Annotated in this window: 102 protein-coding genes and 3 pseudogenes (2 of these 105 cut by a window edge); 49 read left to right on the forward strand and 56 right to left on the reverse strand. The window is 66.8% G+C overall.

Annotation, left to right across the window (positions count from 1 at the left end):
- The 4 genes in view from cyoD to cyoA are tightly spaced (at most 13 nt apart) and all read right to left on the reverse strand, a layout consistent with a single transcriptional unit that may run on beyond the window.
- Positions 1-27, reverse strand: the 5' end (the start) of a protein-coding gene (gene cyoD, locus ACVWYO_RS19745) for a cytochrome o ubiquinol oxidase subunit IV (RefSeq protein WP_457353721.1). Its footprint begins 393 nt before the window's first position; the window shows 27 of its 420 coding nt (coding positions 1-27); its start codon is at positions 25-27; its stop codon lies beyond the left edge, outside the window.
- Positions 24-662: a cytochrome o ubiquinol oxidase subunit III gene (cyoC, locus tag ACVWYO_RS19750; protein ID WP_457353723.1), complete on the reverse strand. Its 639-nt coding sequence runs from the start codon at positions 660-662 to the stop codon at positions 24-26. The genes cyoD and cyoC overlap by 4 nt, the downstream gene beginning before the upstream one ends.
- Positions 659-2,677, reverse strand: coding sequence for a cytochrome o ubiquinol oxidase subunit I (gene cyoB / locus ACVWYO_RS19755; protein WP_457353725.1), 2,019 nt, complete (start codon positions 2,675-2,677; stop codon positions 659-661). The genes cyoC and cyoB overlap by 4 nt, the downstream gene beginning before the upstream one ends.
- Positions 2,678-2,690: 13 nt before the next feature.
- Positions 2,691-3,803 carry a ubiquinol oxidase subunit II gene (cyoA, locus tag ACVWYO_RS19760; protein WP_457353727.1) on the reverse strand — a complete coding sequence of 371 codons (1,113 nt, stop codon included), beginning with the start codon at positions 3,801-3,803 and terminating at the stop codon, positions 2,691-2,693.
- 122 nt (positions 3,804-3,925) lie between these two features.
- Here cyoA and ACVWYO_RS19765 point away from each other — a divergent pair, with 122 nt between their 5' ends.
- Positions 3,926-5,245 (forward strand): MFS transporter, encoded by a 1,320-nt coding sequence (locus tag ACVWYO_RS19765; RefSeq protein ID WP_457353729.1) that lies wholly within the window; start codon positions 3,926-3,928, stop codon positions 5,243-5,245.
- A gap of 86 nt (positions 5,246-5,331) precedes the next feature.
- On the opposite strand, the gene ACVWYO_RS19770 is transcribed toward ACVWYO_RS19765, so the two are convergent.
- The 7 genes and pseudogenes from ACVWYO_RS19770 to ACVWYO_RS19800 all read right to left on the reverse strand — a co-directional run bounded on the left by ACVWYO_RS19770 (position 5,332) and on the right by ACVWYO_RS19800 (position 12,257).
- Positions 5,332-7,476: a M1 family aminopeptidase gene (locus ACVWYO_RS19770; RefSeq protein ID WP_457355067.1), complete on the reverse strand. Its 2,145-nt coding sequence runs from the start codon at positions 7,474-7,476 to the stop codon at positions 5,332-5,334.
- An 18-nt stretch (positions 7,477-7,494) separates the two neighbouring features.
- Positions 7,495-7,737: pseudogene (locus ACVWYO_RS19775) on the reverse strand (hypothetical protein); the annotation flags it as partial.
- On the reverse strand, positions 7,649-8,038 hold the full coding sequence (locus ACVWYO_RS19780; RefSeq protein WP_457353731.1) for a hypothetical protein: 390 nt from the start codon (positions 8,036-8,038) through the stop codon (positions 7,649-7,651). The pseudogene ACVWYO_RS19775 and the gene ACVWYO_RS19780, both read right to left, overlap by 89 nt.
- Before the next feature lie 106 nt (positions 8,039-8,144).
- Positions 8,145-8,417, reverse strand: a complete 273-nt coding sequence (locus ACVWYO_RS19785) for a DUF1488 family protein (RefSeq protein ID WP_010186626.1) — start codon at positions 8,415-8,417, stop codon at positions 8,145-8,147.
- An 85-nt stretch (positions 8,418-8,502) separates the two neighbouring features.
- Complete coding sequence (locus ACVWYO_RS19790; RefSeq protein ID WP_457353734.1) at positions 8,503-9,546, reverse strand: rod shape-determining protein; 1,044 nt, start codon at positions 9,544-9,546, stop codon at positions 8,503-8,505.
- A 163-nt stretch (positions 9,547-9,709) separates the two neighbouring features.
- The gene (locus tag ACVWYO_RS19795; RefSeq protein ID WP_457353736.1) at positions 9,710-10,963 is read right to left on the reverse strand and encodes an MFS transporter; all 1,254 of its coding nucleotides are present in this window, start codon (positions 10,961-10,963) and stop codon (positions 9,710-9,712) included.
- A 91-nt stretch (positions 10,964-11,054) separates the two neighbouring features.
- The gene (locus tag ACVWYO_RS19800; protein WP_457353738.1) at positions 11,055-12,257 is read right to left on the reverse strand and encodes an MFS transporter; all 1,203 of its coding nucleotides are present in this window, start codon (positions 12,255-12,257) and stop codon (positions 11,055-11,057) included.
- 182 nt (positions 12,258-12,439) lie between these two features.
- Between ACVWYO_RS19800 and ACVWYO_RS19805 the strand changes: the two genes are divergently transcribed.
- From ACVWYO_RS19805 to ACVWYO_RS19850, 10 genes and pseudogenes are all read left to right on the forward strand, one after another.
- The gene (locus tag ACVWYO_RS19805) at positions 12,440-12,997 is read left to right on the forward strand and encodes a DNA-3-methyladenine glycosylase (protein WP_457353740.1); all 558 of its coding nucleotides are present in this window, start codon (positions 12,440-12,442) and stop codon (positions 12,995-12,997) included.
- 76 nt (positions 12,998-13,073) lie between these two features.
- Entirely contained in the window at positions 13,074-13,628 is a 555-nt protein-coding gene (locus ACVWYO_RS19810; protein ID WP_457353742.1) for a biliverdin-producing heme oxygenase, read from the forward strand.
- A pseudogene (locus tag ACVWYO_RS19815) lies at positions 13,621-16,194 on the forward strand (HWE histidine kinase domain-containing protein). Before ACVWYO_RS19810 ends, ACVWYO_RS19815 begins: the two are co-directional and overlap by 8 nt.
- Before the next feature lie 374 nt (positions 16,195-16,568).
- Positions 16,569-17,915 (forward strand): carbohydrate porin, encoded by a 1,347-nt coding sequence (locus tag ACVWYO_RS19820; RefSeq protein WP_457353744.1) that lies wholly within the window; start codon positions 16,569-16,571, stop codon positions 17,913-17,915.
- 1 nt (position 17,916) lies between these two features.
- Positions 17,917-19,662, forward strand: a complete 1,746-nt coding sequence (locus ACVWYO_RS19825; RefSeq protein ID WP_457353746.1) for an ABC transporter permease — start codon at positions 17,917-17,919, stop codon at positions 19,660-19,662.
- A 10-nt stretch (positions 19,663-19,672) separates the two neighbouring features.
- Complete coding sequence (locus tag ACVWYO_RS19830; RefSeq protein ID WP_457353748.1) at positions 19,673-20,974, forward strand: ABC transporter ATP-binding protein; 1,302 nt, start codon at positions 19,673-19,675, stop codon at positions 20,972-20,974.
- A gap of 99 nt (positions 20,975-21,073) precedes the next feature.
- Entirely contained in the window at positions 21,074-21,394 is a 321-nt protein-coding gene (locus ACVWYO_RS19835) for a hypothetical protein (RefSeq protein WP_457353750.1), read from the forward strand.
- 369 nt (positions 21,395-21,763) lie between these two features.
- The gene (locus ACVWYO_RS19840; protein WP_457353752.1) at positions 21,764-22,909 is read left to right on the forward strand and encodes an HlyD family secretion protein; all 1,146 of its coding nucleotides are present in this window, start codon (positions 21,764-21,766) and stop codon (positions 22,907-22,909) included.
- The gene (locus ACVWYO_RS19845) at positions 22,906-24,423 is read left to right on the forward strand and encodes a DHA2 family efflux MFS transporter permease subunit (protein WP_457353754.1); all 1,518 of its coding nucleotides are present in this window, start codon (positions 22,906-22,908) and stop codon (positions 24,421-24,423) included. The genes ACVWYO_RS19840 and ACVWYO_RS19845 overlap by 4 nt, the downstream gene beginning before the upstream one ends.
- A gap of 5 nt (positions 24,424-24,428) precedes the next feature.
- Positions 24,429-25,895: an efflux transporter outer membrane subunit gene (locus ACVWYO_RS19850; protein ID WP_457353756.1), complete on the forward strand. Its 1,467-nt coding sequence runs from the start codon at positions 24,429-24,431 to the stop codon at positions 25,893-25,895.
- Positions 25,896-25,916: 21 nt separating this feature from the next.
- Here ACVWYO_RS19850 and ACVWYO_RS19855 read toward each other — a convergent pair whose 3' ends face one another.
- The 3 genes from ACVWYO_RS19855 to ACVWYO_RS19865 form a co-directional block, all read right to left on the reverse strand.
- Positions 25,917-28,301, reverse strand: coding sequence for a hypothetical protein (locus tag ACVWYO_RS19855; RefSeq protein WP_457355069.1), 2,385 nt, complete (start codon positions 28,299-28,301; stop codon positions 25,917-25,919).
- Positions 28,302-28,716: 415 nt separating this feature from the next.
- The gene (locus ACVWYO_RS19860; RefSeq protein ID WP_457353758.1) at positions 28,717-29,340 is read right to left on the reverse strand and encodes a response regulator transcription factor; all 624 of its coding nucleotides are present in this window, start codon (positions 29,338-29,340) and stop codon (positions 28,717-28,719) included.
- A gap of 124 nt (positions 29,341-29,464) precedes the next feature.
- The gene (locus tag ACVWYO_RS19865; protein ID WP_457353760.1) at positions 29,465-30,154 is read right to left on the reverse strand and encodes an NAD(P)H-dependent oxidoreductase; all 690 of its coding nucleotides are present in this window, start codon (positions 30,152-30,154) and stop codon (positions 29,465-29,467) included.
- Between the two features lie 225 nt (positions 30,155-30,379).
- On the opposite strand from ACVWYO_RS19865, the gene cydD reads away from it, so the two are divergent.
- The 5 genes from cydD (at position 30,380) to ACVWYO_RS19890 (ending at position 35,245) form a co-directional block, all read left to right on the forward strand.
- Positions 30,380-32,038 carry a thiol reductant ABC exporter subunit CydD gene (gene cydD, locus ACVWYO_RS19870; protein ID WP_457353761.1) on the forward strand — a complete coding sequence of 553 codons (1,659 nt, stop codon included), beginning with the start codon at positions 30,380-30,382 and terminating at the stop codon, positions 32,036-32,038.
- On the forward strand, positions 32,035-33,699 hold the full coding sequence (locus ACVWYO_RS19875; RefSeq protein ID WP_457353763.1) for an amino acid ABC transporter ATP-binding/permease protein: 1,665 nt from the start codon (positions 32,035-32,037) through the stop codon (positions 33,697-33,699). Before cydD ends, ACVWYO_RS19875 begins: the two co-directional genes overlap by 4 nt.
- 28 nt (positions 33,700-33,727) lie before the next feature.
- The gene (locus ACVWYO_RS19880; protein WP_457353765.1) at positions 33,728-34,183 is read left to right on the forward strand and encodes a hypothetical protein; all 456 of its coding nucleotides are present in this window, start codon (positions 33,728-33,730) and stop codon (positions 34,181-34,183) included.
- A gap of 78 nt (positions 34,184-34,261) precedes the next feature.
- Positions 34,262-34,522, forward strand: coding sequence for a hypothetical protein (locus tag ACVWYO_RS19885; RefSeq protein WP_457353767.1), 261 nt, complete (start codon positions 34,262-34,264; stop codon positions 34,520-34,522).
- 81 nt (positions 34,523-34,603) lie between these two features.
- Positions 34,604-35,245, forward strand: a complete 642-nt coding sequence (locus tag ACVWYO_RS19890; RefSeq protein WP_457353769.1) for an NAD(P)H-dependent oxidoreductase — start codon at positions 34,604-34,606, stop codon at positions 35,243-35,245.
- Here the strand turns inward: ACVWYO_RS19890 and ACVWYO_RS19895 are convergent.
- The 4 genes from ACVWYO_RS19895 to ACVWYO_RS19910 all read right to left on the reverse strand — a co-directional run bounded on the left by ACVWYO_RS19895 (position 35,231) and on the right by ACVWYO_RS19910 (position 41,948).
- A complete protein-coding gene (locus ACVWYO_RS19895) occupies positions 35,231-36,430 on the reverse strand; it encodes an acetate/propionate family kinase (protein WP_457353772.1) in 1,200 nt (399 codons plus the stop codon). The two genes, ACVWYO_RS19890 and ACVWYO_RS19895, sit on opposite strands and share 15 nt — an antisense overlap.
- A complete protein-coding gene (locus tag ACVWYO_RS19900) occupies positions 36,427-38,787 on the reverse strand; it encodes a phosphoketolase family protein (protein ID WP_457353774.1) in 2,361 nt (786 codons plus the stop codon). Before ACVWYO_RS19900 ends, ACVWYO_RS19895 begins: the two co-directional genes overlap by 4 nt.
- 258 nt (positions 38,788-39,045) lie before the next feature.
- Positions 39,046-39,936: a transporter gene (locus tag ACVWYO_RS19905; protein ID WP_457353776.1), complete on the reverse strand. Its 891-nt coding sequence runs from the start codon at positions 39,934-39,936 to the stop codon at positions 39,046-39,048.
- A gap of 56 nt (positions 39,937-39,992) precedes the next feature.
- Positions 39,993-41,948 (reverse strand): HWE histidine kinase domain-containing protein, encoded by a 1,956-nt coding sequence (locus ACVWYO_RS19910; RefSeq protein ID WP_457353778.1) that lies wholly within the window; start codon positions 41,946-41,948, stop codon positions 39,993-39,995.
- Between the two features lie 224 nt (positions 41,949-42,172).
- On the opposite strand from ACVWYO_RS19910, the gene ACVWYO_RS19915 reads away from it, so the two are divergent.
- The gene (locus ACVWYO_RS19915) at positions 42,173-43,525 is read left to right on the forward strand and encodes an IS1380 family transposase (RefSeq protein ID WP_457348490.1); all 1,353 of its coding nucleotides are present in this window, start codon (positions 42,173-42,175) and stop codon (positions 43,523-43,525) included.
- 157 nt (positions 43,526-43,682) lie between these two features.
- Here the strand turns inward: ACVWYO_RS19915 and ACVWYO_RS19920 are convergent, their stop codons facing one another.
- The 3 genes from ACVWYO_RS19920 to ACVWYO_RS19930 form a co-directional block, all read right to left on the reverse strand.
- A complete protein-coding gene (locus ACVWYO_RS19920; RefSeq protein WP_457353780.1) occupies positions 43,683-44,261 on the reverse strand; it encodes a hypothetical protein in 579 nt (192 codons plus the stop codon).
- A gap of 483 nt (positions 44,262-44,744) precedes the next feature.
- On the reverse strand, positions 44,745-45,281 hold the full coding sequence (locus tag ACVWYO_RS19925; RefSeq protein ID WP_457353782.1) for a DUF4142 domain-containing protein: 537 nt from the start codon (positions 45,279-45,281) through the stop codon (positions 44,745-44,747).
- Complete coding sequence (locus ACVWYO_RS19930; protein ID WP_457353784.1) at positions 45,278-46,261, reverse strand: SDR family oxidoreductase; 984 nt, start codon at positions 46,259-46,261, stop codon at positions 45,278-45,280. The genes ACVWYO_RS19925 and ACVWYO_RS19930 overlap by 4 nt, the downstream gene beginning before the upstream one ends.
- Before the next feature lie 197 nt (positions 46,262-46,458).
- Between ACVWYO_RS19930 and ACVWYO_RS19935 the strand changes: the two genes are divergently transcribed.
- From ACVWYO_RS19935 to xth, 4 genes and pseudogenes are all read left to right on the forward strand, one after another.
- Positions 46,459-46,845 (forward strand): thiol-disulfide oxidoreductase DCC family protein, encoded by a 387-nt coding sequence (locus ACVWYO_RS19935; protein WP_457353786.1) that lies wholly within the window; start codon positions 46,459-46,461, stop codon positions 46,843-46,845.
- Positions 46,842-47,336, forward strand: coding sequence for a DUF427 domain-containing protein (locus ACVWYO_RS19940; RefSeq protein ID WP_457353788.1), 495 nt, complete (start codon positions 46,842-46,844; stop codon positions 47,334-47,336). The genes ACVWYO_RS19935 and ACVWYO_RS19940 overlap by 4 nt, the downstream gene beginning before the upstream one ends.
- Positions 47,337-47,346: 10 nt before the next feature.
- Entirely contained in the window at positions 47,347-48,708 is a 1,362-nt protein-coding gene (locus tag ACVWYO_RS19945; RefSeq protein WP_457353790.1) for an ABC1 kinase family protein, read from the forward strand.
- A pseudogene (gene xth, locus ACVWYO_RS19950) lies at positions 48,705-49,504 on the forward strand (exodeoxyribonuclease III). Before ACVWYO_RS19945 ends, xth begins: the two are co-directional and overlap by 4 nt.
- Here the strand turns inward: xth and ACVWYO_RS19955 are convergent.
- The 3 genes from ACVWYO_RS19955 to ACVWYO_RS19965 form a co-directional block, all read right to left on the reverse strand.
- Positions 49,497-49,772 (reverse strand): hypothetical protein, encoded by a 276-nt coding sequence (locus ACVWYO_RS19955; protein ID WP_457353792.1) that lies wholly within the window; start codon positions 49,770-49,772, stop codon positions 49,497-49,499. The pseudogene xth and the gene ACVWYO_RS19955 overlap by 8 nt on opposite strands.
- Positions 49,773-49,810: 38 nt before the next feature.
- Entirely contained in the window at positions 49,811-50,032 is a 222-nt protein-coding gene (locus ACVWYO_RS19960; RefSeq protein WP_457353794.1) for a hypothetical protein, read from the reverse strand.
- 97 nt (positions 50,033-50,129) lie between these two features.
- Complete coding sequence (locus ACVWYO_RS19965) at positions 50,130-51,158, reverse strand: alpha/beta fold hydrolase (protein ID WP_457353796.1); 1,029 nt, start codon at positions 51,156-51,158, stop codon at positions 50,130-50,132.
- Positions 51,159-51,310: 152 nt separating this feature from the next.
- Between ACVWYO_RS19965 and ACVWYO_RS19970 the strand changes: the two genes are divergently transcribed.
- Positions 51,311-51,610, forward strand: coding sequence for a putative quinol monooxygenase (locus ACVWYO_RS19970; protein WP_457353798.1), 300 nt, complete (start codon positions 51,311-51,313; stop codon positions 51,608-51,610).
- Positions 51,611-51,631: 21 nt separating this feature from the next.
- Here ACVWYO_RS19970 and ACVWYO_RS19975 read toward each other — a convergent pair whose 3' ends face one another.
- Complete coding sequence (locus ACVWYO_RS19975) at positions 51,632-51,889, reverse strand: hypothetical protein (RefSeq protein ID WP_457353800.1); 258 nt, start codon at positions 51,887-51,889, stop codon at positions 51,632-51,634.
- Positions 51,886-52,563: an arylesterase gene (locus ACVWYO_RS19980; protein ID WP_457353802.1), complete on the reverse strand. Its 678-nt coding sequence runs from the start codon at positions 52,561-52,563 to the stop codon at positions 51,886-51,888. Before ACVWYO_RS19980 ends, ACVWYO_RS19975 begins: the two co-directional genes overlap by 4 nt.
- On the opposite strand from ACVWYO_RS19980, the gene ACVWYO_RS19985 reads away from it, so the two are divergent.
- Both ACVWYO_RS19985 and ACVWYO_RS19990 read left to right on the forward strand, forming a co-directional pair.
- Positions 52,554-53,255 carry an ABC transporter ATP-binding protein gene (locus ACVWYO_RS19985; protein ID WP_457353804.1) on the forward strand — a complete coding sequence of 234 codons (702 nt, stop codon included), beginning with the start codon at positions 52,554-52,556 and terminating at the stop codon, positions 53,253-53,255. The genes ACVWYO_RS19980 and ACVWYO_RS19985 overlap by 10 nt on opposite strands.
- The gene (locus ACVWYO_RS19990; protein ID WP_457353805.1) at positions 53,252-55,741 is read left to right on the forward strand and encodes an ABC transporter permease; all 2,490 of its coding nucleotides are present in this window, start codon (positions 53,252-53,254) and stop codon (positions 55,739-55,741) included. Before ACVWYO_RS19985 ends, ACVWYO_RS19990 begins: the two co-directional genes overlap by 4 nt.
- On the opposite strand, the gene arfB is transcribed toward ACVWYO_RS19990, so the two are convergent.
- A complete protein-coding gene (gene arfB / locus ACVWYO_RS19995; RefSeq protein ID WP_457353807.1) occupies positions 55,738-56,160 on the reverse strand; it encodes an alternative ribosome rescue aminoacyl-tRNA hydrolase ArfB in 423 nt (140 codons plus the stop codon). The two genes, ACVWYO_RS19990 and arfB, sit on opposite strands and share 4 nt — an antisense overlap.
- A gap of 102 nt (positions 56,161-56,262) precedes the next feature.
- Here arfB and ACVWYO_RS20000 point away from each other — a divergent pair, with 102 nt between their 5' ends.
- Entirely contained in the window at positions 56,263-56,748 is a 486-nt protein-coding gene (locus ACVWYO_RS20000) for a GAF domain-containing protein (RefSeq protein ID WP_457353809.1), read from the forward strand.
- Positions 56,749-56,856: 108 nt separating this feature from the next.
- On the forward strand, positions 56,857-57,735 hold the full coding sequence (locus ACVWYO_RS20005; RefSeq protein WP_457353810.1) for an RcnB family protein: 879 nt from the start codon (positions 56,857-56,859) through the stop codon (positions 57,733-57,735).
- A gap of 6 nt (positions 57,736-57,741) precedes the next feature.
- On the opposite strand, the gene ACVWYO_RS20010 is transcribed toward ACVWYO_RS20005, so the two are convergent.
- Positions 57,742-59,061, reverse strand: a complete 1,320-nt coding sequence (locus ACVWYO_RS20010) for a M28 family metallopeptidase (protein WP_457353812.1) — start codon at positions 59,059-59,061, stop codon at positions 57,742-57,744.
- Between the two features lie 142 nt (positions 59,062-59,203).
- Positions 59,204-59,656: a universal stress protein gene (locus tag ACVWYO_RS20015; RefSeq protein ID WP_457353814.1), complete on the reverse strand. Its 453-nt coding sequence runs from the start codon at positions 59,654-59,656 to the stop codon at positions 59,204-59,206.
- Between the two features lie 140 nt (positions 59,657-59,796).
- Between ACVWYO_RS20015 and ACVWYO_RS20020 the strand changes: the two genes are divergently transcribed.
- From ACVWYO_RS20020 to ACVWYO_RS20040, 5 genes are all read left to right on the forward strand, one after another.
- Positions 59,797-61,149, forward strand: a complete 1,353-nt coding sequence (locus ACVWYO_RS20020; RefSeq protein ID WP_457353816.1) for a pyruvate dehydrogenase complex dihydrolipoamide acetyltransferase — start codon at positions 59,797-59,799, stop codon at positions 61,147-61,149.
- Positions 61,149-61,358, forward strand: coding sequence for a hypothetical protein (locus tag ACVWYO_RS20025; RefSeq protein WP_457353818.1), 210 nt, complete (start codon positions 61,149-61,151; stop codon positions 61,356-61,358). Before ACVWYO_RS20020 ends, ACVWYO_RS20025 begins: the two co-directional genes overlap by 1 nt.
- A 10-nt stretch (positions 61,359-61,368) precedes the next feature.
- A complete protein-coding gene (locus ACVWYO_RS20030) occupies positions 61,369-61,767 on the forward strand; it encodes an acyl-CoA thioesterase (protein ID WP_457353820.1) in 399 nt (132 codons plus the stop codon).
- Entirely contained in the window at positions 61,760-63,154 is a 1,395-nt protein-coding gene (gene lpdA, locus ACVWYO_RS20035) for a dihydrolipoyl dehydrogenase (protein WP_457353822.1), read from the forward strand. The genes ACVWYO_RS20030 and lpdA overlap by 8 nt, the downstream gene beginning before the upstream one ends.
- A 62-nt stretch (positions 63,155-63,216) precedes the next feature.
- On the forward strand, positions 63,217-64,677 hold the full coding sequence (locus tag ACVWYO_RS20040) for a hypothetical protein (protein ID WP_457353824.1): 1,461 nt from the start codon (positions 63,217-63,219) through the stop codon (positions 64,675-64,677).
- A 7-nt stretch (positions 64,678-64,684) separates the two neighbouring features.
- On the opposite strand, the gene ACVWYO_RS20045 is transcribed toward ACVWYO_RS20040, so the two are convergent.
- Both ACVWYO_RS20045 and ACVWYO_RS20050 read right to left on the reverse strand, forming a co-directional pair.
- Positions 64,685-65,167: a bactofilin family protein gene (locus ACVWYO_RS20045; protein ID WP_457353826.1), complete on the reverse strand. Its 483-nt coding sequence runs from the start codon at positions 65,165-65,167 to the stop codon at positions 64,685-64,687.
- 36 nt (positions 65,168-65,203) lie between these two features.
- A complete protein-coding gene (locus ACVWYO_RS20050) occupies positions 65,204-66,034 on the reverse strand; it encodes a hypothetical protein (protein ID WP_457353828.1) in 831 nt (276 codons plus the stop codon).
- Positions 66,035-66,267: 233 nt separating this feature from the next.
- On the opposite strand from ACVWYO_RS20050, the gene ACVWYO_RS20055 reads away from it, so the two are divergent.
- Entirely contained in the window at positions 66,268-66,600 is a 333-nt protein-coding gene (locus ACVWYO_RS20055) for a phasin family protein (protein WP_457353830.1), read from the forward strand.
- A 16-nt stretch (positions 66,601-66,616) separates the two neighbouring features.
- Here the strand turns inward: ACVWYO_RS20055 and ACVWYO_RS20060 are convergent, their stop codons facing one another.
- The 5 genes from ACVWYO_RS20060 to ACVWYO_RS20080 all read right to left on the reverse strand — a co-directional run bounded on the left by ACVWYO_RS20060 (position 66,617) and on the right by ACVWYO_RS20080 (position 73,459).
- A complete protein-coding gene (locus tag ACVWYO_RS20060; RefSeq protein WP_457353832.1) occupies positions 66,617-67,135 on the reverse strand; it encodes an N-acetyltransferase family protein in 519 nt (172 codons plus the stop codon).
- Between the two features lie 91 nt (positions 67,136-67,226).
- Positions 67,227-68,717: an efflux transporter outer membrane subunit gene (locus tag ACVWYO_RS20065; protein ID WP_457353834.1), complete on the reverse strand. Its 1,491-nt coding sequence runs from the start codon at positions 68,715-68,717 to the stop codon at positions 67,227-67,229.
- Positions 68,714-71,914 carry an efflux RND transporter permease subunit gene (locus ACVWYO_RS20070; RefSeq protein ID WP_457353835.1) on the reverse strand — a complete coding sequence of 1,067 codons (3,201 nt, stop codon included), beginning with the start codon at positions 71,912-71,914 and terminating at the stop codon, positions 68,714-68,716. The genes ACVWYO_RS20065 and ACVWYO_RS20070 overlap by 4 nt, the downstream gene beginning before the upstream one ends.
- Positions 71,915-71,923: 9 nt before the next feature.
- The gene (locus tag ACVWYO_RS20075; RefSeq protein ID WP_457353837.1) at positions 71,924-73,132 is read right to left on the reverse strand and encodes an efflux RND transporter periplasmic adaptor subunit; all 1,209 of its coding nucleotides are present in this window, start codon (positions 73,130-73,132) and stop codon (positions 71,924-71,926) included.
- Between the two features lie 144 nt (positions 73,133-73,276).
- Complete coding sequence (locus tag ACVWYO_RS20080) at positions 73,277-73,459, reverse strand: hypothetical protein (RefSeq protein ID WP_026046530.1); 183 nt, start codon at positions 73,457-73,459, stop codon at positions 73,277-73,279.
- Between the two features lie 107 nt (positions 73,460-73,566).
- Here ACVWYO_RS20080 and ACVWYO_RS20085 point away from each other — a divergent pair, with 107 nt between their 5' ends.
- The 5 genes from ACVWYO_RS20085 to ACVWYO_RS20105 all read left to right on the forward strand — a co-directional run bounded on the left by ACVWYO_RS20085 (position 73,567) and on the right by ACVWYO_RS20105 (position 79,849).
- Positions 73,567-76,341 carry a TonB-dependent receptor gene (locus tag ACVWYO_RS20085; protein ID WP_457353838.1) on the forward strand — a complete coding sequence of 925 codons (2,775 nt, stop codon included), beginning with the start codon at positions 73,567-73,569 and terminating at the stop codon, positions 76,339-76,341.
- Positions 76,342-76,416: 75 nt separating this feature from the next.
- A complete protein-coding gene (locus tag ACVWYO_RS20090) occupies positions 76,417-77,685 on the forward strand; it encodes an MFS transporter (RefSeq protein WP_457353840.1) in 1,269 nt (422 codons plus the stop codon).
- Positions 77,686-77,752: 67 nt separating this feature from the next.
- Positions 77,753-78,859 (forward strand): S-(hydroxymethyl)glutathione dehydrogenase/class III alcohol dehydrogenase, encoded by a 1,107-nt coding sequence (locus ACVWYO_RS20095; RefSeq protein WP_457353842.1) that lies wholly within the window; start codon positions 77,753-77,755, stop codon positions 78,857-78,859.
- 140 nt (positions 78,860-78,999) lie between these two features.
- Entirely contained in the window at positions 79,000-79,608 is a 609-nt protein-coding gene (locus tag ACVWYO_RS20100) for a GGDEF domain-containing protein (RefSeq protein WP_457353844.1), read from the forward strand.
- Between the two features lie 52 nt (positions 79,609-79,660).
- Positions 79,661-79,849, forward strand: a complete 189-nt coding sequence (locus tag ACVWYO_RS20105; RefSeq protein ID WP_457353846.1) for a diguanylate cyclase domain-containing protein — start codon at positions 79,661-79,663, stop codon at positions 79,847-79,849.
- A gap of 17 nt (positions 79,850-79,866) precedes the next feature.
- On the opposite strand, the gene ACVWYO_RS20110 is transcribed toward ACVWYO_RS20105, so the two are convergent.
- Positions 79,867-80,670, reverse strand: a complete 804-nt coding sequence (locus ACVWYO_RS20110) for a universal stress protein (protein ID WP_457353848.1) — start codon at positions 80,668-80,670, stop codon at positions 79,867-79,869.
- Between the two features lie 85 nt (positions 80,671-80,755).
- Positions 80,756-81,163 carry a hypothetical protein gene (locus ACVWYO_RS20115; protein WP_457353851.1) on the reverse strand — a complete coding sequence of 136 codons (408 nt, stop codon included), beginning with the start codon at positions 81,161-81,163 and terminating at the stop codon, positions 80,756-80,758.
- Between the two features lie 50 nt (positions 81,164-81,213).
- Between ACVWYO_RS20115 and ACVWYO_RS20120 the strand changes: the two genes are divergently transcribed.
- Positions 81,214-82,146: an IS5 family transposase gene (locus ACVWYO_RS20120; protein WP_457348219.1), complete on the forward strand. Its 933-nt coding sequence runs from the start codon at positions 81,214-81,216 to the stop codon at positions 82,144-82,146.
- A 5-nt stretch (positions 82,147-82,151) separates the two neighbouring features.
- Here ACVWYO_RS20120 and ACVWYO_RS20125 read toward each other — a convergent pair whose 3' ends face one another.
- Positions 82,152-83,156, reverse strand: a complete 1,005-nt coding sequence (locus ACVWYO_RS20125) for a radical SAM protein (RefSeq protein ID WP_457353853.1) — start codon at positions 83,154-83,156, stop codon at positions 82,152-82,154.
- 137 nt (positions 83,157-83,293) lie between these two features.
- Between ACVWYO_RS20125 and ACVWYO_RS20130 the strand changes: the two genes are divergently transcribed.
- Together ACVWYO_RS20130 and ACVWYO_RS20135 are read left to right on the forward strand one after the other, a co-directional pair.
- Entirely contained in the window at positions 83,294-83,956 is a 663-nt protein-coding gene (locus ACVWYO_RS20130; protein ID WP_457353856.1) for an OmpW/AlkL family protein, read from the forward strand.
- Between the two features lie 62 nt (positions 83,957-84,018).
- Positions 84,019-84,513 carry a hemerythrin domain-containing protein gene (locus ACVWYO_RS20135; protein WP_457353858.1) on the forward strand — a complete coding sequence of 165 codons (495 nt, stop codon included), beginning with the start codon at positions 84,019-84,021 and terminating at the stop codon, positions 84,511-84,513.
- Between the two features lie 3 nt (positions 84,514-84,516).
- Here ACVWYO_RS20135 and ACVWYO_RS20140 read toward each other — a convergent pair whose 3' ends face one another.
- From ACVWYO_RS20140 to ACVWYO_RS20155, 4 genes are all read right to left on the reverse strand, one after another.
- Positions 84,517-85,224: a Crp/Fnr family transcriptional regulator gene (locus ACVWYO_RS20140; protein WP_457353860.1), complete on the reverse strand. Its 708-nt coding sequence runs from the start codon at positions 85,222-85,224 to the stop codon at positions 84,517-84,519.
- A 280-nt stretch (positions 85,225-85,504) separates the two neighbouring features.
- The gene (cydX, locus tag ACVWYO_RS20145; RefSeq protein ID WP_457353863.1) at positions 85,505-85,624 is read right to left on the reverse strand and encodes a cytochrome bd-I oxidase subunit CydX; all 120 of its coding nucleotides are present in this window, start codon (positions 85,622-85,624) and stop codon (positions 85,505-85,507) included.
- Positions 85,625-85,642: 18 nt separating this feature from the next.
- Positions 85,643-86,785, reverse strand: a complete 1,143-nt coding sequence (cydB, locus tag ACVWYO_RS20150) for a cytochrome d ubiquinol oxidase subunit II (protein ID WP_457353865.1) — start codon at positions 86,783-86,785, stop codon at positions 85,643-85,645.
- Between the two features lie 16 nt (positions 86,786-86,801).
- The gene (locus ACVWYO_RS20155; protein WP_457353867.1) at positions 86,802-88,373 is read right to left on the reverse strand and encodes a cytochrome ubiquinol oxidase subunit I; all 1,572 of its coding nucleotides are present in this window, start codon (positions 88,371-88,373) and stop codon (positions 86,802-86,804) included.
- Positions 88,374-88,517: 144 nt separating this feature from the next.
- On the opposite strand from ACVWYO_RS20155, the gene ACVWYO_RS20160 reads away from it, so the two are divergent.
- Together ACVWYO_RS20160 and ACVWYO_RS20165 are read left to right on the forward strand one after the other, a co-directional pair.
- Positions 88,518-89,642, forward strand: a complete 1,125-nt coding sequence (locus ACVWYO_RS20160; RefSeq protein WP_457353869.1) for an APC family permease — start codon at positions 88,518-88,520, stop codon at positions 89,640-89,642.
- Positions 89,630-89,842: a hypothetical protein gene (locus ACVWYO_RS20165; RefSeq protein WP_457353871.1), complete on the forward strand. Its 213-nt coding sequence runs from the start codon at positions 89,630-89,632 to the stop codon at positions 89,840-89,842. Before ACVWYO_RS20160 ends, ACVWYO_RS20165 begins: the two co-directional genes overlap by 13 nt.
- A 13-nt stretch (positions 89,843-89,855) precedes the next feature.
- Here ACVWYO_RS20165 and ACVWYO_RS20170 read toward each other — a convergent pair whose 3' ends face one another.
- Together ACVWYO_RS20170 and ACVWYO_RS20175 are read right to left on the reverse strand one after the other, a co-directional pair.
- Positions 89,856-91,463, reverse strand: a complete 1,608-nt coding sequence (locus ACVWYO_RS20170; RefSeq protein WP_457353873.1) for a phytoene desaturase family protein — start codon at positions 91,461-91,463, stop codon at positions 89,856-89,858.
- On the reverse strand, positions 91,460-92,728 hold the full coding sequence (locus tag ACVWYO_RS20175; protein ID WP_457353875.1) for an aromatic ring-hydroxylating oxygenase subunit alpha: 1,269 nt from the start codon (positions 92,726-92,728) through the stop codon (positions 91,460-91,462). Before ACVWYO_RS20175 ends, ACVWYO_RS20170 begins: the two co-directional genes overlap by 4 nt.
- 47 nt (positions 92,729-92,775) lie before the next feature.
- Between ACVWYO_RS20175 and ACVWYO_RS20180 the strand changes: the two genes are divergently transcribed.
- Entirely contained in the window at positions 92,776-93,387 is a 612-nt protein-coding gene (locus tag ACVWYO_RS20180; protein ID WP_457353877.1) for a TetR family transcriptional regulator C-terminal domain-containing protein, read from the forward strand.
- Here ACVWYO_RS20180 and ACVWYO_RS20185 read toward each other — a convergent pair.
- Positions 93,354-94,742, reverse strand: a complete 1,389-nt coding sequence (locus ACVWYO_RS20185; protein ID WP_457355071.1) for a M20/M25/M40 family metallo-hydrolase — start codon at positions 94,740-94,742, stop codon at positions 93,354-93,356. The genes ACVWYO_RS20180 and ACVWYO_RS20185 overlap by 34 nt on opposite strands.
- 326 nt (positions 94,743-95,068) lie before the next feature.
- Here ACVWYO_RS20185 and ACVWYO_RS20190 point away from each other — a divergent pair, with 326 nt between their 5' ends.
- Entirely contained in the window at positions 95,069-95,599 is a 531-nt protein-coding gene (locus ACVWYO_RS20190) for an N-acetyltransferase family protein (protein ID WP_457353879.1), read from the forward strand.
- A 72-nt stretch (positions 95,600-95,671) separates the two neighbouring features.
- Here the strand turns inward: ACVWYO_RS20190 and ACVWYO_RS20195 are convergent, their stop codons facing one another.
- Together ACVWYO_RS20195 and ACVWYO_RS20200 are read right to left on the reverse strand one after the other, a co-directional pair.
- Entirely contained in the window at positions 95,672-96,742 is a 1,071-nt protein-coding gene (locus ACVWYO_RS20195; protein ID WP_457353881.1) for a L,D-transpeptidase, read from the reverse strand.
- Positions 96,742-97,392 (reverse strand): BON domain-containing protein, encoded by a 651-nt coding sequence (locus ACVWYO_RS20200; protein ID WP_457353883.1) that lies wholly within the window; start codon positions 97,390-97,392, stop codon positions 96,742-96,744. Before ACVWYO_RS20200 ends, ACVWYO_RS20195 begins: the two co-directional genes overlap by 1 nt.
- Before the next feature lie 233 nt (positions 97,393-97,625).
- Here ACVWYO_RS20200 and ACVWYO_RS20205 point away from each other — a divergent pair, with 233 nt between their 5' ends.
- From ACVWYO_RS20205 to ACVWYO_RS20220, 4 genes are all read left to right on the forward strand, one after another.
- Positions 97,626-99,128 (forward strand): PAS domain-containing sensor histidine kinase, encoded by a 1,503-nt coding sequence (locus tag ACVWYO_RS20205; protein WP_457353885.1) that lies wholly within the window; start codon positions 97,626-97,628, stop codon positions 99,126-99,128.
- On the forward strand, positions 99,118-99,744 hold the full coding sequence (locus tag ACVWYO_RS20210; protein WP_457353887.1) for a response regulator transcription factor: 627 nt from the start codon (positions 99,118-99,120) through the stop codon (positions 99,742-99,744). Before ACVWYO_RS20205 ends, ACVWYO_RS20210 begins: the two co-directional genes overlap by 11 nt.
- A gap of 144 nt (positions 99,745-99,888) precedes the next feature.
- A complete protein-coding gene (araD1, locus tag ACVWYO_RS20215) occupies positions 99,889-100,872 on the forward strand; it encodes an AraD1 family protein (protein WP_457353889.1) in 984 nt (327 codons plus the stop codon).
- A gap of 1 nt (position 100,873) precedes the next feature.
- The gene (locus ACVWYO_RS20220) at positions 100,874-101,791 is read left to right on the forward strand and encodes a Gfo/Idh/MocA family protein (RefSeq protein ID WP_457353891.1); all 918 of its coding nucleotides are present in this window, start codon (positions 100,874-100,876) and stop codon (positions 101,789-101,791) included.
- Positions 101,792-101,867: 76 nt separating this feature from the next.
- On the opposite strand, the gene ACVWYO_RS20225 is transcribed toward ACVWYO_RS20220, so the two are convergent.
- Positions 101,868-103,682 (reverse strand): IlvD/Edd family dehydratase, encoded by a 1,815-nt coding sequence (locus ACVWYO_RS20225; RefSeq protein ID WP_457353893.1) that lies wholly within the window; start codon positions 103,680-103,682, stop codon positions 101,868-101,870.
- A 193-nt stretch (positions 103,683-103,875) separates the two neighbouring features.
- On the opposite strand from ACVWYO_RS20225, the gene ACVWYO_RS20230 reads away from it, so the two are divergent.
- On the forward strand, positions 103,876-105,192 hold the full coding sequence (locus ACVWYO_RS20230) for a sugar MFS transporter (protein WP_457353895.1): 1,317 nt from the start codon (positions 103,876-103,878) through the stop codon (positions 105,190-105,192).
- Between the two features lie 98 nt (positions 105,193-105,290).
- Here the strand turns inward: ACVWYO_RS20230 and ACVWYO_RS20235 are convergent, their stop codons facing one another.
- The 7 genes from ACVWYO_RS20235 to ACVWYO_RS20265 form a co-directional block, all read right to left on the reverse strand.
- On the reverse strand, positions 105,291-105,929 hold the full coding sequence (locus ACVWYO_RS20235) for a hypothetical protein (protein WP_457353897.1): 639 nt from the start codon (positions 105,927-105,929) through the stop codon (positions 105,291-105,293).
- 1 nt (position 105,930) lies between these two features.
- On the reverse strand, positions 105,931-106,563 hold the full coding sequence (locus ACVWYO_RS20240; RefSeq protein WP_457353899.1) for a HupE/UreJ family protein: 633 nt from the start codon (positions 106,561-106,563) through the stop codon (positions 105,931-105,933).
- 349 nt (positions 106,564-106,912) lie between these two features.
- Positions 106,913-108,403, reverse strand: coding sequence for a sugar porter family MFS transporter (locus ACVWYO_RS20245; protein ID WP_457355073.1), 1,491 nt, complete (start codon positions 108,401-108,403; stop codon positions 106,913-106,915).
- A complete protein-coding gene (locus ACVWYO_RS20250; protein WP_457353901.1) occupies positions 108,387-109,253 on the reverse strand; it encodes an SMP-30/gluconolactonase/LRE family protein in 867 nt (288 codons plus the stop codon). The genes ACVWYO_RS20245 and ACVWYO_RS20250 overlap by 17 nt, the downstream gene beginning before the upstream one ends.
- Positions 109,253-109,999 carry an SDR family NAD(P)-dependent oxidoreductase gene (locus ACVWYO_RS20255; RefSeq protein WP_457353903.1) on the reverse strand — a complete coding sequence of 249 codons (747 nt, stop codon included), beginning with the start codon at positions 109,997-109,999 and terminating at the stop codon, positions 109,253-109,255. The genes ACVWYO_RS20250 and ACVWYO_RS20255 overlap by 1 nt, the downstream gene beginning before the upstream one ends.
- Positions 109,996-111,129 carry a fumarylacetoacetate hydrolase family protein gene (locus tag ACVWYO_RS20260; protein ID WP_457353905.1) on the reverse strand — a complete coding sequence of 378 codons (1,134 nt, stop codon included), beginning with the start codon at positions 111,127-111,129 and terminating at the stop codon, positions 109,996-109,998. The genes ACVWYO_RS20255 and ACVWYO_RS20260 overlap by 4 nt, the downstream gene beginning before the upstream one ends.
- Before the next feature lie 143 nt (positions 111,130-111,272).
- Positions 111,273-112,490: the 3' portion of an aldehyde dehydrogenase (NADP(+)) gene (locus tag ACVWYO_RS20265; RefSeq protein ID WP_457353907.1), read on the reverse strand. The gene runs 363 nt beyond the window's last position; the window shows 1,218 of its 1,581 coding nt (coding positions 364-1,581); its start codon lies off the right edge, out of view; its stop codon occupies positions 111,273-111,275.

Below are 112,490 nucleotides of genomic sequence, written 5' to 3' on the forward strand. Positions count from 1 at the left end.
ATGTGCGCTGTGCGTATCGGCGCTCATCCGAGCACTCCCATGAGATAGACGATGGTGAAGACGCCGATCCAGATGACGTCGAGGAAATGCCAGAACATGCTCAGGCACTGCAGGCGCCGGCGATTGGCCTGGCCGAGGCCATGCGTACCGATCTGGATCACCAGCGTCGTCAACCAGATCAGACCGCAGGTGACGTGGAACCCGTGCGTGCCGACCAGCGTGAAGAAGGCCGAGAGAAACGCGCTGCGCGACGGGCCATTGCCCTCGGCGATCAGGTTGCTGAACTCGTACATCTCGACGCCGAGGAAGGTCAGGCCGAACAGGCCGGTGACGACCAGCCAGAACTGGACCTGGCGAACGCTGCCCTTTTCCATCGTCAGCATGGCGATGCCGTAGGTCAGCGACGAGAACAGCAGCATCGCGGTGTTGAACGCGACCAGCGGCAGCTCGAACAGCTCCTTCGGACCCTTGCCGCCGCCATAGCCGTGGCCGAGCACGCCGTAGCAGGCGAACAGCACCGCAAAGATGAGACAATCGCTCATCAGGTACATCCAGAAGCCCAGCATCGTGCTGCCGCCTTCGGGATGGTCATGCTCGTCGAGGTCGAAGAACACCGGCGTCTCGCCATTGGCGGTCGGCTCGTAGGTCAGTTCGGCGCTCATGCTACCACCTTCTGCGCTGCGAGGACGCGCGTGCGCTCATCCTCGGTGCGGATCACGTCCTCGACCGGGATGTGGAAATCCCGCTTGTAGTTGAACGAGTGCCAGATCGTCACGCCGAGCATCGCCAGCATCGAGGCGATCGCCAGCCACCAGATGTACCAGATCATTGCGAAGCCGAAGCCGACGCTGATCAGGCCGATGATGACGCCGGCCGCGGCGTTCTTGGGCATGTGGATGGCCTTGAAGCCCGCCGTCGGACGCTCGAACCCGCGCGTCTTCATGTCCCAGAAGGCGTCATTGTCATACACGATCGGGGTGAACGCGAAATTGTAGTCCGGCGGCGGCGACGAGGTCGACCATTCGAGCGTGCGGCCATCCCAGGGATCGCCCGTCAGGTCGAGCAGACGCGCGCTGTTGCGGTCGCGGATGCTGACGAAGAACTGGATCGCCATGCAGCCGATGCCACCCGCGATCATCAGCGCGCCGATTGCCGCGACGATGAAATAGGGCTGGTACGAAGCGTCGTCGAAGTGGCTCAGGCGACGCGTCACGCCCATCAGGCCGAGCACGTAAAGCGGCGCGAAGGCGGTCCAGAAACCGACCACCCACAGCCAGAAGGAGCGCTTGCCCCACACCCGGTCGAGCTTGAAGCCGAACGCCTTGGGCCACCAGAAGTTGATGCCCGCGAACATCCCGAACAGCGTGCCGCCGATGATGACGTTGTGGAAATGCGCCACCAGGAACAGCGAGTTGTGGAGCACGAAGTCGGCCGGCGGCACGGCGAGCAGCACACCGGTCATGCCACCGATCGTGAAGGTCAGCATGAAGGCGACCGTCCACATCATCGGCAATTCGTAGCGGATACGGCCGTGGTACATCGTGAACAGCCAGTTGAAGATCTTCGCGCCCGTCGGGATCGAGATGATCATCGTGGTGATCGCGAAGAACGAATTGACGCTCGCGCCCGAGCCCATCGTGAAGAAGTGGTGGAGCCAGACGAGATAGGCGAGGATTGTGATGACGATCGTCGCATAGACCATCGAGGTGTAGCCGAAGAGGCGCTTGCGCGAGAAGGTCGCGACGACTTCCGAATAGATGCCGAACGCCGGCAGGATGAGGATGTAGACCTCCGGGTGGCCCCAGATCCAGATGAGGTTGACGTACATCATCGGGTTGCCGCCGAGGCCGTTGGTGAAGAACTGCATCCCCAGCAGACGGTCGAGCGACAGGATCGCGAGCACCGCGGTCAGCACCGGGAAGGCGGCGACGATCAGCGTGTTGGTGCAGAGCGCGGTCCAGACGAAGATCGGCATCTTGAACAGCGTCATGCCCGGTGCGCGCATCTTGACGATGGTGGCGAGCAGATTGACGCCCGACAGCAAGGTCCCGAGCCCGGCGATCTGCAGCCCCCAGATATAATAGTCGACCCCGACATCGGGGCTCGCCTCCATCCCCGACAGCGGCGGCATGGCGAGCCAGCCGGTGCGCGCATAGTTGCCGACGAACAGCGAGATCATCGTGATGATCGCGCCCGACGCGGTCAGCCAGAAGCTGAAATTGTTGAGATACGGGAAGGACACGTCGCGCGCGCCGATCTGCAGCGGCACGACGAAGTTCATCAGGCCGACGACCAGCGGCATCGCCACGAAGAAGATCATGATCACGCCGTGCGCGGTGAAGATCTGGTTATAGTGATCGGGCGGGAGATAGCCGGCGTTGTCGCCGAACGCCATCGCCTGCTGCGCACGCATCATCAGCGCGTCGGAGAAGCCGCGCAGGAACATGATCAGCGCAAGGATGACATACATGATGCCGATCTTCTTGTGGTCCACGCTCGTGAACCAGTCGCGCCACAACCAACCCCACGCCTTGAAGTAGGTAATGATCGCAAGCAGCGCGATGCCGCCGACCGTAACGCCGCCAAAGGCGAGCAGCACGGGCAGTTCATGGAGCGGCAGCGCGTCGAGCGTCAGACGCCCGAGGAGCGGGCTGACCACTGGGTGTACGTCTCTCATCGGGGGCATCATGTCAGAAGGTCCTCCGGTCGCCGGGCATCGGCAAACCTGCGCCGGCGAGGCGCGCTGTGCTTTGGGCGGAATTCTTGGCGGTCGTGTCGCTGACGGCAGCGGGAGCGTCCGACTTGGCCATCGGCATCGGCATTGCCGACATCTTCATCGCGTCGTTGTTGTTGGCGTGGCCTTCGCCATGCTCGGCATGGTGGGGGCCAGCATCGGCGCGCATCATCGCATCCATGCAGACCCGGCCCGGCGCGACGCAATTGTTGGCGGCTGCGTTGAACAACCCGGGCGCAACGCCCGAATAGAAGGTCGGCGCATGGTTCATGCTGGGCTTGGCGACCTTGAGGTAGGTCGCGCGGTCGAGCATAGTCCCGCTCGCCCGGATCTTGGCGACCCAGCCGTCAAAGTCGGACTGCGAGCCGGCCAAGAAGCGGAACTTCATATAGGAGAAGCCGTCGCCACTGAAGTTGGACGAGAAACCCGGATAATTGCCCGGCTTGTTCGCAACCGCGTTGAGCTTGGTCGTCATGCTCGGCATGGCGTAGATCATGCCGGCAAGACTGGGGATGTAAAAGGCGTTCATGACATCGGACGAGGTCAGGTCGAACTCGATCGGCTGGTTGACCGGCGCGGCCAGCTGATTGACCGTGGCGATGCCATAATCAGGATAAATGAACAGCCATTTCCAGTCGAGCGCGACGACCTGAACGCGCAGCGGCTTGGCGTTCAGCGCCACCTGCCGAGTCGCGTCGATGCGGCCGATCGGGCGATAGGGATCGAGCAGGTGCGTGCTCGTCCACGTCACCGCGCCCAGGCAGATGATGATCAGCAGCGGCACTGCCCAGATCACCAGTTCGAGCGCGGTCGAGTGGTGCCATTCGGGATTGTAGGGCGCATCGGTATTGGTCTGGCGATACCGCCAGGCGAAGATCGCGATCAGCGCCATCACCGGCACGATAATGATCAGCATCAACAACGTGGCGATGACAATGAGGTCGCCCTGTTGCTGCGCAACATCGCCTGCAGGGGAAAGGACAACAGTACTGCACCCCCCGAGCACGGCGGGCGCCAGCAGCGCGAGGCCCGCAAGTGCGGGGCGGAGGAGCGAGGGAGATCGGATCATGCCGCGCAGCTAAGCCCCAAACCGAGTGCGTCCCATTGGACATTTTGTCCAATCCTCGCTGCGGTGCAGCAAGCGTAGGGGAGCACGATAAACGGCGATCATGGCCGGGAGTTCGAATACCGATGCAAGCCACCCACACCCCGACGTCGCGCGCGATCGAGGCCGACGCCAGCCGGATCAACCAGGAGCATGTCTCCTCGGGCGAGATCGCGATCGGCGTGGTGATCGGGCGCACGTCCGAGTTCTTCGATTTCTTCGTCTACGCGATCGCCTCGGTGCTCGTCTTCCCGACGATGATCTTCCCCTATGTCGATCGGTTGACCGGCACGCTCTATTCGTTCGGCCTGTTCGCGCTTGCGTTCATCGCGCGACCGATCGGCTCGATGATCTTCCTCGCGATCGACCATATGTATGGTCGCGGCACCAAGCTGACGATTGCGCTGTTCCTGCTCGGCGGATCGACCGTGGCGGTCGGCTTCCTGCCGGGCCATGCCGAGATCGGCGTCTATGCCGCGTTCATCCTTGCCTTCCTGCGGATCTGCCAGGGGCTTGCGCTCGGCGGGAGCTGGGACGGCCTGTCGTCGTTGCTCGCGCTCAACGCGCCGCAGGACAAGCGCGGCTGGTATGCGATGATCCCGCAGCTCGGCGCGTCGCTCGGCCTGATGGTCGCCGCGGGGCTGTTCGCCTATTTTACCAGCACGCTGTCGGCGGTCGATTTCCTCGACTGGGGCTGGCGCTATCCGTTCTTCGTTGCCTTTGCGATCAACGTCGTCGCGCTGTTCGCCCGGCTCCGCATCGTCAGCACCTCGGACTATCAGGACATGTTCACCAGCCGCGACCTGATCCCCGCGCCGGTGCTCGAGACCGTCCGCAAGCAGGGCCGCACGATCGCGCTCGGCGCGTTCGCGCCGCTGGCGAGCTTCGCCTTGTTCCACATGGTGACGGTGTTCCCGCTGTCGTGGGTGTTCCTCTACACCGAGAGCAATCCCGAGCGCTTCCTCGTCATCGAGGTCGTCGGCGCAGCGATCGGGGTCATTGCAATCGTGGCGTCGGGCTATCTCGCCGATCGGATCGGGCGGCGTACGTTGCTCGGTGCTTCGGCGGCGGCGATCGCGGTCTTCTCGGGCTTCGCGCCGCAGCTGCTCGCCGCGGGGGAGCTTGGCGAAGTGATCTTCATGGTGCTCGGCTTCGCGTTGCTCGGCATTTCGTTCGGCCAGTCGTCGGGCGTGGTCGCGTCGGAATTCTCCGGCGAGTCGCGCTATACCGGCGCGGCGCTCACCTCGGACATCGCCTGGCTGGTCGGCGCGGGCTTCGCGCCGCTCGTCGCCTTGTTCCTGTCATCGCGCTTCGGGCTTGTCGCGGGCGGCGCGTATCTGCTGTCGGGTGCGCTCGCGACGTTGCTGGCGTTGTGGCTCAACAAGGAGCTGGCGAGCCGCACCTGATCGGTGCTGCCCGACCGTCGATAAAGCGAGACGTCAAGACGCTTCCCCGGTCATCGCCGGGGAAGCGTTTTTCGTTTGGGGCGACTTCAGCTGGCGTCGATCGCCGCGGCGATTTCGCCGGCCTTGGCGTCGCGCAGCGCGCCGCAGTGGCGGATCGACTCGACCACGCGCTCGAATTCGAGCACGCCCGACTCGGCGGCGCGGACCTTGGGGCCGAGTACGGTTTCGATCTTCGCGGCGCGGTCGACCCCGCACTGGCTGCCGAGCGCGCCGGGCAAGCGGCTGGTGATGAAGACGCCGTTTCCGCCGCTGCGAAGCGCGTCATAATGCGCCAGCAGCCAGTCGCCCGCGCTTTCGACCGTGCCGGGCGTGCCGGTGAGCGACTGGATCACGACGAGCCGATCGTAGCCGCGCAGCCTCGGGTCCGACAGCGCAAGCAGATAGTCCTGCACGTCGCGCCGCCCGGTCGACCCGGCGGCCACGAGCGCTGATGCGCGAACGTCCGAGTCTTCGCTCGCTAAAGCGACCTCCACCAGCTTGCGCGCGGCCGGCAAGCCGCCTCGACGCGCATAGGCGGCGAAGCCCGCGCCGAGAAAAGCGGGGTCTAGCGCCTGCTGGTCGCCACCGAGATAGCGCGTCGCCGCACCGGCGAGGCGATCGTCGACCGCTTTGTCTTCGGCATCGTCGGCGACGAGCGACACGAGCGACTGGCGCAGCTTCTGGCGATCGGGCGTGTCGGCAGCATGCGCGCCGGCCGCCGGGTCGAACCCCATCTTGGCAAGCATCGGCGCGTAGAGCGATCCGATCAGCCGGCGATAGGCGGCGCTTTGCGCATCGGCGATCAGCCCACGCGACCGCAGTCCGGAAAGGCGCGCGCCGCCATTGATCGCCGCGTTCGAATCGGGATTGGCGGCCATCGCCTTTGCCGCGGTCACGAGGAACGCGGCGGGAACCTTGCCGGCCCGGAAGGCGGCCCACAGGCTGTCCTGCACCGCCAGCGCCTCGGCGGGCTTGAGCGCGGCCGACCGCGCGATCAGCGCCTGCCAGTCGGCGGGGGCAAGATTGAACCGATAATAGCCCGTCCCGCCGGCATTGGGCACGAAGGCACCGCCCGCCGGGGCGGCGAAGGTGATGCTCGGCCGGTCGATCAGCGTGCAGGCGCGCTCACCGTCGATCGGGCGGTAGCAGAAGGGGATCGTCCAATGCTCGGCGCGCGCGGTCGAGCCAAGGAAGGCGTAGCGCGACTGGGTGGCGGTGAACTGGCTGCCATTGCGCGCGAGATCGAGCACCGGCACGCCGGGCTGATCGACGAAGCTCTTGAGCGCTGCCAGCACCCGCGGGTCCTGCGCGCTATCGGCGAGGCTCTGGAAGAATTGCTCCGACGTGGCATTGCCATAAGCGTGGCGCTTGAGATGCAGTCTCACGCCCTCCCGGAATTTGTCGTCGCCGAGATAGGCGGCGATCATCGCGATCACATGGCCGCCCTTGCCATAGGTGATCGAATCGAACGCGCTGTCGATCTCGCCATTGGTGGCGATCGCCTGGTGGATCGGGCGGCCGACCTCGAGCGCATCGGTGTTCATCGCGGAGAAGCCTTCGGCCAGCCCGCCGACGCCGATGTTAAGCTCGGGCCGCCATTCGTTGCCGATGCGGTAGCCCATCCAGTTGGCGAAGCTCTCGTTGAGCCAGATGTCGTCCCACCAGGCGGGCGTGACGAGATCGCCGAACCATTGGTGCGCGAGTTCGTGCGCGACGACCATGCCGAACTCCTGCTTGCTGCCGGTCGAGGCATTGGGCGGGAGATAGATGATGCCGTCGCCATAGGTATCGGCCCCGGCATTCTCCATCGCACCGGGCATGATCGGCGAGCCGATCTGGTCGAGTTTGGGGAAAGGGAAGGGCTCGCCGAAATAGCGTTCGAGCAGTTGCACGATGCGCGGCGTCTCCGTCATCACATAGCCCATCTTGTCCTTCTGCGGCTGCGTCGCGACCGCGCCGAGCGGCAGCGGCGTGCTCCGCTCGGGATCGGGCGCGACAGTGCCGTCGACTCGGACGAACGGCCCCGTATGGATTGCGACCAGATAGGTCGGCAGCGGACGGGTCGGCGCGAAGACATGCTCTTCCATCGCGGCGGGGACGGACTTGCCTGCGGCGCGCAGGAATTTTGCCGCGCCGGACTGAGGATCAACCTTCAGCGGCCGGACCTCAGTCTCGGGGGCGTTGCCTGTCACGCGATCGCCGACCTTGGTTATGACGCGCAGCGTGAACGGCGTCTTGAAGCCAGGTTCGTCGAAGCTCGGGAATGCGGCGCGCGCGTCGATCGATTCGAACTGCGTCCAACTGTACCATTTGTCCGCGACCTTGACGCGGTAGAGGCCGGACGCGCCATTGCCGAATGCGCCGTCATAGAAGAAACTCAGCGTCGCGGGCGCCGGCGGGCAAGGGCGAGGCGAAATCGAGCCGGACGACGCCGGTCTTGTCGACCTGGGTATAGCGCGCCGCGATGACCTTGCCGCCGACCTTGGCGAGGACGCCAGCGACGTTGAGATCGCGGCCGTGGAGATACAGCACCGAAGTCGGTGCCTTGACCGTGATGTCGATCTCGTCCTCACCGCTGAAGCGCGGCTGATCGGGGTCGATGATGAACGACAGGCGGTAAGCGGTCGGGCGCGCGGTATCGGGGAGCTTGCCCTTGGGCGCCGCCGCGTCGGGGGTTATCGGAGTCTCGGCCTGCGCCGTCGTGGCGAACGCGAGCAGCCAGGCTGCAGTGGACAAAAGCAGGCGAGCGCGCATCGGACGGTGTCTCCACGAGGATGCTCGTGGTTTATCCAGCTAAGACACGGCCCGCAAGGGATGGGAGCGAACGCCATGCCGGGCGAACCCGACATGGCGCGGCAGATTATTCGAGATCGTTTTCGCTGATCACGATCATCGCCTGATCGCTGTTGCGCGCGAGGGCGACGAGGCCGGCTTCGGCGATCGAATCCTCAAAGCGGTTGAATTGCTCGATCGCGTCGTCCTCGGGCGCGTCGCCGCTCAGCGCTTCGAGCACGGCATATTGCACCGCGAACTGATATTCCTCGCCATCGACTTCGCCCATGAATTCGACGACGCGCTCATCGTCATTGTCGAGCAGGCTCGAGTGCAGAATATCCATCTTGTCGGCGGCCATGCAGAATGCTCCAGATCGTGTGAGGGCGCGATGTGCCCGTGCGCTTGTCCAAGCGCAAGTACGCGGTGGAGGTTCCCTCGCGGTATCAGCTTTCGCTGAGCACGCCGCTGAACACGGTATCTTCGAGCGCGCGGCCGGCACCGGTGACGACGCAGGTCAGCGCGTTTTCCGAGACGACCACGGGCAGCCCGGTCGCGTCCGCGAGGACGGTGTCGAGCTCGCGCAGCAACGAGCCGCCCCCGGTCATCACGATGCCGTGATCGACGATGTCGGCGGCGAGTTCGGGCTGCGTCTGCTCGAGCGCGTTCATTACCGCCTCGACGATCTGCGCGACGAGTTCGGCGAGCGCCTCGGCGACTTCGGCCTGGTTGATCTCGATCTCGGTCGGGATCCCGCCGACGAGCCCGCGCCCGCGGACGTTCATCGTCAGGCCGACACCGTCCTCGGGCTTGCGCGCCATGCCGATCGTCATCTTCACCCGCTCGGCGGTCGCCTCGCCGATCATGAGGTTGTATTTGCGGCGGATGTACGACGCGATCGCATCGTCCATCTTGTCGCCCCCGACACGCACCGAGGTGCTGTAGGCAAGGCCGCGCAGCGACAGGATCGCGACTTCGGTCGTGCCGCCGCCGATATCGACGACCATGCTGCCGATCGGCTCGGTAACGGGCATGCCGGCACCGATCGCCGCGGCGAGCGGTTCCTCGATCAGCAGGACGTTGGCGGCGCCGGCGTTGGTCGCGGCCTGGCGGATCGCGCGGCGTTCGACCTGCGTCGAGCTCGAGGGAACACAGATCACGACCTTGTGGCGGCGCGGCATCCGGCTCGCGCCGCCAAGCGCCTTGTCCATGAAATGTTTGATCATCTGTTCGGCGACATCGATGTCGGCGATCACGCCGTCACGCATCGGTCGGATCGTACGGATTTCCTCGGGCGTCTTGCCCATCATCAGCTTGGCATCGGTGCCGACCGCACGCAGCTTGGTCACGCCGTCGATCGTCTCGAGCGCGACGACCGAGGGTTCGTCGAGCACGATCCCCTTGTCGCGCAGGTAGACCAAAGTGTTCACCGTGCCGAGGTCGATCGCCATGTCGTTCGAAGAGAAAGTGAAGAGCCGCGCCGGCCACATGATAGGTCTCGATTATGTTTGCGTGGTCTGGCCGCCGGAAAGGCTCCCGGCGCAGGCTTTGGACGACTCCGTGGGTGCCGCCGCGCCGCCGGTCAAGCGCGCTTCCGACCCGCCGATCGTTTCGCGCGGCAAGTTGCGGGCCAGAGCGGCGCGCGCAACCCGCTCAACGTGTCGGTTTGAGCAGCGCCAGCCCGCCGAGGCTCAGCAGCGCGGCACCGACGAGATAGATGCCGACCAGGTTCAACCCGCCCGCCTCGGCGAGTTTCTGCGCCGCGATCGGGGCGAGCGCGCCACCCAGAATCCCGCCGAGATTGAACGCGATCGACACGCCGGTATAGCCCACGCCGGCGTCGAACAGCGAGGGCAGCCACCCGCCGAGCGGGCCATAGGCAAAACCCATCGCGAACAGCGACAGCGCGAGCCATGCGAACACGATCCACAGGGACGCCGCGCCGAGCATTGGCCCCATCAGCAGTCCCGACACTGCGCACCCCAGAAACCCCCAGCGGAGCATCGGTCGCGCGCCGGTGCGATCGGCGAGCGTGCACGACACGATGACGCCGAGCGCGAGGAACAGGATCGCGCCGATCTCGATCCCGAGAAACGCCTGGCGGCTGTGACCGAGCGTCGTCGTGCCATAGCTCAGCGCGAAGGCGGTGGTCAGATAGAAGAGGGCGAAACAGGCGATCACCGCGCCCGTCCCGGCGAGCGTCGCGCGCAGATGGTGGCGGAACAGCTCGGCGATCGGCACCGGCGGCAGCGCGTCGTGCGCCGCGGCCTCGCAGAACGCCGGCGTCTCGCTGAGCTTGAGCCGCACCCACAGCCCCAGCACGACGAGCACAGCACTGGCGAGGAAGGGGAGGCGCCAGCCCCAGGCAATGAATTGCTCGGGAGTCAGCGTCGCACCGAGCAGCAGGAAGAAGCCGTTCGCCGCGATGAAGCCGATTGGCGCGCCGAGCGGCGGGAACATCCCCCAGCGATTTTCGTGCCCCCTGGGCGCATTCTCGACCGCGAGCAGCGAGGCGCCACCCCATTCGCCGCCGAGCCCGAGCCCCTGGCCGAAGCGCAGGATGCACAGCAGCAGCGGCGCGATCCAGCCGATCTGCGCATAGGTCGGCAGGAAGGCGATCGCGACGGTCGATCCGCCCATCAGCATCAGCGAGGCGACCAGCGTCGATTTGCGGCCGAGCCGATCGCCGAAATGGCCGAACACCGCGGCGCCAAGCGGTCGCGCGAAGAAAGCGAGGCCGAAGCTCGCATAGGAGGCGATCATCTGGACGCCGGGATCGCTCGCCGGAAAGAAGAGCGGGCCGATTACGAGCGCCGCCGCGGTCGCGTAGACGTAGAAATCGTAAAACTCGACCGAGGTGCCGATCAGGCTGGCGAGGAGGATGCGGCGGGTCGAGGCGGTGGGCATGGCGCTTCTTACGGGCGTCGGCGCGGCTTGTCGAAGGCGTCCTGCGCTTGTCCCGACAGGCGGACGTTTCGTCGGCCGAAGGTGCCCCGGCCTAAGCCGCGCGTCGCTCCCGCGCGCTCAGCACGACCGCCACGCACCAGATCGCAAACCCGCCAAGCGCGAGGCCGCAGCCGACCCAGCCGGTTGAGGTCCAGCCGAAGCCGGCGGCAATCGCCATCCCGCCGAGCCATGGCCCGAGCGCATTGGCGACATTGAAGGCCGAATGATTGAGCGCCGCCGCCAGCGTCTGCGCGTCGCCTGCAACGTCCATCAGCCGCGTCTGCAACACCGTCCCGAGCGCCCCGCCGAGCCCGATCGCAAAGACGTCGAGCGTGACCGCGATGAAATTGTGGGCGGCGATGGTGTAGAGCGCGAGGATCACCGCCATGAACAGCAGGAGGGCGCCGCCGGTCGGCATCAGCCGCTTGTCGGCGAAGCGTGGGACGACCAGATTGCCGACGGTCATACCGAGCCCGAACGCCGCCAGCACGACCGGAACGAGCGCGGCGGGAACGTGCGTCACCGCGGTGAGCGTCGCGGTCAGATAGGTATAGACCGCGAACAGCCCGCCAAAGCCGATCGCGCCGATGCCGAGCGTCAGCCACACTTGCCCGCGTCGCAACGCGCCGAGCTCGCGCAACGGGCTCGCCCCGGCCTGAGGACGGTCGCGCGGCACGATCGCGATCGCTAAGCCCGCAGTGATCAGCGCAAGCACCGCGACGATCGCGAAGCCGAAGCGCCAGCCGAATGCCTGTCCCAACCAGGTCGCGACCGGCACGCCGATGATCGTCGCGACCGTCAGCCCCAGCATCACCCGCCCGACCGCTTGAGTCCGCCGTTCGGGCGGAACCAGCGACGCCGCGACCAGCGACGCCACGCCGAAATAGGCACCGTGCGGCAAACCGCTGAGAAAACGCACGAGCAGCAGCATCGTATAGGATTGCGCGAGCGCCGACAGCGCGTTGGCGATCGCGAACACCGTCATCAGGCCGATCAGCAGCGTACGCCGCGGCAGCTTGGCCGACAGGATCGCGATCAATGGCGCTCCGACGACCACGCCCAGCGCATAGGCGCTGATGACATGCCCCGCGCTCGGCTCGTCGACATGCAGATCGCGCGCGAAATAGGGAAGCAGGCTCATCGTCGCGAACTCGGTCGTCCCGATCGCGAAACCGCCGACGGCCAGCGCGAAATGAACCAGGCCGACATGCCGGACTCCCGCGGGGCGCGCCGCGGTCGGGGAAAGGGCAGGCATGGACAGGCTCCTTGATCCGTCGCCGAGCAGCGGCGACGGGCGATTCAGCAGCCTCTCCGTAGTGCAGGGGGTTGATCCGCGCGCTCCGCCCCATACAAGCCGAGCGCGGTGACGCCATTACAATCTTTCCGCGATCGACGCGAAGCGCGTGCCGCCCGATCGGTTCAGAGGGATCGGCCGCGGTGACGATTTCGCGGGATTTCTTTGCGCAGGACGCGGTCAGCGTCGCGCGCGGGCTGATCGGTGCCGAACTGTGCATCGATGGCGTCGGCGGCCGGATCGTCGAGACAGAGGCGTATGACGCCGGTGATCCCGCCTCGCACAGCTTCGGCGGCGCGACGAAGCGCAATGCCGCGATGTTCGGCCCGGTCGGCCATGCCTATGTCTATCGGATCTATGGTCTGCACTGGTGCCTGAACCTCGTTTGCGCGCGCGATCAGCCGGGCAGTGCGGTGCTGATCCGCGCGGTCGAGCCGCTGTCCGGGATCGACGTGATGCGCGCGCGGCGCGGGGCGATCGCCGACCGGCTGCTGTGCAGCGGCCCCGGGCGGCTGGCACAGGCGCTCGGCGTCGATGCGGCGTTGGACGGCGCGCCGCTCGACCAGGCCCCCTTCGCCTTGACGGCGCCCGCTACGCCATCACGGATCGTCGCCGGGCCGCGGATCGGGATCACCAAGGCGGCGGCAACGCCCTGGCGCTTTTGCCTCGCCGGGTCGCGGTATCTCAGCAGGCCCGTCTGAAAGCGCTGCGCGGATCGATCCGGGCCTGACCGAGTACGGTTACATTCAGGACGATACCCGGTACAACGGCGCGATGATGCCCGAAACCACCGCGCGATCCCTGTTGCGAGCCGAAACGCGCGACCAGCACGACCAGGTCGATCGGATCTTCTCGCGGGTCAAACTCGATGATCGACGCGAGTACGGCGCGTTTCTCAGCGCGCAGGCGGCCGCGCACATTCCGGTCGAAGGTGCGCTGGCCGCGGGCGGCGTCGCCGGCATCGTCCCCGATTGGGAAGCCCGCCAGCGCGGCGATTTGATCCGGGCCGATCTCGCGGCGCTCGGTCTCGCCACACCCGACCCCGCCGGAACGATCGCCTTCGATGGCGAGGCGGCGGTGCTTGGCGGTCTCTATGTCCTGGAAGGATCGCGCCTCGGTGGGACGATGCTCCAACGCTCGGTTCCGGCCGACTTCCCGACGCGCTTCCTGGGCGGTGTAGACTCGGCCGCCTGGCGCAGCCTGCTCCAGCTGCTCGACGGGCGGCTCGATAGTGCGGTAAAGCGTTCCGTCGCGGTCGCCGCGGCGCGTGACGTGTTTGCGTTGTTCGAGGCGAGCGGGCAGCGATTTGTAAGGGACGGGGACTTTGGCTGACGACTTCGGAACCGTCGATCTCACGAACTGTGATCGGGAACCGATCCATATTCTTGGCGCGATCCAGCCGATCGGGTTCCTGCTTGCGCTGACCGCCGACTGGCTCGTCGCGCGCGCATCGGCGAATATCGCCGCGTATATCGGGCACAGCCCGGAGAATCTCATCGGGCTCCCGCTTTCCGAAATCCTCTCGTCGTCCGTCATCCAAGATCTGCGCAACCGCGCGGCGATATTGCGCGGCGCCGACGCGGTCGAACGGATGTTCGACATTACGCTGTTGCCCGACCGGCAGCCGTTCGACGTCGCGATGCATTATTCCGGCGATCAGATCGTGATCGAGGCCGAACCGGCATCGGGCGAATATGGCGATGCCAGCGGCATGGTGCGCTCGATGATCTCGCGGCTCGATCAATGCGCCGATATGGACGCCTTCTTCCGCGAAGGTGCACGCCAGGTCCGTGCGCTGATCGGCTTCGACCGCGTGATGGTCTACCGCTTCGCGGCCGACGATTCCGGCGAGGTCGTCGCCGAGGCGGTGAAAGCCGGGATCGGCAAGCTCCTCGGGCTGCGCTATCCCGCCAGCGACATTCCGGTTCAGGCGCGTGCCATGTACAAGCGCAACCTGTTGCGCGTCATCGCGAACGTCGATGACCAGCCCGTGCCGATCGTTCCGGCGCGAGACGCGTCGGGTCAGCCGCTCGACCTCTCGCTCTCGGTGCTGCTCTCGGTATCGCCGATTCACATCGAATATCTCAAGAATATGGGCGTCCAAGCGTCGCTGTCGATCTCGATCCTGGTCGACGGCAAGTTGTGGGGCCTGTTTGCCTGCCACCATTACGCGCCCCGCTGTCCGACCTTCGAGCGGCGTTCGATCAGCGAACTGTTCGCGCAGATGTTCGCGATGCGGCTCGAAAGCCGCGAGCGCCAGGCGACCGTCGAATTCGAGCGCGGCGCCCGCGATATTGCGGATCAGCTCCTCGGCGCGGTCGCGTCCGACGATACGCTGCTGAAGAACCCGGACTGGCTTGGCGATATCCTGACGCGCGCCATCGCAGCGGACGGCGTCGGCGTGTCGATCGGCGGGAATCTCGCCTTTTCGGGGGTCACGCCGTCGGCCGAGGCGTTCCGCCGGATCATCCGCGCGCTGAACAGCACCGCGGCCGGCAAGGTCTTCGCAACCGACCGGATCGCCGCGATCCTGCCGGGTGCGGAGACATTCGCCTCGGCCTCGGCGGGCCTGCTCGCGATCCCGATATCGCGTGCGCCGCGCGACTATGTTGTGCTGTTCCGCTCGGAGATGGTGCGATCGGTACGGTGGGCGGGGGATCCGCACAAGCCGGTCGAATATGGCGTCAACGGTCCACGCCTGTCGCCGCGCGAGAGTTTCGCGGAGTGAAAGGAAATCGTGCAGGGCCGCTCGCTGCCCTTCACGCCATCCGAGGTGCGCGTCGCCGAGACGCTGCGCGCGACGCTGATCGAGGTCGTGCTGCGGCTCGCCGATGAGGCCTCGGCCGAGCGGCAGCAGGCCAGCGCGCGGCAGGAAGTGCTCATCGCCGAACTCAACCACCGCGTGCGCAACGTGCTTGGTGTGATCCGCGGGCTGATCCGGCAGTCGCAGCCGGCCGAGAATGTCGTCCAGGATTTCGTCAAGGTGGTCGACGGGCGGATCCACGCGCTGGCGCGGGCGCACAATCAGATCACCGACGACCATTGGGGTCCAGCGCCGATGCAGGCGCTGATCGACGCCGAGGCCGCCGCCTTCCTCGCCGATGGCGACAAGATCATCTCAAATGGTGCGCCTGTTCTGCTCAATCCGCAGGCGTATTCGACGATGGCGCTGGTGCCGCATGAACTCGTCACCAATTCGACCAAATATGGCAGCCTGTCGGTGCCGGAGGGGCGCGTGACGATCAGTTGGGAGCGCGACGCGGCGGAGGACCTGCACTTCACCTGGCGCGAGTCCGACGGCCCGGTGGTCGCCCCGCCGACGCGCAAGGGATTCGGCACGACGATCATCCACCGCTCGGTGCCCTATGATATCGGCGGAACGGCCGATGTCGAATATCGGCCCGAGGGGGTGGTAGCGTGGTTCCGCATTCCCGCGCGCCATGTGTCGGATCCGCCGGCCGGGATCGAACAGCCGGTCCGCTTGGCCCGACCCGCCCCGGGGCTCCCCTCGGTGATGCCCGATCGGATGCTGCAGGGCCGTGACGTCCTGTTGGTCGAGGATAGCCTGATCATCGCGCTCGATGCCGAAGACATCGTCACGCGACTTGGCGCCGAGACCGTCACCACCGCAGCGACGGTCGACGGTGCGCTCGATGCGATCGAGCAGAGCAAGCCGGCGGTCGCGATGCTCGACATCAATCTGGGCGACCGCAACAGCTTTGCGATCGCCGATCGGCTGCTCGCGCTCGGCGTGCCCTTCCTGTTCGCGACCGGCTATGGCGAGCAGGCCAAGCTGCCGGCGGATCATCGCGACCGCATGGTCGTGCAGAAGCCCTACACGCTCGAGAATGTCGCGCGCGCGATGGACGAGATGCTGGGGCCGGACGCGACCGACTGAGCCCCCGGCACGCATTATACTGCACTGCCGCACAAACACTGTGCGTGCGCTCCGCAAGCTGCTAGGCGCCGCGCGATATCGCGATCGATCGCTCGATTCGGTATCGCTTTGATGCCTCTTCCACACAGGAACCCGATGCCCCGATCTAGCCCCTTGTCCGGAGACGGCGACAGTAGAAGCCTCGGCTTCTGCGCTGCCGATTGCCGGAATCCTGGGCCCGACCGGGTCGTCACGGGTAGCATCCTGCTGACCTGAGGCGATCCCCGGCGGGCTCGAACCACGAGACCCGAGGATTTCGCCGATGACCCTGTTTCGCGCCCAAGCGCGCATCGTATTCCCCCGTGCGCGTCGCTGACGCGCCGTTTCGGCCGCGCATGCCAAAGGGCATCGTGCTGCCGCATGTTTCGATCGCGCCGCTCGGTAGCCTGCTGCTGCTCGCCACCAACCCCGCGGCTGCGCAGACCAGTGACGCGCAAGCTGGAGATCCGCAGAGCTTTGCGCTCCACGGACAGGCGACCTTTGTCGTCCAGGGGGTAGGGGGCTTCGCCTCACCGTACTCGGGCCCCAACAGCCTCGCGCCCCGGCAGACCAAGGAGACCGCCGACATCACCGCCTATGTCGGCGTGCGCCCGTGGCAGGGCGTGGAGGTGTGGGCCAACCCAGAGATCGATCAGGGCTTCGGCCTGTCGAACACGCTCGGCGCTGCCGGATTCCCGAGTGCGGAGGCGTACAAGGTCGGCAAGTCCACACCCTATTTCCGCCTGCAGCGCCTGTTCTTCCGCCAGACGATCGGTCTCGGCAGCGAGCGTGAGGCGGTAACGGCGTCGTCCAACCAGCTCGGCGGGTCGCGCGCGGTCGATCGGCTCGTCCTCACCGTCGGCAAGGTCGGCGTCGGCGACGTCTTCGATTCGAACCGCTACGCACACGATCCGCGCGCCGATTTCCTCAACTGGTCGGTCGTCGATGCGGGGAGCTTCGATTACGCCGCGGACGCGTGGGGCTATTCGACCGGCGCGGCGCTGGAAGCCTATCGCGGGCATTGGACCGTTCGCCTCGGCGCGTTCAACCTGTCGCGTGTGCCCAATGGCGAAACGCTCGAGCGGGGCTTCGGCCAGTATCAACTCGATGGCGAAGTCGAGCATCGTCACAGCTTCGGGCAGCGCGCAGGTACGGTGCGACTGGGCGTGTTCCGCAACCGCGGGCAGTTCGGGCGGTTCGACGACGCGCTGGCACTCGGCGTGGCGAGCGCTGCCCCGGTCGATACCGCGCTGGTGCGCGGGCGGCGAACGCGGCTCGGCGTCTATGCCAATGCCGAGCAGGAACTGACGGGGACACTCGGGATCTTCGGCCGTCTCGGCTGGTCGGATGGCGGAATCGAGCCGTACGACTTTACCGATATCGATCGCACGGCGCAGCTTGGCGCGGTGCTCGCGGGCAAGGGCTGGGGGCGCGCGTCGGACCGGATCGGGCTCGCGCTCGTCGTCAACGGGATCTCGGCCGAGCATCAGCGCTATCTCGCCGCGGGTGGGATCGGCGTGCTCGTCGGCGATGCGCGGCTGCCCGATGCGGGCAGCGAGGAGATCGCCGAGCTCTATTACGCCGTGCACGTCCTGCCGGGTGTCGATGCGACGCTCGACGCGCAGCACATCGCCAATCCGGGCTACAATCGCGATCGCGGGCCGGCAAACATCGCCGCTTTGCGCCTGCATGGAGCATTCTGACATGCAAACGCCCGGTTTTCTCGGCTTTTCGCCGCGGCGTCTGAAAGTGCGGCTCGACTGGCCTGATGCCGCCTTGTTCGCGATCCTGGCCGCGGCCGGGGTGGCGATCGCGGCGGGGGTCAACGACGCGACCGAGCCGCTCGCGAAGCTTCGGCTCGAGCCAGTCGTGCTCGATGCGTGGCAACTGCCGCGCTACGCGCTGCTGACGACGCTCCGGTTGTTCGCGGCGCTGGCGGCATCGTTCGTCTTCACGCTGGTCGCCGCAACCGCCGCCGCCAAGAGCCGCCGCGCCGAACTGGTGATCATCCCTGCGCTCGACATTCTCCAGTCGGTCCCGGTGCTGGGGTTCATGACCTTCACCGTGACCGCCTTCATGGGGCTTTTTCCTGGGAGTCGCGTCGGAGTCGAATGCGCGGCGATCTTTGCGATCTTCACCAGCCAGGCGTGGAACATGGCGTTCAGCCTGTACCAGTCGTTGCGCCAGGTCCCGGCCGATCTCGACGAAGTCGCGCGCGGCTTCGGCCTGTCGCCGTTGCGCAAGCTGATACGGCTCGAATTGCCGTTTGCCGCACCGGGGCTGGTGTGGAACGCTATGATGTCGATGTCGGGCGGCTGGTTCTTCGTCGTCGCGTCGGAGGCGATCAGCGTCGGGCATACGCAGATCATGCTGCCGGGGATCGGCTCCTGGCTGGCGATCGCGATCGAGCAGCGCAATCTCAGCGCGGTCGCGCTCGCGGTCGGGGCGATGGCGGTGGTCATCCTGCTCTACGACCAACTCGTCTTCCGCCCGGTGATCGCCTGGGCCGATCGCTTCCGTGTCGAGCAGACGGCCAGTGTGGCCCCGCCGAAATCTTGGCTGTTCGATCTGTTCCGCCGGGCGCGGCTGCTCCCGGCGTTCACCGCCCCGCTGCGTGCGGTCGGGCAGATGGTCTATCTGCTCGAACCCGCGCGCCGCCCGATCGCGCAACAACGCGAGTTCACGACCAAGGCGCAGAAGCCCGCGGCCCGCGGGATGCGGCTGTGGACTGCCGTGGTCGCGCTGAGCGCGCTCGCCGCAACCGGCTATGCGATCGATTTTCTGCACCAGACATTGTCGCTCGGCGACGCATGGGCGGCGTTGCGGTTTGGTCTCATCACGCTGCTGCGCGTGATCGTGCTGATCATCTTGGCGAGTTTCGTATGGGTGCCGATCGGCGTGTGGGTCGGGCTGCGGCCGCGCTGGACGTCGCGGATCCAGCCCGTCGCGCAATTCCTCGCGGCGTTCCCGGCCAATGTGCTGTTCCCGATCGCGGTCGTCGCGATCGTGTATTTCCATGCCAACCCGGATGTCTGGCTGTCGCCACTGATGGTGCTCGGCACACAATGGTACATCCTGTTCAACGTGATCGCCGGCGCGAGCGCTATCCCGAGCGATATGCGGGAGGCAGCACAGATGTTCGGGGTACGGGGCTGGCAATGGTGGTGGCGGCTGATCCTTCCGGGGATCTTCCCCTATTACGTCACCGGCGCGCTGACCGCCTCGGGTGGATCGTGGAATGCGAGCATCGTCGCCGAAGCCGTGTCGTGGGGCAGCACGCGGCTGCGCGCGCAAGGGCTCGGCAGCTATATCGCCGATGCCACTGCTGCAGGCGACGGCGCGCGCGTCTTGCTCGGTATCATGGTGATGTCGGTGTTCGTCATCGCCATCAACCGCCTGCTGTTCCGTCCGCTCTATCGCCTCTCCGAACGCCGTCTGCGCCTGTCCTGAGGACCTTGCCATGATTCCGCACACCGCCCGCCCCGTCGTCACGCTCGAGCATGTCAGCCATAGCTATGGGGGCGATCAGGGTGGCCCGCCGATCCTCGAAGACGTTGCGCTCGCCGTCCGCGAAGGCGAGATCGTCGGACTGCTCGGCCGCTCGGGCTCGGGCAAGTCGACGCTGCTGCGCTCGATCGCCGGGCTGGTCCGCCCGTCGAGCGGCGAGCTGCGCTTCGTCCCCGACGCCGAGGGTGCGCCGCGCTCGGTGTCGATGGTGTTCCAGTCCTTCGCGCTGTTCCCGTGGCTGACGGTGCTGCAGAATGTCGAGCTCGGGCTGGAGGCGCAGCGTGTGGCGGCCGAGGAACGGCGTACCCGCGCGCTCGCGGCGATCGATCTCATCGGGCTCGACGGCTTCGAGAACGCCTTTCCCAAGGAATTGTCGGGCGGGATGCGGCAACGCGTCGGGCTTGCGCGCGCGCTCGTCGTCGAACCGTCGCTGCTGCTGATGGACGAGCCCTTCTCGGCGCTCGACGTGCTCACTGCCGAGACGCTGCGTACCGATCTGCTCGACCTGTGGGGCGAGGGGAAGCTCGGCATCGCCTCCGTGCTGATCGTCACGCACAATATCGAGGAGGCCGTGCTGATGTGCGACCGAATTCTCGTGCTTTCGTCCAATCCCGGCCGGATCGCGGCCGAGTTCACCGTCTCGCTGCCGCAGCCACGCGACCGGCTCGATCCCGAATTCCGCGAGCTGGTCGAGCAGATCTATGCACGCATGACGCAGCGCGCAGTCGTTCCCGTTGCGCTCCCGGGAACGCTGCCCGAACATGGGCTCGATCGACCGCTGCCCGACGTGTCGATCAACAGCCTGGCGGGCCTGATCGAAGAGATCGAGGCCGCACCGTTCGAAGGACGCGCGCCGCTCGCCACGCTGGCCGACACGCTCCAGCTCGAGATCGACGACCTTTTCCCGATCGTCGAGACGCTGCAGATGTTGCAGTTCGTCGATATCGATGATGGCGACGCGGTACTGACCAAGCACGGCGCGGCCTTCGCGCAGGAGGATGTCGATCAACGCAAGGCCAATTTCCGCCGCACGCTCGAAACCCATGTCCGGCTTGCGCGCCACATCCGCGGCGTGCTCGACGAGCGCCCGAGCCATCAGGCGCCCGCCCGGCGGTTCCGCGACGAACTCGAGGACCATATGTCGCCCGATTTCGCGGCGACGACGCTGCGCACGGTGACCGAGTGGGGGCGCTATGCCGAACTGTTCGCGTTCGACGATGACGGCGATTTGTTTTCGCTCGACGATCCAGCCTGATCGACGGCGCATTCGGGGGCGGTTCGAGCCGTGCCACCAAAAGGCAAAGGCGGGCTGCCTATATCGACATGGTGAGGGACACGCCCCGAGGATCCGTCGATGAAGCCCTCTATCGTTCGCTTTACGTCGATCGCCGGGATTGCGCTGCTGGCAGCGTCTCCTGCGCGCGCGCAACGCGGCGGTGGAGCGCAGGGCGGCGGCGGGGGCGGCTCGCATATGGGCGGTAGCGGTGGCCACGGTGGCGGCAGCCTGCGCCGTGGCGGCGGACGCGATGGCGGTATCCGCGCAAGCTATCGTGGCGGCCGCAGCTACGGCGGCTATGGCAGTTACGGCTACGACGATGCGTATGCCGACGACAGCGTGGGCTGCGAGTCCGTATGGATACCACAGATCCAAAGCTATGAGCAGGTCTGCGCCTAGACGGAGGCGTGCCCCTCATTCGCGTTAGAAAAGACCGGCCGCGCGCTGGCCTTCTGTGTTCCTGCATCGTCAATTCTAGCGTAAGCTCCCCGCTCTAAAGCAAAATATTGAGCTCCGCGATGGGGTCGTCGTCCTCGCAAGCGGAGCATCGATGATCCGCCGACGAAAACCGGGTGGTGCGTTCGCCCCGTGCAGAGCGCCCGGAGCGGACATCCTTTCCGAATATCTCGCGCCCCTTTCATAACATAAGCATGCATATTATCTGCTTGCATGTAATCGACAGAAGCGGCTAGGCGCGACCGCGGTTGCAGGGGCTATTCGCGTCCGACGTGTGGTCCGCGGACCCAATGCTTTTCGAGAGCAGAGAGTATGAGCTTGGAAGATTCGCCAGGTCGTTCGGCAGACTATCCCGCGCTGGAAGACGCCCCACCGATCGTCGAGCCGGCACCCGTGGTGCAATCCGCCGACCGCCAGCCCAGCGCGCGGCGTCGGTTGCGGACGCCCCTGCTGCTGCTCGCGCCGATCGTCGCGGTGCTCGTGATCATGTATTTCTATCTGAGCGGCGGCCGCTACGAAGCAACCGACAATGGCTATATCCAGTCGGACCTGGTCTCGGTCAGCGCCAATGTCAGCGGCCCCGTCGTCGCGATCGCCGTCCACAACAACCAGCGCGTCAAGGCAGGCGATGTCCTGTTCCGGATCGACCCTGCGCCCTATCAGGCGGCAGTCGACGAAGCTGCAGCGGAACTGGCCAGCGCCCGCACGCAGGTCGCCTCGGTCCGCGCGAGCTATCGCGAGGGCGAGGCAACGCTCCAGGCCGGCCGCGACAAGCTCGCTTACGCTCAGCGCGAGGCGGCACGCCAGAAGGCGTTGCTCGCCGAAGGCATTTCGTCGCAGGCGCAATATGACCAGGCGGTGCTGGCCGCGCAGACCGCGCGCCAGCAGATCCAGACGTCGGTCCAGCAAAATGCCGGCGTCGCCGCCACGCTGACCGGCAGCGTCAGCGCGCCGACCGAGCGCCAGCCGTCGGTGCAGCGCGCACAGGCGGCGCTCGAACGCGCCCGGCTCAACCTTGGCTATACGACGGTCCGGGCGGCGCAGGACGGCATCGTCACCAAGGTCGATCAGCTCCAGCTCGGCAGCTATGTCTCGGCGGCCAAGCCCGTTTTCACGCTCGCCGGCACACGGCTGTGGGTCGAAGGCAATTTCAAGGAAAACCAGCTCGATCATATGCGTGTCGGCCAGCGCGCGACCTTCAAGGTCGATGCCTTTCCCGATCTCGAGCTGACCGGCCGGGTCGCGAGCTTCAGCCCCGGCACCGGCAACAGCTTCGCGTTGCTCCCGCCCGAAAATGCGACCGGCAACTGGGTCAAGGTCGTCCAGCGCCTGCCGATCGAGTTCAGCATCGACCACTTGCCGCGCGATATCCCGCTGCATGCCGGGCTGAGCGTCGAGGTTACGGTCGATACCGGCTATCAGCGTCACCTGTTCGGCGCCGCGACGCCGGTCCGATGACCAGCGCCTATCCGGTCCCCGCCGTCCGCAACCTGATCACCGCATCGGTGATGGCGGCGACGGTGATGAATTCGCTCGACAGCACCATCGCCAACGTCGCGCTGCCGCATATCCAGGGCAGCGTCTCGGCGTCGAGCGAGGAGATCACCTGGGTCCTGACGTCCTACATCGTTGCGGCGGCGATCATGACGCCATTGACCGGCTGGCTCGCTGGCCGCTTCGGACGCAAGCGGCTGATGCTGTGGTCGATCGTCGGGTTTACCGTCGTGTCGGGGCTGTGTGGTCTCGCCAACAGCCTGGGCGAACTGGTCGGCTTCCGACTTCTACAGGGCGTGTTCGGCGCCGCACTGGTGCCGATGAGCCAGGCGATCCTGCTCGACATCAACCCGCCCGAGCGCCACGGCCCGGCGATGGCGGTGTGGGGCATGGGCGCGATCCTCGGCCCGATCATCGGCCCGGCGCTCGGCGGCTGGCTGACCGACAATCTCACCTGGCGTTGGGTGTTCTACATCAATTTGCCGATCGGCATCCTCGCCTTTGTCGGCCTGTCGGGATTCCTCACCGAGACCAAGGACGCGGTGCGGCCCCGGCTCGACGTGTTCGGCTTCGCGCTGTTGACGCTCGCGATCGGCGCGTTCCAGTTGATGCTCGACCGCGGGCAGACCAAGGACTGGTTCAGCTCGCTCGAGATTTGCATCGAGGCGGGGTTCGCGCTGTTCTTCGGCTATCTCTTCGTCGTCCATACGCTGACCGCGAAGAAGCCGTTCATCGACATCGGCATGTTCAAGGATCGCAACTTCCTCACAGGCTCGATCTTCGGCTTCTTCCTCGGCACGGTCCTGTTTGGCGTGCTCGCGCTGCTGCCGACGATGCTCGAGACGCTGATGGGGTATCCGGTGGTGCTGACCGGGCTCGTCACCGCGCCGCGCGGGATCGGCACGCTGATCTCGATGATCATCGTTGGGCGGATCATCAAGCGCGTCGATGCGCGGCTGCTGATCTTCGTCGGCTTCGCCCTGGCGGCGATCTCGCTCTACATCATGGCGGGCTTCTCGCTGCAGATGAGCGAGCGGCTGGTGATCGTATCGGGCTTCGTCCAGGGGCTCGGCACGGGCCTCGTCTTCGTACCGCTGACGACGATCGCGTTCGCGACGCTCGACGTCAAATATCGCAACGAGGGCGCGGCGATGTTCACGCTGACGCGCAACATCGGCTCGGCGGTCGGCATCTCGGTGCTGCAGGCGCTGACGATCCGCAACGCCGCCGCGGTCCATTCGCGGTTGATAGAGGGCGTCCGGCCCGACAACCCCGCGCTCGCGCAAGGCTTCGATTTCGACGTGCCGAGCGCGGTCGCGGCGTTGAACGCACAGGTCACGCGGCAGGCGTCGATGGTTTCCTATATCGACGCGTTCTGGCTGCTGTTCGTGCTCACGCTCGCGGTAATCCCGTTGCTCCTGCTGATGCGCGGTCCGCGCAAAGGCGCGGGCGACGGCCCAACGATCCATATGGACTGATGCCAATGCGCTTGCTCCCGATCCTCCTCGCCGCCACCGCGCTGGCGGGTTGCACCGTCGGCCCCGATTTCGTGCGCCCGCAGGCGCCGGGAGAGACGGGCTATCGGCCGTCCAGCGAGCAACGTGCCGCGGTGCGCGGCGCGCCCGCCGTCACACTCGGCGCTGGCCCGACGCAGCGCTGGTGGACCGCGTTCGGATCGACCGAGATGGATGCGCTGGTCGACCGCGCGATCGCCAACAATCGCAGCCTGGCGGCCAGCAATGCGACGCTTGCCGCGGCGCGTGACGAACTGCGCGCCGTCGCGGGTCGGCGTCTGCCGCAGATCGACGCGAACGCGCGCGTCGATCAGGAACAGGTCAATCTTGCCGGTTTCGGGTTTTCGGGCAACAATCCACTCGCGCCGGGCGGCAATCCCGAATTCCACCTCTATTCGGTCGGCGGCGGGATCAGCTACGATCTCGACCTGTTCGGCGGGCTGCGCCGCCAGGTCGAGCAAAGCGCCGCGCAGGTCGAAGCCCAGCAACGCCAGACCGAGGCCGCCCATCTCTCGATCGCCGGACAGGTGGTCAACCAGGTCCTCACCGTCGCTGCGATCCGCGCGCAGATCGCGACCGCCAACGCCTTGCTCGCCGAAGACCTGCGCAACGTCGATCTGACGCAAAAGCGGCGGCAGGGCGGGGAGGGTACGCTCGTCGAGGTGCTCAACGCGCAAAGCCAATATACCGCCGACCGCGGCGACATCCCGCAGCTCGAGCAGCAATTGGCCGAGGCGCGGCATATGCTTGCGACGCTGGTCGGCATCGCGCCGTCGGAGCTCGGTGCGACCGAGTTCGACATCGCCAAACTGACCTTGCCCGCCGCGATCCCGGTCGCGCTACCGTCCGAGCTGGTCCATCGCCGACCCGATATCCTTCAGGCCGAGGCCGATCTCCATGCCGCGGCGGCGGGTGTGGGTGTGGCGACGGCGCGGCTTTATCCCGACATCACGCTCGGCGCGACGCTGACCCAGGGGGCGCCGGGGATCGGCGATCTCGTCAAGAATGCGTTCCGTGGATACGACATCTTCGCCGGCGTAACCGCGCCGATCTTCCATGGCGGGACGCTCAAGGCGCAGCGGGCGGCGGCGATCAATCGCGCCAAAGCAAGCGAGGCGACCTACCAGCAGACCGTGCTGAGCGCCTTCGGCCAAGTGGCCGATCTGCTTTCCGCGATCCAGAGCGATGCACGCTCGGTCGTCAATCAGAGCGAATCGGTGTCGGTCGCCGAGCGATCGCGGCATCTGTCGCGGCGCAGCTATCAGGTCGGCAATTCGGGCATCCTCCAGGTGCTGGAAACCGAGCGCCTGTATCAACGCGCCAGCAACGGCCTGGTGCTTGCCCGCACGCGGCAGTTCCTCAACGTCGCGCGGCTCTATGTCGCGACGGCAGGGGGCTGGACCGGCACTGCCAGCGAGCGGCCAGGCGCGGGCTGAGCACGGCGGCGGGGCCCGCCTTCAGGGGGCGGTGACCGTCGCGATCGCTTGCGGGGCATCGCGCAGCCGAAGGAAGATCCGCCCGTCGGCACTGGCGCGAGTGGTGATCTCGGTCGCCACGAAGCCGTCGGGTATCGCCTGGCTCGGTTGCAGCTCGGCATTCGTGCCGACCGCGTCGATCAGGAAGAAACGGTTGCCGGTCAGCTTGCAGGCCTTGCGCGCCGCGCAGCTGATCGCATGGATTTCGGGGAGCCGAACAACCGTAGCCAACGGTGTCCATGATGACCCGGCACCATCCCCGGCGATGCGGAAGCGGAGCGCCCCATAGCCGGTCGGGCCGAGCGCCTCGGCGGGGTCGAGCGAGACGATCCCGGTCTTGGCATCCTGCAGATCATAGCCCTTGCCCGCCGTGACGGTCGTGCTCGACCGGCCATCGAGCGTGCTGATCTCGATCGTTTCACGCCCGGACAAGGGCGCGGGATCGTCGAGGTGGAAGGCGAACGTTAGCTTTGCATCCTGCGCGAAGACCGCGTTTTCCGGCAGAGCGATCGGCAAGACGCCGTCGCGGACCGGCGCACGGGCGGTCACCCGGACGAGCGTCGCCGAAACGCGACGTGGCGCGATCGTGACGTTGAGCGATTTGTGCCGTCCTCCGGCATAGCTGATGTCGGCGGGAAGCGTCGTTCCGGCAGCGAGCGCCATCGCGCTCGCCGGGGTGCTCGCCTGAAGGACGACACGGTCCTGCTTGCCGACCCGGGTGAGCGCACCGGGCTGGAAGGTGAGCGAGCCGAGCGTCACCGCGACGACCTGGTCGAGCCGCGTTCCGGTGAGTGTGGCCTGATCGTCGCCGGCATGGAAGCTCAGCTCGTCGACGCTGCCGGCCTGCTGCAGTGCGCGCAGCGGCACCTCGGTCGCGGTCGCGACGCCCTTTTCCTCGACGACGATCGAGACCGTGCCGGGCTCGGCCTGTTCGAGCGGAACGGTTGCGACGATCCCGTGCGCGCCCGCCTGCTTCCAGGTCAGCGGCTCGACCGGACCATCGCCGCGGCGCAGCCCGATCTTGGTGACGCAGCCTGCGCTACCGCCGGTCAGCTGCAACTCGTTCGAGCGGCCGACGACGAGCGCGGTGCGATCGGTTGCCTTCCAGGTGCCGTCGCCGGGTTTGGTCAACCCGAAGCTCGGGCCGTCGAACGAGGAAAATCCCCAAGCGCCATGCAATTGCGCCGAGATGACCTGGCCGAACGGGCCGAATGGAATGTCGCCCGTCGCGATGAAGCCACCGAGGCTGGGATCGGCGCGGACCGGCATTTCGGCCTGCGTCCCGTCGAGCCGCTTCAGGCGCAGCACCATGTCGTGCGCGTACCCCGTGGCGTAGACCAGCGGCGCGCCTTCGACCGGCAGCACCAGCCCTGGCGCCGCGCACAGCATCGTCGCGGGGAGCGGCTGGCGCAGCGGCGGCGGCTTGGGCGCCTCGATCGCGGGGAGCGCGACGACCATCACCGAGGTCGGCTTGGCGAACGAGACCGGCGTGTTGAGCAACACCGTCACATGACCCTCGCGCTGCTGCGCGAGCGCCGGGATGAATTGCAACTGGGTCGATTGGAACGCGCCGAACAAGCGGAACACGTCGCGTACCACGCCGATATACGAGCTGTACGAGCCATAACCGGCTTGCGGCGTGGCGCTGAGCTGGAAAGCGAGATCGGTCGGTGCGCCGGCCAGCGTGTCAGCGAGCGCCGAGCTGTGCGTGTCGGCGAGCAACAGCGTCTCGCGGTCGCCGGTAAGACACGCCGACTGCACTTCGGTCGGCTGGACGAGACATTCGGCCTTGAGCTTGACCGCGAGACTGCGCGTCAGCACCGGTGAGACGGTCGCGAGGCTTTCGGGGTTCTTGCGCTCGGCGCGCTGCATCTCGCTCAAAAAGGTGTCGAGCCGGGCGCGATCGAGTGAGGCTTGATTGAGCTCCTGCGCGGCGCGGACGAACGCACCAGGCTGTTTGCGCACCGCGCTGATGACCGCACCGGCTCCGCCGCCCCGCTCGGGGACGATGAACACCTGCAGCTGCTGCGCGTCCTTCGGGACGACGAGCGACAGGCTGGCGTTCTTGTCGCGCCAGCTCTCGGCCTCGCGGAACCAGTCCTTGCCGGGGCGGTCGACCGCACCGCGCAGGAACACGGCGATCAGCCGGTAATGTTCGTCATGCCCCGGCAGTGCTGCGAGCTTGATCGAGATGCGGTCGCCTTCGGCGAGGTTGGGCACGCGCTCGAGCGGCAACGTGACGCCATCGCGCAGCACGGTGACGTCGAGCCGTGGGCCAATTAGATCGAACGAGGACGATGCCGCCTCGACGGCGGGTGCCGCCAGCAGCAGACCGAGCAGGCCGACGATAGGGGAAAAACGCAACACGGTGTCCACGGCCCAGTTTCAGTTTGCCTTGGCCTATGCCGTTGGCGTGTGGCGACAATGGGGCTGAAGCCGAGCCGCCGCAACCCCGCACGCGGCGGGCGGGCCCGGCTGGTGCAAAAGAGGGCTGACGTTCCAGGCTGTGGCGGGAATGGCGCGAAGGCCGCCGCGCGCAGCGATGTGGCACAGTTTCCGTTCCTCCGCCCGACGGTGGGACGCGGGCCGAGATCGAACGCTGCCGCCTTGCTTGTGCGAGCCGTCCTAAATCCGTCAGTTCGTCACCGCCGCGATGGCGCGCGACGATCGCCTCACCGCGGGTCCGCCCGATGGGGCACGCGGCGATCGCGGTCTATTGGTGGCGGTCGCGAGCGTGACAGACGAAGCCGTACCTACATTGCCATAGCGTCGATTGGACACGTCAGCCGATCGGTCCGCCCAACCCCGCAGCAAACGCGATGCGCAGCGCCTCGGACAGGCTGCGCGCGTGCAATTTGGTCATGATGTTGGCGCGGTGGACCTCGACCGTGCGCGGCGAAATGCCGAAATCATAGGCAATCGTCTTGTTGGGAAGGCCGTTCGCCAGCCCCGCCAGCACTTCGCGCTCGCGTACCGTCAATCCGCCGATTGCGACCGCCGCGCCGGCCGCGCGGACCGCCTCGGTCTCGGCGCGGTCGATCCGCTCGAAGGCGGCCGCGAGCGCATCGAGCAAGACCGCCTTGCTGAAGGGCTTTTCGATGAAATCGATCGCGCCCGCCTTCATCGCGCGCACCGCGATCGAGACGTCGCCATGGCCGGTCAGCACGACGACGGGCATTGCGATGCCGCGTTCGAGCATCGCCTGCTGAACCTCGAGCCCGTCCATCTCCGGCATCCGCACATCGAGCAAGACGCAGCCCATCGCCGCATGCCGCGCCGCCTTGAGGAATTCGACGCCCGACGCCCAGGTCTCGACGCGGAAGCCCGACGTTTTGAGCATGAAGCTCGCCGACCGGCGGATCGCTTCCTCATCATCGACGATGTGGACGAGTCTGTGTTCTGCCACTTGCGCAACTCCGTACAGCCCGCGCGTGCTTAGACCGGGTGTGCGATCGGCGCCATCCTGCGCGACGCTAACGGGCTCATCGTGGGGGGTTAGCGGCATCGGATGGGGCAGCGCGGCAGGGAAATCAGCTCGCCAGCAGCACGCGGCGCGCCTCGTTGCGGCGCGCATGGCGCTCGCTGAGGACGGCGGCGCAGGTGCGGCGCGCGGTTTCTCGGACGTCGGACAGGCACTGGCGAACATATTGGGCCGAGACGCCTTCAACGATCGAGTCAAAATGGAGGTGCCCGCCATCGACCAGCGCGAAGACCGAGGAGAGGTAGCTATCGATCCCCTGGCGGATCGACGTCCACTGGCCGTGTTCCTCCAGCCATGGCCGGGTCGACGCCGATGCGCTGATGCTCAGCAGGCGTTTGCCCTTGAGCGTCGCTATCGGTTTATCGGATCGCGGTGCAGCCTGGTCGAAACCTGCGCCGAACACCCGATCGATATAGCCCTTGATGATCGCGGGCGGCATTCCGACCCACAGCGGATAGACGAGCGCGATCACCGCGGCTTCGTCGAGCGCTGCAAGTTCGGCGGCGACATCGGACGGACGCCGATAGTCCGGCGCGGTCGAACGCTCGGAGCTGGCAAGCAGGGGCTTGAACCCCATCGCGTAGAGATCGCGCAGGTCCGCCGTCTGGCCGCATTCGCGGACTTCGGCGCAATAGGCCTCGGCAACGGCATGGGTGAAACTGCTGCGGCTCGGCGTGCCCAGCACGACGACGTGGCGGATGTCGGCCGGGTCGGCGTCGATCGCGACGGCACAGGTCATCGTACGCCGCACAGGCTGGTCACGCGGAGTACCGTCGATCGACCGGGCGCGACCGATCTTTGGGATGGGGATGCGCGTTTCATCATCGACTCGTTCCTTTGCCGCGCACATCGAAGCACGGCGGCGCGCAGATGCGCCATACGGGTCTATACGGAGCCGGTGCTGTCGCGCAGCTATGGGGTATTACGTATTCGCTGGTGCGCCGACGCTTTCTACCCCGCGGTTATGCGTATGCTCACCGCCCGCCGAAATCCCCTCGACGCCGTTCATCGTCTCGCGCGGATCGTGCCGCCCGCGGCACGGCTTTGGCCAGCGACGGTCGTACTGCTCGGCGATACGCTGGCGGGGATCGGGTTCGCCGCGGGGATCGCCGGTGGGGTGGTACATGTTGGGGCGGGATGGGCCGCACTGGTGCCATGGCTGATGCTGCTTGCTGCCGCCGGATCTGTGCGCGGTGGCTGCGCATTGCTGGCGACGCGTATCGGTGCGGATGCAGCGCAGCGCACCAAACGCGCCGTGCGCGCCGCGCTCGTTACGGATCTGCTGGCGCGCGCGCCGGGCGGACGTGCGACGACGGGCACGCTGCTGGCGACCTGTGTCGACGAGGTCGAAGCGCTCGACGGCTATGTCGCCCGCTTCCTCCCGGCACGGTCCGCTGGTGCGCTGGCGCCGCTCGTGGTGCTCGCCGCGACCGCGATTGCCAGCCCCATCGCAGCCGCGATTCTCGGCATAACGCTCATTCCGTTCGTCGCCGCGATGATCCTCGCCGGCGGCGCCGCAGCCGAGGAGTCGCGGCGGCAGTTCGGCGCGCTGTCGCGGCTATCGGGCCTGTTCGCCGACCGCATTCGCGCGCTGCCGATCTTGCTCGCGTTCGGCGGCGAACGGCGCGAGGCCGAGCGGCTCGGCGTCGCGTCCGACGCGGTCGCGCTGCGCACAATGCGCGTGCTGCGCGTCGCCTTCCTGTCCTCGGCGTCGCTCGAATTCTTCGCGGCTTTGTCGGTTGCTCTGGTGGCGGTCTATGCCGGCTTCAACCTGCTCGGCCTGCTGCCCTTTCCGGTTCCCGAGAAGCTCGATCTGGCGCGCGCCTTCTTCGTCCTCGCGCTGGCGCCCGAATTCTATCTGCCGATGCGGCGGCTCGCGGCGGCCTATCACGACAAGCAGGCCGCGCAGACCGCGGTCGAGCGCTTTCCCGACGCGCTGTTCGCGCCGCCGCGCGGAGCGGTTGCCGCGCTGGTGCCGGAGACGGCGCCGCGGATCACCCTGACGAACGTTGCGATCGCCTATCCCGGGAGCGATGCCCCTGCGATATCCGATGTCTCGATCGACATCGCGCCGCGTGAGATCGTGGCGTTGGCCGGTCCGTCGGGGAGCGGGAAAAGCAGTCTGCTGCACCTCCTGCTCGGGCTTGCGCCGCTCAGCGCAGGGCGCGTCACCATCGACGGCGCCGATCTTGGCGCGGAGATCACGCTTGCCGCGGCGACGGCATGGGTCGGCCAGACGCCGCTGATCGTTCCGGCGACGCTGCGCGCCAACATCGCGCTCGCCTGGCCCACAGCGACGGCCGATGAGATCGAGCAGGCGGCGTTGCGCGCGGGCCTCGGGCCGATGCTCGCTGCACGCGGACTCGATGCGCCGATTGATGCACGCGGTGGGGGATTGTCGGGGGGCGAGATCCGGCGGATCGCGCTCGCACGCGCGCTGCTCAAGCCGAGCGCGGTCCTGCTGCTCGACGAACCGACCGCGCATCTCGATCCGGCCGGCGAAGCCGGGCTGATCGAGACGATCCGTGCCGTCTGCCAGGGCCGCACGACATTGATCGCGACGCACAGCGCGGCACTTGCGGCGATCGCCGACCGGATCGTATCGCTGGAACCACGCGCATGACCCCGCTCGCCGTGCTGCTCGGCGAACAGCGCCGCCGCCAGCGATCGATGCTGGTGCGTGCGGCCGGCTATGCCGCGCTCGTCAGCGCGGCGTCGGTGCTGCTGCTGGGATTGTCGGGATGGTTCATCACCGCCGCGGCGATCGCCGGGCTCGCCGGGCCGATCGTCGTGCAAGGCTTCAACTACATGCTGCCGAGCGCCGCGATCCGTCTGCTGGCGATCGTGCGGACCGGCGCGCGCTACGGCGAACGGCTTGCGAGCCATGAGGCGGCGTTCGGCGCGCTCGCGCGGATCCGCCCAGCGCTCTTCCGCGCGATCGCGGCGGCTCCGGTGTCGCGTGCGCTCGGCTTTTCGAGCGGCGAGGCGACCGCGCGGATCGTCCAGGATGTCGGCGTGATCGAGACGCGCTTCGCAATGGCATCGGCGCCGTGGAGCCTCGCCGCGGCTGCGGTGGCGGGCGCTTGCCTCGCCGTCTTGGGCGGATGGGCGGCGGCGCTCGCGGTGCTCGCCTGTCTCGGTGCGCTGCTGCTCGTCGCCGACCGGCTCGCGCGCCGACTCGAGGAACCCGGTCGGGCCGTGCAGCGCGCTGCGGGAGCGTTGAAGGACGAGCTTGCCGCGCATGCCGCTGCCGCTGCCGAACTCCGCTGTTACGATCTCGAAGGATGGGCCGCGGCGCGGATCGGGGTGCAAAGCGATGTCCTGGGCAAGGCCGTCGCGGCGCAGACCGCAGCGCTCGGCTGGTTCGAACTGGCGCAGGCGGTGGCGATTGCACTCGCCGCGGCTGCGGTCATCGCCCTCGCGCGGGGGCATGGCGCAGCGATCGTCGCGCTGGGGGCGCTCGCTGCGGCGATGACGATCGACGGCGCGGCACCGCTGGTGCGCCGCATCGCGCAGCGCGGCGCGGTGCGCGAGGCGGAAGCGCGGCTAGGTGGGCTGCTCGAACAAGGGGCGTCGTCGGAGCCGCGGGGGTTGGCGCTGGTGCGTCCGTCGATCCGTCTCGTGCAATCCGATAGCCCGCTCCTCCCCGGCACGCGGGTTCACCTTTCCGGCCGTTCGGGGGCCGGCAAGACGCGCCTGGTCGAGACGTTGCTCGGGCTGCGCGCGGCGGACCGCGGACAGATCTGGCTCGACCAGCGCGACCTTGCCGACTTCGCCCCGGGCGAGCGGCGCGATCTGTTTGCCTGGGCCCCCCAGGATGCGGCGTTGCTGTCGGGCACGGTTCGCGACAATCTCCTGCTCGGCAGCGCCGATGCCGACGACACCGCGCTTTGGGCCGCGCTTCACGACGCCGCGCTCGATGACCGCGTGCGTGCCCTGCCGCACGGTCTCGACAGCTGGATCGGCGAGAATGGCGCGCGCCTGTCAGGCGGCGAGCGCCGGCGGCTTGTGCTGGCGCGGGCCTATCTCCGGCCCGCGCCGTGGCTGGTGCTCGACGAACCGAGCGAAGGACTCGACCGTGCGACCGAGCAACGGATCCTCGCGCGGCTCGTCGGGCGGCTCGCGGTGACGCGGCAGGGGCTGCTGCTGGTGAGCCATCGTCCGGCGCTGGTGGCGCTGTGCGAGCGCGTCGTCGTGCTCGACACGGATGCGGCGGACTGCGCGGACGATCGCGAGCCCCTATCCGTATCAATCCCGATAGCGGCCGATGCGGTCGCCCAATAGCGTCATTGCACCATCAAGGGAGGCGGCGATGAAGAACGTTCTTTTGCTTGTGCACGACGATACCGGGCAAGAATCGCGCCTGCAGGCCGCGCTTGACCTGACGCGCGCGCTCGACGGGCATCTCTCGTGCGTCGATGTCGTCGTGCCGGCATCGATCAACGGCGACTATTACGGCATCGCCGCGGTCGGCCTGCTCGAGGACGAACGCACGCGCGAGGTGGGGAACAAGACCGAATTGGTGGCCCGCCTCGCGCGCGAGGACGTTCGCTGGAACTGGATCGATGCGACCGGGACGCTCGCCGACTCGGTGCTCGAGGCCGCCGAGCTGGCCGACCTCATCGTCCTCAGCCGCAAGCTCGCCGATGACCGCGACCCCGATATGCGCGACGTGGCGGGGCGCGTGCTGATGCACGCCCGCACGCCGATCGTCGCGGTGCCCGAAACGCTGACGCGGTTCGCGGTCGGACGTGCGCTGGTCGCCTGAGACGGCCGGGCATCGGCGGCGGCGACGCTGCGCGCGTGCGTTCCGCTGCTCGCGCTGGCGGATGCGGTCGAGATCTTCATGGCGCGCGACGGCAGCGAGCGCACCGAGCCAGGCGAGGCCGCGGAATATCTTTCACGGCACGGCATCTATGCGACCGTCAAGACGATCGACGACGGCCTGACAGCCCCCGACCGCTTGATCGAGGCCGAATGCGCGCGGTTCCATGGCGATTATATCGTGATGGGCGGCTACACGCACGGCCGGCTGCTCGAGACGTTCGGCGGCGTCACCAAACGGATGCTCGGCCATTGCGCCGTGCCGCTGGTGCTCGGTCACTGAGCCGAGCGGAGGCGCTCTACGTAAGATCCCGGAGCGCGCCGGGCAGCGGCGTGGCGTATCGCCCGGGCAAGGAGATTTCGCATGCCTGACACTCTTTCCAAGCCGCAGCGGCACGTCGTCATCCTGTGTCACCCCGAGCAGGACAGCTTCAACGCGGCGATTGCGGCGGCCTATTCCGCGACGGTGCGCGAGCATGGCCATGAGGTGATCGTGCGCGATCTGTACGCAATGGGGTTCCATCCCGTGCTCAAGTCGACCGAACGACCGGGGCCGGGTGAGCGGCAGTTCGCCGATGTCAGCGAGGAACTCGCGATCCTCAAGGATACCGACGTGTTCGTGTTGGTCTATCCGATCTGGTTCGGCGGGCCGCCGGCGATGCTCAAGGGCTATGTCGAGCGCGTGCTCGGGACGGGGGTGCTGCCCGATGCGGTGTATGAAGGGACGGCGAAGGGCGTTCTGGCGGGCAAGCAGCTGCTGAGCTTCACGACCTCCGGGTTGAAGGAAATCTGGCTCGACGAAATGGGCCAGTTGCGCGCGCTGACGCAGGCGTTCGATCATTATATCGAACATGCCTTTGCGATGCTGCCGTCGCGGCACGTGCATTTCGGCCATATCACGTCCGACATGGAGCCAGCCTGGGGCCGGCGCCACATCGAGGAAGTCCGCGGCCAGGCGCGCGCGCTCGTCCGTGATCTCGACGGGCTCGTTCTAGCCGCCGACTGAGGCGCTTTGCGCGGCGTCCAGCACCGCCGCGCTGTGGAGCGCGATCTGCGCATCCTCCTGCGCAGCGAGCACGCGGAGCGCGACGTGGGAGGCGGCGCTGCTGATCGTCTGCGCGCCGGCGGCATTGCGCGCAGGATCGAGCGAAACGCCCATCCAGCCGAGCGCCGCCGCGGCGGTCGCGCGGACGCCGACATCATGCTCGCCGATGCCGCCGGTGAAGACGATCATGTCGACCCCGCCGAGCGAGCACGTCATCGCGGCGAGCATCTTGGCGAGCGAATGGGCGAACATCGCGATCGCGAGCGCGGCGGCGGGCTGGGTCGGCGCTGCGCCGTTGAGCCGCCGCAGGTCGCTGTCGATCCCCGAAATGCCGAGCATCCCGCTTTCGCGATCGACCAGCGTGGCGAGGGTTTCCACGGTATAACCGCCGTCGCGTAGCAGATGGAGCAGGATGCCGGGATCGAGATCGCCCGTGCGGCGCCCCATGATCAGGCCGCCGGTCGGGGTCAGCCCCATGCTGGTGTCGACCGATCGGCCGGCGCGCACCGCGGTGACACTCGCGCCATTGCCGAGATGCGCAATGATCAGACGCTCGGGCACATCCTTGTCCAGTTGCCGCACGATCGATTCGCACGACAGGCCGTGAAAGCCGTAGCGCCGCAACCCTTGGTCACGCAGCGTCTTGGGGAGCGGTAGCGTGCTGGCCACCGCCGGCATCGTGGCGTGGAAGGCGGTGTCGAAACAGGCGATCTGCGGGCATTGCGGGAAATGGCGGCGCGCGGCGCGGATCGTCGCCAGCGCGGCGGGGATATGGACGGGGGCGAAGCTGCGCACGCGCTCGAGCTGGTCGAGCACAGCGTCGGTGATCAATGTCGGCGCGAGCAGATCTGGGCCGCCATGGACGAGGCGATGCCCGATCGCAACCGGCGCGGGAAGATCGGAGCGATCGAGCAGGGCGACGACATGGCCGGTCCACGTCTCCGGTGCGGCCTCGCCCAGCGAATGATCGACATGCCAGCGTCCCGCCGCCGTTGCCGCGTGCAGCCGAACCGCGCCGCCGCCCGCGGTCTCGATCTCGCCGGTCAGCAAGGGCTCGGCAGTTGCATCGGCAACCCGGAAGAGCCCGAACTTGAGCGACGACGATCCGCCGTTGAAGGTCAGGATCGTTGCCGCTGAACTGCTCACGCAGACCAGCGCCAGTCGCGGATCTCGGGCAGATCCTCGCCATGTTCGGCGATGTAGAGCTTATGCCGCTCGATCGCCGCCCAATAGCGGTCGCGTGCCGCCGGAACCTGCGCCGTCAGCCGCGGAACGCGCTCGATCGCGTCGAGCGCGAGGCGATAGCGATCGAGATCGTTGAGCACGACCATATCGAACGGCGTCGTCGTCGTACCCTCTTGCTTGAAACCGCGGACGTGGATGTTGCGGTGGTTGGTGCGGCGATAGGTCAGCGTATGGATCGTCGCCGGAAAACCGTGAAAGGCGAAGATCACCGGCGTGTCGGTGGTGAACAGCGCATCGAAGGCGTCGTCGTCGAGCCCGTGCGGATGCTCGCTGCTCGGCTCGATCACCATCAGGTCGACCACGTTGACGAAGCGGATGCGGATATCGGGCACCTGTTCGCGCAGCAGCATCACCGCCGCCAGCGCCTCGAGCGTCGGGACGTCGCCCGCGCATGCCATGACCACGTCGGGATGCTCGTCCTCGACGCCCGCCCAGTGCCACACGCCCGCGCCTGCGGTGCAATGCCGCACCGCTTCCTCGATGCCGAGCCATTGCCATTCGGGCTGCTTGCCCGCGACGATCAAATTCACATAGTCGCGGCTGCGCAGGCAATGGTCCGCTACCGACAACAGGCAATTGGCGTCGGGCGGGAGGTAGACCCGCGCGATGTCCGAGGTCTTGTTGGCGACCTGGTCGATGAAGCCCGGATCCTGATGCGACAGGCCATTATGGTCCTGCCGCCAGACATGCGAGGTCAGCAGATAGTTGAGCGAGGCGATCGGCCGACGCCAGGCGATCTGGCGGCTGACCTTGAGCCATTTGGCATGTTGGTTGAGCATCGAATCGACGATGTGCGCAAAGGCCTCGTAGCACGAGAAGAAGCCGTGCCGGCCGGTGAGCAGATAGCCTTCGAGCCAGCCCTGGCAGAGGTGCTCGCTCAGCACCTCCATGACGCGCCCGTCGGGGCTCAGGTTGATATCGACCGGTTCGACATCGCCCATCCATGCCTTGCCCGAGACGTCATAGACCGCATCGAGCCGGTTCGACGCGGTCTCGTCGGGGCCGAACAGGCGGAAGTTCCGGCTGTCGAGATTGCGCCGCATGACCTCGCGCAGATAGTGGCCGAGCACGCGCGTCGCCTCGGCCTCGACTGCGCCGGGGACGTCGAGCGCGACCGCGAAATCGCGAAAGTCGGGGAGCGATAATGGCTCGAGCAGCGCGCCGCCATTGGCGTGCGGGTTCGCGCTCATCCGGTGATGCCCGGTCGGGGCGAGCGCGGAAATCTCCTCGCGCACCTTGCCCGCCGCGTCGAACAGTTCGGCCGGGCGATAGCTGCGCATCCAGGCGTCGAGCTGGTCGAGATGCTCGGGCTTCTTGAAATCGGCGATCGGGACCTGATGCGCGCGCCACGTTCCTTCGACCGGCAAGCCATCGACGGTCTTGGGACCTGTCCAGCCTTTCGGGGTCTTGAGCACGATCATCGGCCAGCGCGGACGGGCAGGCGGCGGGGCGGGGGTGGCGCGGGCTTCCGCCTGGATCGTCTCGATCCTGCGCAGCACCGTGTCGAGCGTCGCGGCCATCGCCTGGTGGAGCAAGGCGGGATCGTCACCCTCGACGAAATAGGGTTCGTGGCCATAGCCGCGCAGCAGGTCGGTCAGTTCATCCTTGCCGATCCGCGCGAGGATCGTCGGATTGGCGATCTTGAAGCCGTTGAGATGCAGGATCGGCAGCACCGCACCGTCGCGCGCCGGGTTGAGGAACTTGTTGCTGTGCCAGCTTGTCGCGAGTGGCCCGGTCTCGGCCTCGCCGTCGCCGACGATACACGCGACGATCAGGCCGGGATTGTCGAACGCCGCGCCATAGGCGTGCGCCAGCGAATAGCCGAGCTCGCCGCCCTCGTGGATCGAGCCCGGGCATTCGGGCGAGACATGGCTCGGGATGCCGCCCGGCCAGGAGAACTGGCGGAACAGCCGTTCCATCCCGCCGCGGCTGCGCTCGATCGCGGGATAATGTTCGGTATACGCACCCTCGAGATAGGCGTTGGCGACGAGGCCCGGTCCGCCATGCCCCGGCCCGATGATGTAGATCATGTCGAGACCGTTCGCGACGATCAGCCGGTTGAGATGCGCATAGACGAAGTTGATGCCCGGCGTCGTGCCCCAATGGCCGAGCAGGCGCGGCTTGATGTCGGCAAGGCTGAGCGGCCGCTCGAGCAGCGGATTGCCGCGCAGATAGATCTGTCCGACCGAGAGGTAGTTCGCCGCGCGCCAATAGGCATGGATCGCAGCGACCTGTTCGAGCGAAAGTGGATCGGACATGCGCGTCTCCGGATGCGCCCGATAGGGCCATCTGCCTGGACGGCGGCCCCGCGCGGAAGCGCGCGAGATCCGGCGACCGACGCTCTGCTCCTCGCCGGTTCGAGTGGCTGTCGCCATACGGGTAAACCCGTACGGCGTGTCGAGCGCGTCCGCTGCATAGCCTCGCGGAGAGGCGTGCAACCGCGCCGTCTGGCAGCGCCCCGCCCGACGCAGTCATGGCGCATCGTCACACGAACGCCCTGTCGCGCTGACCCTGTTTCAGAAGCGCGTCGACAGGCCAGTATAGAGCTGCAGCCCGGGCGTTTCGCGGTTGAGCCCGATATAGGCCGCGGCATCGATCTGGAGCGTCTTGGTCAGCTGATACGATGCGGCGAGATCCGCGGAATATTGCTGGCCGTTCTGGCGGGGCTCGAAACTCTCCTTGGTCCAGAACTCGGCATAGACCGTCGCATTCTTGCCGACCGGGTGCGACAGGTTGATGAGATTGACGAGTTCGAGATGGTAGCCGCTCACGTCCCCCTGGTTGGCGGCAATGTCGACCTCGGGGCTGGTCGTCAGCGTGAACTTGGCGGGCAGCGGAATGTTGACGGGGAGCGCGAGACTGCCCTCCCACTGGCCGTTGCCAACCCGCGACCCCGCGGTCGGCGCCTTGACCGAACCGATCACCGAGACCTGCGTCTTCGACCGGTCGACCGTCAGCTTCTGCTTCACGCGCACGAACAGATCGCCGACGCCGCCATCGGTCGTCACGCTGCCATCTTCCATCCGCGTCCGAACGGTCTCGTAGGGTGCGATATTGACCTCGATGTCGGTGTGACGCCCGACTCCGTATTTGAGCGTCGGGTTGGTGTAGAGGATCGTATCGGTGCGAACACCGTCGAGCGTCTGGCGGGTCCAGTCGATCAGGTCGGTTTCGAGCTGGAAGGCGCCTGCGGGAACGGTGCAGGCGACGCTCGCGCGGGTCGGGCGATCGGTGCAGATCGGGGTCGGGTTCGGCGCGACATTGGCGGGCAGCGGCCCGGTGCCCTGCGATGGATCACCCTGCGCGGGCTCCTGCGCGAGCGCGGCCCCCGGCAGCCCTGCGAGCGCGAGGAGGAGTAGCGCGCGCAGGCGGGGGATCGGGCGGGCGGGGTCGTAGCACAATGTCATCGCGGCTCCATGCGGTCACGCGGCGCGCGGGGCAAGCGGCAGCGACCTGATCGGGGTCAATCCCGCTCGGCGCTGCGCGGCCCGGCAGCAGCGTCGCGCAGCACCCGGTTGACCGCGCACAGCAGATGGTCGCGCTCATAGGGTTTCTGGATCACCACTTCATCCGAATCACGCCGTCCGAGCGCAAGTTCGTCGCCATACCCCGAGGCGAAGATGAACGGCGTGCCGGACGTCCTGAGCCTGGTGGCGAGTTCGAAGCTGGTGCCGCACCCGACATTGATATCCAGCATGGCGAATGCGAAGCGATGCGCCGCGACTAGCCGCTCGGCATCAACCAGCGTCGGCGCGACGAACACCTCTGCCGCGCCGAGCGCGCGCAGCATGTCCTCGGCTTCGAGGGCGATCAGCATGTTGTCCTCGACCAGCAGCACCAGCGCTCCGCGCAACGGCGCATCGGGCGCAGGCGACGGCACGGCTTCCGACGGCGGTACGGCGAGCTCGAAGGTCGGGCAGGAGGGCCGGGCGGGGGGCGGATCGGACGCGGCGCCATCGCTCGGCACGAAGACATGCTGTTGCGGGATGAAGAATTCCGCCTCTAGCCCACTCAGCCGGAAACGGAGTTCGGCGGTCCCCTGAAGATCGAACGGCACCGCGCGTTCGAGCACGACCGAGCCGAAGCCGCGGCGGGTCGGCGGCGTTACGGGCGGCCCACCGCTTTCGTGCCAGCGCAGATGGATACCCTCGCCATCGACCATGACGATCGTAACGTCTACCGATCCGGTCATCGAGAGCGCACCGTATTTGCTGGAATTGGTGACCAGTTCGTGGATCACCAGCGCCATCGTCGAGATCGCCTTCGGCTGGAGCAGCACCGCGGGCCCCGCCAGCGAAAGCCGTTCCTGCATCGCCTGATGCGCGGCGAACTCGTCCTCGAAGACGCTGGCGAGCGGGGCCGGGCCCCAGCTCGGGCGCGTGATCCGGTCATGCGCGCGCGCAAGGGCCTGGATCCTCCCGCCAAGGGCCTCGGCATAAGCGGCAATGGCGGGACTGGCGGCGCCGGTCTGGGTAATCAGGCTGCGGATCAGCGCGAGAATATTGCGGACGCGGTGGTTGAGTTCGGCGATCAACAGATCCTGCCGTTCGGTCGCGCGTTGGCGCTCGACGGTTGCAGCATCGGAATAGCGCAGGATCACCTCGATCAACGCCTGGCGGATCGCTTCGCCCATGCGCTGTTCGCGCTCCGAAAACCGCGCGGAGCGCCCGCGGATATCTTCGACAAAGGCTTGGAAGCTGCGGCGCGGCGAAATTCGGTGCGCGCCGCCGTCCGCGCTCTGCGGTTTGGCGGGGTCGCCGCCCCAGCGGATCTGGCTGAGCCGCTCGCGCCGAAACAGCATGATATAGTGGCGCGGGGTGCGCGAGATCGGGATCGACATCATGCCCGCGGCGTGGTCCGCCGTCGCGGCACACGGCGGATGAATCCCCGCAAGGCAATCGGTGGTGAAGACGCGACTGGGTGAGGCTGCGTTCAGGTGATGCGCCAGGATCGCGATCTGTTGCTCTGACGGCGTTGCACCGTGGCTGTGGGTTGTTCCGCCGACATGGATCGCGATCCCGTCGCACTCGATCATGTCGCGCGTCATGTCCTGCAGCCATTGCGCGTTGCGAAGCAGCGTCTCGTCGCCCGCGATCAGCGCGATCAGTCGGTCGGCGAGGAGCCGCGCTTTACCTTCGTCTTCGCCTTTGCCGTGCCGCTCCCGGCTTTCGAGCATCAGCGAATACATCGCGCCGAACAGTTCGGCGGCGGTCCGCAGGACGAAGCTCGGCAGGCGCGGGGCGGCGGCATGGCAGGCGATCAATCCCCATAGCCGCCCCTCGACGATGATCGAGACCGACAGCGACGCAACGACGCCCATATTGACGAGATACTCGACGTGAACGGGCGAAACCGCTCGGCTGACCGCCATCGAGAGATCGAGCGGCGGCGTCACGGCATCGATCGGGGGGAGCAGCACGACCGGTATGGCGGCGACGTTGGCGATGATCCGGAACGGGTTGCGCAGGTAGAGCGCTCGCGCCTGTTGCGGGATGTCGCTCGCCGGATAATGCAGCCCTAGCCCGGATTATTCATCGGGAGCCCAAATCGGTGGTGGCGATCGTGGTCTAAGTCTCTGGTTTGGAGTAGAGAAAGGGTGCTTACGCCATCCCTCTGCTCCAGACAGAAAGTGCCACGACCGCCATGGCTGACGATAGCGGGTTCTCCTTTACCTTCCCAGCCATTCGTGGTCGAAAAATCACCGCCGCGTTCGACGGCGGTCGGCTGACGTCGGACGGCGGCGTGCTACTGCTCGCACAGGCCGAGCGGCGGTTGGGGATCGCGGATCGGCTCGCCGCCTGCATCGCTGATCCGCGCGATCAGGGTCGGGTGATCCACCGGGTCGCCGACATCTTGCGCGCCCGCATGCTGGCGATCTCGTGTGGGTATGAAGACGCCGACGATCTCGACACCCTGCGGCATGATCCAGGGTTCAAGCTGGCGCTCGGCAAACTGCCGGGTGATCCGTTCGGGCTGGCCAGCCAGCCGACGATGAGCCGGTGGGAGAACGCGCCGACTACGCGCGAGTTGATCCGTCTGACCGGCACGCTGGTCGACCTCTATTGCGCGAGCTACCCCGTGCCGCCTGCGGCGGTGACGCTCGACATCGACGATACCGTCGACGTCGTACACGGCGCGCAGCAGCTCTCCTTCTGGAACGGGCACTACGGCGAGCGTTGCTTCCTGCCGATCCATGTCTACGACACCGCTACCGGGCGGCCGGTTGCGATGCTGCTGCGCACCGGCAAAACGCCGTCGGGCAAGGAAGTCGCCGGCCATGTTCGCCGGCTCGTGCGACGTATCCGTCGCCACTGGCCCGATACCCGGATCACGCTGCGCGGCGATGGTCATTACGGTCGGCCAGAGCCGATGGCCTGGTGCGAGGCGAACGGCATCGACTACATCTTCGGGCTGCCCGGCAACCGCACGCTCCACGCCGATCCCGTCATCGTCCGGGAAGGCGATGCCTGCGCGACCGACCGGGCATTGCAGGGACTGGTCGAACTACGGCGTTACGCAGAGACGCGCTACGCTGCGAAAACCTGGGGGAATACCGAACGTCGCGTCGTTGCTCGCATCGAGGCGAGCAGCCTCGGCCTCGACATCCGCCTCGTTGTCACCTCGCTTGCCGAGGGCAGCGCTGAACGGATCTATGACACGCTCTACTGCGCTCGCGGCCAGGCGGAAAACCTGATCAAGCTGCATAAAACGCAGCTGAAGAGCGACCGAACCTCCTGCTGCTCGGCCAACGCCAATCAGATGCGGCTCATCCTTCACACCGCCGCCTACTGGCTGATGTGGGCCGTGCGGCACGCTATGCCCGCAACCGCCACGCTCCGCACCGCCGAGTTCGCGACCATCCGCCTGCGGCTGCTCAAGGTCGCCGCGCGCGTCGTCGAAACCGCCAGCCGCATCCGCATCGCCTTCGCCAGCGCATACCCCGATGCCGCACTGTTCCGATCCATCGCGCTCAATCTGCGCACCGCGGGCCCATGATCGATGCGGCAGTGGCCGCCTAACGAACCCCGCCCATCAACTCCGCCCCAACCTGTGAAACCGCGATGAGACAGGCGCTTCGGACCCATGCGCCCTGCCTGCGGCTATACGACGCCTGCGCTAACCCATCGGCTGAGAAACGCTGCCGGTGAATAGATCAGGCTAGAAAGCTCTCGACCCCCGCACGGGTCGATTCGGCGATGACCTCGCCGGCGCCGTGTTCGTCGAATCGGTAGATCATCGCGCGGTCGAAACCCGAGATTGCCAGCACTTGGCGTGCGGCATCGGTATGGAATTTGTCGAGCGTATTGGCCTTGGCGAGCCGCGCCGCCATCGCCCGGACCATCGAGGCGACCTCCGGCTCGTCAGTCTTTTGCGAAAACTCGCCTTCGACGATCAGCAGATCGTCCTGGAAATGGATCGAGACATCGAGTGGCGGCATTGCCGGAACGAGCGTGAGATCGAACAGGCGTTCGCTGCCGGTCGAGGCCAGGAGTGCAAGGCGCGTCCGGATCTTGTGCAGCGCGGCTTTGGTCAACCAGATATCGAAACGGGAACCGAGCAGCTGCTCCGGACTGACCGAGAGGAAGTCGTGCGTGTTCGATGAGACGCGCACCACCGTCCAGTCGTTCGTCATGGCGAGCAGGAAAGCGAAATCCTGAATCTGATCGAGCCGGGTGATCGGCTCGCGGTCGCAAATCGTCAGGTCGAAGTGGGCGTCGAGATGGTCTGACATGATGCGTGTCGCCTCACTGTCGCTGCGGCCGCTCGCCACGGGGCAGCAGTGGCGAGATCGGACGCCGGATCCTATTGCCTTCGGAATCGCGGGATGGCGTTATGCCAGCCCCGGCCACAACTCTCGTGCGCACCGCTCGGCCTCCGCAGGCAGGCCTTTGCGTAAAGCGAACGACCATATCGCGGTATCGCAGTTGCAGCGTGAACAGTGAAAGCTCGTTTTCACCATTTTCGGGCATAGGCTTCATTGTCCTATAATAGCATATCTGCGGGTTATCGTCGTCCTTTCTTGATGAGGACGATGAAAATGGTCCCGAGTCTATAGGATATTAGGATCGAACGCTTTCTTCGTAGTGGATCGCAAAGCATCGGCGATTGCGACAGTTGTACCAACTTCTGCCATTAAAATAGAACAATGAAACGCGATAGTTAGCCGAATGGTCCCGACTCGGACCAATTTCGGTGTGGAGGTTTTGAAACCGACCTACCGCGTCGCCGATCTTTCAAGCATGGGCTCGACCATGGCGGCGTGCGCGGAGATTGTCTGCGCCGCCGTCCTTGCGACCGCGCGCATCGCGGCGTTGTCGCCCGATGCAGTGTAGCTCTGTGCCTCGGCGAGGGCCGCGCGATGCGCCAGCGCTTGCTGCTGGAGATAGGTCTTGTCGAACGCCGCGCCGGTCAGGCCCCCGAGGCCGTTCAGCAGCAGCGCCTGATCGGCGCCGATCGCCTTGACCGGCGGCGGCAGCCCGGCCTTTGCCGCGCCGTCGGCGAGCAGGCGATCCATCTCGATGTGATCGGTGATCATTGTCTGCGCGAACCCGCGGACGTCGTGGTCGTTGCTTTGCGCGAGGGCGCTTTGTGCCGCGAGGATCTCGAACGTGTCGGATTGCGCGAGTGACTGGACAAAATCCCGGGTCTGGCGCGTTTCGACTTGTTGCGCGATCGCGGGATTGAGAGCGCAGACGCAGAAAGCAAACGCAAGCAGATGCGATAGGGCGCGCAGTAGGGCAACCTTCCTCATGGCTGACCCTGTCCGCCGCCCGCGCCGTAGATGTTGCCGGTCGTGAAGCTGCCATCGTCTTCGGCGAGGCGCACATAGATCCCGGCGAGCTCGACCGGCTGCCCCGGCCGCCCGAGCGGCGTGGTCGCGCCGAAGGTGACGAGCTTGCCCTGCGATGCGCCCCCCGAAACCTGGAGCGGCGTCCAGATCGGTCCGGGCGCGACCCCGTTTACGCGGATGCCCTTGGCGCCGAGCTGCTTGGCAAGCGACTTGACGTAGTTCATCGTCGCGGCCTTGGTCTGCGCATACGCGTAAAGATCGGGCGAGGGGTCGTACGCTTGTTCCGACGTGGTGCCGATGATCACCGACCCCGGCTCCATGTGCGGCACCGCCGCCTTGATCATCCAGAACGGCGCATAGATGTTGGTCTTCATCGTCTGGTCGAACTCCTCATCGGTGACATCGAGGATCGAGGCGATCGACTGCTGCCGCGCCGCGTTGCAGACGAGGATGTCGAGCCCTCCAAGGGCGCTGACCGCGCGATCGACGAGTTGCCGGCAGAACGGCGCCGAGCGCAGATCTCCGGGGAGCGGAACGGCCTTCTGGCCGGCGCGGTGGATCAGATCGACCACCTCGCGGGCATCGGCTTCCTCGGCGGGCAGATAGTTGATCGCAACGTCGGCGCCTTCGCGTGCGAAGGCGATCGCGGCGGCACGGCCCATGCCGGAGTCGCCCCCGGTAATCAGGGCCTTGCGACCGCGCAACCGACCACTGCCGACATAGCTCGTCTCACCATGGTCGGGGCGCGGCTGCATCTGGCTGGCGAGGCCGGGCCAGGGCTGGCGTTGCGGTTTGAACGGCGGCTTGGGGTATTTGTCGCGCGGGTTTTGCATGGCGGGCTTGGCTTGCGCCTCCGCGGCGATCGCGGGGGTCGCGCCGAGCACCGCCGCCGTCCCCAAGGTCGCGGCGGTCAGCATCTGGCGGCGTGTTGTCTCGGTCACGGCAAATCTCCTTTTGGCCCCAACCCGCAAGCGCCGCGGGAGTGCCGCTCTGCACCGGCTTTTCTGATAGATTTGCATCAAGCATCGGGCGGACGAATGGACGGAACGATCGGGCGGCAGGGCCACGCCCGAACGTCTCGGCCCTGCCCTGATGGATCAGTGCGCCCGATCCAGCCGGTTTGGCGTTATGCAGTCGCATGGACCGTGAAGCAGACCCCGATTCGACGCGCGTCACCGTTTGGTTCGACGGCGGCTGTCCGCTCTGTCGCCGCGAGATCGCGGGGCTCCAGCGGCTCGACCGGGCGGGACGGATCGCGTTCATCGATATTTCCGGCGATGGTCCGGCCGCGTGCCCGATCGACCGCGCGGATCTGCTCGCCCGCTTCCATGCGCGCGAAGGCGACCGATTGCTGTCGGGCGCAGCCGCGTTCGCGGCGATTTGGCGGGCGATCCCGGTTTTGCGGCCGTTTGGGCTGCTCGCCCGCAATCACTTCGTGCTGGCGATGCTAGAATATGGCTATCGCCTGTTCCTGCGGGCGCGACCGCGGCTGCAGCGGCTTGCCTTGCGATTGGAGCGCCAATGACACCCGAGCCGATCCCGCCGAAACCGGGCCAGGAAAGCGTCTGGTCGTTCCCGCGCCCGGCGGTCGCCGAGCCGAGCACGGCGCACATCGTGATCGAGCATCGCGGCATCGTGCTCGCCGATACGCGCGCGAGCGTTCGGACGCTCGAGACGAGCCACCCGCCGAGCTATTACATCCCGCGCGCCGACATCCGTGAAGGCGCTCTCCGCCGTGGCACGGGGAGTTCGTTCTGCGAGTGGAAAGGCGCCGCGACCTATTGGGATGTCGTGATCGACGGCCATGTCCTGCCGAGCGTCGGCTGGAGCTATTCGAGTCCGACGCGCGGGTTCGCCATGGTCAAGGATCATATTGCCTTCTACGCAGCGCCGTTCGATCGCTGCAGCGTCGATGGCGATACGGTCATCCCGCAGCCCGGCGGCTTCTACGGCGGGTGGATCACCGCCGCCTTTGCCGGGCCGTTCAAGGGCGTGCCGGGCAGCAGATTTTGGTAAGGGCGTACCCATGACGGACGATCGCAGTTCGAACGGAAAATCTGTCCCAAGTGGGCGCATGGCACGGCTCGGTGTGTTCGGGCGGCTCGCCGGCGGCGTCGCGGGCGGGGTGATTGCCGAGGGAGCCCGCCGGATCGCCGACGGACAGCGGCCGCGGATGAGCGACCTTCTGCTGACCCCGGCCAATGTCGGGCGCGTCGCCGATCAGCTGTCGCACCTGCGTGGCGCGGCGATGAAGCTCGGCCAGATGATCTCGATGGATTCGGGCGATTTCCTTCCGCCCGAGCTCTCGCAAATCCTCGCGCGGCTGCGCAACAATGCGCATCACATGCCGCCCGCCCAGCTCCAGCAGGTGCTCGCGCGCGACTGGGGCAAGGATTGGCGCCGTCGCTTCGCGCGTTTCGATGCCGGTCCGCTCGCCGCGGCGTCGATCGGTCAGGTCCACCGTGCGCGGACGCCTGATGGGCGCGACCTCGCGATCAAGGTGCAATATCTCGGCGTGCGCGACAGCATCGATGCGGACGTCGACAATGTCGCCACGCTGCTGCGCGTATCGGGCGCGCTGCCCAATACGATCGACATCGCGCCCCTGCTCGCCGAGGCGAAACGCCAGCTCCATGAAGAAGCCGACTATGTCCGCGAAGGCGAGCAGCTCGCACGCTTCGGTGCGTTGCTGGCGGATAGCCCAACCTATGTCGTACCCGTGCTCGACCGCGAGTTCAGCGGGCGCGACGTGCTTGCGATGAGCTTCGTCGAGGGAGTGGCGATCGAGTCGCTGGTCGATGCCGAGCAAGGCGTCCGCGACGTTGCGATGAAATCGCTGATGGCATTGGTGCTGCGCGAACTGTTCGAGTTCGGCCTGATGCAGACCGATCCGAACTTCGCCAACTACCGCTACCAGCCGACGACCGGAAAGCTCGTCCTGCTCGATTTCGGCGCCACCCGCGCGGTCGCACCGGAGACGGCACGCGGGTATCGGCAGCTGCTCGAGGCTGGGCTGGCGGGCGACCATGCGGGGGTGCGTGCCGCAGCGGTTTCCGCCGGATTTCTGGGGGAGGCGGCGGTGGCGCGCCACGGCGCGCTGGTCGATCGGATGATCGACGTGATTCTGGTCGAGCTCAACCGCACCGGCCCGTTCGACTTTGGCGATCGCGCGTTTGTCGGGGTGCTTCGCGAACAGGGCATGGCGATGGCGGCGGATCGCGACACGTGGCACGTCCCGCCGATCGATACGCTGTTCGTCCAGCGCAAGATCAGTGGGACCGCTCTGCTCGCGGCCCGGCTCAAGGCGCGGGTCGACGTGCGGGCCATGGTGACGCAGGCGGTCGCACCGGCCCTGGTATCGGACCGCGCCTCCAGCGAAGCGGCGTGAAAATCGCAACGTACAACGTCAATGGCGTCAACGGGCGTTTGCCCGTACTCCTGCGCTGGCTTGCCGAAAGCGCGCCGGACGTCGTGGTGCTGCAGGAGCTCAAAGCACCCCAGGACAAATTCCCCGAAGCGGCGATCCGCGATCTCGGTTATGACGCGATCTGGCATGGGCAGAAGAGCTGGAACGGCGTCGCCTTGCTCAGCCGCGTCGGCGAAATCCAGGAGACTCGCCGCGGATTGCCCGACGATCCCGACCCGGCGCAGAGCCGGTATATCGAGGCGGCGGTCAACGGCATTCTGATTGGGGGGCTCTATCTGCCCAACGGCAACCCGCGGCCGGGGCCCAAGTTCGAGTACAAGCTGCGCTGGTTCGACGCGCTGATCGCCCATGCCGCCAGTTTGCGCGAGTCCGGACTGCCCGTATTGCTCGCTGGCGATTTCAACGTCATGCCGACCGAACGCGACGTCTATAAGCCCGAACGCTGGGTGGACGATGCCCTGTTCGCACCCGAGATCGCGCCGCGTTCGCCCGATTGACAGGGCAGGGGTGGACCGATGCGCTCCGCACGCTTCATCCCGACGCGACGATCTACACCTTCTGGGATTATTTTCGGAACGCCTATGGCCGCGATGCCGGTTTGCGGATCGACCATCTGCTGCTGAGCCCGGCGCTGGCGGGGCGGTTGGTCGATGCGCAGGTCGATCGCGACGTACGCGGGTGGGAGAAGACGAGCGACCACGCGCCCGTCTGGATCGAGCTTTCCGACAAGACCGCGCGCAAACGCCGGTCTAGCTGAGCGCGGCGAACCACGCGGCATAGGGCGTGTTGCACGCCATATGCTTGTTATAATCGGGCGCGCCGTCGTCCCACCATACCGGCCCGCGTTCGCCGAGCGCGTGCTTGGCGGCGTCGACCGCCGCGCGCGCCGTGCGCCCGGCGATCTTGTCTTGGCTTCGCAGGGCCGCGCCGACCGCGCGGCGCGCCGCCATCAGATCGTGCACCAACCGCGCACGCGTTGCTTCGTCAAGTGCGGGGTTGCTCTTGCGCCAGAGCCGCCCGCGCACCACGAAATAGCGCCCGTCGGATGTTGTCGGATGGTCGCTCAGTGCTGTGCGCGCGCGGCCGCTTTTTCGGCGCGCGCCTGCTTGGCGTAATGGTGGTGCGCGATCGCGCAGCCCGCGACGGCGCCCATCACGGCATGGCCCTTGCCGACGAAATGCCCCGCAACACCGCCCGCGGCAGCGCCACGGATGCAGCCCTTGGCAAGAACGGGCGAGGCCGACGCCAGCGCGGCGGCGACGGCAAGCAGGGAGACGATACGCATTCGGATGTCCTTACAATGGAACCTTGGAGAGCGATCTTGGCGCGGCGACCGTGTGCTGTCTCGTGAAATAATGTTCACGCTTCGGTCTCTTTCCGCGTCATCGGCGTCCCAGGTCCGCCAGCAGCAGCCGCCCGAAAGTGGCGGGATCCTTGACTTGGGGCGCATGGCCGGCGCCGGGGATTCGAACGATCCGTGCGTCGGGGAAGCGGCGCACCGCGCCCTCCGCGGCTTGCGGCACCGTCTGGACTTGCGCCCGCTGCGCCGCAGGCGCGGTATTGGCGCGGAAGGCGGTCAGGTCGCGCTGGCCGATGATCAGCGATACCGGTACGCGAACCCGGTCGAACTCGGCAGCGACGGGTTGCGTCTCGATCATGTCGGACAGGCGCGCCTGCGCATCCCGGTCGCGGTCGCCATCGGGCCCGGCATATTGCCCGGCGAGCATCGCGACCCAGCGATCATAGGCTGGCCGCCATTCGCCATGGTAATAATTGCGCAGCTGATAGGCCTTGATCGATGCGGCATCGGTCTTCGCCTCCTCCTGCCGCAAGGCGCCGAGTTCGGTATACGGCACGCCGTGCGCGAGCGTGTCGTTGAGCCCGAGCGGATTGACGAGCACCAGCCGATCGACGCGCTGTGGATGTAGCAAGGCGAAGCGGGTCGCGAGGATACCGCCGGTCGAATGTCCGACGAGCAGAACCTTGGCCGCCCCGGCGTGGTCGAGCAGCCCGGCGGTCAAATTCGCCAGTGCCGCAAAGCTGTATTGATAGCCCGTCGGCTTCGACGATTTGCAGAAGCCGATCTGGTCGGGCGCGATCACGCGATAGCCGTTTGCCGCGAGGGTGACGATCGTGTCCTCCCACGTCGCCGAACAGAAGTTCTTGCCGTGGAGCAGCACGACCGTCCGGCCGTTCGCCACGACGCTCGGCGGGACGTCAAGATACGCCATGCGGACCGGCGCGCCCTGCGACATCGTCTCGTACCAATGGACCGAAAAGGGGTAGGTAAATTTTTCGAGGTTCGCGCCGAGCGGAATTGTCACCGCCGCGGGGGATGGCGCCCGATCTTGCGCGCTCGCCGATGATACGGTTGCGGTCGCGACGAGAAAGACCGGGAGGATATGGCGCATGATGGATTTCCTCACCCCGGGCAGCGGGGTGCGAAGGTCCAATGAACTGATGCGCCACGGGTTCCGATTTTCCACGCTCGCGAAATGCGGTGCCCGCTTGCTTTGCCCGGCACGCGACCCCAGGTTTGCCGCAGGACACAGGAGTGCACATGATGGCCGTCAAGATCGTCGCCTTCATCGCCGTCAAGCCAGGCGCGGACGATGCCTTCATCACCGCCGCACGCGCCTGCGTTGCAGCCTCGCGCGCCGAGCCCGGCGTGCTGCATTATGAATTGTGGCGTGAGACCGAGGGCGCGCAGCGCTTCGTCTTCAATGAGCTGTATGTCGACGATGCCGCCGTGCAGCAACATATGGCCTCGGACCATTTCAAGGCGCTTGGCATCGCCGCGCGGGATCTCGCCACCGCGCGGCCGGAAATCATCGTTACCCATCCGATCGACGTGGCGGACTGAGGTCAGGCTGTCGGGCCGCCGTCAGTCTTCGTGCTGCTCGGTCATCTCGATGAAGCGCCGCGCCGCCGCGCGGTCCGCCGCATCGGGAAAGGCGATGTCGAGATCGGGCGCTGCGCCGAGCATATGGAGCAGCGTCCACAGCCCGAAGCGCCGCTCGCGGTCCTGCTCGAGCCCGAAATCGACCCGCATATGGTCGATTCCGCCCTGCAGCGCGGCGGGCGTCACCGCGGCGAGATCGCTGCTGCCGAAATAGCGCAGGAATTGATCGTCGAGGTTCATCGCTTCGTGCCGGCCTGGAGCGCGCTGCGCACGCTCGGGACGATTCGCGCGACGATGATATCGACCCCGCGCGCGTTGGGGTGCATCCCGTCGGCCTGGATCAGCCGCGGGTTCGCCGCGACCCCGTCGAGGAAGAAGGGGTAGCGCGGAACCGCATGGGCCTTGGAGAGGGTTGGATACACGGCATCGAAGGCCTGGACATACTCGCGGCCGAGGTTCGGCGCGGCGCGCATCCCGGCAAGCAACACCGGAATGTGGCGCGCCTGCAACTCGGTCAGGATCGCGTCGAGGTTCGCCTTGGCCTGCGCGACGGGCAACCCGCGCAGCATGTCGTTCGCGCCGAGCTCGACGATCACCAGATCGGGCGTCGCGCCCAGCCCGCGCAACCCCCAGCGCAATCGCGCGCGCGCCTGCGCGACGGTATCCCCGGCGACCCCGCCGTTGCGGACCGTCGCGGCGATGCCCGCGCGCCGCAACGCGGCCTGCAGCTTGGCGGTGAAGCCCGCTTCGGGCTGCAGGCCATAGCCCGCGGTAAGACTGTCGCCGAACGCCCAGATCAGCGGCGCCTTGGGGGAAGCGGTCGCACCGATCGGGGTTACGATCGAAAGCAGCGCGAGCCCGACCGCGATTTGCCGTTGCCAGCGATATCGCCCAAGGAAGTTCGATGAAACCATCCCCTGTCGATAGCGCGTTGATCGTCGCGCGCAATGTTTCGCTCGTCCTCGGCCGTCCGCCCGCGAGCGTCGAGATCCTGCGCGGGATCGATCTCGACGTCGCTGCCGGCGAGAGCGTCGCGTTGCTCGGACCATCGGGTTCGGGGAAATCGTCGCTGATGGCGGTGCTCGCCGGGCTCGAGCGTCCGACCGGCGGGAGCGTGTTGGTGGCTGGGCGCGACTTCACCACGCTCGACGAGGATGCGCTCGCGGTCGCGCGGCGCGGGCGGATCGGGATCGTGCTGCAGGCTTTTCATCTGCTGCCGACGATGACCGCGCTCGAGAATGTCGCGGTGCCGCTCGAACTGGCCGGGGAGGGCGACGCCTTCGCGCGGGCGGAGGCTGAGCTGGCGGCAGTCGGTCTCGCGCACCGGATCGGCCATTACCCCGCGCAACTATCGGGCGGCGAGCAGCAACGAGTCGCGATCGCGCGCGCGCTGGTCGGGCGTCCGGCGCTGATCTTCGCCGACGAGCCGACGGGCAATCTCGACACCGCGACCGGCGCGGCGATCATGGACGTGCTGTTCGCGCGTCACGCGGCGAGCGGTACGACGCTGTTCATCATTACCCACGATCCGCGGCTGGCGGCACGCTGCGCGCGGGTGATCGAGCTTGGCGACGGGCGGATCGTCGGCGATCGGCGCGGCGCGTGACCCTCGTCCTGCGACTTGCGGTGCGCGACCTGCGGCGCGGCGGGCGCGGGCTGCTGCTGCTCGCGATCTGCCTGTTCCTCGGGACCACTGGGCTCGCCGGGATCGGGAGCCTTGCCGCGAGCATGATCGCCGCGCTCGACGTCGATGCGCGCCAGATCCTCGGCGGCGATGTCGAGTTCAGCGTGTCGCAGCGGCGCGCAACGGTTGCCGAACTGGCGGCGTTCGCGCGTATCGGGCGCGTTTCGGAAACGGTCTCGCTGCGCGGCATGGCAAGCGCCGGCGGTGCGCCCGCTCTGGTCGATCTGCGCGCGACCGACCAGGCCTGGCCGCTGCTCGGGCAATTCCGGCTCGCGCCCGGTGCGCTGGCGGCGCGGCCGCATGGACGCGAGATCGCGATCGCACCCGCGCTGGCGGATCGGCTGGGCGTGAAGCCCGGCGCTACGCTGACCCTGGGGCAGGCGCGACTCCGCGTGATCGGCGTGATCGCGAATGAACCCGATCGCCTGGGGGCGGGCTTTGCGCTCGGGCCGCCGGTGCTGGTCGATCTGGCGGGGCTTGATGCGACTGCGCTCGTCCAGCCGGGCAGTCTGTATGAGAGCCACTACCGCGTCGTACTCACACGTCCGGAAAGCGCGGCGGCGGCGCGAGACGGCGTGCTCCGTCAGTTCCGCGGTGCGGGTTGGTCGGCCAAGCTGAGCGAGCAGGCGGCCGGCGGGTTTCGCCGCGGGATCGCGCAGCTCGGGCAATTCCTGTTGCTGGTCGGCTTGGCCGCGCTGGCGATTGCGGGCGTCGGGGTCGGCAGCGGGGTCGCCGCCTATCTCGCGGGCAAGGCGAAGATCATCGCCACACTGAAGGTGCTCGGCGCGCGATCGCGGACGATCGCGGCGATCTTCCTCGCGCAGCTTGGCCTCGTCGCCGCCGTCGGGATCGGCGCCGGGCTCGTGGTCGGGGCAGCGTTGCCCTGGGGCGTCACGGCGTTCGCCGGGGCAGCGTTACCGGTGCCGCCGCGGCTTGCGATCTATCCGGTCCCGTTGGCGACGGCGGCAGGGCTTGCCGTGCTCGTCGCTTTGCTGTTCGCCTTGCCCGCCCTGGCCCGCGCTCGCTCGGTCCCGGCGGCGACGCTGTTGCGCGACACGCTGGGCGCGCGGCGATGGCCGGGCGTGCGCGTGGTCGGCGCGATGGGGATGCTGGTCCTGGCGCTGATCGGGCTCGCGGTCGTGACCGCGTCCGACCCTTGGCTTGCGCTCGGCTTCGTCGCCGCGATCCTCGTGCTGATCGCGCTGCTCTGGGGCTGTGGCGTCGCGATCCGGGCCATCGCTGCGCGTGTGCCGCGCTCGCGCAGACCGCTGCTGCGGCTGGCGATCGCCAATCTTTACCGGCCGGGGGCGCAGACCGACCGGCTCGTTGTCGCGCTCGGACTCGGCTTCTCGCTGTTCGTCGCGCTCGCCGTGATCGATTCGAGCCTTGGCGCCGAACTCCACAACGCCGCGCCCGCCAAGGCGCCGCGCTTCTTCGCGATCGACCTGCAGCCCGACGATGCCGCAACGTTCGCACGCGCGGTCCGTAGCGCAGCGCCGAGCGCGAAGATCGAGGCGCTGCCGTCGCTGCGCGGATCCATCGTCGCGTTGCGCGGCGTCCCCGTCAGCAAGATCAAGACGCTGCCAAGCGACGCGTGGGTGTTGCGCGGCGACCGGACGATCACCTGGGCGGCGCGCCTGCCGCCCCGCAATGCGGTCGTCGCCGGGCGCTGGTGGCCCGCCGGGTATCGCGGGCCGCCGCTCGTGTCGCTCGAGGACAAGGCCGCGGCGGCCCTCGGGCTGCATGTCGGCGATACGATCACCGTCTCGGTGCTCGGGGTCGACGTACCCGCAAAAATCGCGGCGCTACGCAAGATCGATTGGGGCGGGCTCGGGCTCAATTTCGCGATCGTCTTCTCGCCTGGCTATATCGAGGAAGCGCCGCATGGCCTGCTCGCCAGCGTCTATGCCGCGCCCGAGCGCGACGGCGCGATCGCACGACAGGTCGCGGCGGCATTGCCGTCGGTGACGCTGATCCGGGTGGGCGACGTGATCGGCCAGGTCAGCGCGGTGCTCGGCCAGATCGCGCTTGCGATCCGCGCTGCGGCGGCGGTGACGGTCGCTGCGGGGGTCGCGGTGCTGATCGGCGCGGTCGCGGCCTCGGGCACGACTCGGCGCTACGATGCGGTGATCCTCAAGCTGCTTGGCGGCAGTCGGCGACAGGTGCTCGGCGCGCAGGCGCTCGAATATGCGATCCTCTCGCTTGTCCTCGTCGTGGTCGCGCTGGCGATGGGCTCGGCGGCGGGTTCGTACGTCGTCACGCAGGTCTTCAAGATCGGCTGGGCGCCGCGCTGGGACGTGGTCGGGGCAACGCTCGCCGCAGCCGTCGCGCTGACGCTCGGGACCGGGCTGGCGGGCAGCCTCCCGGCGCTGCGGGCGCGCCCCGCAAGCGCGCTGCGCGAGCTCTAGTCGGTCACCCTGCCGCGCAGCGACTTGACCGTCGAGCGCTTGGTCTTCCCGTCGAGCCGCTTGGCCTTGGCCGCCTTGGAGGGTTTGGTCGGGCGGCGGCGCTTGGGGACGATCGTTGCCTCGCGGATCAGCTCGACCAGCCGTTCGCGGACCTCCTGCCGGTTGAGCAATTGCGAGCGGGCGCCTTCGCTCCGCAGCACCAACACGCCGTCGCGCGTCAGCCGTGATCCAGCGAGCACCGCGAGTCGGTTCTTCACCGCGTCGGGCAGCGACGGCGATGCGGCGACGTCGAAACGCAGCAGTACCGCGCTGTCGGTCGTGTTGACGTGCTGCCCGCCCGGGCCGCCGGCACGGGTGAACGATTCCTGCAGTTCGTCGCTGTCGACGCTGATCGAGCGGGTGATCGGGATGGCGGCCATTGCGCCTCCCTAAAAGATAAGCGCGGCGCGGTCGATCATGCAGGCGGTCGATCAAGCCGGTGGGCGCTTTCGCCGCGCGCGCGAAAGCGATAGGGGCAGGGCATGTACGACTTCACGATCGATCAAAGCTCGAAGGCCGAGCTGTACCGCGACCTCCATTCGGCGCTCGACGCGCTGACCGATGGCGAACAGGACGCGATCGCCAATATGGCCAATTCCGCCGCGCTGATCTGGCAATATCTGCCCGATCTCAACTGGGCAGGCTTCTACCGGTTGGTCGGTGATACGCTCGTCGTCGGGCCCTTCCTCGGCAAGCCCGCATGTATCCGCATCGCGCTCGTCGACGGCGTGTGTGGCGCCGCCGCCCGGACCCGCACGACGCAACGGGTCGACGACGTCCACGCCTTTCCCGGCCACATCGCCTGCGATGCGGCGAGTCGGTCGGAACTGGTCGTGCCGATCGTCCACGACGGCCGGCTGATCGGCGTGGTCGATCTCGACAGCCCGAGCGCGGCGCGCTTCGATGCGGCCGATGCCGCCGGGTGCGAGGCGCTGATGGCACTGCTGGCGCCGCGGATCGCGGGCTGATCCGAAACGGGACAGCCGTTAATCTAGAATCGCTTCGATCGAAATGGTAGCTGACGGGTTAACGCTTCGTACACACTTTGTGTATGGTGCCGTTCCGGAGGCTTGACGATGCGACCCTTTATCCTCGCCACTCTGACGCTGGTCACTGCGCTTGGTGCGGGACAGGCCGATGCGCAACGGTATCGCGGGGGTGGGTCCAACCCGGGCGCGCCCTATCCCGTGCCGGGCGCTACGATGCCTTCGCCGCCTGCGCCCGTTCCGCAAATGCAGCCCCAAATGCAGGGTCAAATGCAGCGGCCGCCGATGACCGTTCCCGACCGGCCTTATCCCGGCCCGCGTCCGGTGAATCAGGCCGATCGGCATCGCTGGGGCGGATCGGTCGGCGGGCGCTGGCAGGGCGGGCTGAACGCGCCGGGCGGCTGGAACGCCTATCGTCCGCGGTCGCGCGGCTATCGCATGCCGGGCTATTGGTTCTCGCCGAACTTCTTCATCGGCGACTATTCCGGCTATGGGCTGTCGGCACCGCCAGCCGGTTATGGCTGGTATCGCTATTATGACGATGCCGTGCTGCTCGATCCGCGCGGCCGGGTCTACGATACCGTTGACGGGCTCGATTGGGACGGCGGCTATCAGGGCGGCTATGAGGATGGTGGGTATGATCGGTCGGGCGGCTACGGCCGACCCTATCCGCCGCAGGCCTATCCCGCACCGCTGCCGCCGATCGTCCAGAACGGCACCGTAACAACTTATTCGACTTCGTCTGGTTATGGATCTGGCTATGGCGGCGGCTACGGCTATGCCTATCCGGGCGCGACGACCACGGTGGTGACGATCCAGTCCGCGCCCATCGTCACCACGACAACCACAGAATATGTCGAAACCGTCCGCGAGCGGCACGTCTATCGCGCCGCGCGCAAGCGCTATTACCGGCCTGTCCGCCGCACGCCGGTGTGCCGTCCGGTCGAGCAGCCGATCTTGGGAAGCTGACCGCGCTCAGCGCTTGCGCGGTTCGGGTCCGGCAAAGCTCACCAGGCTTTCGGATCCGTCCGCCGCGACTGCGCTGACGCCGACGAAATGATCGTCGACGCTGATGTCCTTGAGCACCGTGCTCGTCGCACTGCCCGGGACGTCGAGAGACTTCTGCCAATCCTGCGTGTCGTTGCGGCGCCAATGGATGCGGTACGCGCTTGCGCCAGCGACGGGTTCCCATTTCACCGTCGTATCGAAGCTCAACGCCCCGGCAACCGTCACGCCGTCTGGCGCAGCGGGCGCTGCCGCGAGGCGACGGATCGTCGCGACGTTGATCGCGGTGACCTTGGCGAGATAGGGAAAGTCCATCTTGTCGATCGTGTCGCCATACGCGATGCCGTTTTCGACCCGCACGTCCTGATGCTGCTGCGTCCAATTCTCCGCGCCGACCGAGAATCGCACCGCGGGATAGCCGAGCTTGAGGAACGGCTCATGGTCGCCGCCGCGCCCGAAGCGATCGGGTCGGCGATCGACAAACACGTCGAGCCCGCCGGTAATTTTCCCCGCGACGCCGTCGATCGTCTTGGCGAGGCTGCGCGAGGGACCGTCATCCTCGCCTCCATTGCCGCGCCGCGCCAGTTGCGCGGGCAATTCGTCCGCCGCGCGAATGCCTTCCGAAAAGACGCGCACCCGGTCGGCGACGCGCACACCATTCTGCCCCATCGTGTTGCCGACGATGTCGTTGTTGAGCATCGCAGAGACCGTCCAGCCGCGCGCCTTGGCGGTTTCCGCGAGCAGCGTCCCGCCGAACAGCCCCTGCTCCTCGCCCGAAAACACCGCATAGACGATCGTCGCGCGGAATTTGTCCTTCGACAGGATCCGCGCCGCCTCGAGCACAAGCGCGACTCCCGATGCGTCGTCGTTCGCGCCCGGAGCATCGTGCGTCGCGTCCATTTCGTTGCTGACGCGGCTATCGATATGCGCGCCGACGATGATCACGCGCTTGGGGTCGAGGCCCTGCTGGAAGCCAAGCACATCGACCACGTTGACGCCATTCGGCGCGCGTGCGTTGGTAAAGGTTCGCGCGACGTTGGCGACGGTGATGCAGCCATCGCACGCATCCGCAATGCGGGTGAGCTCGCCACCTGCCCAGGTTCGCGCTGCGCCGATTCCGCGGACCGGATCGTCGGCAGAGGAGAGCGTGTGTCGCGTGCCAAAGCTGACGAGCTTCTCGACCGTCGCCTTGAGTCGTGCCGGATCGGGCGCCGGCTGGACTGCGTCCTTGGCGAAAGCGGGCGTTGCAAGAATCGCGAACAGCGCGGCGGCGGTGGGGAGGGTACGCATCACCGCATCGTGGCGGGATCGCGGCTGCGGCGCAAGCTGATCGGATGAGCGGTCGTCACCCTGGTCATTCCGGGCTCACGCCGGCATCCAGGCCACTCATATGGATCGCCCCTTGATCAAGGTGGGCTGACGGGGCGCCGAATCAGCTCAGTCGGTCGATCGCCTCACGGTCGAGCGAGCCCGGGATGATCATCAACGGGATCGGCAAGGCCGCGTCGGCGCCCACGAAATGCGCGACCAATGGGCCGGGCACCCCACTTGCCGCCGCTGCGAGCACGAGCGCGGCGATGTCGGGATTGGCGGCGATCATGTCGCGGATCACCCTTGGCCCTTCGCCCTGCCGCACCGTCAAGGCGGGCTTCAACCCCGATTCCTGAAGCAAGGTGCCTGCCGCCGCGGTGACCAGCCCTTCGGCGTGCTGGCGCGCTTCCTCCTCGATCGTCGCCTGGATCCCGGCAAAGGCGGTGAATTCGGTCGGCGGGATCAGCGCGAGAATCTCGACGCCGCCGCCGGTCTTGACCGCGCGCCGCGCGGCGAAGCGCAGCGCGATGCTGCTTTCGTGTGTCTCGTCGATCACGACCAGATAGGTCCGCATGGCGCTCGCTCTCCCCCCACAGCGAAATTGTGAGCGATAGGTGGGGCTAAGTACCGCAAGGTGCAAGCCATGGCCTTGACCATCCGCGCGTCGGGCGCGAGAGACGACCCCTACGGATTCGGACAGATGAGGACGCGTTGATGCCGGTCGAAATCAAGATGCCCGCTCTTTCTCCCACGATGGAGGAAGGCACGCTGGCAAAATGGCTGGTCAAGGAAGGGGACACCGTCAAATCGGGTGACCTGATGGCCGAGATCGAAACCGACAAGGCGACGATGGAATTCGAAGCCGTTGACGAAGGCACGATCGGCAAGATCCTGGTCGCTGAGGGGACCGACAATGTGAAGGTCGGAACGGTCATCGCCACGCTGCTCGCCGAGGGCGAGAGCGCCGACGCGACGACGCCCGCGCCGGCCGCCAAGGAATCCGGGCCCAAGCCGTCACCGGCCGATCCCAACAAGACCGGCAGCGAGGCCAAGCCGGTCGAGCGCACGCCCGAACAGGCAGAGGATCATGGCAATTCCGAAGGCGGCGCTGCGCCGAAGTCGACCCCGGCTGCTGCGCCCGCACCGCGCCAGGATGGCGATCGCGTCAAGGCAAGCCCGCTCGCGCGCCGGATCGCCGCCGAAAAGAGCATCGACCTCGCCACGCTGCAGGGTTCGGGCCCCAACGGCCGAATCGTCCGTGCCGATCTCGAAGGTGCGAAAGTGTCGAGCGCAGCCCCGGCTGCGACGGCGGCCGCACCCGCAACCAGCGCTGCGCCGGCACCTGCGGCACCTGCCAAGCCTGCCGCGATCCCGGACATTCCGCACACCGCGGAAAAGCTCAGCAACGTCCGCAAGACGATCGCGCGCCGCCTGACCGAATCGAAGCAGACCGTTCCGCACATCTATCTGACGGTCGACATCCGTCTCGACGCGCTGCTCAAGCTGCGTGGCGAGATGAACAAGGGCCTCGAGGGCCGTGGCGTGAAGCTGTCGGTCAACGATCTGCTGATCAAGGCACTCGCCGCCAGCCTGATCCAGGTGCCCAAGTGCAACGTGATGTTCACCCCCGACCAGCTGATCAGCTTCAGCCGCGCCGACATCTCGGTCGCAGTGTCGACCCCGTCGGGGCTGATCACGCCGATCATCTCGGGCGCCGACAGCAAGGGCGTCGCGAAGATCTCGGCCGAGATGAAGGACCTCGCGGCACGCGCACGCGACAACAAGCTCAAGCCAGAGGAATATAAGGGCGGCACGGCCTCGCTCAGCAACATGGGCATGTACGGTATCAAGCAGTTCGAAGCGGTGATCAACCCGCCGCAGGGCATGATCATGGCGATCGGTTCGGGCGAGAAGCGCCCCTACATCATCGACGACGCGCTCGGCGTGGCGACGGTGATGTCGGCGACGGGCAGCTTCGACCATCGCGCGATCGACGGGGCCGATGGCGCCGAGCTGATGCAGGCGTTCAAGGCGCTGGTCGAATCCCCGCTGTCGATGCTGGCCTGATGCTCGGCCGCCGCACCCTGATCGAGCTGCTGCACATCGCCGCCGGCGTGATCGGGGCGGCGGTGATCGCCTATGGCGCGGTCTGGTCGCTGCCGCACGCCGCGAGCCCGATCTGGGAAGTGGCGTTCGGCATGATGGTCGTGATCGTGCTCATGGGACTTCCGTCGCTACGCCTCGCGTGGCGCGCGGACCGGGCACGGCGCGGCTGACGCGTTCGGCATGAACGACCAGCCCCCGAGCACTTCGCCCGCGATCCGCGCGACCGCGATGGCGTGCGATGCCAATCCGTACGGCAAGATCTTCGTCGGATGGCTGATGGGGCAGATGGCGCTGGCGGCAGGATCGGTCGCCTCCCGCCATTGCGGTGGGCGCGCGCCCGTCGTCGCGGCGGACGGCTTCAGCTTCACCGCACCCGTCGAGATCGGCGACGAGGTCTCGTTCCATGCCGAGATCGTCAAGACCGGGCGCAGCTCGATGACCATTGCGGTCGACGTCTGGCGGCGTGATCGGCACAGCGAAGCTACTGAACGCGCCGCTCGCGGCACCTATATTCTTGTTTCGATGGGCGAGGACGACCGACCGCGCCCGCTAGTGATAGAGGAATCCTCCCTTGGCTGACCAATTCGACCTCATCATCCTCGGTTCGGGCCCCGGCGGTTATGTCGCCGCGATCCGCGCGGCGCAGCTCGGTCTCAAGACCGCGATCGTCGAGCGCGAGCGCCTCGGCGGTATCTGCCTCAACTGGGGCTGCATCCCGACCAAGGCGCTGCTGCGCACGTCGGAAATCTATCATTACATGCAGAATGCCGAGAGCTACGGGCTCAAGGCCGACAACGTCTCGTTCGACCTCAACAAGGTGGTCGAGCGCAGCCGCAAGGTGGCGGGGCAGCTCAATGCCGGCGTCAAGGGCCTGATGAAGAAGAACAAGGTTCAGGTGTTCGAAGGCTTCGGCGCGCTGACCGGCAAGGGCAAGCTCTCGGTCAAGCAGGGCGACAAGACGAGCGAGCTCGAGGCCAAGCACATCATCATCGGCACCGGCGCGCGCGCGCGCGACCTGCCGTTCGCCAAGGCCGACGGCGAGCGGATCTGGACCTATCGCCATGCGATGGTGCCGCCGGAAATGCCGACCAAGCTTTTGGTGATCGGATCGGGCGCGATCGGCGTCGAGTTCGCGAGCTTCTACAACGACATGGGCGCCGACGTTACGATCGTCGAGATGCTGCCGCGCATCCTCCCCGTCGAGGACGAGGAAGTCAGCGCGTTCATGGACAAGGCGCTCACCAAGCAGGGCATCAAGCTGCTCGTCGGCACCGGGCTCGAGGCGTTGACGCCGAACGCCAAGGGCGTGACGGCGAAGATCAAGAACAAGGACGGCACGGTCACGACCGAAGAGTTCAGCCATGCGATCGTCGCGATCGGCATCGTGCCCAACACCGAGAATATCGGGATCGAGGCGCTCGGGATCGAGACCGAGCGCGGGCACATCAAGGTCGACGGCTATGCGCGCACCAATGTCGAGGGGATCTACGCGATCGGCGACGTGACCGGCGCGCCGTGGCTGGCGCACAAGGCGAGCCATGAGGGCGTCGTCTGCGTCGAGGCGATCGCCGGCCTCAAGCCGCATCCGTTCGAAAAGTGGAACATTCCGGGCTGCACCTATTCGCGCCCGCAGGTCGCGAGCGTCGGCTTCACCGAGGCCAAGGCCAAGGAAGCGGGTTACGAACTCAAGGTCGGCAAATTCCCGTTCATCGGCAACGGCAAGGCGATCGCGCTCGGCGAGGCCGAGGGCTTCGTCAAGACGGTGTTCGACGCCAAGACCGGCGAGCTGCTCGGCGCGCACATGGTCGGCGCCGAGGTGACTGAGCTGATCCAGGGCTATGTCGTCGCGCGTCAGCTCGAGACGACCGAGGCCGAGCTGATGGAAACGGTGTTCGCGCATCCGACGCTCAGCGAAATGATGCATGAGAGCGTGCTCGGCGCGTACGGCCGGGCGATCCATATCTAAGCGCCGCAGCGGCCGCGCCTGACGGCCCGGTTCGTCCCTTTACACTTATGGTGCGGCGCGTCATGCCTGATCGTATGACGCGCGCACCCGATCTACCGGCCACCGCGCCGCGCACTGACCGTGTCGCGGCGGCACGGGTCGGTGGCGCTACGCTGCTGCTGCTCGCGGGGTCGCTCGCGCTGTTCTGGCCCGGCGTGGTGACCTACGATGGCATCGCGCAATTCGGGCAGGCGCTCGCCGGCCAGTTCGAGGATTGGCACCCGCCGATCATGGCGCGGCTATGGCACGTTCTGCATGGCCTGTTCGGCGGCGGGGCGGGGCCGATGCTCGCGCTCCAATTGACCCTCTACTGGACAGGGTTCGGACTGATCTCGGCGACGCTGGCGCGCTTGGCACATCGCCGCGCCGCGGTCGCGATACTGTGTCTATCCGTCCTGCCCCTGTTCCTCGGATGGCAGGGCGTGGTGCTCAAGGATACGCAGATGCTCGGCGCGATGCTCGCCGCGGTGGGGATCATCGCCTGGTGGCGGTTGCGCGGCGTACGGCTGCCCCTGGCGGCGGTGTTCGCGGTCGGCGTCTTGCTGGCGTATTCGACGCTGGTGCGCTCCAATGCGGTGTTCGCGACGGTGCCGTTGGTCGTCATCCTGTTCGGCCCGGTACGGTGGTGGGCGCGCGCGCTGCTGATGCTCGGCGGGATCATCGCGGTGCTAGGGCTCTCGCAGGCGATCAACCACGGCGTGCTCGGGGCGGGGGCAAGCGGCGTCGAGCGGACCGAGGCGTTCTACGACCTGTCGGCGATCGCGGCGCACGATCCTGAGCATCCGGTCGGCCTGACCCCGGCCGAAGCGCGCCGCGTGGTCGCGCTCAACTGCGTCAAACCCTTCTTCTGGGACCCGCTCGGAACGCCCGACCGCTGTGGGCCGACGCTCGAGCGGCTGCACGGCCTGAGCGCGGGGCCACTGTACCGCCTGCTTGCAGAGGCGATCGTCCGGCACCCGCTGGCCTATGCGGGGCATCGTCTCGCGCATCTCAATTCGACCGAGCGCTGGATCGTGCCGGCCGGCTGGCCAAGTGCGATCCCGCCAGGGGTGACCGAGGCCAACCCGGTCGGATTGCGCAGCCCCGGCCCTGCCGTGCCGCGCTGGCAGATGCTCGCGCGGTGGAATGCCGAGACGCCGCTCGGTTGGCCGATCGCGTGGCTCACGCTCGCGATCGCCGCGCTGGTCGTTGCGGTCCGCCGGCGCGACGCGCCGCTGCGCGATTTCGCGCTGGCGCTGCTGGCTTCGGCGATCGTACTCGAGGCGAGCTTCAGCGTACTCAGCATCGCGTCGGACCTGCGCTACCATCTGTGGCCGATGGCGGCGACGGCGCTGGCGACGATCGTCTTGTGGTCCGAGGCGCGCTGGTCGCGGCACGCCGTGCTCGGCACAGCGGTCGCGCTTGCGCTGGTGATCGTCCCCGGCGGTGTCGCGCGGTTGCGCCTTCCGGCGCCGCCGACATCCTATCCCGCGATGCTGCGCTGACGCGCGCCTAGTCCGCGACGGTTTCGATCTGTCGTACGGGCTCGATCTGCCGCAACGCGGCGACCGGCGTCGCGCGGTCGAAGATGCCGGTCTCGCTACTCTCGGTTACGTGTTTGACCCGTCCGTCGATCGACGCGCCGAGCTCGATCGCGATCGTCTCGTACTGCACGTCGCCGAGGATCCGCGCCGAACGCTCGATCGTCAAATGGCGCACCGCGACCGAGCCTTCGACCGCGCCGCCGATCCGCGCGGTTTCGGCGACGATCGCACCGGCGATCCGGCTGTCCTGCCCCTGGATCAGCGTGGCGCACTGGACATCGCCCTCGATCCGCCCGTCGATGTGCAGGTCGGCGGTTGCCGTGATGTTACCGGCGACGACCATATCAGCGCTGATCACCGAGAACATCCCGCGCTTGGCGCTTGCGGGGTACGCCAGCACCGCCCCCGCGCTACCGCCGCCGTCGCGTCCCTTGCCGGTGAAGATCGCCATCGCACATGCCCCCTGACTGTCCGTATCGGCGGTTGGCTAGCACGTCTCGCGCTGGAGCGGCAGAGGGAGTCGGTGGATCGCACGCGCCATTGCGGGATTGTCGTTGGCGGCGGGCTTCAGCACGATGCGCGCGTGGAGCAACGTCGCCGCGACGAGCGCGATCGCCGCAAGAGGTGCCGCAGGCGCGCCGCCCAGCCATGCCGTAAGCACGCCTGTCGTCACCAAAGCGACGATCCGCCAGCGCGGGGCCCGCGGATCGAGCAGCGCGATCCGCCATGCCAATCCACCGGCGAGCAGAAGGGCCTGCGGTTCGGCCGTTGCCAGGAGAACGGGGAGCATCAGCGCGCAGAGCAACGCCGCATCGAGCAGCGCCGCCTGCCGGAGCGGTCGCGTCGATGCCCAGGCGACGAACGCGACCGCCGCGCCCACCGCGCTGGTCAGCGCCAGCCCGGCGAGCGGCAGCGTATTGATCCAGGGCATCGTCCGCACGATCGCCCAGAGCGAGGGCGCTTCGTCCGCCACCGACAATGAAGGAAGGTCGAGCGACACGGGCAGCCCCCGTGACCCCGCAACGAGCATCGCGAGCGCGAACACCGGGACGAGCGGAAGCCTCTGCCACCGCACCCGTGCGCTGATCGCCACCGCCAGCACGAACGGTCCGAGGATCAGCGCATCGCGATCAAAGCCGAGTGCGAGGCCATACCAGACCAGCATCGCGCCATAGTGCCGGGCACACGCCGCCAGGATTGCCACGAAGCACGCTGCCGGCCAGAATAGCGCACCGTCCGCCAGCACGCTGAACGGGAGCAGCAGCATCGCCGCGGCGCTTGGCGGCGGTAGGAGCAGGGTGGGGGCGGGGCGGACCATCGTTCCGTCTTGTGGCGTCTTCGGGTTGCTACCCCGTTAAGGATGCGGGCCGGCGTGATTTGCGCTTGGCGGGGGGCGGGGTTAAGCTGTTCCCCTGCAAGCGGCACAGACCGCGGCAGAGGAGAGTCGGATGCCGTACCCCGTCAGCCCCGCGATCGTCCGCCAACCCGCGACGCGTTGCCGTGCAGCACCTGCCGATCCGGTCGCACCCCCCGGGAAAAGGATTTGAGTTCATGACCGACAAGATTCGGGACGCCTTCAACGAGAAAGTCGCCGAACCCGCCAAGAAGGCTGGCGAGGCAATCCGCGACGCCGGCGGCAAGATGGCTGAAAGTGGCTCGGCGGTCGGCATCAAGATGCTCGATCAGGCCGAGGCGAATGCCCGCGAGGCCTTTGCGGCGATGCGCGCTGCCGCGGGTGCGAAGGATCTGTCGGAAGTGATGAAGATCCAGGGCGATTTCCTCCGCGATCAGGGCCAGCGCAGCATGAGCCAGGCGCGCGAAATGGGCGAAGTCATCCTTCAGTTCGGCCGCGAAGCCGTCGGCGCGGTCCGCGGCGAGAAGTAACGCGCGGCGCGCGCGCTCACCGCGCGGGTGGTGCGGTGCGGACGATATCGTGGCTGAGGATCGCCACGTCGTGCGTGTTGCCCGCCCGGTCGCGGACATGGTCTTTGAGCAGGGCTTCGGCACGGAAGCCAAGGCTCTCGAACAGCATGACCGATCCAATCTGGTCGGGCGTCATCTGCGCGGTGATTTTGTCGAGCCGGCGTTCGAGTGCGATGGCGTAGACCCCTTCGAGCAGATCGCGACCGAGACCGTTCCCGCGTTTGGCGGGCGCGACGAGCAGGCGGATCTCCCCGACATGCGCGCTCCAGCCCAGCGGATCGCGCAGCAACGCGGCGGTTCCAACGAACTTCCCGCCATCTTCGGCGACGAGACTGTCGATATAGCCCTCGCCGATTGCGGCGACCCAGGCGGCGACGACGCGCGGGTGGCGCAGATCGCGCCCGAGGAACAGCAGGTCATGCTCGGGCAGCGTCTCGGCAAAGGCGAGCATCGCGCCCTCGTCCTTTGGTTCGAACCGCCGGATGTGATAGCCCATCTCGATCGCTCCCGGCGCGCCGATCCAGGGCTGAATTCCCTAGACTTAGACGCCGACGCTGCCACGCGCGTCGCGGCTTGTCACGCATTCGTTACGGCTGAACGGACTTCGGGCCTGCCGCGGTGACGTCGAGCGTCGAATCCCCGCCGAGCGTGCGATAGAGCGTCACCAGATTGGTCGCTTGTGTCAGCTGTGCCGAGATCAGGCTGCGCTGTGCGGAATAGAGCGACTGCTGCGCGGTGAGGCTCTGCAGAAACGTGTCGATCCCGCCGCGATAGCGCGCGTCCGACAGGCGATAATTGTCGCTCGACGACGCCGTCAGCGCGCGTTGCGCCGTGAGCTGCGCGGTGATCGTCCCGCGCCGCGCAAGCGCGTCGGCGACTTCGCTGAACCCAGTCTGGATCGCCTTCTCATAGGTTGCCAGCGCATAGTCGCGCTGCGCGCGCGATTGCGCGACGCCGGCGCGCCCGGCGCCCGCGCGGAAGATCGAATAGCTCGCGCTGGGCGAGACCGAATAGTTGAACGCGCCCCCGGTGAAGAGATTGCCGAGCGAGCTGCTCGCCAGACCCGCCAGCGCCGTCAGCGAAATCGTCGGGAACAGCGCCGCGCGTGCTGCGCCGATTTCGGCATTGGTCGCGCGCAGTTCATATTCGGCCTGAACGACATCGGGCCGGCGCAACAGGACGCTCGAGTTGAGACCCGCCGGGAGTTCGGCGATGGTCGGCGCAGCCTGCTCGATCGAGGCAGGCAGAAGCGCTGCATCGACCGGCGCGCCGACGAGCAACTGCAGCGCGTTGACGTCCTGCGCCACCAGCGTGGTCTGCGTTGCCAGGTCCGACAGCGCGGTCTGCTCGATGATCCGCGCCTGGTCGAGATCGGTGCGCGGCGCGATCCCGCCATCGACGCGCAATTTGGTGAGCGATACGCTGCGGGCCGCGAGCGCCGCGGTGTCGCGGGCGATCTTGTGCAGGCTGGTGTCGGAGGCATAGGTCAGCCACGCGGTTGCGATGTCCCCGACCAGGGTCAGCCGCGTTGCGCGCGCCGTCGCCTCGGTGCCAAAATACCGGTTCTGCGCGGCGGTTGTCAGCGAGCGGACCCGGCCAAACAGATCGACCTCGAACGCGGTGATCCCAAGACTTGCTGAAAAATTATTGGTCGCGCCGCCGTTGGTTGTGGTCACGCCGGTCCCGGTCCCGCCCGTACCGGTGCCCACGCCATTGCCCGTATTGTTGACGCCGCGCGTCCCGTTGTCGCGGCGCGAATAGCTCGCCGTTCCACCGATCTCGGGCAGCAGCTCGGCACGCTGGATACGATACTGCGCGCGCGCGATGGCGATGTTGGCGGCGGCCGCGCGCAGGTCGCGATTGTTGACGAGCGCCTGTTCGATGACCTTCTGGAGCCGCGGGTCGCGGAAGATGTCGCGATAGCCGATGCTGGGGAGCGTCGCCTCGTTCTGCGCGAGATAGGCGTCGCCGACCGGCCAGCTTGGCGGCGCCGGGAGGTCCGGACGGACATATTTGGGCGCGAGCGAACAGGCCGACAGCGCGGCGAGCGAGACGAGCGAGATGGTCTTGCGGATCATGCGGTCGCCTCGCCCTGGCCGGTCGGACGCGCGGGGGGCGTCTCGTCGGCAGGTTTCTCGTCATGGTGCAGCTTCTTCGAGAGACCGCGCGCGCCGCGGCGGATCAGCACGAAGAAGAGCGGGATGTAGAAGATCGCAAGGATCGTCGCGGTCAGCATCCCGCCGATCACGGCGGTGCCGATCGCGACGCGGCTGTTCGCGCCAGCGCCGGTCGAGATCGCGAGCGGCAGCACACCGAAGATGAAGGCGAAGCTCGTCATCAGGATCGGTCGCAGTCGGATCCGCGCGGCCTCGAGGGCGGCTTCGACCACGGGCTTGCCCGACTTCTCGGCCTGCTCGGCGAATTCGATCATCAGGATCGCGTTCTTGGCCGCAAGGCCCATCGTCGTCAGCAAGCCGATCTGCAGATAGACGTCGTTCTGCAGACCGCGCAGCGTCACCGCGAACACCGCGCCGACCAGCCCCAGTGGGATGATCAGCAGCACGGCGATCGGGATCGACCAGCTTTCATACAGCGCGGCGAGACACAGGAACACGACGAGCAGGGAGATCGCGTAGAGGAATGGCGCCTGCCCCGACGACAGGCGTTCCTGGTACGACAGGCCGCTCCAGGCGACGCTCGTTCCTGGATATTTCGCCGCGAGCTCGGTCATCTTCTCCATTGCCGTGCCCGAGCTCTGCCCAGGCGCGGCCTGGCCTGAGAATTCGTACGACGAAATCCCCTGGAAGCGGGCGAGCGACGGCGCCGCGGTGCTCCACCCGGTCGTGGCGAAGGCCGAGAAGGGCGTCATCGCGCCGGTCGAGCCTCGGACGTACCATTGCGCGAGGTCGTCGGGTGAGGAGCGATATGGCGCGTCGCCCTGAACGTAGACGCGCTTCACGCGGCCACGGTCGTTGAAATCGTTGACGTAGCTGCCGCCCCACGCGGTCGACAGTGTGGAATTGACGTTCGCCTGGGTCAGCCCGAGCGTGCTGAGCTTCTGCGCGTCGAGCTTGACCTGCAGCGTCGGCTGGTCGTCGAGATCGGTCGGCCGCACCGCCGCGAGCGTCTTGTCGCCGCGGGCGTCCGCCAGCAATTTGTCGCGCGTCGCCTTGAACTGTTCGCGACTGAGGCCGCCCGAATTGAGCAATTCCATCGTGAAACCGGTCGACTGGCCAAGCCCGCGCACCGGCGAGGGGACCGTTGCGTAGAATTCGACATCGCGCAGGCCGCTCAGCGCCTTGGTCGCGCGCGAGGTAATCGCGTCGGCCCCATTCTCGGTGCCCTTGCGATCCGCCCAATCCTTGAAGGCGATGAAGCCACGGCCGGCATTTTGCCCGCCCGAACCACCGCCGCCGCCGGCGACCGTCAAATAGCCACCGACATTCTTGCCTTCGGGCCCGGAGAAATATTTCTCGATTTCAAGCTGCGCCTTGCGCGTTGAATTGAGCGTCGCACCCGGCGCGAGATTGTACTGGATCTGCGCGATGCCCTGATCCTCATTGGGCAGGAAGCCGGTAGGCAGGCGCAGGAAGAGAATCGCGAGGATCGCGATCACGCCGGCATAGATCAGCACGAACAGCCATTTGCGGTCGATCACCTTGCTGACGGACGTTCCGTAGCGATCGATCGTCTTGTCGAAACCGGTGTTGAACCAGTCCTTTGCGGGCTGCGTCTTGCGCGCGAGCCAGCCGTCCTGCTTCATATCCTGCTTGCGCTTGAGCAGCGTCGCGGTGAGCGCCGGCGTCAGCACCAGCGCGACGACGACGGACAGGACCATCGCCGAGACGATCGTCACCGAAAACTGGCGATAGATCACGCCGGTCGACCCGCCGAAGAACGCCATTGGCAGGAATACGGCTGAGAGCACGAGCGCGATCGCGATCAGTGCGACGGTGATCTCGTTCATCGACTGGATCGTCGCATCGCGCGGCGACATGTCGGGATTCTCTTCCATCAGGCGTTCGACGTTCTCGACCACGACGATCGCGTCGTCGACGAGCAGGCCGATCGCGAGCACGAGGCCGAACAGCGTCAGCGTATTGATCGAAAAACCGGCGAGCGAGAAGATGCCGAAGGTGCCGAGCAGCACCACCGGCACGGCGATGGTCGGGATCAGCGTCGCGCGCCAGTTCTGCAGGAAGACAAACATGACGACCACGACGAGCAGGATCGCCTCGAAGAGCGTCTTCTCGACTTCCTCGACCGACAGCTTGATGAACGAGGTCGAGTCTTGCGGGAAGCTGTAGGCATAGCCGTTGGGGAACGCCTTGGCGGAGCGCTCGATCTCGGCTTTGACGAGCTCGGCGGTGCTCAGCGCGTCGGCGCCCGGGGCAAGGCTGACCGCGATGCCCGCCCCCGGATGGCCGTTGACGCGGCTCGTCACGGCATAGCTTTCGGCGCCGAGCTCGACGCGTGCCACATCCGACAGATGCACGGCGGAGCCGTCGGGCTGCGTCTTGAGGACGATCGCGCGGAACTGTTCGGGGGTCGAGAGGCGCGACTGCGCCGTGACCGTCGCGTCGAGCACCTGCTCGGGCGTGTTGGGGACGCCGCCGATCTCGCCCGCCGCCACTTCGGCGTTCTGTGCCGTGATCGCTGTCGTGATGTCGCTCGGGATCAGACTGTAGCTGGCGAGCTTGTTGGGATCGAGCCAGATGCGCATCGCATATTGCGCTCCGAACACGTTGATGTCACCGACACCCTTGATGCGCCCGATCGTGTCCTGAAGGTTCGAGACGAGATAATCCGACACGTCCTGGTTGGTCGTCCGATCGGTGGTATCGTAGATCGCCGCGATCAGCAGGAAGTCGGGGTTCGATTTGGTCACGGTCAGGCCCTGCTGCTGGACCTGTTGCGGCAGGCGCGAAAGGGCTTGCTGCACCTTGTTCTGGACCTGGACCTGCGCGATGTCGGGATCCGTGCCCTTGTCGAAGGTCGCGGTGATCGTCACCTGACCGCGCGAGGAAGAACTCGTCGCGAAATAGAGCAGGCCATCGATGCCGGTCAGCTGCTGCTCGATCACCTGTGCGACCGAATTCTCGAGCGTCGCGGCGGAAGCGCCGGGATAGGTCGCACGGATGTTGACCTGTGGCGGCGCAATGTCGGGAAACTGTTCGACCGGCAACGTGTAGATCGCGCCGACGCCGGCGAGCATGATGATGATGGCGACGACCCAGGCGAAGATCGGCCGGTCGATGAAGATGCGGGATATCACCGGGCGGGCTCAGTTCGTCTTGGCGGACGTGTCACCCGCTTTGGGCGACTTGATCGTCTGCGGTGCATTCGCGGCGACCGGCTTGATGGTCTGGTTGACCTTCACCTTGCCGACACCCTGCGTGATGATCTTGTCGCCGGGTTTGAGCCCGGCGGTGACGATCCAGTCGGTGCCCTGGGTCGTCGTCGCGGTGACCGGACGCTGGACGGCCTTATAACCGCCCTTGCCGTCGGGACCGACCACGAAGACCGTCGCCTCACCCTTGGGGCTGCGCGACACCGCCTGTTGCGGGACGAGGAAGGCGTTGGGATCGATCGATTGCGCAAAGCGCGTCCGCACGAACATTCCGGGGAGCAAGATCCCCTTGGGATTGGGGAAGCGCGCGCGCAGCGTCACAGTGCCGGTCGCGGCATCGACGAAGACCTCGGAAAATTCGACGTCGCCGGTCAGGCCATAGTCCGAGCCGTCCTCGAGCTTGAGCTGTACGCTCGCCCGCGTCGCGACCGACCCGCCCGAGGCGAGCGCGCGGCGCAGCCGCAGCAGGTCTGCACTGGCCTGCTGAATATCGACATAGATCGGATCGAGCTTCTGGATCGTCGTCAGCGGATCGGTCTGGCTTGCGGTCACCAGCGCGCCGACGGTGTAGAGCGAGCGCCCGATCCGCCCGGTGATCGGCGCGGGCACGGTCGTGAAACGCAAATTGATCTTCGCGGTGTCGAGCGCCGCCTTGGTCTGCGACACCGCTGCGGCGGCTTGGCGCGCGGCGGCGGCGGCGTCGGTATAATCCTGCTTGGCGACCGCCTGCATATCGGCAAGCGGCTTGTAGCGATCGGCCTTTACGCGCGTCGCTTCGGCATTGGCGACCGCGCTGGCGACATTGGCGTTCGCCTGGTTGGTCGAGGCGCGATAGAGGCTCGGGTCGATCTGGTAGAGCGGCTGGCCCTCCCGCACCAGAGAGCCTTCGGTGAAGAAACGCCGCTTGATCAGGCCGGTCACCTGCGGGCGAACCTCGGAGCTTTGATAGGCGGCAGTCCGCCCGGCGAGTTCGGTGACGAGCGGAACGCTGCTCGGTTGGATAACGATATAGCCGACTTCAGGCGGGCCCTTGGGCGCACCGCGGCCGCCTTTTTCCTGTTTTGCAGCCCCGCAACCGGCAAGCAGAATCGCCGCGGTGCCGACAAACACCACCGCGCGCAGGGAAGAACACTCAACCGCCATCTTGTCCACCGCTTTCAAGGCTGTTCGCGCACGGTGGATACCCTACGCAACGGACGCCAAACGCGACCTGATAGCGGTTGTTCCAGCGGCATATCAACTGTCTCGGTACGGCCGCAATTCCAGCGTCGCGGCAACGCGACCGAGTTACCGTAACTTCGCGATCGTCAGACCGTCCGCCTTGGCGCGGTCCTTGGTCGATTCCTCGCTGCGTTTCAGCGCTTTGGAAATGGCTTTCAATGCCATGCCTTTTTTCGCCAGCGTGTGCAGCTTCTGGATTTCATCAGTCGTCCAAGGCTGGCGATGACGTTCGAATCGCTCTTCACTCATAGGCATGGCTGTAGGGCAGCGGGTGGGCGAGGGCCAGAGTAACGATTGTTGGCATACTCTTGCGACAGAAGCGCGCTAGCGGACCGCAACGACACAATGGGGCTTTGATGATCCGCACGACTAAATTGTTGACGCTCGCGCTCGCGGCGACCCCGGCATTCGCAGCCGCGCAACAGGCGACCCAGCCAGCAACAGGGCAAGCGAGCGGCCAAGCGACGACAAAGAGCGCAACAAGGGCCAAGGCAGCCACAGCGCCAGCCCCCGTCGTTGACGAAGCCGAGGACGGCCCGGATATTGTCGTGCGCGGTGCCAAGCAGCCCGGATCGGTGATCGGCGACATTCCGCCCGAACAGACCTTCGGTCCGGCCGACATCCGTTCGTACGGCGTCAGCTCGATTACAGAATTGCTCACCGAACTCGCCCCGCAGATCCGCAGCGATCGCGGCAGCGGCGGCGCGCCGGTCGTGTTGATCGACGGCAAACGCATCTCGGGCTTTTCCGAAATCCGCGACCTGCCAACCGAGGCGATCGCACGGGTCGAGATCCTGCCTGAGGAAGTCGCGCTGAAATATGGCTACACCGCCGACCAGAAGGTGGTGAACTTCGTCTTGCGGCGCCGCTTCCGCGCGGCGACGGTCGAGCTGTCGGACAAGCTTGCGACCGAAGGCGGCCGCAATGCGCCGCAGGGCGAACTCGATCTGCTCCAGATCGCCAACAAGGGGCGGGTCAATCTCCACCTCGAATATCAGCCGGTCGAGGCGCTGACCGAGAGCGAACGCGGCATCCTGCCGACGGTCCGGACACCGACACCGGGGACGACCGCGCCGACGACCGTTGCGTCCGACCCGACCGACCAGCGACCGTACCGGACGCTGCTGCCCTCGGGGCGGACGTTCAACGCCAATACGACCTATTCGCGCACTTTCGGCGCGGTGTCCGGCACGCTCAACGGCACGCTCTCGGCCAGCGACACGATCGGGCTGAACGGCCTGCCGACCACCACGCTCAACGTGCCCGCGGGCAACCCGTTCTCAGCCGATGCCGTGACGGTCAGCCGGACGCTCAACGGCGATTTTTCGCCGCTCAAGCAGCGCAACGCGACGATCGCGGCGCACCTCGGCACGACCTTCAACGGCTCGCTCAGCAAGGCGTGGCAATGGTCGGTGACGGGCACCTACGACCATTCCGAATCGAAGACGTTCACCGATGCCGGGCTCGACGCGACCGCGTTCAACGCGCGGCTCGCGGCCAATGATCCGACTGCCAATCCGTTCGGCCCGCTCGGCGCCGCGCAGATCGGCACGCGGGCAACGACGCGCGCCTATTCGACGTCGGACGAAGGCAAGGTCGACGCGTTGCTCACGGGCACGGTGTTCAAGCTGCCGGCGGGCGAGGTATCGACCAGCGTCCATGTCGGCGGTGACATCAGCAGCTTCGACAGCCGCTCGTATCGCGCGGGGCTGACCTCGACCGGCGCGGTGTCGCGCGACATCGTCAACGGCCAGCTCAACGTCGATGTCCCGTTGACCAGCCGCGCCAAGGACGTGTTGGCCGCGATCGGCACGCTGTCGGTCAACGGCAATGTCGCGGTCAACCATCTTTCGGATTTCGGGACGCTGACCACGCTCGGCTACGGCCTCAACTGGTCGCCGATCGTGCCGCTCCGCATCATCGCGTCTTCGACGACGCAGGATACCGCGCCGAGCGCGACGCAGCTCGGCAATCCTCAGATCGTCACGCCCAACGTGCCGGTCTTCGACTATGTGCTCGGGCAGAATGCGAGCGTTACGACGGTTTCGGGCGGCAACCCCAACTTGATCGCAAGCACCAGCCATACCTACAAGCTGAGCGCGACGGTCAAGCCGTGGAGCGCCAAGGATCTGTCGCTCACCGCGACCTATATCGACGCGCGGATCGAGAACCCGATCGTGGCTTTCCCGACCGGCACCGCCGCGATCGAAGCCGCGTTCCCATCGCGTTTCACCCGCGTGCGCGATGCGAACGGCGATCAGGTGCTGACGCAGCTCGACACGCGCCCGATCAATTTCGCGCAGAGCAGCCGGTCCGAGCTGCGCTGGGGGATCAATTTCTCGATGGCGCTGAAGTCGAAGCTGCAGAAGCAGATCGAAGCGTGGCGCGCCGGCACCGGGCCCAACCCGTTTGCCGGGATCAAGATCCCCGACAGCGTCCAACGGCAGATCGCCCAGGCGCGCGCTCTGCGCGGTGGCGGCGGCGGCGGCCCGGATGGCCCTGGTGGGCCGGGCGGCGGTGGACCAGGTGGCGGACCGGGCGGTGCTGGGCCAGGCGGCCCCGGCGGCCCCGGCGGTCCCGGCGGGCCGGGCGGCGGGCGCGGCGGGTTTGGCGGCTTCGGCGGCGGCGGTCGTGGCGGTGGCGGCGGGCGGCTGCAGTTCGCGCTCTATCATACCTGGCACTTCACCGATCGCGTGCTCGTCCAGCGCGGCGGACCGTCGCTCGATCTGCTCAACGGTGACGCGATCGGATCGAGCGGTGGGCAGCCGCGGCATGAGCTCGAGGGGCAGGCGGGGTATAACAATAACGGTCTGGGCGTCCGTCTCTCGGCGAATTGGCAGAGCGCGACCGACGTCAATGGCGGGACGCTCGGCAGCCCGCAGAACCTGCATTTCTCCGCGCTCGGCACGCTTGGCGTGCGGCTGTTCGGCGATCTCGGACAGCGGCTCGAGCTGGTCAAGGCGAATCCCTGGATGCGCGGGATGCGCGTCGCGTTCGCGGTCGACAATCTGTTCGACACGCGGCAGCGCGTGACCGACGCGAGCGGGACGACGCCGGTCGCCTACCAGCCGGATTATCTCAATCCGCTCGGCCGTACGGTTCGCGTTTCGATTCGCAAACTGTTCCTCTGACGACGGGCAGACGCGAGGCAGTGATCGACCCGGGCGGCTCTTGCGCCCGGGTCGGGCTGCGGCGACAAGCGGGCGATGGCCTCGCCCGGTTTTTCGCTGCTCACCAAGCGCCGCTTCGCGCCGCTGTTCGTCGTCCAGTTCCTCGGCGCGTTCAACGACAATGTGCTCAAGTTCGCGTTGCTGTTTCTCGCCAATTTCGGCGCGCAGCGGACCGCGCTGAGCGGCGAGATGCTGGCGACGGTGTCGACCGGCATCTTCATCCTGCCCTATTTCCTGTTCTCGGCGATCGGCGGGCAGACCGCCGACGCGATCGACAAGCGCATTCTGATCCGCTGGGTGAAGGCCGCAGAGATAGGAATCATGGCAGTCGCCTTGCTCGGCTTCGCGATCGGCTCGGTCACGATCCTGCTCGTCTGCCTGTTCCTGATGGGGCTGCACTCGACGATCTTCGGCCCGGTCAAATATTCGATCCTGCCGCAGCATCTCGGGCATCACGAAATGATGGGCGCGACCGGGCTGATCGAGGCGGGGACGTTCCTTGCGATCCTCGGTGGGCAGCTGCTCGCCGGCGTGCTGGCACCGTGGGAGGCGGGGGTGACGGCGACCTCGCTCGCGGGCGTCGGCTTCCTTGCCAGCCTGGCCATCCCGCCCGCACCGCCAAGTGGGCGACAGCATCGCATCGACTGGAACGTCTTCCGGGGCACCGCCGACATCATCCGGACCGCCAGCCGCGATCGCGCGGTGATCCTGTCGATCCTCGGGATCAGCTGGTTCTTCGCCGCGGGCGCGGTGCTGGTGTCAGAATTCGCACCGCTGGTGAGCGGCACATTGGGCGGATCGAAGGCGGTGGTGACGCTGTTTCTGCTGGTCTTCTCGACCGCGATCGCGGCAGGCTCGCTGGCGGTCAACCGCCTGCTGCGCGGCGAAGTGTCGGCGCGCTACGTACCGCTATCGGCCGCGCTGATGGGCGCGTGCATGATCGACCTGTGGGCGTCGACGCACGGCTTCCAGGTGCGCGCGGCGGGGCTCGACATCGCGCGCTTCTTTGCCGCGGCGGGGAGCTGGCATATCCTGATCGGGCTGGCCGGGATCTCGTTTGCCGGCGGGATGTTCATCGTACCGCTCTATGCCATCCTCTCGACTGCAACGCCCGCCGCAGAACGCTCGCGCGTGATCGCGGCGAACAACATCGCCAATTCGCTCGTCACCGTGCTCGTCGTGATCGTGGCGAGCGCGATGATCGCGCTCGGCAGCGACGTGCCCGGTGTCATCGGGATGCTCGGGCTGGCGACGATCGGCGTGGCGCTGCTGCTGCGCGGTATGCCGCGGCGCGACACCGCCTGATCCGGCGGCGGTTGACGCCTCGGGACACCGCCGTAAGGGATTGGCGATCGCCTGAAGGAGCTCCCCCATGAAAACCCGCGCCGCCGTCGCCTTTGCCGCCAAGCAACCGCTCGAGATCGTCGAGCTCGACCTCGAAGGCCCCAAGGCGGGCGAAGTGCTGGTCGAGATCATGGCGACCGGGATTTGCCACACCGATGCCTATACGCTCGACGGGCTCGACAGCGAGGGGCTGTTTCCGAGCGTGCTCGGCCATGAAGGCGCGGGGATCGTGCGCGAGGTCGGGCCGGGCGTGACCTCGGTCAAGCCGGGCGACCATGTCATCCCGCTCTACACCCCCGAATGCCGCCAGTGTAAGTCGTGCCTCAGCGGCAAGACCAACCTCTGCACCGCGATCCGCGCGACGCAAGGGAAGGGATTGATGCCCGACGGCACCTCGCGCTTCTCCTACAAGGGCGAGACGATCTTCCATTACATGGGCTGCTCGACCTTCTCGAACTTCACCGTGCTCCCCGAGATCGCGGTCGCGAAGATCCGCGAGGACGCGCCGTTCAAGACGAGCTGCTATATCGGCTGCGGCGTGACGACGGGGGTCGGCGCGGTGGTCAACACCGCCAAGGTCCAGGTCGGCGACAATGTCATCGTGTTCGGGCTTGGCGGGATCGGTCTCAACGTGCTGCAGGGCGCGCGGATGGCGGGCGCGAACATGATTGTCGGGGTCGACATCAACCCCGATCGCGAAGAATGGGGCCGCAGGTTCGGCATGACGCATTTCGTCAACCCGAAGGATGTCGGCGATCTGGTCGCGCACCTCGTCGCGCTGACCGATGGCGGCGCCGAGTACACTTTCGACTGCACCGGCAACACCACCGTCATGCGCCAGGCACTCGAGGCGTGCCATCGCGGCTGGGGCACCTCGATCATCATCGGCGTTGCCGAGGCGGGCAAGGAGATCAGCACACGCCCGTTCCAGCTCGTCACCGGGCGCAACTGGCGCGGGACGGCGTTCGGCGGCGCGAAGGGACGCACCGATGTTCCCAAGATCGTCGATTGGTATATGAACGGCAAGATCGAGATCGACCCGATGATCACGCATGTCCTCAGCCTCGACGAGATCAATAAGGGGTTCGATCTGATGCATGCCGGCGAAAGTATTCGCAGCGTCGTCGTCTATTAAGCGGCCGGATCGGTTTCGCTGGAACCATTGCGCGGACCTATGGTTTGGCGACCAGTCATTGCTATCGACCGGTTCGTTAACGTTTGGGAAAGCGCGATCCAATAGCGCCGGTTCTGGGATGAGGTTGCTTAAGGACGGGCATGCGGTTTTATCAGGCGACGCTATTCCTGTTTCCGCGGAATTTTCAGTTCCGCATGTTCAGCATCTGCTTTGGTGCGGTCCATCTGCCCATCATCGTCTTTTGCATCGCCGAGCTGGCGCTGGCGCGGTGGGACTGGCGGCTGTTCACCGCGTTGCTGGTCGCAACCCTGGTCGGCACGGTATCGGCGATCGCTGCGCTTCGCGGGCTGCTCGCCCCCGTCGCGCACGCGACCTCCCTGCTCCAGTCGCTGCAGCGCGGCGAGCCGGTCTCGACGGTCCCCTCGGGGGGGGACGATCTGGTGGGCGCGTTGCTCGCCTCGGTCGCCCGCGCGTCGGCCGAAACCCACAAGCGGGTCGCACGCCTCGCCGAAGCCGCCGAAAAGGACCTGTTGACGGGGCTTCGCAATCGCCGGGGCTTCATGGACGCGATCGCTCCGCTGTTGCGCCCGGATCGCAATTCGGTTGTCGCGGTGCTCGACCTCGATCATTTCAAAGCGGTCAATGATCGCTACGGCCATGACGAGGGGGATCGCGTGCTGGTCGAGTTCGCCAGACGGCTGCAGACCGAATTGCGGCGCTCGGATCTCCCCGCGCGCTGGGGGGGGTGAGGAGCTCGCGATCCTGCTGCCCGACACCGCCTTCGACGAGGCGACCGAGATCGTGGAACGGCTGCGCGCTTCACTGCAGCGCGACGTGATCGGCCGTCGCGGCGGCGACGGGTTGACCTTTTCGTGCGGCCTGGCGATCGTCCGTGAATATGGCTCGCTTGCCTCGGCGATGCGGCGCGCAGACAGCGCTCTGTACGAAGCCAAACGCGGCGGTCGCGATCGCGTCAAGAGCACGGTGTAACGACCGCCAGACACCGCTCAATGCGCGAGGAACAGCGGTAGCGGACTGTGCGCGAGCAGCGCCCGCGTCGTCCCGCCGAACAGCGCCTCGACGAAGCGCAGATGGCCGAAGCCGCCCATCACGATATAGCCCGCGCCGAGTGCGAGTGCGCGCTCGACGATCTGGTCGGCGATTCGGGTCTCGCCACGCGGCTGGCGTTCGACGCTCGTCCGGATACCGTAGCGCGACAGATAGGCGGCGGCGTCCTCGACCGGGGCGTCGCTCGCGGCAGCCCCAAGTTGGAGGATCGTCACCTGTTCGGCAAAGGCCAGCAGCGGGACCGCCGCGCGTAGCGCCGCGGCTGCAAAGACCGACCCGTCCCAGGCGATCACCGCGCGCGCGTGGTCGAAACGGAGGAGATCAGGGGGCACCGCCAGTAACGGTTTGCCCGACTTGATGATCAGCGCGCTCGCCGCGCCGCGCATGTCGGGGAGCGGGAAATCGTCGAGCTGGCGGTTGACGACGATCAGATCGGCGAGCGCAGACGCACTGCGGAGGCACGGGCCGATCGCGCCGGTCGCTTCGATCCAGTCCCACGGCACGTCTTCGTGCATCAGCCGGAATTCGAGATGCGTCCGGTTGGCGCTTTCGCGGGCGACCTCGTCGGCGAGCAGCGTCGCTGCGCCGATGTCGCCGACATAATCCGAGGCGATCATCGCCGGCATGATGGCGACGTCCAGGCAGGTGAGATGGCCGTCGACTGCGCGGACGAGATCGACCGCCGCCTGGAAGCGGGCTTCCTGCCCCGAATCATCGTGCGCGAGTAGCAGGATGGTCTTCATGTCGGCGTCCTTTGCGGGTGTCGAAGCGAAAGGTAGGGCAGGGACGGGGCGGCCCCTATCGGGATGTCTACGGACGCCCCGCGGCTCATATCGCCCGGCTGAACCGCTGCGCCTGCGGGGCGCGATGGCGATCGAAATATGCAGCGACGACCCGGCCATAAGGTCGCCCGGCGGGCAGGAGGGTGAGGCGGGTGCCACGGATGCCCACCAGGCCACGCGCGGCGAGCGGCGCGAGATTGGGCAGCACCGCGGCCAGCGGCGCCACCGGCATCGCGTGATGCGCGGCGATTTCGGCCAGATCGACCGTTTCGTCGCACAGCAGCCGCTCGATGACTGTGCCGCGCAGGCGATCATCGGCTGCGCGGGCGATGCCGCGGACGCCGGCAAGTCCGCCATTGGCGGCACGCAGCCGATATCGCCCGACATGCTTTTCGTTCTGGACAAGCAACCCGGCATATTGGCTGATCGCCGACGCGCCGAGGCTTTGTTGCAAAACTGATGGCGGGGATTCACGCAGGGAATCGAGCGGTATAGATAGGCGTAATGCCCAAACCTGCCGCACCTGTGTATCGTACGACGAACTGGCCTGAGTATAATGCGGCGCTGAAGCGGCGTGGGTCGCTGGAAATATGGTTTGATCCGGAGATGCACTGGCTTTCGAAGCCGTGTGGTCGCCCTGGTCGCCCGATGCGGTTTTCAGACAGCGCGATAGAGCTGTGCCTGACGCTGAAGACGCTGTTCAACCTGCCTTTGCGGCAAGTGACGGGGTTGGTTTCGAGCCTGATCAAAATGGCGGGGCTGGATTGGTCGGTGCCGGATTATACGACGCTGTGCCGACGGCAGAAGACGTTGAAGGTCAACCTCGGCGGGCGGATCAGCTCGGGCGGACTGCACCTGCTGGTCGACAGCACCGGGATCAAAATGACGGGAGAAGGCGAGTGGAAGACGCGCAAACACGGACCGTCCTACCGTCGCCAGTGGCGCAAGGTGCATCTCGGGATTGATGCTGGGACGCTGGATATCCGGGCCATTGAGGTCACGACGAATGCCATTGGTGACGCACCGACGCTGCCCGTTCTCCTGGCGCAAATTCCCGGAGACGAGCGGATACTCAGCGTCGGCGGAGATGGCGCTTATGATACCAGGGACTGCCATGCCGCTATTGCCGGGCGCGGTGCCGATGCGGTCATCCCGGTCCGCCGCAACGGGCAACCATGGGCAGAAGGCGGTCCCGGCGTCGATGCACGCAATGGAGCGCTACGCGCGACAAAGCGGCTTGGTCGCGCAATCTGGAAAAAGTGGAGCGGCTATCATCGCCGCAGTCTGGTCGAGACCAAAATGCACTGCTTCAAACTCCTGGGCCAGCGCGTTGTCGCCCGCACCTTCGATCGTCAGATTACCGAGCTCAAAGTCCGTGCTGCAATTCTCAATCGGTTCTCCGAAATAGGAACGCCGGTGACCGTCCGCATCCAATAACATCTTCAAGTAAAACGTCGGTCATGCTCTCGCGTAATTATGCAACAAAGCCACGCGCCGAGCCCGATGATCGCGGTGGCGGTTTCGTCGGTGAAGCCCTGGAAATTGCGTCGCAGGCGTCGCTCGGCGGCGGCGTAAGCGAGGCTGTCATCGGGGCGAGCGAAATGATCGAACCCGATCGCGCGATAGCCCGCGGCGACGAACAGCGCGTTCCCGAGCATCGCCTGCGCGAAGCGGGTCGCCCCGTCGGGCAGGCTTGCCGTATCGATCATCCGCTGGCGCGGCAGCAGCCGTGGCATATGGGCATAGCCGAACAGCGCGACCCGGTCGGGCGCCATCGTCAGCGCGTCGGCGATCGTCGCGGCGACGCTGTCCAGGTCTTGTCCCGGCAGACCATAGAGCAGGTCGAAATTGACCCGCGCGATCCCCGCGGCGCGGAGTTCGCCGACCACGCGGCGGACCAGATCGAGCGGCTGGTGGCGGTTGATCCTCGCCTGCGTCGCGGCGTCGAAACTCTGCACACCGAGGCTGACCCGCGTCACCCCCGCCTGCGCGAGCGCGGCGGCATAGCGCGTGTCGAGTGTGCGCGGATCGAGCTCGGCTGCGATCTCGAGCGTATCGGCACAATCGAAGCGGTCGCGCAGCCGCGCGACGAGCGCGACGAAGTCGGCAGGGTCAAGCGCGTTCGGGCTGCCCCCGCCGAAATTGATCGCGCTCACCTGCCCGCGCAGCGCCGCCGCGACGGTATCGATCTCCTGCTCGAGTGCGGCGCGATAGGCGCTCAGCCGGTCGGCGCGGCCGATCGCGCCGGTGTTGCACCCGCAATACCAGCAGATCTCGTGGCAATAGGGGATGTGGAAATAGAGCGAGACCGGGGATCCCGGCGCGATCGCCGTGATCGCGGCGCGTTGTTCGGCGGGGCCGACGCCGTCGTGGAATTCCGCCGCGGTCGGGTAGCTGGTGTAGCGCGGGACCGATTGGGTCGCGAGATCGGGCAAATAGCTGGGCATGGCGCCGTCCTGCCAAATCGCGCCGCGCGCGCCTTTGACCCAGGTCAAATCGCGGCGCGACCGAGTTTGCGCGGGATCAAAGGGCGTTGCGTCGTGTCGGTCTAGGCCCGGCGCATCGCTTCACCAGGAGAACCCCAATGCGCATCCCCACACTCGCCGCTCCGCTGCTCGGGCTCGCCGCATTGTGCAGCGCGGTGCCGGCACTGGCGCAGCAAAAGGGCGACGTCCTTGTCCGCGTCCGGGCGATCATGGTCTCGCCCAATGAAAGTTCGGGCGGGGTCCAGCCAAGCTTCCCCTCGGCGCGGATCGGGGTGACCGACAGCTATGCGCCCGAGCTCGATTTCACCTATATGCTGAGCGACCATATCGGCACCGAGCTGATCCTCGCCACCACCAAGCACCAGCTGCAAGGCCGTGCAGCCTTGGCGGGCGTCGATCACGTCGCGAGCACCTGGGTGCTGCCACCGACGCTGACCGTGCAGTACCACTTCCTGCCGCACGCGAAGATCCGCCCCTATGTCGGCGTCGGGGCGAACTACACGATCTTCTATGCGAGCAAGGCGAGCAGCGCGCTCAAGGCTGCGATTGGCGATACCGATGTGCATCTGAAGAACAGCTTCGGCTATGCGCTGCAGGCGGGGCTCGATTTCGACATCACCAAGCGCGTGTTCGCCAATCTCGACGTCAAATATATCGATATCGACACCAAGGCGCGGCTGACGAACGGCGCGCTCGTCAATCGCGTGAATACGAGCATCGACCCGCTGGTGTTCGGCATTGGACTGGGGGTGCGGCTGTGAACCTGTCGGGAGGAACACCGGGCGCGCAGCCGGCGCCCTGGACCCATCTCGTGGCCAGGCCCATGAGCTGGCATGTCATCGACGAGATCGACGTGGTGGGGCTGGTATCGGGCCACGCCGCGCTCGGTCGGCTGTGCGATCGGCTCGAACAGCATGCCGACTGGTTGCCGCAGCGTCCGTCGCTGCGCGAAGCCGAAGCGTTGCGCGCCGACCTGCGCGTCGCGCTCGGTCGGCATGTCGTGCGGGAGGAGCGGCTGTTCACCCGGGTGTTCGCCGGCTCGCTCGCGGAGCCGCTGTGCCACACGCTGATCGACCAGATTACCGCAGGGCACTCCGCCTGTCTTGCGCAGGCCGAAGACATCGTCGCGGCTTTGCAGCCCGATGTCGGCGCCACGCTCTGTGCCGAGGCGTTCGGGTATATGCTGCGCTGCTTTTTCCAAGGGTGCCGCCAGGCGATGGCGTTCGAGGAGCTTGCGCTGCTGGCGCTCGCCGGGGATCGCCTGACCCCGGCGGCCCGCACGGTGCTGACGCAGCGTCTCGCCGCGAGCGCCGGCTGAGGCTCAGTCGAGCCCGGCACAATGGCGCAGCGCTGCCGCGTCGCGGATCGTCACGCTGCGAACCCCCGGCAGTGCGAGCACGCCCGCGTGGCGAAGCTTGGTGAGCTGCCGGCTGACGGTTTCGATCGTCAGGCCGAGCACGTCGGCGATCTGCCCGCGCGTCAGCGGCAATTCGAAGGTCACGGGGCCGCCGGGTAGCGCCTGAAAATCACTGATCCCACGGGCGCGTTCGGCCATGCTCAGCACGAAGCCCGCCACCTTCTCCGCCGCGGTGTTGCGCGACAGGATCAGCAGCCGCGCACGCGTCGCGTCGAGCGTGGCGAAGGTGCGCTTCAGCAACAGCCGCTCCATCGCGCCGTTGGTGGCGAGCATCGCCTCGAAGCGATCGCGCGGGACGACGCACAGGTCGGCATCGGTCAAAGCAGAGACGGTGAACGGGATCGTGTCGGCATAGGGCCGGCCGATAAAGTCGCTTGGAAAGTGCAAGCCGACGATCTGCTCGCGCCCGTCGCTGGTCGCCGCGCTGAGCTTGAGGACGCCCGACAGCAAGGTCGCGCAGACGAGACTGTCCGATCCGGCCCACAGCATCGTCTCGCCGCGTGCAACGCGTTGGCGCCGGCCGATCCGGTGGAGCTGGTCCAGGGCGTCGTCGGCCAGGCTGCTGCACAGGCTCGCGTCGCGGACGGTGCAATCGGCGCAGAGCGCGCTCATCGCTGCGCACCGGTTTGACGCGGGTCAAAGCGGCTGCGGGCGGCGGGGCGCATCGTGGCGACCTCACCCTCGATCGGAGATGCGCAGTGGCGGAAACGGCTTTCCTGTATCTGGCAGTCGGCGCTGCCCTGGTCTTCCTGCTCGCAGTGGCGGCGGTCGCGATCGACGACGCGCTGCGCGATTGGCGCCACGGTCCCTGACACCGACCCACGCCGCCGGCGACAGGGGACCGCTGCCGATCGTTCCGATCGACAGCGGTCCTTTCGTCTGGAGGGGTGCCTCACGCGCGCGGCGTGCCGTCTTCGTCTTCGGGCGGCAGATGGAACTCATGCCACATCCCATTGAGGATCCCGAAGCCAACCGCGAGGCCAAGCCCCAACACCCAGGTAAAATACCACATCGTTCGGTCCTTTCGCGATCAGTAGAAATCGGGGTTGGTGGCGACTTCGGCCGAGGTGACGCGGCCCCACATCACCTTGAACGCCCAGCTCGTGTAGAGCAGCACGATCGGCAGCAGGATCGCGGTCACGAACAGCATGATCCCGAGCGTCGTCGGCGTCGAAGACGCGTTCCACACCGTCAGGCTCGAATGCGGATCGATGCTCGAGGGCAGGATATAGGGGAACATCGCAAGACCAACCGTGGAAATGATCCCGGTGATCGCGAGCGCCGATCCGCCGAACGCGCTCTTCTCGGCACCCAGCGTGATGCCGAGCATGGCCAGCACCGCCCCGCTCATGCCGAGTACCGGCGCGACCAGCATCCATGGGTGGAGCCGGTAATTGCCGAGCCACGCGCCCGCGGCATGTTCGGTCGTGGTGCGCAGCGGGTTGGACTGGCCGAGCGGATCGGCGGCGGACACCATGTGATAGCCGATATCGCCGAAGGCGACGTAGAGGCCGCCGCCCGCGAACAGCGCGACCGTCAGGATCGCGGCGACGGTGCCGAAACGCCGCGCGCGCTGGTGGACGGGCCCACCCTGTTCGGTCTTGAAGGTCAGCCAGGTCGCGCCGTGGAGGACGAGCATCGCGACCGACAGCAAACCGCACAGCAGGCTGAACGGCGTAAACAGTCCGAGCAAGCTGCCCTCGTAGAACGAGCGCAGGTCGCTATCGAGCCGGAACGGCGCACCGAGCAGGACATTGCCGACCGCGACGCCGAACACGAGCGCGGGAACGAACCCGCCGACGAACAGCGCCCAGTCCCACCGGCTGCGCCAGGCTGCATCGGGGCGCTTCGAGCGATATTTGAAGCCGACCGGGCGCAGGATGAGCGCCGAGAGCAACAGGAACATCGCCAGGTAGAAGCCCGAAAAGCTCACCGCATAGACGAACGGCCAGGCTGCGAAGATCGCGCCGCCGCCGGTGATGAACCAGACCTGGTTGCCCTCCCAGGTCGGGCCGACCGAGTTGATCACCATCCGCCGCTCGGCATCGCTGCGCGCGACGAATGGCAGCAGCGCGCCGACACCCAGATCGAAGCCATCGGTGACAGCGAAGCCGATCAGGAGAACGCCCAGCAGCGTCCACCAGATCAGCCGCAGGATTTCATAGTCGAACATTGTCCGTCCTTTCGATTCAGGCGGCGACAGGGAGAGCGGGAACGACGGCGATCGCTGGCACCGGATCGTCGACATGCTCGAATGGCCCCTTGCGGATCGCCGCGATCATCAGGCGCACCTCGATCACCGCAAGCGCGCCGTAGAGCAGCGTGAAGCCGACGATCGTCGTCCAGAGCGCCGTGGTGCTCAGCGTCGAGATGGCGAGGAAGGTCGGCAGCACGCCATCGATCGCCCAGGGCTGGCGACCGATTTCGGCGAGCATCCAGCCAAGCTCGATCGCGACCCATGGCAGCGGGATCGAATAGAGCGCGAGCCGCAAGAACCAGCGCGTGCTGTCGTGGCGGCGCAGACTCGCCAGTACGAAGGCGGTGGCGAACAGCGCGATCATGTAGAAGCCAATGAACGCCATCGTCCGGAAGCTCCAGAACATCAGCGGCACGTTGGGGACGACATCCCACGCCGTCGCGGCGATCAGCCTGGGGCTCGCCTGGCGCGGATCGGCGACATGCGCCTTCAGCAGCAACGCATAGCCAAGGTCGCGCTTGTGCGCCTCGAACCGGGCGCGTTCGCGCACATTGGTCGGATCGGTCTTGAGCTTCTGCACCGCGTCATACGCGACGATGCCCGAGGTGATCCGCTCTTGAGCTTTCAGCACCAGCTCGGACATGCCGGTGACCTCCTTGTCGAGGCTGCGCGTCGCGATCAGCCCGAGCACCCATGGCACCTCGACTGCATAATGGGTGGTGCGTGCGGCGACGTCGGGAATGCCGATCAGCGTGATGCCGGCCGGGGCAGGGGCGGTGTGCCAGGCGGCCTCGATCGCGGCGAGCTTCATCTTCTGGTTGTCGGTCAGCGCATAGCCGCTCTCGTCGCCGAGCACGACGACCGACAGCGACGAGGCCAGCCCGAAGGCGGCGGCGACCGTCATCGAACGCTTCGCCACGCCGACATATTTGCCGCGCAGCAGGTACAGTGCCGAGATACCGAGCACGAACACCGATGCGCAGACATAGCCTGCGCTCACGGTGTGAACGAACTTGGCCTGCGCGATCGGGTTGAACAGCACGGCGCCGAAATCGCTGACCTCCATCCGCATCGTCTCGGGATTGAAGGTCGCGCCGGTCGGGTTCTGCATCCAGCCATTGGCGATGAGGATCCACAAGGCCGAGAGATTGGTGCCGAGCGCGACCATGAAGGTGACGCCGAGATGCGCGAGCTTGGACAGCTTGTTCCAGCCGAAGAACATCAGCCCGACAAAGGTCGCCTCGAGGAAGAACGCCATCAGCCCTTCGATCGCGAGCGGGGCGCCGAAGATGTCGCCGACATAATGCGAGAAATACGACCAGTTGGTGCCGAACTGGAATTCCATCGTCAGCCCGGTGGCGACTCCGAGCACGAAGTTGATCGCGAACAGTTTCCCCCAGAAACGGGTGATGACGCGCCAGATCGGCCGATCGGTCATCACATAGACCGCCTCCATGATGACGAGCATGAAGCTGAGGCCGAGCGTCAGCGGCACGAACAGGAAGTGGTAGAGCGCGGTCAGTGCGAATTGCAGCCGCGACAGGTCGACGACACCCGGATCCATTGTCTATCTCCATCAACGCCGCACAAGCAGCGGTCGCCCGGCATCAACCCAAATCGCAACGCGCCAGATATTGGGGTTTTCCCGTAGGTTCGGCTCCTGATCGTCATCAGGGCTCTCCCAAGCGTCGGGAGCGCGCTGCATGCGGTGCACTGGTGTCGGGCTCCGCGACGTGCTCCATTCGTCAATGAAGGGAGCTTCAGCATCGAGTCGGAGTCGCGCCGCCCGTTCGGTTTCTGGACCACGACCGCCTTGGTGGTCGGTGGGATGATCGGTTCGGGCATCTTCGTCTTGCCGGCGCAGCTCGCGCCGTACGGCTGGACGAGTATCGCGGCGTGGATCGTCGGTATCGGCGGCGCGATGCTGATCGCCTGGGTGCTCGCGCGGCTGACCGCGGCAATGCCCGGCGCGACGGGAGTGGTCGCGATGTGCGCGCATGGGCTCGGGCCGCTGTGCGGTGTGCTCGTCGGGTGGAGTTACTGGATCGGGATCTGGTCGGCCAACGCGATCATCGCGCTGACGGCGATCCGCTATCTCGCGCAATTCGTGCCGATGATCGGCGCGACGACGCTGGCGCAGGCCCTCTCGGCGACTGTGCTGATCTGGCTTATGACGCTGCTCAATCTCGGTGGCGCACGGCTGGCCGGGGCGTTTCAGATCGGCACGACGGTGCTCAAGCTCGTTCCGCTCTGCGCGATCGTACTGATCCTTGCCGGCATCGTGTGGCAGGGCGGGGCGGGGCGTCCGATCGCGCCGCATCCGGCTTTCGCGTGGCACGGGCTGACCCCCGCGCTGACCTTTGCCTTCTACGCGTTGGTCGGGTTCGAGGCAGCGAGTGTCGCCGCCGAGCGCGTGCGCGATCCGGCGCGGACCATTGTGCGCGCGATGCTGTCGGGGCTGGCGCTGACGGGGACGCTGTACCTCGTCGTGTGCACGGGGATCATCTTCGCGCTGCCGACTGCGGCGGTGGCGAACGCGCAAGCGCCGTTCGCCGTGTTCGTATCGACCTATTGGGGCGCCGGGCGGGGCTCGCCACCGCGGGCTTCGCGGCAGTTGCGGCGATCGGCGCGCTCAACGGCTGGGTCCTGGTGCAGGGCGAGGTTCCGCTCGGCATGGCGCGCGCCGGGCTGCTGCCCGGGTGGATCGGCCGGACGAATACGCGCGACGTGCCCGGCGCGATCCTGCTCGTCTCGAGTACGCTTGCCAGCCTGCTCATCCTGTCGAACGCGACGCGTTCGCTGGGCGGCCTGCTCGACTTCATGCTGCGACTAACGTCAGCGGCGACGATCTGGCTCTATGTCGGCGCATGTCTCACAACGCTGGTGATGCGTGTCGCACCGATCGCAGCGGCGCTGGGGCTTGCCTTTGCTGCGTGGGCGATGGTGGGCGCGGGGTTGGAGGCGATCGGCCTGAGCCTGGCGCTGATGCTGCCCGCGCTGCCCTTCTATGTCCTGCGCAATCGCCTGAGCTGAGCCGGACGCGGCCTCATCCGAACATCCGCCCGACCAGACTGCGGTCGCGCAGGATCTCATGCGCGGCATTGTGCCCCGGCGCGCCGGTGACGCCGCCGCCCGGGTGCGTGCCCGATCCGCACATATAGAGCCCCTTGATCGGGCCGCGATAGTCACCGTGGCCGAGCACCGGCCGCGCCGCCCAGAGTTTGTCGAGCCCCATCGTCCCGTGATAGATGTCGCCACCGATCAGGCCGAACTTGCGCTCGAGATCGAGCGGCGAGTGGATCTGCCGCGCTATCACGCTTGCCTTGAAATTGGGGGCGTGCGCGGTGACGGTGTCGATGATCAGATCGGCGACCTCCTCGCGGGCATCGTCCCAGGACCGGCCGTCGGGTAGCGTCGGCGCGAATTGCTGGCAGAACAGGCTGGCGATATGCTGGCCCGGCGGTGCAAGGCTATCGTCGACCGTCGTGGGCAGTTTCATCTCGACGATGGGCTGCTTCGACCAGCCGTGTTGCTGCGCATCGAGGAACGCCTGGTCCATATAGTCCATGCCGGGCGCGATGATGATCCCGGCGGTATGATGCTCGGCCTTGTCCTTGCCGCGCAGCACGCTGAAATCGGGCAGTTCCGAGAGGGCGACGTTCATCCGGAAGGTGCCGCTCCCGGTCTTGAAGCTCGCGATGCGGCGGTTGAAATCGGCCGGTAGATCGGAGGAGTCGACCATCTGGCGATAGAGCAGGGCGGGACCGACATTGGCCGCGACGGTCTTGGCCGCGATCTCTTCGCCAGACTCGAGCCGCACGCCAGCGACCTTGCCACCCTCGGTCAGCAGCTTGGCGACGGGCGCGTCGAGACTGATCTCGACGCCGGCTTCGAGGCAGGCGTGCGCCATCGCCTGCGTGATCGCGCCCATGCCGCCGACCGAATGGCCCCACGCGCCGTATTTGCCGTTCACCTCGCCGAAGACGTGGTGGAGCAGGACATAGGCGCTCCCCGGGGTCGATACGCCGGCGTAATTGCCGACCACGGCGTCGAACGCGAAGGCCGATTGGACGTGATCGTCCTCGAACCAGCCGCCGAGGAAATCGCGCGCCGATTTGGTGAAGATGTCGAGCAGGTCGCGCTGCTGTTCGATCCCCATCTTCGCAACCGGCCAGCCCTGCGCGGCCCCGGCGAGCAGCGCGCGCAGGCCACCACCGACATTGGGCGGGGTCTTGAGCGCCAGATCGCGCAGGACCTGTGCGATCTTTTCGAGCGCGGCGTCATAGGCTGGGTAGGCGTCGGCATCCTTCTGGCTGAAGCGCGCGAACTGCGCCTGCGTCCGCGCGGTCCCGCCGCCGAGCGTGAGATAGGTGTCGGGGAACGGAAAGAAGTTGCTGATCGTCCGCTCGATGATCCGAAAGCCGCGGTCGTGCAGCTTCATGTCGGCGATCACCTTCGGGCGCAGCAAACTGACGGTGTAGCTCGCGGTCGAATTGCGGAAGCCCGGATGGAATTCCTCGGTCACCGCCGCACCGCCGACGACATGGCGGCGCTCGAGGATGCGGACCTTGAGCCGCGCGCGCGCGAGGTAGAAGGCGCAGACCAGCCCGTTATGGCCACCGCCGATGATGATCGCGTCGTAGCGTTTCGTCATTCCCTCTCCCCTCCCGCGTGCGGGATGGGCCGGGGGAGCGGCGGTATGCCCCTCACACCAGCGCCCAAGCCCAGATCTAACCCCGTCCGCACGCCGGCGGGGGAGTGTTGCGACCACCCCGGCGCGGGCGCGCGGTGCAGGCGTGCCTCGGGGATCCGCTCGCGGATCTTCCGCGCGAAGCTGCGCAGACACACTTCGCTCCGGCCGATCGGCCCCGCGGTATAGCTGCGCGATGCCATGCCCTGCTGGACGCGCTCGATCAGCCAGGTGTCCTCGGCATTGACGACGCGGTTGATCCGCCAATTGGCGTAGCGCACGAGCTTCATCTCGCGGCGGTCATCGGGCAGCGCGAACGCCATTTCGCGCAGCACGCTGGTGGTCGGCGTCAGCGGCAACCATTGCATGAAGTCGATCTGGTCGGCGTAAAGGTCGAACGCCATGTTGGGCCACAGCTTGAAATACAGCCAGAGCCGCTGGTTCGCCTCGGGCAGGTGATCGACGCTTGGCAGATGCGTCTGATAGAAGCGCTCCCACGGATTGTCCGATGGCCGGTCGACGATCTGGCCCGACATCTTGTCGACGAACGGGGCCGCCTCGATCGCATAGCTCTTGCCGAACAGCCGCGTCAGACCGTCATGCGCGACGGGGATGTGGAGGTTGTCCGAATAATTGTCGCCGACATTCTTCCAGTTGACCGCCCGCTCGCGCAGCCGGGCGGGGGAGAGCGTGTGCATCTCCTCGAAGCAATAGGGCGCAATCTGCGCATCGTACGGCGCCATCATCGCCGCGACCGATGGGCCATCGCCCTCGAGACGGACGAACACGAAGCCGCGCCAGACTTCGAGATCGATCGCGGCAAGACCATGCTCCTCGAGCGCGAGCGCGGGGTAATCGCGGCGCATCGGCACGCCCGACAGGCGGCCGTCGGTCTCATAGGTCCAGGCGTGGTACGGGCAGACGAATTTCCGCGCGCAGCCCGTGGGCCCCTCGACCAGCCGCATCGCGCGATGGCGGCAGACATTCGCGAAGGCGCGCACCGCGCGATCGTCACCGCGCACGACGATCACACTCTCGCCGAGATAGTCGATCGTATGAAAATCGCCGGGGTTCGCCACATCGTTGAGATGGCAGACGATCTGCCACGACGGCCGCAGCACGCGCTCGACCTCGACCGCGTGATATTCGGGATCGGTATAGAGCCAGCCGGGCAGGCTCCAGTCCGCATCCGGATCCGGGGCGTCACTCGTCGCTAAGGGGTGCGCCATGCTCGGCTCCGGTTGCTTGTTGGACGATCGTATAATAGGCTCACGCCATGAGCAAGCCTGCTTTCGTTCGCTCCGAACCCGACGTGCGGCGCCAGTCGCTGATCGCGGCGACCGGTCGCGTGCTCGCGCGCGACGGCGCGACGGGCGCATCGGTCCGCGCGATCGCGCTCGAGGCAGGGGTGTCGCCGGGGCTGGTCGGGCACTATTTTGCCGGCATCGACGCGCTCGTCGCCGAGACCTATGCCGCGACCGGCCAGCAGGTGCGCGACGCGCTCGCTGCCGCTGTCGCTGCCGCCGATCCCGACCCACGTTCGCGGGTGGCCGCTTATGTCACGGCGAGCTTTGCGCCGCCGATCGCCGATCGCGGGCTGTTCGCGACCTGGATCGCGTTCTGGAGCCTGTCGGGCAAAGCCCCGATCGCCGCGCAGCACGACGCGATCTATCAATCCTATCGCGACGATCTCGCCGCGTTGCTCGCGACGTGCGGCCTCGCCCCCGCCGAACGCCGCCTCGCGGCGATCGCGATCACCGCGCTGGTCGATGGCTTATGGCTCGAACTGTGCCTGTCGCCCGGCGCGTTCACGCCCGACGAGGCGCGCGACCTCGCCGCGCGTCAGCTCGACGGCTATTTCGAGAGATCGGCGAACAGCAGTCGGTAGTACCGGATTCCCGGCGCGATCGTCGCGACGGGTACGCGTTCGTTCAGGCCGTGGCTGAAATCCTCCGACGGCTTGATGAAGGTTGGGCTCGCGCCATAACTCGCGACGGTATGCGAGCGGAACCACATGCTGTCGCTCGCGCCCGAGGCCATCGCCGGGAAGACCGGCACGCCGGGATAGACCTGGCCCATCGCGCGATCGATCGCGGCGATGAAATCGCGGCGCATCGGCGAGGCGTCGTTGGGGACCGATCCCTCGGTCACGTCGCTCAGCACCACGCCGGGATCGCCGATCGCACGGCCGAGTTCGGCCATGATCTCGGCAGGCTTGTGGCCCGGGAAGATCCGGCAATTGATGTTGGCAGTGGCGCGCTGCGGCAGGGCGTTCTCGGCATGGCCCCCGCTGACCAAGGTCGGGACGCAGGTCGTGCCGATCTTGCCGACGGTTGCGGGATTGGCGGTCAGCGCCGCGATCGCGGCCGTGTCGGTCGGGTCGGCGACGAACGCCTTCAGCGCGGCGCCGATCGCGGGCTCCTCGAACGGCGCTGCCTTGCCGAGCGCCTCGCGCGTCAGCGGGCTGAGCTCGGGCTTGAAGCGATACGCGCCGACCTTTTCGAGCGCTTTCGACAGCTCGACGATCGCGTTGACGGGCCGGGGCATCGACGAGTGCCCCCCCGGATTGGTGACGGTCAGACGAAAATCGGCATAGGTCTTTTCCGCGCCGTTCCAGGTCCAATATTTGGGCTTTCCCGTCGCCTCGTCGAGCACGCCGCCGCCGCCATCGATATTGAGCACGATATCGGCACCCTTGAGGCGCTCGGCGATCACCGCCGAGGTCTTCATCACGGTTTCCTCGTCGCCCGAGAATTCGATGATGATCGTGCGCCGCGGCTTGTAGCCGGTGCGCCGCAGATCGGTGAGCGCGGCGATCGCGATCGTCCCGTCGAGCTTCATGTCGGTCGCGCCGCGACCATAGAGATAGCCGTTCTCGACCACGGGGGTGAAGGGATCGCGCTGCCAGTCGGCGGGCTTGGCCTCGACCACGTCCATATGGCCCGAGATCACCAGCGGCTTGAGCGTCGGATCGCTGCCCGGCCAGGTCGCGATGAGATAGGCGGTATCGTCGAGCGGCACGATCTCGACTTCCTTGTCGGCAAAACCGCCCGCGACGAGCGCTGACTTGTAGAGCGCGGCTACCTGTTGCGTCTGGTTGCCGGGGCCCCGCACCGAGCGCAGCGCGATCGCCTTCTTGGCGAGATCGAGCGCGGCATCCGCCGCCGCCGTCGGGGCGGCGGCGTGGGCGGCCCCGCTCGTCAGGATCGCGGTAGAAAGCAGGAAGGCGAGGGCAGCGCGCATGCAGAGGTCCTTGGGCGAGAGACGCCGCGACCCTAGCGCGCGGTGCGGGCGGCGCAAGCCGTTGCTCCAGCAGGCGGCCTGTGCATCCTCGATGCTGCCGACGGCCGGGTCGGAACCCATCCGGGAAGGTTTGCAATGGCGCGCGCAGGCGTTCGGATCGGCGGCGGCGCAGCTGCGCTGGCGGTGGGCGCCGCAGCCAGTGCGTCCCCGCATCGATTGCTCACATCCTACGTAGTTTCATCAGCTGTCATCGCGCGCTCGGAAGGGCATGACGCTGATCTCGCGACGCTCGCACCGGGCCTCGCCCCCGCGCGAAAGTCCGTCCGATGCACCAGCCGAGCCAGACCCTGACCACCCGCGCCGGGTTCACCTTTCACGTCCGCCCGGCGCGGCCCGAGGACGATGGCACGGTCGCCGAGTTCTTCACCCACGTCACGCGCGAGGATCTGCGGTTTCGCTTTCTTGCCGGCCTCAACGAGGTCGGGTCCGCGCAGATCAGTGCGCTGACGCATGTCGATCATCGCCGCACCGAGAATTTCCTCGCCTTCACGCAGGACGGAGCGATGATGATCGCGACCGCGATGCTCGCCTGCGACCCGGAGTTCGAGCGCGGCGAAGTCGCCATCGCGATCCGCAAGGATTTCAAGCAGCATGGGATCGGCTGGACTCTGCTCGCGCATCTCGCCGGGGTCGCCGACGCCAAGGGTGTCCAGGTGATCGAAGCGATCGAAAGCCGCGACAATCATGCGGCGATCGAAGTCGAGCGTGACATGGGCTTCACCGTAGCGCCCTATCCCGGCGACCCGACATTGCTGCGTGTCAGCCGCGCGCTCGGCGATGCCCGATTGCCCGGATGATCGATGCCGCCGGGCGAAGCGCGGGCGTGGCGCCGGCGCTCTCTCGACACCGGGATGAGGCAACGGTGAGTGTCAGTCGGCGGTGATGACGGTCAGCCGATGGCCGACTCCGCTGCTTTTCAGCGAACTGCGCGTGACGAGCAGCGTGGTGCCGGGCGTCAGCGCGCCCGCGATCGCGACGCGGAGCCCCTCGGGCAGATGCCCCTGCGACCGCTCGGCCTCGGTCATTTCCCCGGTCGCTGGCACGGGATCGCCCGGGAGCGGCAGCCGCACCCAATGTTCGCCGGCAGCGTCGATCCCGAGCAGCGAGAAGGCGACGGTGCGCGGGACCGCGGCATCGAGGCGGATGGCGCCCGATCCGATCTCCACGCCGTTGCGCAGCACGACGACCCGCGAATCCTGTCCACTGATGACGATCGACAGCGGCCCGCTCGGCGACCGCTCGGGCTGCCACAGATACTCGAGCACGGCATCAGCCCCGCGGGGCGGCGCAAGCATCGCCGGGGCAGGTGCCGCAACCGGCACCTCGGCCGCGTCGGTCACCACCACCGTCATGCCGAGCTTCGAAATGCCGTACAGCAATCTGGCGAAGGCAAGCGGTAGGCGCACGCAGCCGTGCGAGGCGGGATACCCCGGTAGGTGCCCGGCATGGAGCGAGATGCCACCCCAGGTCAGGCGCTCCATGAAAGGCATTGGCGCATCCGAATAGAGGTTCGATTTGTGGGTCACTGCCTTTTGCAGCACCGTGAAGACCCCGGTCGGCGTGGCATGGCCGCGCTTGCCGCTCGATACCGTCGACACGCCGATCGGAACGCCGTTGCGATAGGCATAGGCGCGCTGCGTGGAGAGGCTGATGATCATCATCACCGGCCCCGCCGGGGCAAGCTGCGGCGCCCAAAGATACTCCCCCGGCCGCAAGGCCTCGACCGCGCCGTCTGAGCGGAGCGGCGAGCCGGCGGCGTCGCGGTCGATCCCGGACTCGGACAATGTGGCCTGTGACTGTGTGCCCTGTGACTGCGTAATCTGTGACTGCGTGCTCTGTGACTGCGTGCCCTGCGACCGCGCGGCCGAGACGGCACCGCTCAGCAGCGCCGCGCCGGCCACCCCCAACAGTGCGCCGCGCAGGCGATGCCGCCGCCTCATCACACGATGGCGATCTTGTTGATGACATCGACGGTGCCCGGTGCGCTCCATGCCGCGCGTTCGGCCGCGCGGTGGTCGTGCAGCGACGGTACGGTTCCGGTAAGCGTGACCTTGCCGCCTTCGACGGTTACCGAAATCGTGTCGGGGTCGAAGAACCACGATCGATGCAGCGCGGCTCGGATAGCGTCGGAGACGCCGATGACGTCGACGCGCGGTTTGATCGTAACGCGGTTGGTCAAGCCGGTGACGCCGGTCAGCTGGTGGACGTCGCGCTCGACCGCTTCCTTCTGGAAGTGCCAATCGACCTCGCCGGTCAGCGTGACCCAGCCATTGGTGACCGCGGGCAGGATCGCGCCCGAGGGCACCGACGCATCCCATTCGAACCGATCGAGGATCGCCGTGGCAATGGCTTCATCGTCGCGAACCCCGCTCGCCACGAGCTGAACGATTATCCCGTCGGCGATCCCCTTGCAGCCGCGGACGCGGCCCGCGATCGCCTCAGCCGCCTGCTTCTCGCTGCCGCTCGTGACATGCCCGCTGAGCGAGACGATCCCGTCATGCGCGGCGACACCGATATGCGCGGCATCGATGCGCGGATCCCAGGCGAGCTCGGCGAGGACGGCGGCTTGCAGATGGTGATCGGACGACATTGCGGAACTCCTGCGACGGGCGGTGTCGGCATTTTGTCCGCCGGAACCCGCAGTCGATAGGCTCGGATAGTACGCATCTCCCGGAGCTTAACGAATTGATGCTGGTCCGTACCGAACTTATGATAGGCTGCTACCCGCTGACCTCGGCCGGTTGGTTGGCCATGCACGGCCGACACCGGCCTGCGCGCGCCCAGGACATTCGCCATAGCCGCTTCGCGTCTCGATCGTCCGGCATGACGCCCGCGCCATTGCCGGCCAGCGATGCGCGCCAGCTCGCCGAGGAATTGGCGTTGCTGATCGACGGTGCGACCAATTATGCGATCTACATGCTCGATCCCCAGGGCCATGTGACGATCTGGAATCGTGGCGCCGAGCGGATCAAGGGCTGGCGCCAGAACGAGATCATCGGGCGCCACGCCGAAGTCTTCTACACGCCAGCGGATGTGCTCGCCGGCAAGCCGGACGCCGACCTGGTGCGCGCCGCGGCCGAGGGGCGGTTCGAGGAAGAAAGTTGCCGGCTGCGCAAGGATGGGTCGTCATTCCTTGCGAGCGTGACGATCACCGCGCTGTACGACGACGCCGGCAGTTTACGCGGCTTCGGCAAGGTGGTGCGCGACATTACCGAGGAGAAGACCGCGGAAGCTGCGTTATCGCGGCGGGAGCAACATTTGCTGTCGATCCTTGCGACTGTTCCCGATGCGATGATCGTGACCGACGCGCAGGGCCGGATCGTATCGTTCAGCGCTGCGGCGGAGCGCAGTTTCGGCTATGCCGAGCCGGGCGTGCTTGGCCGCAACCTCGCCACGCTGCTGTGCGGGCTCCAGCTGGGCGGGGCGGACGGCAGTACCGCCACGCTGGTCGGCGCGATCCGGATGGTGACGGGCATTCGCTGCGACGGTACGACCTTTCCCGCCGAGCTTGCAGTCGGCGAGACGGTCAGCGCGGGGCAGCGGATCCTCACCGCCTTCGTTCGCGATTTGACCGAACGCGATCGCGCCGAGGCGCGACTGCGCGAACTCCAGTCCGAACTGATCCATGTTTCGCGGGTCAGCGCGATGGGGACGATGGCCTCGACGCTCGCCCACGAGCTCAACCAGCCGCTGACCGCAATCACCAACTATCTCGAAACCGCGCGCGACATGCTCGCCGTGCCGACCGTGCGCGACCTTGCCGATGTGCGCGAAGCGCTCAGCGAGGCGGCCGGGCAGTCGATCCGCGCGGGTCAGATCGTCCGGCGGTTGCGCGCGTTCGTCGCGCGCGGCGACGTCGAACAATGTAGCGAGCCGCTCAACGCGCTGGTGCGCGACGCGGCCAAGCTCGGCCTGATCGGCGCTGCCGAAACGGGGATCGCGATCAACATGGAGTTCGCCGACGACAAGGAGGGCGTCCATGCCGACCGCGTCCAGATCCAGCAGGTGCTGGTCAATCTCATCCGCAACGCGCTGCAGGCGATGGCCGACTCGCCGCGCCGCATCCTGACAATCTCCACTGCGATCGCGGCCGATGACCAGATGCTGGTGACGATCGCCGACAGCGGCGACGGTATCCCGCCCGCGATTGCCGATCGGCTGTTCCAGGCCTTCGCATCGACCAAGCCAGACGGGATGGGGCTCGGCCTCTCGATCTGCCGCACGATCATCGAAGCGCATCACGGTCGGATCTGGGCGGCGCCAGCCCTCGGCGGCGGGGCCGCCTTTCATTTCACCTTGCCGCGGGAACTCGCCGATGTCGGATAAGCGGATCATCCATCTGGTCGACGATGAAGAGGCGATCCGGCGTTCGGCCGGGTTCCTGTTGCGCAATGCCGGTTTCGAAGTGTGCGCCTATGCCTCGGGTACCGAATTCCTCGGCGCAGTCGGCGGGGCCGACCCGGGATGCATCCTGCTCGACATCCGGATGCCCGGGCTCGATGGGCTCGAAGTCCAGCGCACCCTGGTCGAGCGCAGCATCCCCTTTCCGATCATCGTCCTGACCGGACATGGCGACAACACCTTGTCGGTCCGCGCGATCAAGGCAGGCGCGATCGACTTCCTCGAAAAGCCGTTCGAAAAGGCGGCCTTGCTGCATGCGATCGACGAAGCGTTCGAGCGGCTCGAGGTGGCGTTTGCGCAGCAGGTTGATGCGAGCGAGGCGTCGGTGCGGCTCGCGGCCCTCACGCCGCGCGAGCGCGACGTGCTCGACGGACTGGTGGCTGGGCAGCCGAACAAGATCACCGCGTACAAGCTCGGCATTTCGACTCGCACCGTCGAGACGCATCGCGCGAATCTGACGCACAAGCTCGGCGTGCGATCGATGTCGGACGTCCTGCGGCTCGCCTTCGCGGCCGATCCGGGGCCGCCGACGGGCGCGTGAGCGCCATGCTCCGCCGGCCGGAAGCAGGCGGCGGAAGCTCGGTTGAACATCTGCGGACGCGCTGCTAGCTGGTTGTCAGACTAATGGCGGGCGTCGCTGTGCCGACCCGTCCGCCGTTAGGTCGCACACTGGAGAGAAGCTACGATGAGTTTGTCGCTCGTTCAATTTCGTGCCGCTGACGGCACGCGCGGCGTGGCCGCGCTCGACGCCGAGGGCGTTGCTCGAACCGTCCCCGGCGCAAGCAGCACCCTCGCGCTCGCCAAGACGGCGCTTGGCGATGGCATCGATTTGGCGGCGGCGGTCGAGCGCGCCGGCGTCGGCGATGTGCTCGATCTGACGACGCTCACCGTGCTTGCACCGATCGACCATGCCGATCCCGCGCATACGCTGCTGACGGGCACGGGCCTCACCCATCTCGGTTCGGCCGAGGGGCGCGACAAGATGCACCGTGCCGCGGTCGAAAACCCGGCGCCGACGGATTCGATGAAGATGTTCCTGATGGGGGTCGACGGCGGCAAGCCGTCCGAGCCGGGGCAGGGCGTCCAGCCCGAATGGTTCTATAAGGGTGATGGCTCGCAATTGGTCGGCCCCGGCGAGCCGCTCCGCTCGCCCGCCTTCGCGCTCGACGCTGGCGAGGAACCCGAGATTGCCGGAATCTATCTCATCGACGCCGACGGCTCGCCGGTGCGGCTGGGCTTTGCCCTCGCCAACGAATTCTCCGACCATGTGACCGAGCGTGGCAATTATCTGTGGCTCGCACATTCGAAGCTACGCACTGCGGCACTCGGCGCCGAGTTGCGCGTCGGCGCGCTCCCCGCCGATGTGCGCGGCACGAGCCGGATCGTGCGCGATGGCACGACGCTGTGGGAGAAGCCGTTTTTGTCAGGCGAGGCGAACATGTCGCATTCGATCGACAATCTCGAGCACCACCATTTCAAATATGCGCTGTTCCGCCGCCCCGGCGACGTCCACGTCCATTTTTTCGGCACCGCGACGCTGTCGTTCAGCGAGGGCATCCAGACCCAGGCGGGCGATGTGTTCGAGATCGAAGCAGCGCCGTTCCATCTGCCGGTGCGCAATCCAATCGCGATCGACGCACCGCTTCGCGTCACCGTAAAGGCGCTTTGAGATGGTGATCCGCATTGGCATCGTCGGGGTCGGCAAGATCGCGCGCGACCAGCATATCCCCGTCCTCGACGCCTCGCCCGATTTTGACCTCGTCACCGCCGCCAGCCGGCACGGACGGATCGACCGCGGGGTGACGCACACCACGATCGAGGAGATGCTCGCCACCGAGAATATCGACGCCGTTTCGCTGTGTCAGCCGCCGCAGGTCCGCTTCGAGGCGGCGCGCGTTGCGATCGCTGCCGGCAAGCATGTCTTTCTTGAAAAGCCGCCCGGCGCGACGCTCACCGAAGTCGAACTGCTGCGGGACCATGCGCGCGCGAAGGGCGTGACGCTCTTTGCGAGCTGGCATTCGCGCTACGCCGCCGGGGTCGAGACAGCACGCGCGTGGCTGGCGGACAGGTCGCTGCACTCGGTCCATATCGAATGGAAGGAAGACGTGCGGCACTGGCATCCTGGGCAAGCCTGGATCTGGGAAGCCGGCGGGATGGGGGTGTTCGACCCCGGCATCAACGCGCTATCGATCGCGACCGCGATCCTGCCGGGGTTCTTCCTGACCGAGGGCGTGCTCGAAATTCCAGCCAACCGCGCATCGCCGATCGCGGCGGACCTGCACTTCACCGATGCGGCGGGAACGCCGATCCGTGCCGAGTTCGACTGGCGCCAGACGGGCCCGCAGACGTGGGATATTAAGGTCGAGACCGATGCCGGCACCCTGTTGCTGTCGAAGGGTGGCAGCGAGTTGCGCATCGACGGCGTCGAGCAGACGCTCCCGCCCGAGGCAGAATATCGCGGGCTCTATGATCGTTTCGCGGCGCTGATCGCGGCGGGCGAGAGCGATGTCGACGTCGCGCCGTTGCGGCACGTGGCCGACGCCTATCTGCGTGCCGAGCGGCGTCAGGTCGAGGCGTTCGAGGACTGAGCTGAGCGCGGAGCCTCACTGCGGATGCAGGCGAAAGGGACGGCGGCAGCAACCGCCGTCCCTTTTTTGCGTCAGCTCAGTGGCTGTCGCGCGGCAGGCCCTGGGTCTGCGCGATGCTTTGATACTTTTCGGCACCCTCAAGGATCGCGCCGGTGTTGAGCTGGCCGACCACCGCCCGCTGCATTTCCTGCCACGGCGTCTGCGAAGCCGGGTATTGATACCCGCCCGTTGCCATCAGCGCAGCGCGCCGTTCGGCAAGCTCCTCGTCCGAGATCAGCACATCGGCGGTGCCGCGGCCAAGATCGATCCGCACGCGGTCTCCGGTCTTGAGCAAGGCCAGCCCGCCATTGGCAGCGGCTTCGGGTGAAGCGTTGAGGATCGACGGCGACGCCGACGTTCCCGACTGACGACCGTCGCCGATGCATGGGAGCGCATGGACGCCCTCACGGATCAGATAGGCCGGCGGCCGCATGTTGACGACTTCGGCCGCGCCCGGATAGCCGATCGGGCCGGCGCCGCGCATGAACATCAGCGTCTCGCGCGTGATGCCGAGCGCGGGATCGTCGATCTTGTGATGATAATCCTCCGGCCCGTCGAACACGATCGCGGGGCCTTCGAACGCCTCGGGATCCTCCGGATTGGAGAGATACTGCTCGCGGAATTCCGCGCTGATCACGCTCGTCTTCATGATCGCGGCGTCGAACAGATTGCCCTTGAGCACGACGAAGCCGGCTTCCTCGACCAGACGGGTTTCGAACGTCCGGATCACGCGATCGTCCTCGATCGTCGCTGTCCGGCAATTGTCGCCGATCGTCTGGCCGTTGACGGTCAGCGCGCCCTCCTGGATCAGGTCGTGGCGCATCAGTTCCGCGACGACGGCAGGCACGCCGCCCGCGCGATAATAATCCTCGCCGAGATATTCGCCCGCCGGCTGCAGATTGACGAGCAGCGGGACCTTGTGACCGTGCGTCTGCCAATCGTTCAGCTCGAGTTCGGCACCGACATGGCGCGCGATCGCGGCAAGATGGATCGGCGCGTTGGTCGATCCGCCGATCGCCGAATTGACGACGATCGCGTTGAGGAACGCGTCGCGCGTCATGATGTCGGAGGGCTTGAGATCCTCGCGGACCATGTCGACGATGCGCTTGCCGGTGAGATAGGCGACTTCCTGGCGATCGCGATACGGCGCGGGGATCGCGGCCGAGCCCGGCAGCATCATCCCGAGTGCCTCGGCGAGCGAGTTCATCGTCGTCGCGGTGCCCATCGTGTTGCAATAGCCGGTCGATGGCGCCGACGAGGCGACGAGCTTGATGAAGCCGGCATTGTCGATCTCGCCCTTGGCAAGCATCTCGCGCGCCTTCCAGACGATCGTGCCCGAGCCAGTGCGCTCGCCCTTGTGCCAGCCGTTGAGCATCGGCCCGACCGACAATGCGATCGCGGGGATGTTGACCGTGGCGGCCGCCATCAGGCACGCGGGAGTGGTCTTGTCGCAGCCGATCGTCAGCACGACGCCGTCGAGCGGATAACCGTAGAGCGTCTCGACGAGGCCGAGATACGCGAGGTTGCGGTCGAGTCCGGCGGTCGGGCGCTTGCCGGTCTCCTGGATCGGATGGACCGGGAATTCGATCGCGATGCCGCCCATTTCGCGGATGCCCTCGCGCACGCGCTCGGCGAGGACGAGGTGATGCCGGTTGCACGGCGACAGGTCGCTGCCGGTCTGCGCGATGCCGATGATCGGCTTGCCCGACTGCAGTTCCTCGAGGCTCAGCCCGAAGTTCAGATAGCGCTCGAGATACAGCGCGGTCATGTCGATATTGTCGGGATTGTCGAACCAGGCGCGCGAGCGCAGCCGGGCCAGCGGGGTGGAGAGGTCGTTAGGCGTGTCGGTCATGCAGGATCGTCCGGACTGGGTCAGCAGCAGCGATACGACTTTCGGAAGACGCGGGCGGGCTTGCAAATTCCCGCGCAGCGCTCTCAGGTCGCCGAGGCTATCTGTTGACGAGATAACGCCAGACTTATACTCAGACAAATAACGAGAAGGCAATCCGCCCCGCGCGCGGTATCGCCAGATAGAGGATTTACGAATGGCCGCACCCGTGATTGCCACGCACGCCCCCGTCGCCACGGGCGAGTCTCCCGACGGCGGGCGCTATCGCTCGGCGCTGACGCTGCTGGCGAGCCTGTTCTTCATGTGGGGCTTCATCACGGTCATCAACAACACGCTGCTGCCGCATCTGCGCAGCGTGTTCGATCTGAGCTACACCCAGACCACGCTGATCGAGAGCGTGTGGTTCATCGCCTATTTCGTCGCATCGATCCCATCGGCCAAGCTGATCGAGCGCATCGGCTATCAGCGTTCGCTGGTGGTCGGGCTCGTCATCATGGCGGCGGGTGCGCTCGGCATGATCGTCGCGGCGCGGATCCCGTCCTACGGCGTCACGCTGTTCGCCCTGTTCGTGATTGCGAGCGGCATCACGCTGCTTCAGGTCGCCGCCAACCCCTATGTCGCGGTGGTCGGCAAGCCCGAGACCGCGTCGTCGCGGCTCAATCTGGTGCAGGCGTTCAACTCGCTCGGCGCGACGCTCGCGCCGCTGTTCGGCGGGTATCTGATTCTCGGCCGCTCGACCTCGGGCACGGCGGCGGCGGGTGCCGCCGCGCTGACCCCGGCGCAGCGGCTGGCCGACGCGCAATCGGTGCAGTTGCCGTATCTGATCGTCGCGGTCGTTCTGGTCCTGCTCGCGGTCGTCATCGCGCGCTCGCCGCTGCCGGCGATGGGCAGCGCGACCAAGCGCAACGCCAAGGCCGATCGCGCCAACCATTCGCTCTGGTCGCACCGCAATCTGATCTTCGGCATCCCTGCGATCTTCATCTACCTCATCGCCGAGATCGGCGTCGGGAACCTCTTCATCAACTTCATCAGCCAGCCCGAAATCGGCAACACGACGCACGAGCAGGCCGCGCACTACCTCTTCCTCCTGTGGGGCGGCATGATGGTCGGCCGCTTCGTCGGCAGCTATCTGATGCAGCGCATCCCGGCCGAGCATGTCCTCGCCGCCGCGAGCATCGGCGCGTGTGTGGTGATGCTCGTCGCGACGTTCACCACGGGCCATGTCGCGATGTGGGCGCTGATCTCGGTCGGGCTGTTCCACTCGATCATGTTCCCGACGATCTTCACGCTCGGCATCCGCGGGCTCGGGCCGCTGACCGAAGAGGGATCGGGTCTGCTGATCATGGCGATCGCGGGCGGTGCGCTGGTGATCGTGCAGGGCAAGCTTGCCGACATGTACGGGCTGCAGAATTCGTTCCTGCTGACCGCGGCATGCGAACTGTATGTGCTGTTCTATGCGGTGTGGGGCTGCCGGGTGAGCGCTGAGGTGACGGCGCAAAGCGGACCTGAGTGATCGCAGGCAAGGTCGCGGGGAGCCAAAGGCCAAATCGGTCGCTCCCCCGGCTGCCGACGAAGGCGAACGCTGGCTTCTGAGACGTGAGACGACCGGCCTTATTCCAGCCGCTTCGCGACCAGTTCGCCTTCATTCCCGGCCTCGCCCGGCGGAACGAGGTCGTAAAACCCCGCCAGCCGCAGCTTGATGCGGAGGGGCTTGAGCGACTGGTTCTGAAAGAACCACCCGTGGATCCCATCGAACGGCGCCGTGAAGGCGCCGTTGTCGTTCTGGGCAAAGCCCTTCTTGTAATAGGCGACCTTCATTGTATCGCGGCTCGCCAGCGTGTGGCCGTGATATTCGACATAGACGTCGGTCGGGCCACTGCTGCCGATGACCGCCCATGAATAGACGTACGTCCCGCCCTTTTTCAGATGCACCTTATACTCGATCTCGTCGTTGCGCGACGGATCGCCACCCGCCTGAAGCGGGACGATGATTTCGTCGCTTCGAAACGCGGTCGCGTAAGTGCGAACTGCGGGTTCCGGATCGGATGAAGGCTTTGCAGCGACGGTTTCTTCGGGCGGCGCCCACATCCGTTCGGTTCCGGTCAGCCGTCCCAAGCCAAGGGGGTCGAGATGATATTCAGCGGGCAGGAACGCGCCGAACACGATGACGAGCGCGGCCAGCAGGGCGACGGCCGTAAGGCCGAGCAGCCCGCGACGCGACAACGGGGGCTGGATTTCCGTGGTGACCATATCAAGCTCCGTTGGTGATGAGATAACCGGCCAGATGGACCCCGATGAGGCAAAAGCCCGCGATCATCAGCAGCCCATTGGCGGCGATTGCGGTTGAGGTGAACCAGCGGGTCCGACGCCATGCCGCGATCAGCGCGAGCATGATCGAGAGCGCAATGAGCTGGCCGATCTCGACCCCGACGTTGAACGAAACGAGGTTGATCAGCAGGCCATTATGGTTGAGCCGCAGGTCTTGCAGTTTTGTGGCGAGACCGAGACCATGAACCAGCCCGAAGCCTAATACGACCCATTTGGGGTTGGGACGTACGCCCAACAGGGTCTCGAAACCGCCGAGATTGTCGAAGGCCTTGTAGACCACCGACAGGCCGATCACGGCATCGACGAGATAGGCACTCAGACCAAAGCCGATCAGTACGCCCGACAGCAGGGTAATGCTGTGACCGAGGGCAAAGAGTGACACGTAGAGCGCGACATCCCGGAACCGAGTCAGGAAAAATATGACCCCGAGCAGGAAAAGCAGATGGTCATACCCCGTGACCATGTGTTTGCCGCCGAGATAGGCAAACGGTAGCGGCGCTGGCCCCTTCGTAGCGGCTACGAACGCCGCGTCCTTCCCGCCGATCGCATGCGCCAAGGCTTCGCCCGATACGCCCGCGAGCAACACCGCAATCACTGCCAGCAGCGCAAATCGCCAGGCTGGCGCGAACGAAGTCCGGTAGCGCGATAGATCCGGCAAACCCTGCTCCCCCATCAGTCTCGATTTCGGGCAAGCGTAGCGCAACGGTTTGAAGGGTGAAGTTACGAACCGTACGGGCCGCGCCAACGCGGACTTCCGTAACCGTACGGCCTATCGGTTCGGCATGGTCGGACGCCCAAGCTCGTCCGCAAACGAAAACGGGACCGCGATGATATCATCACGGTCCCGTCAAAAGGATCGGCTCAAAGAGCGCTACAGCGCGCGCCGCTTTCGCAGCGCGCGTGCCTTATCCCTCCATCGCCTCGAGCGACTTGCCCTTGGTCTCGTGGATGAACTTCTGCACCAGGAAGAAGCTGATCAACGCGCAGACCGCGTAGAACGAATAGCTCTTTGCAAGGCCGATGCTCCCCAGCATGATCGGGAACGACTGTGCGACGAGGTAATTGGCGAACCACTGTGCAAAGCCGCACACCGCGAGCGCCGAACCACGGATCTGGTTCGGGAACATCTCACCGAGCATTACCCACATGACCGGGCCCCAGCTGATGTTGAACGCGAACGAATAGGCGAGCGCCGCACCGACGGCGAGCTGGCCCATATGCCCCGGCAGCGTGAGCTTGTCGGCGACGAGCGTGCCGGTCGAGAAGGCATAGACCATCGCGAACAGCGTGATCGCCATGCCGGCGGAGCCCATCAGCAACAGCGGCTTGCGACCAATCTTGTCGACCAGGCCGATCGTGATGAAGCACGCGACGATCGAGATCGAGCCCGAGATGATGTTGGTCATCAACGCCTGCGATTCGGAGAAGCCCGCCGCCTGCCACAAGGTCGCGCCGTAATAGAAGATCACATTGATGCCGACGAGCTGCTGGAACACCGCGAGCAGCAGCCCCGCCCAGACGACCGAGCGCAGGCCGAGGAAGCCGCGGCCACCTGCGGGCGTCAGAACGTCGGACAGCCGCGGGCGATGGTCCTTCGAGAAGCTGGCCTGGATCTCGCCGAGCGTCAGCGCGCCCTGGCGGCTGCCGAACAGGCTGGTCAGCACGTCCAGCGCTTCTTCGTTCCGCTGCTTCGACACCAGGAAGCGCGGGCTTTCGGGAATGAAGAACAGCGCGATGAAGAAAATGACCGCCGGGACCGCCTGCAGCAGGTACATCCAGCGCCATGCCGCAATGCCGAACCAGAGCGGGTTGAGCGAGGCGACATCGTTCGGATTGGCCGAATTGGATGCGGCCGCCGCGAGATAATAATTGGCGAAGAAAGCAGCGGTCAGACCCGTGATGATCATGATCTGCTGCACCGTCGTCATGCGCCCGCGGATGCTGGGCGGCGCGACTTCGGAGATGTAAGCGGGCGACAGGACGCTGGCCGCGCCGACCGCGATCCCGCCGCAGATGCGAGCGATGACGAACAGCGTATGGTCGTGCGCGACACCCTGGACGATCGCGCCGACCAGGAACAGCAAGGCGGCGTAGCGCATCACGTTGCGGCGACCGACAGCATCGGCGAGCGTGCCGGCGAAGAACGCTCCGACGACGCAGCCGATGAGCAGTGACCCGACGGTGAAGCCCAGGCCCGCATCGTCGAGCGCAAACGCGGCCTTGAGCCCGGGCTGCGTCCCGTTCACCGCGCCGCTGTCATAACCGAACAACAGTCCGCCGATCGTGGCCACTGCCACGATCGCCGCAATGAACCCTAGATTGCCCCTTTGGGTGTCGGGCTGGGTAGTCGCCATATCGTTTTTCCGCTCCTGAAGCTGTTTATATTTTTGCTGGATGAACCGGGAGGCCCGCCACGCCCGCGTCGAAGGCGAACAGATTGCCCGCGAGTGGCTGCGCGCGCAAATCCTCTTCGCTCAAGCCCTTGCGCGCAGTCGTGGCATAAGCGGTGCGCAAGTCGGGGCCACCGAACGCGATTTTGGTGACGTTGGCGACGGGGAAGCCCACCGTCTCGATCAGCGTGCCTGCGGGGTCGTAGCGGCGCACGCCCCAGCCGCCGAACAGGGCGACCCAGACACAGCCTTCGGCATCGATCGTCGAGCCGTCGGGATGGCCTTCGCCCCGTGCGATTTCGCAGAACACCGTCGGGACACCGAGCGTGCCGTCATCGTTGAGCGTGACCCGCCACACCGTCCGGCCGAGCGTATCGGTGTGATAGAGCGCGCTGCCATCGGGGGCGATCGCCGGGCCGTTCGTGATGACGACCGGCGCGAGTCCGCTATCGAAGCTGCCCGCCGCCTCGGCACGGTACAGCCGGCCGGTCGCGTCTTGCTCGGCATTATCCATGCTGCCGAACCAGATGCGGCCCTGCGCATCGGTCGTCGCATCGTTGAGGCGGTTGCCGGGAAGGTGCGTCTCTGGATCGAACAGATGCTCGAGCTGCCCGCTTACGCAATCGAAGGCGTGCAGCCCCGTCGCCAGCCCGGCGATCATCCCGCCGCCCGCACGCGGCAGGACCCAGCCGACTTCGCCCGGCGCGCCCCATTCCTGGAGGGCATCGGCCGCCGGATCGTAGCGGTAGATGCGCTGGCGCTTGATGTCGACGAACCACAAAGCCGCGTCGTGCCAGACCGGCCCCTCGCCGAGGGTCGCGCCGATCGGCTGGACCGAGCGTACCGCGCCGGCCATCAGCGCCAGCCCGCGTCCACGAAATAGTCATGGCCGGTGCACATGCGTGCGTCGTCCGACGCCAGGAACAGCGCGAGCGACGCGACATCGGACGGCTGGATCCGGCCGTCGAGGCATTGCGCCGCGACGATCTCGGCCTCGCCTTCGGGGGTGTACCAGCGTTCCTGCCGCGGGGTCTTGATATTCCCGGGAACGATCGTCGTGACGCGAATATTGTCGCGCCCGAGATCACGCGCGAGGCTGCGCGTCAGGCCTTCGATCGCGGCCTTGGCGGTCTGGTAGAGGACGAGGTCGGGAAGCCCCAGATGCCAGCTGATCGACCCAAAATTGATGATCACGCCGCTGCCCGCAGCCTTCATGCCCGGAACGACCGCTTGCGCGGCGAAGAACAAATGCCGCAGGTTTGTCGCCATCCGCTCGTCCCAATAGGCCGGGGTCACCTCCTCGATCGTGTGGCGGTCATCGCGCGCGGCGTTGTTGATGAGGATGTCGATCCCGCCGAGCTTGGTCGAGATCTTGGCGATCGTTGCGGCGAGCGCGTCGAGGTCGCGCAAATCGCATGGGTAGAACCCGCCGGGTGCGAATTTCGCCGCGGTTGCTTCGCCCGCTTCCTGATCGAGATCGATGAACGCGACGTGTGCCTGCTGCGCCGCGAACGCCTCCACCAGGGCAGCCCCGATTCCGCTGCCGCCGCCAGTGACCAATACGCGCTTGCCGACGAGACTAGGATAGACGGCACCGCTCACTTGGTTGCTCCCAACAGGCCGCGTGCGGCAAGATTCGTGAAAAACGCGCTGATCCCGACGGTCCAGGGTGTCGCGTCGCGCGACGTGACGACGCGATTGACCAGGCGGCCCAACCGCGCGCTCTCGATCGAGACGCTGTCGCCGACCTTGTGCGTGAAGCCGCGCCCCGGCTCGTCGCGGTCCTGGACTGGCGCGAACAGCGTGCCAAGGAACAGCACCAGGCCGTCGGGATATTGATGTTCGCTAAGCGTCTGGCGGACCAGATCGAGCGGATCGCGGCTGATCTCGGCCATGTTGCTCGCGCCGTCGAGGACATAGCCGTCTTCGCCCTCGATCCGCAGGCGCAATTCGGCCGAGCGGACATCGTTGATGCTGAAGCTGTCGTCGAACAACCGGACCATCGGCCCTAGCGAGCAGGATGCGTTATTGTCCTTGGCCTTGCCGAGCAGCAGCGCCGAGCGTCCCTCGAAATCCCGCAGATTGACGTCGTTGCCGAGCGTCGCGCCGACGACGACGCCGCGGCTGTCGACCAGCAATGCGATCTCGGGTTCGGGGTTGTTCCAGGTCGAGTCCGAGCGAATGCCGATCTCGGCGTCGCCGCCGACAGTCGAGAGGACCGGCGCCTTGGTGAATACCTCGGCATCGGGGCCGATCGCGACCTCCAGATATTGCGACCACATCTCGTCGTCGATCAGCGCCTGCTTGAGATCGGCCGCCTCGCTCGAGCCCGGCACGACCGCACGGATCGAGCCGCCAACGCGCGTCTCGAGCCTGGCGCGGATATCCGCCGCGGCGCTCGAATCGCCGCGCGCGCGTTCCTCGATGACGCGTTCGATTGCCGATACGGCAAAGGTGACGCCGCATGCCTTGACGCACTGCAGATCGACCGGAGTGAGCAAGGTTACCGCCGCAGGATCAAACGCGCCGAGCGACTCGCCGCCCTTGCCGGTGAAATCACCCGCCTCGACGAGTGCAGAGACGGTGGGGGCGACCTGCGCCATGTCGAACAGCTCGCCATGCACGAGCAGGACCGGTGACGGACCCTCGGCACGTTCGATCCGGCCGAGAAAGGTTCCGCTCTGCCAGTCCGCTGCCAGTGCCGACCGCTGTGGGTCGTTGCTGCCCGCCATCCTCAACTCCTGCCACAATCTTTTTCTGATAGCGCTAACAACACACCCGGAAGCGATGTGTCAAGAGCGCGGGGTAAGCCCGTCCGATGCGGCTGGTTCCGCTACGGCCGCGGCGAGCCGGTGTTCGCCGCGGCCGTATGGTTTCACCGCGGCGACGCTTCGCGGACGCCTTCGACGCGGCGCGCGACGTTCCACGCATTGTCGGGGCCGATCGCGACCGGCAACAGCTCCGCCGGGATGTTCTGGAAACAGACCGGACGCAAAAAGCGATAGATCGCGAGCGTCCCGACCGACGTGGTCCGCCCATCGCTGGTGGCAGGGAAGGGGCCGCCGTGTACCATAGCATGGCTGACTTCGACGCCCGTCGGCCAGCCATTGGCGAGGATCCGACCGACCCGACCGGCGAGCGTCGGGAGAAGTTTGGCGGCCTCGGCATGATCGCCGGCATCGATCTGCAGCGTTGCGGTCAACTGACCCTCAAGCTGTGCAACCACGCGGGTCAGTTCGGCGATGTCCTTGCAGCGCACGACAACCGCGGACGAACCGAACACTTCATGCCCGAGCGCGCTGTCGGCGAGGAAGGCGGCAGCGTCGGTGTCGAACAGCGCACCGACCGCCTGGTTGGCGCCGTCGCTCGCGCATCCGCGGGCGACGGTCTTGACCGCGCCATGCTCGGCGAGTGCGGCGACGCCCTTTTCGTAGCTGGCATGGATGCCCGGGGTGAGCATCGTCGCCGGCCGGCTCTCCGCGAGCGCTGCGCCCGCTGTGGTGACGAAGGCGTCGAGCGCGGGGCTGTCGATCGCGAGCACGAGGCCGGGGTTGGTGCAGAACTGGCCTGCGCCCATCGTCAGCGACTGAACGAAGGCCGAAGCGAGCGCTTCACCGCGGGCTTCGAGTGCAGCCGGAAACAGGATGACCGGGTTGATGCTCGACATCTCGGCATAGACCGGGATCGGCTCGGCGCGCTGCGAAGCGATCTTGACCAGGGCAAGACCGCCGCCGCGCGAACCGGTGAAGCCGACTGCCTTGATCCGCGGATCGGCGACGAGCGCGCCACCGAGATCGTTGGTGTCACCCGGAAGATACGAGAAGGTACCGGCCGGCAGGCCGCACTTCGCCACCGCGCTGGCGATCGCGCGCGCGACGAGCTCGCCCGTGCCGGGATGCGCCGGATGGCCCTTCACGATCACCGGGCAGCCCGCGGCGAGCGCCGACGCGGTATCACCACCGGCAACCGAGAAAGCGAGCGGGAAGTTCGATGCGCCGAACACCGCGACCGGGCCGAGCGGCAGATTGACGCGGCGCAGATCGGGGCGCGGCAGCGGTGCGCGGTCGGGAAGGGCAGGGTCGATCGTCGCGTC

The sequence above is a fragment of the Sphingomonas sp. UYP23 genome (genome assembly GCF_054059235.1).

Excerpts from the sequence above, each read along its gene's own strand:
- ACVWYO_RS19845 (WP_457353754.1), top strand. The coding sequence starts at position 22,906 with ATGACCAGCGCCTATCCGGTCCCCGCCGTCCGCAACCTGATCACCGCA.
- ACVWYO_RS19890 (WP_457353769.1), top strand. The coding sequence starts at position 34,604 with ATGCCTGACACTCTTTCCAAGCCGCAGCGGCACGTCGTCATCCTGTGT.
- ACVWYO_RS20195 (WP_457353881.1), bottom strand. The coding sequence starts at position 96,742 with ATGAGGCGGCGGCATCGCCTGCGCGGCGCACTGTTGGGGGTGGCCGGC.
- ACVWYO_RS19785 (WP_010186626.1), bottom strand. The coding sequence starts at position 8,417 with ATGGCCGCCGACAAGATGGATATTCTGCACTCGAGCCTGCTCGACAAT.
- ACVWYO_RS20005 (WP_457353810.1), top strand. The coding sequence starts at position 56,857 with ATGCGACCCTTTATCCTCGCCACTCTGACGCTGGTCACTGCGCTTGGT.
- ACVWYO_RS20180 (WP_457353877.1), top strand. The coding sequence starts at position 92,776 with ATGAGCAAGCCTGCTTTCGTTCGCTCCGAACCCGACGTGCGGCGCCAG.
- ACVWYO_RS19765 (WP_457353729.1), top strand. The coding sequence starts at position 3,926 with ATGCAAGCCACCCACACCCCGACGTCGCGCGCGATCGAGGCCGACGCC.
- ACVWYO_RS19905 (WP_457353776.1), bottom strand. The coding sequence starts at position 39,936 with ATGACATTGTGCTACGACCCCGCCCGCCCGATCCCCCGCCTGCGCGCG.
- ACVWYO_RS20080 (WP_026046530.1), bottom strand. The coding sequence starts at position 73,459 with ATGAGTGAAGAGCGATTCGAACGTCATCGCCAGCCTTGGACGACTGAT.
- ACVWYO_RS20075 (WP_457353837.1), bottom strand. The coding sequence starts at position 73,132 with ATGGCGGTTGAGTGTTCTTCCCTGCGCGCGGTGGTGTTTGTCGGCACC.
- ACVWYO_RS20030 (WP_457353820.1), top strand. The coding sequence starts at position 61,369 with ATGAACGACCAGCCCCCGAGCACTTCGCCCGCGATCCGCGCGACCGCG.
- ACVWYO_RS19840 (WP_457353752.1), top strand. The coding sequence starts at position 21,764 with ATGAGCTTGGAAGATTCGCCAGGTCGTTCGGCAGACTATCCCGCGCTG.
- ACVWYO_RS19940 (WP_457353788.1), top strand. The coding sequence starts at position 46,842 with ATGACACCCGAGCCGATCCCGCCGAAACCGGGCCAGGAAAGCGTCTGG.
- ACVWYO_RS20045 (WP_457353826.1), bottom strand. The coding sequence starts at position 65,167 with ATGGCGATCTTCACCGGCAAGGGACGCGACGGCGGCGGTAGCGCGGGG.
- ACVWYO_RS19800 (WP_457353738.1), bottom strand. The coding sequence starts at position 12,257 with ATGCCTGCCCTTTCCCCGACCGCGGCGCGCCCCGCGGGAGTCCGGCAT.
- ACVWYO_RS19985 (WP_457353804.1), top strand. The coding sequence starts at position 52,554 with ATGAAACCATCCCCTGTCGATAGCGCGTTGATCGTCGCGCGCAATGTT.
- ACVWYO_RS19885 (WP_457353767.1), top strand. The coding sequence starts at position 34,262 with ATGGCGCGCGACGGCAGCGAGCGCACCGAGCCAGGCGAGGCCGCGGAA.
- ACVWYO_RS20225 (WP_457353893.1), bottom strand. The coding sequence starts at position 103,682 with ATGACCGACACGCCTAACGACCTCTCCACCCCGCTGGCCCGGCTGCGC.
- ACVWYO_RS20140 (WP_457353860.1), bottom strand. The coding sequence starts at position 85,224 with ATGAGCGCGCTCTGCGCCGATTGCACCGTCCGCGACGCGAGCCTGTGC.
- ACVWYO_RS20110 (WP_457353848.1), bottom strand. The coding sequence starts at position 80,670 with ATGAAGACCATCCTGCTACTCGCGCACGATGATTCGGGGCAGGAAGCC.
- ACVWYO_RS19935 (WP_457353786.1), top strand. The coding sequence starts at position 46,459 with ATGGACCGTGAAGCAGACCCCGATTCGACGCGCGTCACCGTTTGGTTC.
- ACVWYO_RS20260 (WP_457353905.1), bottom strand. The coding sequence starts at position 111,129 with ATGGCGGGCAGCAACGACCCACAGCGGTCGGCACTGGCAGCGGACTGG.
- ACVWYO_RS20000 (WP_457353809.1), top strand. The coding sequence starts at position 56,263 with ATGTACGACTTCACGATCGATCAAAGCTCGAAGGCCGAGCTGTACCGC.
- ACVWYO_RS20055 (WP_457353830.1), top strand. The coding sequence starts at position 66,268 with ATGACCGACAAGATTCGGGACGCCTTCAACGAGAAAGTCGCCGAACCC.
- ACVWYO_RS19830 (WP_457353748.1), top strand. The coding sequence starts at position 19,673 with ATGATTCCGCACACCGCCCGCCCCGTCGTCACGCTCGAGCATGTCAGC.
- arfB (WP_457353807.1), bottom strand. The coding sequence starts at position 56,160 with ATGGCCGCCATCCCGATCACCCGCTCGATCAGCGTCGACAGCGACGAA.
- ACVWYO_RS19970 (WP_457353798.1), top strand. The coding sequence starts at position 51,311 with ATGGCCGTCAAGATCGTCGCCTTCATCGCCGTCAAGCCAGGCGCGGAC.
- ACVWYO_RS19980 (WP_457353802.1), bottom strand. The coding sequence starts at position 52,563 with ATGGTTTCATCGAACTTCCTTGGGCGATATCGCTGGCAACGGCAAATC.
- ACVWYO_RS20220 (WP_457353891.1), top strand. The coding sequence starts at position 100,874 with ATGGTGATCCGCATTGGCATCGTCGGGGTCGGCAAGATCGCGCGCGAC.
- ACVWYO_RS19875 (WP_457353763.1), top strand. The coding sequence starts at position 32,035 with ATGACCCCGCTCGCCGTGCTGCTCGGCGAACAGCGCCGCCGCCAGCGA.
- cydD (WP_457353761.1), top strand. The coding sequence starts at position 30,380 with ATGCGTATGCTCACCGCCCGCCGAAATCCCCTCGACGCCGTTCATCGT.
- ACVWYO_RS20250 (WP_457353901.1), bottom strand. The coding sequence starts at position 109,253 with ATGGCCGGCGCGGTACGCTCGGTCCAGCCGATCGGCGCGACCCTCGGC.
- ACVWYO_RS20185 (WP_457355071.1), bottom strand. The coding sequence starts at position 94,742 with ATGCGCGCTGCCCTCGCCTTCCTGCTTTCTACCGCGATCCTGACGAGC.
- ACVWYO_RS19825 (WP_457353746.1), top strand. The coding sequence starts at position 17,917 with ATGCAAACGCCCGGTTTTCTCGGCTTTTCGCCGCGGCGTCTGAAAGTG.
- ACVWYO_RS20095 (WP_457353842.1), top strand. The coding sequence starts at position 77,753 with ATGAAAACCCGCGCCGCCGTCGCCTTTGCCGCCAAGCAACCGCTCGAG.
- ACVWYO_RS20025 (WP_457353818.1), top strand. The coding sequence starts at position 61,149 with ATGCTCGGCCGCCGCACCCTGATCGAGCTGCTGCACATCGCCGCCGGC.
- ACVWYO_RS20155 (WP_457353867.1), bottom strand. The coding sequence starts at position 88,373 with ATGGATCCGGGTGTCGTCGACCTGTCGCGGCTGCAATTCGCACTGACC.
- ACVWYO_RS19880 (WP_457353765.1), top strand. The coding sequence starts at position 33,728 with ATGAAGAACGTTCTTTTGCTTGTGCACGACGATACCGGGCAAGAATCG.
- ACVWYO_RS19795 (WP_457353736.1), bottom strand. The coding sequence starts at position 10,963 with ATGCCCACCGCCTCGACCCGCCGCATCCTCCTCGCCAGCCTGATCGGC.
- ACVWYO_RS20125 (WP_457353853.1), bottom strand. The coding sequence starts at position 83,156 with ATGCCCAGCTATTTGCCCGATCTCGCGACCCAATCGGTCCCGCGCTAC.
- ACVWYO_RS20170 (WP_457353873.1), bottom strand. The coding sequence starts at position 91,463 with ATGACGAAACGCTACGACGCGATCATCATCGGCGGTGGCCATAACGGG.
- cyoA (WP_457353727.1), bottom strand. The coding sequence starts at position 3,803 with ATGATCCGATCTCCCTCGCTCCTCCGCCCCGCACTTGCGGGCCTCGCG.
- araD1 (WP_457353889.1), top strand. The coding sequence starts at position 99,889 with ATGAGTTTGTCGCTCGTTCAATTTCGTGCCGCTGACGGCACGCGCGGC.
- ACVWYO_RS20190 (WP_457353879.1), top strand. The coding sequence starts at position 95,069 with ATGCACCAGCCGAGCCAGACCCTGACCACCCGCGCCGGGTTCACCTTT.
- ACVWYO_RS20090 (WP_457353840.1), top strand. The coding sequence starts at position 76,417 with ATGGCCTCGCCCGGTTTTTCGCTGCTCACCAAGCGCCGCTTCGCGCCG.
- ACVWYO_RS19835 (WP_457353750.1), top strand. The coding sequence starts at position 21,074 with ATGAAGCCCTCTATCGTTCGCTTTACGTCGATCGCCGGGATTGCGCTG.
- ACVWYO_RS20130 (WP_457353856.1), top strand. The coding sequence starts at position 83,294 with ATGCGCATCCCCACACTCGCCGCTCCGCTGCTCGGGCTCGCCGCATTG.
- ACVWYO_RS19900 (WP_457353774.1), bottom strand. The coding sequence starts at position 38,787 with ATGTCCGATCCACTTTCGCTCGAACAGGTCGCTGCGATCCATGCCTAT.
- cydB (WP_457353865.1), bottom strand. The coding sequence starts at position 86,785 with ATGTTCGACTATGAAATCCTGCGGCTGATCTGGTGGACGCTGCTGGGC.
- ACVWYO_RS20060 (WP_457353832.1), bottom strand. The coding sequence starts at position 67,135 with ATGGGCTATCACATCCGGCGGTTCGAACCAAAGGACGAGGGCGCGATG.
- ACVWYO_RS20020 (WP_457353816.1), top strand. The coding sequence starts at position 59,797 with ATGCCGGTCGAAATCAAGATGCCCGCTCTTTCTCCCACGATGGAGGAA.
- ACVWYO_RS19865 (WP_457353760.1), bottom strand. The coding sequence starts at position 30,154 with ATGACCTGTGCCGTCGCGATCGACGCCGACCCGGCCGACATCCGCCAC.
- ACVWYO_RS20175 (WP_457353875.1), bottom strand. The coding sequence starts at position 92,728 with ATGGCGCACCCCTTAGCGACGAGTGACGCCCCGGATCCGGATGCGGAC.
- ACVWYO_RS19945 (WP_457353790.1), top strand. The coding sequence starts at position 47,347 with ATGACGGACGATCGCAGTTCGAACGGAAAATCTGTCCCAAGTGGGCGC.
- ACVWYO_RS19915 (WP_457348490.1), top strand. The coding sequence starts at position 42,173 with ATGGCTGACGATAGCGGGTTCTCCTTTACCTTCCCAGCCATTCGTGGT.
- ACVWYO_RS20230 (WP_457353895.1), top strand. The coding sequence starts at position 103,876 with ATGGCCGCACCCGTGATTGCCACGCACGCCCCCGTCGCCACGGGCGAG.
- ACVWYO_RS20015 (WP_457353814.1), bottom strand. The coding sequence starts at position 59,656 with ATGCGGACCTATCTGGTCGTGATCGACGAGACACACGAAAGCAGCATC.
- ACVWYO_RS20040 (WP_457353824.1), top strand. The coding sequence starts at position 63,217 with ATGCCTGATCGTATGACGCGCGCACCCGATCTACCGGCCACCGCGCCG.
- ACVWYO_RS20085 (WP_457353838.1), top strand. The coding sequence starts at position 73,567 with ATGATCCGCACGACTAAATTGTTGACGCTCGCGCTCGCGGCGACCCCG.
- ACVWYO_RS20165 (WP_457353871.1), top strand. The coding sequence starts at position 89,630 with ATGCTGCGACTAACGTCAGCGGCGACGATCTGGCTCTATGTCGGCGCA.
- ACVWYO_RS20100 (WP_457353844.1), top strand. The coding sequence starts at position 79,000 with ATGCGGTTTTATCAGGCGACGCTATTCCTGTTTCCGCGGAATTTTCAG.
- ACVWYO_RS19780 (WP_457353731.1), bottom strand. The coding sequence starts at position 8,038 with ATGCGCGCTCGCCTGCTTTTGTCCACTGCAGCCTGGCTGCTCGCGTTC.
- ACVWYO_RS19850 (WP_457353756.1), top strand. The coding sequence starts at position 24,429 with ATGCGCTTGCTCCCGATCCTCCTCGCCGCCACCGCGCTGGCGGGTTGC.
- ACVWYO_RS20010 (WP_457353812.1), bottom strand. The coding sequence starts at position 59,061 with ATGCGTACCCTCCCCACCGCCGCCGCGCTGTTCGCGATTCTTGCAACG.
- ACVWYO_RS19920 (WP_457353780.1), bottom strand. The coding sequence starts at position 44,261 with ATGTCAGACCATCTCGACGCCCACTTCGACCTGACGATTTGCGACCGC.
- cydX (WP_457353863.1), bottom strand. The coding sequence starts at position 85,624 with ATGTGGTATTTTACCTGGGTGTTGGGGCTTGGCCTCGCGGTTGGCTTC.
- ACVWYO_RS19810 (WP_457353742.1), top strand. The coding sequence starts at position 13,074 with ATGCCCGAAACCACCGCGCGATCCCTGTTGCGAGCCGAAACGCGCGAC.
- ACVWYO_RS19965 (WP_457353796.1), bottom strand. The coding sequence starts at position 51,158 with ATGCGCCATATCCTCCCGGTCTTTCTCGTCGCGACCGCAACCGTATCA.
- ACVWYO_RS20135 (WP_457353858.1), top strand. The coding sequence starts at position 84,019 with ATGAGCTGGCATGTCATCGACGAGATCGACGTGGTGGGGCTGGTATCG.
- ACVWYO_RS19820 (WP_457353744.1), top strand. The coding sequence starts at position 16,569 with ATGCCAAAGGGCATCGTGCTGCCGCATGTTTCGATCGCGCCGCTCGGT.
- ACVWYO_RS20120 (WP_457348219.1), top strand. The coding sequence starts at position 81,214 with ATGCCCAAACCTGCCGCACCTGTGTATCGTACGACGAACTGGCCTGAG.
- ACVWYO_RS19975 (WP_457353800.1), bottom strand. The coding sequence starts at position 51,889 with ATGAACCTCGACGATCAATTCCTGCGCTATTTCGGCAGCAGCGATCTC.
- cyoB (WP_457353725.1), bottom strand. The coding sequence starts at position 2,677 with ATGAGAGACGTACACCCAGTGGTCAGCCCGCTCCTCGGGCGTCTGACG.
- ACVWYO_RS20200 (WP_457353883.1), bottom strand. The coding sequence starts at position 97,392 with ATGTCGTCCGATCACCATCTGCAAGCCGCCGTCCTCGCCGAGCTCGCC.
- ACVWYO_RS19790 (WP_457353734.1), bottom strand. The coding sequence starts at position 9,546 with ATGTGGCCGGCGCGGCTCTTCACTTTCTCTTCGAACGACATGGCGATC.
- ACVWYO_RS19925 (WP_457353782.1), bottom strand. The coding sequence starts at position 45,281 with ATGAGGAAGGTTGCCCTACTGCGCGCCCTATCGCATCTGCTTGCGTTT.
- ACVWYO_RS20235 (WP_457353897.1), bottom strand. The coding sequence starts at position 105,929 with ATGGTCACCACGGAAATCCAGCCCCCGTTGTCGCGTCGCGGGCTGCTC.
- ACVWYO_RS20210 (WP_457353887.1), top strand. The coding sequence starts at position 99,118 with ATGTCGGATAAGCGGATCATCCATCTGGTCGACGATGAAGAGGCGATC.
- cyoC (WP_457353723.1), bottom strand. The coding sequence starts at position 662 with ATGAGCGCCGAACTGACCTACGAGCCGACCGCCAATGGCGAGACGCCG.
- ACVWYO_RS20205 (WP_457353885.1), top strand. The coding sequence starts at position 97,626 with ATGACGCCCGCGCCATTGCCGGCCAGCGATGCGCGCCAGCTCGCCGAG.
- ACVWYO_RS20050 (WP_457353828.1), bottom strand. The coding sequence starts at position 66,034 with ATGGTCCGCCCCGCCCCCACCCTGCTCCTACCGCCGCCAAGCGCCGCG.
- ACVWYO_RS20065 (WP_457353834.1), bottom strand. The coding sequence starts at position 68,717 with ATGATCCGCAAGACCATCTCGCTCGTCTCGCTCGCCGCGCTGTCGGCC.
- ACVWYO_RS19960 (WP_457353794.1), bottom strand. The coding sequence starts at position 50,032 with ATGCGTATCGTCTCCCTGCTTGCCGTCGCCGCCGCGCTGGCGTCGGCC.